This window comes from Pantoea sp. Cy-640 (assembly GCF_011752635.1).
GTDB lineage: Bacteria > Pseudomonadota > Gammaproteobacteria > Enterobacterales > Enterobacteriaceae > Pantoea > Pantoea dispersa.
In genome coordinates this window covers 342,410-457,752 of record NZ_VWXB01000003.1, presented here as the reverse complement: position 1 = coordinate 457,752, position 115,343 = coordinate 342,410, and the positions used below count along the sequence as shown (strand labels likewise).

Here is a 115,343-nt window from a genome sequence, read left to right as displayed (position 1 = left end):
GTCGCCGTCTTTTTCCGTCAGCTTAACGTTAATGCGGGTACGCCCCTGCACCACCTGAAAACGGTTAGCGATACCGAGTTCGCTGAACAGCTGCTGAAAGCCGTCCTGATTCTCTTTGCCGAGGAAGCCGCCGACGGTAACGTCGATGCCGAGATCTTTCAGCACTTTGGCGACATTGATGCCTTTACCCGCAGCGTGCAGCCCGGTGGTTTTGACCAGGTTAACTTCGCCGCGCTCGATCTCCGGCGTGTAGCCGACCAGATCGTACGCCGGGTTCAGGGTGATAGTGGCAACGCGACGACTCATGCTGCCCCCTCGCCCAGACCGCTATTAATGGCTTCTTCGATAGCGTGCAGTGCCTGCTGCGCATCGTCACCGCTGGCGGTGAAACGCAGACGATGGCCTTTCTTCACGCCCAGCGCGACCACCTTCATCAGGCTGCGCCCGTTAGCCGGCTTACCGCTGCCGTCGAGATTGGTCACGGTGATATCGCTGTTGAACTGCTTGATCACACTCACCAGCGCGGTGCCCGGACGCGCATGCAGACCGTGCTCGTTGCGGATGGTGAATTCCGCGGTTAAGACGTCCGCAGCTTCATCCACTTCGCTGGTCAGCAGCGCGAGAATGCCTGCCGCGTCCGCCTTCAGCAGGCGTTCAGCCTGCTTGTTCAGCAGCAGATTGCTGAGGTAACCCAGCACCTCAAGCGGGCGCTGATCGGTGGCGGCGACCGTCAGCAGCAGCGCTACCGGTTCGCCCTGATGCGTCAGCGGCGTCGCGCTGCGGCTCACTGCCACCGCGCTGTTAAGGTTGCCGTGCGTGCTGTCGCTCAGCCAGATGCCCTGACCGAGGCTGAGCGGCGCGTGCGAGACGACGTCTGCGACAAAGCTGGCGTCAACGGCACCGGCCGCCTGCAGACGACCGGCGTTCAGCGCCTGCAGCGTCATCAGATCGCTGGCGGCCACGTCAGTGGCGATCAGCGACGTATCGAACTGGAATTCAGCGGCCTGCTTTTCACCCATCAGCAGCGCGCGCAGCTCTTCAGCAGAGGCAGATTTCAGCTGCTCCGCGATGCTGTCATCGCTTAATACGTGGGTCAGCTGGCGCAGCAGCGCGAGGTGCTCGTCAGATTTAGCGGCAATGCCGATGGCGACGTATGCTGTCTGGCCATCGCCCCAGTCCACGCCCTGCGGGAACTGATAAACCTGCACGCCGGTTTTCAGCACCAGATCGCGGGTATCGGTGGTGCCGTGCGGAATGGCGATGCCGTTGCCGAGAAAGGTGGTGGTTTGCTGTTCGCGCGCCAGCATGCCGTCGACGTAGCCTTCGGCCACATTTCCGGCCGCAGTAAGCGCAGCGGCAACCTGACGAATGGCCTGTTCTTTATCGGACGCGCTGGCGCCGGTGTGAATGGCCTGAACTTCGAGCTGGAACATATTTCTCCTCGCTTGCTGAAAGTGAATCGTTTCAGCCTGATGGCGAAAAAATACGCTGTGCGACACGGACTTAGCCGGGAGGACAACGCTGAAACGTTTCAGGGAATATGGTACAGCCCCCGATTACAGGCAAGAAAATGCGCAATCGGCGTAGCAGATTTTTGATGCTCCGCACACTTCGCGGCGGATTTAGGATTTTTCACAGCGGGCGCGCTGACGCGTTGCTGTAACGCGGTACCTGTGACGAGCGTGCTGTTCAGCTCGCGTCAGCTTAAACTCAGGGCGCGGTATCGGCTTCCAGCTGCAGCAGGTAGATCATGGCGTCGGCGCGGCTGTTGCCGCACATCTCCACCTGTGGCTGTAAACCGGCACACACCGCCGGACGCAGCGGCGAACCAAAGATCTTGCAGCGCTGCTGTTCGTCGAGCTGAACGCAGCGGGTATTGGCCGGTTTGCCGTCAGGCATACCGGGAATGGGGGAAGAGATGGAGGGGGCTGTGCAGCAGGCACCGCACTGGTCTCGACATAACATCATGCGCTCCTGCAAAGATTAGCGGCCGACAATAGCAGTCTGCACCGCGGAATTCTATGCGCGACCAACAATTTTCACCGGCCTCACTTGCCTGTTTTTCACCGCGCGAGTAAGTTGGCGCGCATCTACCTGGTTATAGCGAGTCAAGCATTATGCCAAAGGCAAACGAAATCAAAAAAGGAATGGCCGTCACCTGGAACGGTAAACTGTTGCTGGTGAAGGATATCGATGTCCAGAGCCCGAGCGCGCGCGGCGCCGCCACGCTGTACAAGATGCGTTTCACCGATGTGCGCACCGGCCTGAAAGTTGAAGAGCGCTTCAAGGGCGACGACATTATTGATGCCATCCAGCTCAGCCGCCGCGCGGTGACCTTCTCATACATCGACGGCGACGAATACGTGTTTATGGATGACGAAGATTACACGCCGTACAGCTTTAAAAAAGATCAGATCGAAGAAGAGCTGCTGTTTATTCCGGAAGGCGGCATTCCCGGTATCCAGGTGCTTACCATGGATGGTCAGGTGCTGGCGCTGGAACTGCCGCAGACGGTAGACATGGAGATTGTTGATACCTCACCTGGCATCAAAGGGGCATCCGCCAGTGCGCGCACCAAACCGGCGGGCATGAGCACCGGGCTGTCGATTCAGGTGCCGGAGTACCTGAGCAATGGCGATCGCATCCGTATCCATATTGCCGAGCGTCGTTATATGGGACGCGCCGATTAAGCGCACGATTTTCTCCGGCGGCGGTTGATTGTTATAGTATAACAACAGCCTGCGCGCCGGATGCGGTTGTCCGGCGCGGCTATTTTAACGGAGTAAATCATGACGCGCGTGAACCTGATTACCGGTTTTCTCGGTAGCGGTAAAACCACCACCCTGTTACATCTGCTGGCGCACAAACCGGCCAATGAAAAGTGGGCCATTCTGGTCAACGAGTTTGGCGAGATCGGCATTGACGGCGCCCTGCTCGCCGACCGCGGCGCCACGCTGAAAGAGATCCCCGGCGGCTGCATGTGCTGTGTTAACGGCCTGCCTCTGCAGGTCGGGCTGAATATGCTGCTGAAGCAGACTCAGCCGGACCGTCTGATTATCGAACCCACCGGCCTTGGCCATCCCAAACAGTTACTGAATATGCTGCGCGCAGCGGTCTATCAGCCGTGGATCCGCGTGGAGGCCACGCTGACGCTGCTCGATCCGCGTCAGTTATCCGATACGCGCGTCACGGAGAATGAAAACTTTCGCGACCAGCTGATCGCCGCAGACATCATCATCGCCAACAAAAGCGACAAGTGGGATGCGGAAGATCGCCAGCGGCTGGCGAGCTGGCAGCAGCAGCATCTGGGCGACCGTCAACTGGTGGAAGCCAGCTGGGGCAATATTGATCCGGCGTTGCTGAGTCAGCCGGCATTGGCGGATCGTGCGGTACCCGATGCCGCGCATCATCATCATTCGTCACGCCCGCAGGGGCTGGCGGCGCTGAAACTGGAAGGCGAAGCGCGCTGGCGTCGTGCGTTAAATGAAGGTCAGGGCTATGCTTCCTGTGGCTGGATTTTCGATGGTGACACGGTGTTCGATACCATTCCGGCTTTAGAGTGGGCGCGGCTTGCGCCGGTGGATCGCGTGAAAGGCGTGCTGCGTACCGCTGACGGTCTGGTCAGCATTAACCGTCAGGGCGAAGACCTGTTCATCGAAACGCGCCCGGTCACGCCACCCGATAGCCGTATCGAATTGATCCACCATCAGGCCACCGACTGGAACGCCTTGCAGACTGCCCTGTTGAAGATTCGTTTAAATTAGCTGCGGTAGGTTTGCCCGTTATTTTTTTCTTTTTGAGTTACTTTTATGCGCACTTCTCGTTTGATCACCATCCTGCTGCTGAATGCGCTGGGTGTGATGCTATTTATGTCGTGGTATCTGCCGCCGGAGCACGGGTTCTGGTTCGCTCTCGACAAAGGCATCTTTTTTGGCTTTAACGACCAGATGGTCGACCATCACGGCTTTGCGCTGCTGGTGGCGATCACCAATTTCCGCGGTTTTGATGCGGTGTCGCTGCTGGCGATGGGCCTGCTCTATCTGTGGTTCTGGCGCCGCGAAACGCCGCAGGGCCGACGTCGTATGCTGGCGATTGGTATCACCATGCTGCTGACGGCGGTGATTCTTAACCAGCTGGGCCACCTGCTGCCGGTTAAGCATGCCAGCCCGACGCTGTTCTTTGATAACGTGCATCGCGTCAGCGAACTGACCGGCATTCCGGCAAAAGATGCGTCCAGAGACAGCTTCCCCGGCGACCATGGCATGATGCTGATTATCTTCGCCTGCTTTATGTGGCGCTATTTCGGCTTCCGCGCCTTCCTGATGGGCCTGCTGATTGTGGTGCTCTTTTCCCTGCCGCGCGTGATGGCGGGTGCGCACTGGTTTACCGATATCGCGGTCGGTTCGCTGTCGGTGGTGCTGGTGGGCCTGAGCTGGTGGTTATTAACACCGGCCAGCGACAAACTGGTGAACTGGCTCTATCGTTCGCTGCCCGGAAAATATAAACCCCAGGCGTAATTGTTTAGCGCGGGCGATTATTTCCTGTTTTTAAGATCGCCTGCGCTTATTTAATCCTGCAATAAATTATTAGCGAACTAAGCGTTTTCTGATAAAAGAAAAACCTATGCGTCAAATCGTCTGACAATGGCGTTATTCCTGGCCTGTCCAGTCAGAACCCTCTTAAAATCTCCCTTAGCGCCAGAATTAGCCGCTGTTCCTGCCGCTAATTGACGCTTAAATCGCTACCAGTTGTTGATAAAGTAACCGTTGTGTTACAGATTGATTTCACATCAAAAAAACCTATAAAAATTTATATAAAAGCACTCGCCACGCGGTCTGTAATCGGTTAACCTCAACTCCGATTACTACCGTGCAGCATAAAATTCGGTACCTTAAGCAACAAAAATGTGTGCATTAACACATTTTAGTAATTAAGGAATTGTCTTAGAGGGTCGCACTTATTAATCTCAACCCGTTTTGTCATCTGGCTGGCGACATTCTGTCGTAAGGACATCGAAGGAAAACACGTACAATGGTCAAGTCTCAACCAATTCTGAGATACCTCAGGCGGATTATTCCCGCAGTAGCATTAGCAACCCTCTTATCGGCATGTAGCAGTACCCATAACGGTCAGAACGCGAATAACGAGAATCATGAAGTTAACAACCAGAATGGTTTTTTACTTCAGGCGTCTCAGGACGAATTTGAACAAATGGTGCAGAACGTGGACGTTAAGTCCCGCATCATGGAGCAGTACAGTGACTGGAAAGGTGTGCGTTATCGCTTAGGCGGCGACACCAAACGCGGCATTGACTGCTCTGCTTTTGTTCAGCGCACCTTTCGCGAACAGTTTGGTTTAGAGCTGCCGCGTTCCACATCGGAACAGCAGGACAGCGGTAAAGAGATTTCACGCAGTAAACTGCGTCCGGGTGATTTAGTGCTGTTCCGCGCCGGCTCCACCGGTCGCCATGTCGGCATCTATCTCGGCAACGACAATTTTGTACACGCGTCTACCAGCAGCGGCGTGATGATTTCCAGCCTTAACGACAGTTACTGGAAAAACCGCTACCGCGAAGCGCGTCGGGTACTGGCAAAAAATCCCAGTTAATCCCCTTCCTTCCTGATGTTCTCAGCCAGAGAATCTGAAAACGCTGCCCCGGCAGCGTTTTTTTTCGTCTGCGGTTGCTTAAGCCAAATCCATGACGGAAAAAGTAATTGTGAATCAAAAATATAACGAGACTTTTCGCGCAGCCTCGTTATATTCTCGTTGCCTTGAACCAGCACAGTTGTATGCGTTTTTATAATAAAAAGGGCAAGATCAGGGGAACCAACTCCATGCCACTGTCGGGGACGTTAAATCGTCATGCCAGCTACTCGCGGCGCATCGCCTGGAGTAGCGTAATTATTGGGGTCGCGTTTTTTATCCTGTTTGTCACCGTCCTGCTCACGCTGACCTGGCAAAAACGCGTCCAGCAACACCAGCAGCTGCTGGCTCACAGCCGTGACGATCTGCAACAGGTGATGTCAACCCTGGTCGAGAGCCTTTATCCACTGCAGCAATACACTCAACTCAGCTGCAACAGCGTCAACCGTGAGCTGACCTCTCGCGCCGCCTTTGCCGGCAACATTCGCGCGATATTACTGGTACGCGACGGCAACGCTTACTGCTCTTCGGCTACCGGCGCATTTCTGCTGGCCGCCAGCGCCATTTCACCCGATTCAGAGCTGGAGCGCGACCGTGACGTCCGCCTGCTGCCCGGCACACCGCTGCAGCCCGCCAAGCCAGCGCTGGCGCTGTGGCTGAAAAGTCCGGGAGCGAACGAAACCGGCATCCTCGCCACCATGAACCTCAGCATGACGCCTTACCAGCTGCTGGCCTCTTACCATCCCGAAATCACGCGCATGGCGCTGGTGGCAGGCGACAGCGCGCTGCTCAGCGGCACCAGCCAGGTGGTGCGCAGCCGCGATTTGCCGCCCGCCCTCACCGACCTGACGCTTGATGACGGCAGCATGCGCTTTGTGCTTTACGGCAGCACGCTGGCCTCACGCGATTACACGCTGGCGTTGCTGACCGGCCTGCTGCTGGCGCTGCTGGTTGCCGCAATCAGCTGGCTGCTGCTGTCGCTGCATCAGCGACCGGGACGTGAAATCCTGCTCGGCATCCGGCGCGGTCAGTTTCACGTTGAGTATCAGCCGCTGGTAACGGCACACAACGGCAAACCCTATGGCGTTGAAGCGCTGCTGCGCTGGACTCACCCGGTTGAAGGCATGATCCCACCCGATGTATTTATCAGCCACGCCGAAGCGCAGAACCTGATTATTCCTCTGACCCAACATCTGTTCAGCCTGGTAGCGCGCGACGCGCGTTTTCTCTGTCAGCAACTGCCGCGCGGCACCCGTCTCAGTCTGAATATGTCACCGCAGCATCTGGCATCGGCCAGTTTTCGCCGCGACGTGCAGGCGTGGATCGCCAGTATGCCCGCCGATCATTTTAACTATGTATTTGAAATCACCGAGCGCACCATGGTGCGGGAGAAGAACGCCGGCGAAATCTTCGCCTGGCTGCATGAACACAATTTCAAGATTGCCATCGATGATTTCGGCACTGGCCATAGCGCGCTGATCTATCTGGAAAAATATCCGTTCGACTACCTGAAAATCGATCGCGGCTTTGTGCAGAGTATCGGCACCGAAACCGTAACCTCGCCGGTGCTTGACACCGTGTTGCTGCTGGCAAAGAAACTCAACCTGAAAACTGTGGCGGAAGGAGTGGAAACCGGCGACCAGGCGGCCTGGCTGGTTAATCGGGGCGTCACGCATCTGCAGGGGTATCTGTTTAGCCGCCCGCTGCGCCCGGAAAAGCTGATCAGCTACTATCAGAGCCAGGCCAGTTTGGGTTAACGTCACGTACCGCGCATGAAACTGCTACCATACAGTGCGGATTACCACAGGAGAGCGCCCCACTTATGCTGCTTCGTCTTGCCACAGCACTACTGATGTGCAGCGCCATTGCGCCGGTGCACGCGGTTACTATTCATGAAAGCTATGCCTTTGCGAAGCTGGGCGAACCGAAATACGCGGTCAACTTCAGCCATTATGATTATGCCAATCCGGCGGCGCCAAAAGGCGGCAAGATCACCCTCGCCGTGGTAGGCACTTACGACAACTTCAACCGCTATGCGTCGCGCGGCAACCCCGGTATCGGCACTGACACGTTGTACGACGGCCTGTTTACCACCTCAGACGATGAGCCCGGCAGCTACTATCCGCTGATCGCCGAATCAGCACGCTATCCCAGCGATTATCACTGGATGGAGGTGTCAATCAATCCGCACGCGCAGTTTCAGGACGGTACGCCGATCACCGCGCAGGATGTCGCCTTCACCTTCGGCAAATTCATGACCGAAGGCGTGCCGCAGTTTCGCGTGGCGTTTCGTGGCGTGCAGGTGAAAGCGCTGAACCGGCTGACGGTGCGCATTGAGATGCCCAAACCAGATAAAGACCTGGTGCTGAGCTGGATTACGCTGCCGGTGCTGCCGGAAAAATTCTGGCAGAACAAAAAATTCAATGAGCCGATTGGCTATCCGCCGCTCGCCAGCGGGCCTTACCGCGTCACTTCGTACAAATCCGGCCAGTTCATCCAATATAGCCGGGTGAAGAACTACTGGGCGGCCGATCTGCCGGTGAACCGCGGTCGCTTTAATTTTGATACCCTGCGCTACGACTACTATCTTGATGACAACGTGGCTTTTGAAGCGTTTAAGGCCGGTGCCTATGACCTGCGCGAGGAGAGTTCGGCGAAGAAATGGGCCACACAATATCGCGGGCGCAACTTCACCAGCCACGCCATTGTGAAAGCCACCACGCCGAATGACGTCGCCACCGACACGCGCTGGCTGGCGTTCAATAACGAGAAAGCACTGTTTGCCGACCGCCGCGTGCGCGAGGCGCTGACGCTGGCGTTTGATTTTGAGTGGATGAACAAAGCGCTGTTCTACGGCGCTTACAAGCGGACCGACAGCTACTTCCAGAACACCGCTTACGCCGCCAAAGGCTATCCAGACGCCGATCAGCTGGTCCTGCTCGCGCCCTACAAGGCGCAGCTGCCTGCCGAGGTCTTTAACAACGCCTACGCGCCGCCGCACTCTGACGGCAGCGGCTTTGACCGCAACAATCTGCTGCGGGCGATGGCGCTGCTGAAGCAGGCCGGCTGGCAGATCAAAAATCAGCAGTTAGTAAACGTGAAAACCGGCCAGCCGTTTCAGTTTGAACTGTTGCTGCGCAGCGGTTCTCAGAACGACTGGGCGCTGCCGTTCCAGCACAGCCTGGCACGGCTTGGCATTACGATGACGCTGCGTCAGGTGGACAGTTCGCAATATCTGCGCCGGCTGCGCGAAGGCGATTACGACATGATTCCGTCGCTTTATCAGGCGATGCCGTGGCCCTCCACCAGCCTGCAGTATGTCTGGCAGTCGGATTACATCAGCTCCTCGTGGAACACCGCGCGGGTAAAAGATCCGCTGGTCGACCATTTCGTGCAGCAGATCGTGGCGCATCAGGGCGATGAAAAAGCGCTGCTGCCGCTCGGTCAGGCGCTGGATCGCCTGCTGCTGTGGAACGCCTACATGATTCCGATGTGGTACAACGCCGAACAGCGGCTGGCCTGGTGGGACAAGTTTTCCCATCCGCAGATTAAACCGGCGTTTGCCACCGGGCTGGAAAACTGGTGGTACGATGTGAACAAAGCCGGTCGTTTACCGGCCGATCGACGCTGAGGAGAGCGGTTTGGGTGCTTATCTCCTGCGCAGGCTGTTGCTGATTATTCCCACGCTGTGGGCCATCATCACCCTGAATTTCTTTATCGTACAGATTGCGCCGGGTGGTCCGGTCGATCAGGCGCTGGCCAACATCCAGTTTGGTCATAGTACCGGTCTGCCTGGCAGCGGCGGCAGTGACAGCGGTGCGCGCGGTGCGCTGGTGCGCGACAATCCCGGCGACAGCCAGTACCGCGGCGCGCGCGGGCTGGATCCGGAGGTGGTGGCAGAAATAACCCATCGCTACGGCTTCGATAAGCCACTGCTGCAGCGCTATGGCGAAATGCTGTGGAATTACCTGCGTTTTGACTTTGGCGACAGCCTGTTTCGTAACGCCTCGGTGCTGCAGCTGATTAAAGAGAGCCTGCCGGTGTCGATCAGCCTCGGGTTGTGGAGCACGCTGATCATCTATCTGGTGTCGATTCCGCTGGGCATCAAAAAAGCGGTGCGCAACGGCAGCGCGTTTGATATCTGGAGCAGCATCTTTATCATCATCGGCTACTCAATTCCGGCGTTTTTGTTTGCCATCATGCTGATTGTGCTGTTTGCCGGCGGCAGCTATCTCGACTGGTTCCCGCTACGTGGCCTCACTTCGCCGCAGTTTGACACGCTGCCGTGGTACAGCAAAATCAGCGATTACCTGTGGCATATCACCCTGCCGGTGCTGGCTACGGTAATTGGCGGCTTTGCCACCCTGACCATGCTGACGAAAAATTCGTTCCTAGATGAGGTGCGCAAACAGTACGTCGTCACGGCGCGCGCCAAGGGCCTGGATGAGAAGCGCATCCTGTACGGCCACGTGTTCCGCAACGCCATGCTGCTGGTGATCGCCGGGTTTCCCGCCACCTTTATCAGTATGTTTTTCACCAGCTCGGTGCTGATTGAGGTGATGTTCTCACTCAACGGCATGGGGCTGCTCGGCTATGATGCCACCATTCAGCGCGACTATCCGGTGATGTTCGGCACGCTGTATATCTTTACGCTGATTGGCCTGCTGATGAATATTCTCAGCGATCTGACCTATACGCTGGTCGATCCACGCATTGATTTTGAGGGCCGCTGATGCGTTTATCTCCCGTTAACCAGCAGCGCTGGCAGCGCTTTCGTCATAACCGGCGCGGCTACTGGTCGCTGTGGCTGTTTCTGCTCATTTTTGTGCTGTCGCTGGGCGCGGAATTATTAGCCAATGACAAACCGCTGCTGGTGCATTACCAGCAGCGCTGGTACGCACCGCTGCTGTTTAACTACAGCGAGAGTGATTTTGGCGGCCAGTTTGCCACGGCGGCCGATTATCAGGATCCGTGGCTGAAACAACGTATTGATCAGCAGGGCTGGGCGCTATGGGCTCCCATCCGCTTCAGCGACAGCACCATTCATTTCGCCACCGACGTGCCCTTCCCGTCACCGCCGTCCGCGCAAAACTGGCTGGGTACCGATGCTAACGGTGGCGATGTACTGGCGCGCCTGCTGTACGGCACGCGCATCTCGCTGCTGTTCGGTTTGCTGTTAACGCTGTTCTCCAGCGTGATTGGCATTGTGGTGGGTGCCCTGCAGGGCTACTTTGGTGGCCGCGTAGACCTCATCGGCCAGCGATTGATTGAAGTGTGGTCCGGCATGCCGACGTTGTTCATGCTGATTCTGCTCTCCAGCGTGATTCAGCCCAATTTCTGGTGGCTGTTACTGCTGACGGTGATTTTCGGCTGGATGAGCCTGGTGAGCGTCGTGCGCGCCGAGTTCTTGCGCACGCGTAACTTTGACTATATCCGCGCCGCGCGCGCGCTGGGCGTGAGCGATAGCCGCATCATGCTGCGCCACATGTTGCCCAACGCCATGGTCGCCACGCTCACCTTTCTGCCGTTTATCCTGTGCGGTTCGATCACCACGTTGACCTCACTGGATTTTCTCGGCTTCGGCCTGCCGGTGGGCTCGCCGTCGCTGGGCGAACTGCTGCTGCAGGGAAAAAACAATTTACAGGCACCGTGGCTTGGCCTTTCCGGCTTCTTCGCCCTCGCCCTGCTGCTGTCGCTGCTGATTTTTATCGGCGAAGCGGTGCGCGATGCCTTTGATCCGAGCCGGGGGCGCTAAATGAGTTTGTTAACGGTGAATCATCTGGCGGTGGCGTTCGGGCCACGCCGCGTGGTGGAAGATATCTCGCTGCGTATCGACGCTGGCGAAACGCTGGCGCTGGTGGGCGAATCGGGATCGGGCAAGAGCGTGACGGCGCTGTCGGTTATGCGTCTGCTGCCGCAGCCGCCGGTGAGTTATCCGCAGGGCGAGATCCTGTTTGACGGGCGCGATGTGTTACAGGCCAGCGAACGTGAGATGCGCGGGCTGCGCGGCAACCAGATGGCGATGATTTTTCAGGAGCCGATGGTGTCACTCAATCCGCTGCACAGCGTGGAAAAGCAGCTGTATGAAGTGCTGTCGCTGCACCGTGGCATGCGGCGTGAAGCGGCGCGCGCTGAAATTCTCAGCTGCCTCGATCGCGTAGGCATTCGCCAGGCCGCGACGCGCCTGCAGGATTTTCCGCACCAGCTGTCCGGCGGCGAGCGCCAGCGCGTGATGATCGCCATGGCCTTGCTGACGCAGCCCAAACTGCTGATTGCCGATGAGCCCACCACGGCGCTGGATGTCACGGTACAGGCACAGATTTTACAGCTGCTGCGCGAACTGCAGCGCGAACTGAACATGGGCATGCTGTTCATTACCCATAACCTGAACATTGTGCGTCAGCTGGCCCACAGCGTGACGGTGATGCGCAACGGGCGCGAGGTGGAACACAACCGCTGTGACGCACTGTTTCGCCAGCCACAGCAGCCTTATACCCGTGAGCTGCTGGCCGCCGAGCCGGACGGCGCACCGGTGCCGCTGAACGACGCGCCGCCGCTGTTGCAGGTGAATAATTTGCAGGTGGGTTTCCCGATTCGCCGTGGACTGCTGAAGCGCACCGTGGCGGAAAAAACCGCGCTACACAATCTCAGTTTTACCCTGCGGCGCGGCGAGAGCCTCGGGTTAGTCGGCGAATCCGGGTCTGGCAAAAGCACCACCGGCCTGGCGCTGCTGCGCCTGATTGCTGCGCGCGGCGAGATCTGGTTCGACGGCCAGCCGCTGCATCAGCTGAGCGCGAAGCAGCTACTGCCGCTGCGCCAGCGCATTCAGGTGGTGTTTCAGGATCCCAACTCTTCACTCAATCCGCGCATGACGGTACAGCAGGTGATTGCCGAAGGGCTGGCGGTGCACCAGCCGCAGCTCAGTGCTGCCGAACAGGAAGCCAGAGTCATTGCGGTGATGGAAGAGGTTGGTCTGGAGGCAGCGAGCCGCAGCCGCTACCCGGCGGAATTCTCTGGCGGTCAGCGCCAGCGCATCGCCATTGCCCGCGCGCTCATCCTGCAGCCGCAGCTGATCGTGCTGGATGAACCCACCTCGTCGCTGGACCGCTCGGTGCAAAAGCAGATCCTCACCCTGCTGCGCCGTTTACAGCAGCAGCATCAGCTGGCGTATCTGTTTATCAGTCACGATTTGCAGGTGGTGCGCGCGCTGTGTCATCAGCTGGTAGTGTTGCGCCAGGGTGAAGTGGTGGAACAGGGTGAATGCGAAGCGCTGTTCAACGCGCCCGCAGCAGAGTATACGCGTCAGCTGCTGGCCTCCGCGCAGGGCGAGATCGGGCCTCAGTGACCGTCAAAGGTTTCGGCGATCGCCACGCCCTGATTTTTCAGACAACAGTTAGTGGCGCTCTCGTCGCCGCGCTGAATCAGCAAACACGGCTGCCCTTCACATTCGGCAATTTTGCACTCGACCTGAATCTGCGCCAGCGTTTCCTGTAGCTGCTGCAGGATCTCCAGCGCCGGATGGCCGTCATGGCTCAGCAGGCGCAGCGCGACCAGATCCCCGTCATGCGCGCCGTTCGCTGCTTCCTGGCGTTCAATGGCGCCGGCATGTTCCAGCGACCAGCGGTAAAGTTGTGGTAAACGATGCACAACCGAGAGTTGCAGCATAGTGTTTCGGTTCCCAGAGACAGTAACGTTATTCACAACGGACGGCTTCATCGCGGTGAATCCCCACCTGGCAAGCTCAGCATACGGACGTCAAGGATAGCCTTCTCGTTTTAAGCACAAAGCGTGATGCAACTTTATTATTTGCGAGCTTTCTCGCATTTATGCCTATGTTTACCGCGTTACGCGGCGCTTAACAATCATTTTAGACGCAATGTCGTTACTTTTTTATCAATTAATTTTCACAATATGGAAACATTAATCATAGCGAGAGCGCGGAGAGGGGCAAATCAGGAGGTGAAATAACAGCAGGTTAAGAATCGACCCGCCGCCATCACGCGGTGTGGCGCGGACGGGCGGCGTAGCTGAACAGCACGATTGAGACGGTAGCGCACAGCGCAATGGTGGCGACCATTGGCCAGGCGCTGTTGACGCTGACCAGCGACAGCAGCGCGCCAACCAGCGCACCGACGCCAAAGCGCAGCGTACCGGCCAGCGAGGATGCGGTGCCGGCCATATGAGGAAATTCGTCGAGGATCACCGCCATCGCATTGGAGGAGACGGTCGATACGCAGCCAATAAACATTGCCACGCCAAACACCAGCGGCAGGAAACCGAGGTTAAGCGCGCTGACAATCAGCAGCCAGATGCCCATGGCAAACTGAATCAGCAGACCGAGGCGGAACATCGCCAGCGGTCCGAAACGGCGCACCGCGCGGCTGTTAATCAGCGTCATGACAAACAGAAACACCACGTTGAGGCCAAAGTAGTAGCCGAAATTCTGCGGCGACACATGGTTCACTTCAATGTAAACAAACGGCCCGGCATTAAGAAAGGTAAACAGCCCGGCAAACGAGAAGCCGCTTGCCAGCATATAGCTGAAGGCGCGTTTGTGCCGCACCAGCGCGACAAAATTGCTCAGCGTGGTGCGCAGGTGAAAACGCTGCCGCTGCTCGGGCTTAAGCGTTTCGCGGATCTGCGTTACCACCAGCACGGTGGTAATCAGTGCGGCCATTGCCAGCGTCCCGAAGATGGCGTGCCAGTTCCACAGCAGCAGCAGCCAGCCGCCGATGATTGGGGCCAGCAGCGGCGCAATGGTGGTGATCAGCATGACAAACGACATCATGCGCGAGAAATCTTCTTTCGAATAACTGTCGCGCATCAGGGCGTTAATCACCACGCTGGCCGCGGCGGCGGAGAGCCCGTGCAGGAAACGCATCAGAATCAGCTGGTCAATGGATTGCGACAGCGCACAGGCTGCCGCCGCGCAGGCGAAAATCAGCGTGCCAAGCACAATCACCGGTTTACGTCCGTAGCTGTCGGCCAGCGGGCCATACACCAGCTGACCAATGGCGAAGCCGAGGATGTAGAGATTCAGCGTCATCTGTACGCTGCCGGCCGACACCGCGAATTCACGGGCGATTTGCGGCATCGCCGGCAGATACATATCAATGGAGAGCGGCATCAGCATGGCCAGCAATCCCAGAATCACCACTAATCCCACCGGTGAATTTTTTTCCTTACGCACCGCTGTCTCCCGCTATTTACGCTGTTTCAGTTCGTCCGGCAGGCCGATGCTGTTGATTTCCGCCTCGGTCAGTTCACGGTATTCGCCTTCACCGAGCTCCTCATCCAGCACAATCTCACCGATGCTCTCGCGATGCAGCGCCGTGACGTGGTTGCCCATCGCCGCAAACATACGTTTCACCTGGTGATAGCGCCCTTCACTGAGGGTGAGGCGCGCGGCTTTCTCATCGAGGATTTCCAGCTGCGCCGGTTTGGTCAGATCTTTCTCGTTGTGCAGTTGAATGCCGGCAGCAAATTTTTCGATCAGCCCCGCGTCAAGCGGCTGCTCCAGTTCCACCAGGTAGGTTTTCTCCAGGTGATGGCGCGGAGAAGTAATGCGATGCGACCACTGACCATCATCGGTCAGCAGCACCAGCCCGGTGGTATCAATATCCAGCCGCCCTGCCGCGTGCAGTTTGAACGCCGCCGGCTCCTCAATGAAATAGAGAATGGTGGGATGATCCGGATCGTCGGTGGAGCAGACATAGCCCTGCGGTTTATTCAGCATGAAATAGCGCGGGCCCTGCTGCACCGTCAGCGGATTGCCGTCGTACTCTACGGCATCGTCCGGCAGGACTTTATACGCGGTGTCGCGCACCACTTCGCCATTGATGGTGATCTTTCTGCCACGTATTTCACGGCCGGCGATGGCACGGCTAACTTCCAGTTGCTGAGATATGAATTTGTCGAGTCGCATGAATTCGCTTTTTTGCCTGTTACTGCGGAGGGGAACTGAAACGGCGTTTGCCCGGTAAATCATTTACAGCGTAGCGCGGCGGCCACGGCATAATTGAGAGCAGGGTTAACCGTTGAAAAAGTGTGGGCAGTATAGCCTGAACCTTCGCCTGCTAATAGTGCCGATCCTGCGTTTCAGCCACTTTCATGGCATAATGCGCGTCCGTTCCAGAAAAAGCCGGTTCCCATGTCGTTTACCCTGCGCCCCTATCAGCAAGAAGCCGTTGATGCCACCGTTGCCCATTTTCGCCGCCACGCCACGCCAGCGGTGATTGTGCTGCCAACCGGCGCCGGCAAAAGCCTGGTGATCGCCGAACTGGCGCGGCTGGCGCGCGGTCGCGTGCTGGTGCTGGCTCACGTCAAAGAACTGGTGGAGCAGAACCACAGTAAATATCAGGCGTATGGCCTGCAGGCGGACATCTTCGCCGCGGGCCTGCAGCGCAAGCAGAGCGACGGTAAAGTGGTGTTCGGCAGCGTGCAATCAGTGGCGCGCAATCTGGCCAGTTTTGACAGCGCCTTTTCGCTGGTGATCGTCGATGAGTGCCATCGCATCAGCGACAACGAGGAGAGCCAGTATCAGCAGCTGTTCGCCCATCTGCGCCAGCACAATCCGCAGCTGCGTCTGCTGGGGCTGACCGCCACGCCATTCCGCCTGGGCAAAGGCTGGATTTACCAGTACCACTATCACGGCATGGTGCGCGGCGACGATAACGCGCTGTTCCGTGACTGCATCTACGAATTGCCGCTGCGCTATATGATCAAACATGGCTTTCTGGTGCCACCTGAGCGGCTGGATATGCCGGTGGTGCAGTACGATTTCAGTCGGCTGATCCCGCAGAATAATGGCCTGTTCAGTGAGGCCGATCTTAACCGCGAACTGAAACAGCAGCAGCGCGTCACGCCGCAGATCATGCGACAGATCATCGAGTTCGCTGAGACGCGCCGCGGCGTGATGGTGTTTGCCGCAACCGTTGAACACGCGCGGGAAATCCTCAGCCTGCTGCCGGAAAACAGTGCGCTGGTGTCGGCGGAAACCCCGGTGAAAGAGCGTGACCGGCTGATTCAGCAGTTCAAAGCGCAGCAGCTTAAGTTTCTGGTTAACGTGGCGGTGCTGACCACCGGCTTTGACGCGCCGCACGTCGATTTGATCGCCATTCTGCGCCCGACCGAATCGGTCAGCCTGTATCAGCAAATTGTCGGTCGCGGGTTGCGGCTGGCACCGGGCAAAACCGACTGCCTGATCCTCGATTACGCCGGAAACCCGCACGATCTCTTTACGCCCGAAGTCGGCGCAGCGAAAGGCGCCAGCGATAACCAGCCGGTGCAGGTGTTTTGTCCGGCCTGCGGCTTTGCGAATACCTTCTGGGGCAAGGCGACCGAAGATGGCCACGTCATTGAGCACTTTGGCCGCCGCTGTCAGGGCGTGCTCGACGATGACGAGGGCCATCGCGCGCAGTGCGACTACCGTTTCCGCTTTAAAAGCTGCCCGGACTGCGGTGCAGAAAATGACATCGCCGCGCGCCGCTGCCAGCAGTGCGACAAGGTGCTGGTCGACCCCGATGATATGCTGAAAGCGGCGCTGAAGCTGAAAGACGCGCGCGTACTGCGCTGCAGTGGTATGACGCTGGCGCACGGACGCGATGATAAAGGCGAGTGGCTGCAAGCCACCTATTTTGATGAGGATGGCACCAGCGTCAGCGAGCGCTTTCGCCTGCGCACCCCGGCGCAGCGCACCGCCTTTGAGCAGCTGTTTATGCGGCCACATCAGCGTGCGCCCGGCGTGGAGCTCGGCTGGCAGAGCGCCGCTGATGTGGTGGCGCTGCAGCCGCTGCTGCGCCATCCCGATTTTGTGGTGGCGCGCGCCAAAGGCCACTTCTGGCAGGTGCGGGAAAAAATGTTCGATTATCAGGGACGCTATCGCCGCGCCAACGAGCTGCGCTAAGCGGCGGAATCATTTGCCCCGCTGTGGCAATCCGGCTATAATGCCGCCCGCTTTTGCATCCGTAAAAGCGTATTGAATAACCGTCCTGTTGCTGGGTCGCCTGTAGCAGGAACTATAGAAGAGATCTTAAGATGTTCACTATTAATGCAGAAGTACGTAAAGAGCAGGGTAAGGGTGCGAGCCGCCGCCTGCGCGCAGCGAACAAATTCCCGGCCATCATCTATGGCGGTAAAGACGCTGCGGTTTCTATCGAACTGGACCACGACTCTGTGATGAACATGCAGGCTAAGCCTGAGTTCTACAGCGACGTGCTGACTCTGGTTGTTGACGGTAAAGAAACCAAAGTTAAAGTTCAGGCTGTTCAGCGTCACCCGTTCAAGCCAAAACTGCACCACATCGACTTCGTTCGCGCTTAATCGCTAACGGGTTGACGAAAAAACGCCGCATCTGCGGCGTTTTTTTATGGCGCATATCGGGCGATCACTGACCGCCGGTACGACGTTGCAGCTGATCGCGCAGATTCGGCGGCGTGCCTTTGATGGTCAGCGTATCGGTGGCCGGATCCCAGAAAATGCGCTCGCCCAGCAGCATGGCATCAAAGTTAAGCGTTAATCCCCCGCCGCTACCGGCAAATTTCGTCAGCTGACGCAGGGTGCTGCGGTCGGCCGGGAAATGCTCTTCCAGCTCATAACCCTGCTCCTGGGTAAACGCCTGAAAGGTTTTTTCGCCCAGCGGCGGCAGCTCGCTGGAGAGATCTTCCAGCGCAATCTCCTCGCCCGCCTGCAGCTGTTCATTGCAGTAGCTGTAGACCTGCTGGCGATAGTTCTGGCGCTCATTTTTATCGAGGCTGGACTCGGCACAATAATCATCTACCGCCTGCAGCAGCCCGCGGTTCTGTGCTTTGGTGTCCAGACCAACGCTGGCACCGAGGAAATCCATGAAGAAATCGGCCACTTTGCGCCCCACGCGTCCGCGCAGGAAGGTCAGGTAGCGCGTGGATTCCGGGTTGGTTTCCCACTCGGTGAGATCGATACGCGCCACGATATCGGCATGGTTGATGTCCAGATAGTGCGTGCTGCTGATGTCGAGCTGCTCGTTAACGCGCATGCTCGACTGGCTGTTCAGCACCGCCACCAGCAGATACTCCACCGCCAGATAGCGATAGTGCAGAAACAGCACCACGCCGCCTTCAGCGAACGGGTATTTGCTCAGCTCGTCGCGCAGGCGTCCGGTAGCCGCACGGCTGAACGCCAGGAAGTCATCCTGCCCTTTGCGGCAGTTGCGCAGCGCTTCCGCCAGCTCGCTGTCTTCATTAAACAGGCCGTAAGCCTTGCTTTTGGCGCTATAGACGCGGTGTAACTCTTCCGCCATCTCTTCCACCGCCTGCGTGGCAGGTAACAGGGTATCGCGCAGCACCAGTTCCAGCTGGTTTTCATCACGTTTGACTAACTGATGCAGGGCAATCTGGTCGATATCCAGACTCATGGTAGACTCTCCTTTTGGCTCAGGCGCGTATTCAAACACCGCCCGCAGCCGCTTTCAACTGCGCGCACAAACTGATCGTTCTGCTTGCGATAAAATTGCGGAAAAAAGTGCGTTGTTACGGTAATATACCGCGTTTTCACACTTGATTAGTCGACGATATGCCACAATCATCCCGTTATAGCGACGCGCGCGTCGAACAGCTTCTCGCGCAGCTGGCGCAGGTTCTTGAAAAAGACAAAGCGCCAACCGATCTTTCCCTGATGGTGTTGGGGAACATGGTGACCAATTTGATCAACACCGACATCGCACCGGCCCAGCGCCGCAGCCTCGCCCGTTCGTTTGCGGAAGCGCTGCAGTCTTCCGTGCGCGATGACAACGCCCACTAAATTGCAGATTTGACCTCATAAATATGGTAACCAACCGGCAGCGCTACCGTGAAAAAGTCTCCCAGATGATCAGCTGGGGGCACTGGTTTGCCCTGTTTAATATTCTGTTTGCGCTTATTTTAGGCAGCCGCTACCTGTTGGTCGCCGACTGGCCCTCTTCCCTCGCCGGCCGTATTTATGCGTTTACCAGCTGGATTGGCCATTTCAGCTTTATCGTGTTTGCCGCTTATCTTCTGATTATCTTCCCGCTGACCTTTGTCGCCATGTCGCAGCGGTTGCTGCGCGTGCTCTCCGCCGTGGTCGCCACGGCCGGGCTGACGCTGATTATGGTCGACAGCGCGGTGTTCAACCGTTTCCATCTGCACCTCAATCCGGTGGTGTGGGAACTGGTGGTCAACCCCGATCAAAGCGAGATGGCGCGCGACTGGCAGCTGATGTTTATCAGCGTACCGCTGATTTTCCTCGTTGAGATGCTGTTTGCCACCTGGAGCTGGCAAAAGCTGCGCAGCCTGAACCGGCGTTCGTTTGGCAAGCCGCTGGCCGCGCTGTTTATCAGCGCCTTCTTTGCCAGTCATCTGCTGTATATCTGGGCGGACGCCAACTTTTACCGGCCGATCACCATGCAGCGTGCCAACCTGCCGCTCTCCTATCCGATGACCGCACGGCGCTTTCTGGAGCGACACGGTCTGCTGGATGCGCAGGAGTATCAGCGCCGTCTGGTGCAACAGGGCGATCCGGAAGCGCTGTCGGTGCAGTATCCGCTCAGCGATATTACGTTCCGCGATGGCGGAACGCGTCACAACCTGCTGATTCTGACGGTGGACGGCCTGAACAATGCCACGGTGGATAAAGCGCTGCCATCGCTCAATCAGTTCGCCAGTGATAACGTGCGCTTTACCCAGCATTACAGCGCCGGACTGCAGCCGGAAAAAGGCCTGTTCGGCCTGTTCTACGGTATCTCCTCCAGCTACATGGACGGCGTACTGGCGGCGCGCATGCCCTCTGCCCTGCTCGGCGCGCTGAACAGCCAGGGTTATCAGTTCGGCCTGTTCTCTTCCGATGGCTTTAGCCAGCCGCTGTACCGTCAGGCGCTGCTGGCGGATTACAGCCTGCCGCAGGCCGACACCCAGCCCAACAGCACCACGGTGACGCAGTGGCAGAACTGGCTCAATGGTCAGAAAGGCGGTGCGCCCTGGTTCTCATGGATCGCGCTCAACGGCGTGACGGTAACCGGCGACAGCACCAAAGCGCGCCAGCGCAGCTATATGCGCCAGGCGACAGGCGTGGATGAACAAATCGCGACGGTGCTGCATACGCTGCAGCAGAATGATGCGCTGAAAAATACCGTGGTGGTGATCACGGCGCAGCGCGCCATCACCTTCGACAACAGCGATAATCCGGGCAACCGCGCGACGCTGCAGGTACCGCTGGTGGTGCACTGGCCGAATACCCCGGCGCAGAGCATCGATCGCCTGACCGATCAGCAGGATGTGATGACCACGCTGATGCAGCGCCTGCTGCACGTGCGCACCAATCCGGTTAACTATTCACAGGGTGAAGATCTGTTTGCCGCGCAGCGCAGCCATAACTGGGTCGCCAGCAGTGAAGATGGCAAACTGGTGGTGACCACGCCAACGGTGACGCTGGTGCTCAGCAACAACGGTAACTACAGCGCGTACGATGCCCAGGGCAAAGAGCTGAAAGATCATAAACCTCAGCTGGCGCTACTGTTGCAGGTGCTGACGGAAGAGAAACGGTTCACGGCAAACTGATTAATTATGAGGCAGTTAAGCTGCCGGCATATTGCAATCGCCAACGGAACCAGTAGTATAACCCTCCACGTTCGGCACGTAGCGCAGCCTGGTAGCGCACTGTCATGGGGTGTCAGGGGTCGGAGGTTCAAATCCTCTCGTGCCGACCAAAATACTCTAATAGGTCAAAGGGTTAATCGAAAGGTTAGCCCTTTTACTTTATGTACTTTTCTGCACATGTGCAATCATCTTGTGCATACACTTTTTCCTTTTAATTTCTCAGTATCCTTTCCATGACAGGACGTAATGTCGCTGTGCTCCATTACTACGTTCGCAAGCTCACTGTGCTGCTACCAGGCTGCGCTACGTGCCTCCTTTTCTGAACGCATTACACAAAACGCAGTGTGTACGTTCAGAGCTAACCGATTGTTATTCATGACTATCCCTCTGTCTATCTAAGACACGTAACAGAGAATACATACAGAAAATTGCTGATGATGATAAGAAAAAGGGAGCTGGCTGTATTTCTGGAAGGAGAAAGCTAAGGGGGTATGAAGGGGGTGTACCGGGGCTTGCTGCTATACGGATTGCATCTTGGAGATTTCTAGCAGAAATAGAGGATGTTCAGGGGGGCATGTGAGGGTGAAAGAAGAGGCCCCACTAAGGGGGCATCTGATAGGCAGCACATTACTACCCACTTTATACGTAATGATTTGGGATGTATTAGGGCTGCATGAGGGTGGGGAAAGGGAAATAGCTGGAAGGGTTAAAGCGCCATCTAATTATCTAATAGAAATTCTCGTCTGTTGCCCAGTCTAAGCGGTCTTCCCACTCTTCATGAAAGCAGAAAGGGCACGCAATGACATATCCACCTAGATGCTCAATGAGAGATTCCCTGCGAAACAGGAAAGGAGTGCTACAACCTCCGCATTGTACGTTTTTGTTACGCTCTCTGAGGCGCTTTAGCTTTTCAGGAGAAGCCTGAGCAAGCCCTGAATCTATCGTGTTACGCAGATAAATCGAATCATTGAATACACCACTAACCAGCTCTACTGGAAAGCCTTCAAGCTTCACGTCCCTAACGCGATAGAAGGTGTTACGCCTCTCAATAACAAGCCCCTTATAGGCAAATGTCATAGCGCCGTCATGTGTATTCCATCCCTTCCAGTTTGCCTGCTCTTCATCAGAATAGCGGGAACTCTTTACGGTTCCCTTGAAATGCGTGTTAACCTGATAGCCGGGCTTCATCTTCTCCCCTCCCCTTAGCCTTTACGAAAGAAATCAATAGCAGCCTGAGTGCTTCGCATCATGCCACCTGATGTAGCACGCTCTTTCATACGTTGTTTAAACTCTTCCTGAGCGTCGATAACACGTTGTTCTGAGGCCTGCTGTTCTTTCATCTGTGGAGGTATCCATACATTAGGAGCTACCTGAGAGCGAATCTGGCGCATATACTCGCCTTTCTCCTTATCAGTGCGAAGCTTCATGGCAGAGCCGTTAGCACTGCTGTGTTGAGCAGCCTTCTGGCCCTCAATGTAACGCACTACAGCCGCTGCTGATTCTTCCGGGCTATAACCTTCTGCTACAAGCTGTTCAATCATCTGCTCGATGTTGTAACTGGAAGAAGTTTCATGAGAAGCAGGAGCAGTGGAAGGAAACAGGGCTGATGATTCATTTTCGAATAACTGGGTCATATTTATTTTCCTTATTGTTGTACGTTGGCAGGCTTGGGAGTGCGGCGGTATTTGCTCCCTTTAATGTTGTTAGTCCAGCTGAATGGAGAGCGGAAACTATCTTCTAGGTGTTCCTGCCAATAGGCCGCCTGCCTTGCTTTATGTTCGTTAAACGCTTCGCGAGCTGCTTTGGAATATTTAGCCATATTATTGCCTCTTTATTTTTATAGTTATTGGCGTAATGCTTACAGCGTTTTCATATCTAAACGCTTGAGGGTTTTCTTCACAGAATCGATAGTCCACGGAGTACCCCAACGGCTGAGAATGCCACGGGAGTTAAGCGCATTAGCTAATGCTGTATAGCCATATCCATACTGGATAAGTTCTTCCATTACAGGCTTAACTTTCTGGTCGAAGATGACAGTCTTGCTTTTACGGATTTCTTCATACATAGGGAGTTCCTTTTATTATTATAAATGGCCTGTAATCAGGCAGTAGATTACTTTAAGCAGGAATGAAACTATTAAAAGCGCCATCCATAGCGGGATTTTTCTATTCCACATACTTCTCTATTTGATGCATCCATTTTTTGCAGCTCTCCTTTTCACCCTGAAATCTAATAATAGGCTTAACCCGATATTGGTGAGGTGCTGGTTCATCTTCTTCATAAGGTTCATATGGAAATTCTGCATTCAAATCTCCGAAGGCCGTCTTAGAATCTAATGATGAAGGGTAGAGATGGCTTGTAATACGCCCCATCATTCGCCCTGAATGCTCTGTAATACGCTGGAGATAATCATTGATTGCTTCCACCTCTCCCACTTTAGCCAGAGCGCGTATAATTCTCCTGTCTCCCTCAGTGAATTCAACCGGGCATAGAACAGCCTTAGACAAACAAACAGAGCGCTCATAATCCATGCTGTCTTGTTCAAACTGAAAAGCTGAGGAATCACTCAGGTTAATGGTGCCGCGCTCCTGATGCATCTCAATACGCTTAATGAGAGACTCAGCAGATTTAAGCAACTCTTGGCAATAGCGTATCCCCGGAGCTTCACCACCCTTGATGATTCGACGCTTTCCGAGTGTATTCTGAATAGCCTTAGATGATAAATCCTCATTACGCATTACGTGCACTAACTGTTTAACAGGGATGCGGGTATTACCTGAACTGGCTGTGCTTGCTGAATAAACTAAATCATCCAGAGCATCCACCATATTGTTACTATCTGTATCCTCATTGTATTGGACACTGGAAAAGAACGAGGCGTAAGGATTACTAACCCCCTTGGCCTTGCGACCACGTGTCTCTGTTTTTATTTGCGAGGTAGTATTAAAAGAGTTCCCAAACATATCATCAAGAACACCCATTACTGTTTCACTGATATCAATATCAGCAGGGATAGTTACTAGCGATTCATTCAGAATCTCACCTGTTGCTTTGTCAATAGCAACCATCATACCATCCATCTTAATCCATTCAATTTTCATTATTATTATCCTCAATGGAATTTATTTGCGAGGTAGTTATTAAGAGCTATGTAATCATGCATAGATAACTGTCATGGGCATTTCCTGCGGAGCCTGCCCATGTGGGGAAAGTCAAAAGAATGCCTACGGCGTTACGCAGGGAACTCTACTCGGCTAGACAGCTAGCCTCATATTCGTTCAAACATCAAAGACTCTTTGTAGGAGCGTTGTGAAGCCGCTTACGGCTGAGCTAGCTTCCTGCGTGCTGTTAGCCTGCACGGCTAGTGCGTTCTCTTTGCTATTCTTCACTGACAAGGAATCAGCTTAATTATTTACTGTTCCTTCTATTAAAGAGTCCAAAAACACCACCTTTGTGACAAATTATCTTCATAAAGGCCTTATAAAAATAATGCCCCTATATCTACTATACAGCTGTCTAACCTCACTTTTGTGACAAAATCAAAATACCAAAACCACTAACTCATTGATTAAAATAATATTAAAAATTAGTGTTTCTGCATAAGTTGGGGAACTGAGTGTGCACGCAGCGAGGAACGAGCCAGTGCGTTAATGAAGGAGTGACTGGCATTGATGATAGCATTATTCATTCTCATTGAATAACCTGTGTATCTTACATGCAGGATTAGTATTACCTAAGACAATGTAGTCTAGAGCGGAACAGCGCAGCTGACCAACCTGGTTGACAGTAAGTAAATGGGCCGTCACCACACAACACATAATCAGTACAACAGCTACATATCACTTAGCCGCAATAACCTTTATCCATTCTTTCATTGTGTACGCCTCATATTCTTCAGATATTAATTATCTAACGGGCCAGCTTGCCATGCAAGCGCACAATGCCATTTAAACGCCCCTAGAACGCGCCAGGAGAAGATATAAGATCAAAGGAAGGGAATCATATTGGCTAGCATTTGAAGCGCGCTATGCGCGTTACAGAGCGCTATACAGGAAGGGAAACTTTACTCCTCCACATGCTACTACAGATAGTAGTTCACTCTCCATAGGGATTTATCTTATGATGATAGTTTACCCGCCGCCTTGTGTCCTCTGGAGATTTCTATGGATAAGAGATATCAGGTATTTGTCAGTTCAACCTTTACAGACTTAGAAGATGAGAGAAGGCATGTTATTCAAACGCTGATGGAGATGGATTGCATTCCTGCTGGAATGGAGCTATTCCCTGCGATAGATGAAGAGCAATGGGAATTCATTAAAAAAGTCATTGATGATTGTGATTATTATCTTCTTATCATCGGAGGGCGCTATGGTTCTACCGCTGAGGATGGCTTGAGCTATACTGAAAAAGAATTTGATTATGCTGTGGAAAAAGGGTTGAAAGTGACTGTGCTTTTACATCATGACCCGGATTCTCTTCCAGCTAAAAAAACGGAGAGCATTCCAGAATCAAAAGAAAAACTCCTTCGCTTTATCGAAAAAGCTCAGAAAGGGAGGCTAAGAAAGACGTGGAAGTCCGTTGAAGAATTACCCGGACTTGTGGCTCTAAGTATGACAAAAACAATAAGAATGCATCCCGCAGTAGGCTGGGTGAGAGCTGATAAAATAGCAAGCGAAGATAACCTAAGTGAGCTTATCAAAGCAAAAAAAGAAATAGAAACACTAAAAAAATCAATATCTAAAATTAAAGAAATAGACCCCAAAGACCATTACGGAAATAACCTAGCAGGATTGGAAGATGAACACCTAATTAATTACATGAAATTTTACCCAGAAGATTACCTCACTGAACATCATAAAACGATTTCATTCAAACTAGGTTTTATATTCGACAGAGTTGCGCCCAAAGCTCAGAATGGATGTAGTGAAGCAAGTTTGATAATGGAAATATCCAGCCTAATTGAAGCTAAAATGACAGATGAAATTGTTAATACCACCGTTTACACTGATGACATCATAACATTAAGGATGCATTTTATTGCGCTGGGCTTAATCGACTTCCATAATTCTTGGTGGTCACTTACAGAAAAAGGCGTAGACCAGATGATTAGAAGAAGGATTATCAGAAAATAGTCTAGCCAGACAAACTAAAAAAGATTAAACCCCGCTCAGATAACGGGGTCATTCATCTTACCCCATCAAATCAGCCACACTGCTTGCCTTAATGTGGCTGTATCTGGCTAACATGCTGATGCTCTTATGTCCTGAGATGCATTGCAGCTGTATGGTGTTAAGCCCTTTCTCAGCGTATCTGGTGATAGCTGTATGCCTTAGTGAATGGAAGCACACTCCATATACATGGCTTTCTCTCGCTGCCCTTCTAAATGCCTGTGTAACAGCGTAGGGAGTGAGGATAAACAGCCTGCAATTTGCCTGCCTTCCCTCACACAATTCACGTAGCAGTGTTAACGCATTAGAAGAAAGAGGAACATCCCGCCCTTCTCCGTTCTTTGCCTGTTCATCAGAAAGATGAATAACACGCTTTTTGAAATCCACCATTGAAGGGGTGATGGCTAACAGCTCGTTCCTGCGCATAGCTGTCTCCCATGCAAGCATGATGATAGCTTTAGCCCTGTCACTAACACGCTCTAGAATCATTCTGTACTCATGTTCTTCTACTATCTTGCTTCTGGGCTTGCCAGCATTAGGCAGCTTTACTGGCTTCACCACATCACTACAGGCTATCCCTTTCTCACTGTTAGCCCACCTGAGAACACGAGACAATTGCTGAAGCTCCAGTCTAACTGTAGAGCCTGCCACCTGTTTAGAACGCTGTAGTTTATAAGCTGCTACATCTTCGCTTGTCAGGGCTTCCAGTGGTTTACTATCTAGCATACGAACAAGTGTATTCAGCCTGTAGCTGGTGGCTTCATAGCCTCCTCTACGCTTGCCATCCTTCATCATCACTTCTTCCAGATAGGCCGCAGTGAAATGAGAGAGCGAAGGCGTTTCCTTCTTTAGTTCTCCTTCAAGCTGTAAAGCCCATAGTTCTACTTCTTCTTTGGTTGAACGTGTAGCAGTCTTAGTTGGGTGTCCCTTCACTCTCACTTGAGCGTTCCACTTGCCAGAAGGGAGCTGTCTGAATGTAGCCATGTGCAATGCTTCCTGTGTGCAACATGACCTATCTTATTGAGTATGCTAACTATTTCATGCCTTTACAGGTCATGGGGTGTCAGGGGTCGGAGGTTCAAATCCTCTCGTGCCGACCAAAATCCCAAAGAAAAGCAGCCTTTTACGGCTGCTTTTTTATTGTCTGCATTTTGCGAGGGTAAAACCCGGCGCGCCCCGAGCGCGATGGTTTTCAGCGCGCGGACTGCCACGCGTCTACGGGTTAAACGTTAGCGGAACCTCCGTCTCGCAGGGTTGCACCAGAATCAGCGGGCATTTCTTCACCTTACACGCCTGCGAATAAGCCAGCTCGCACACTTCGCAGATATCGCGCACTTCCGACTCATATTCATACTCCATGAAGTAGCGAAACGTACCGCTGCGCGTGTCGCTGCGCCAGAAGCGTTGCGGTTCCAGGATTTCATCCAGCTGCCTGAAGGTCAGGGCTGAGGGGTTGTGAAAACCCACTCTTACACGATATTTAGTCATGCCCTGATAATTATCGAGTTTTGGCCGCGTTGCCAGCCGGAAACAATTCTCGCTGGGATAGGGAAAATCTTTGCTAACGCTGGCACATCGGGCGCCGCAACCCGATCCGTAACGGTTGCGGCGCAGAGGGAAGGCTTTGACCGTCAGCGCTGGATTTTCAATTCATCATCCCAGCGGTCTGGCGCCGCGTTTGCGGGATCGTGATCCTGCAGCAAAAACTCGCCGTTTTGCTGGGCGATCTGCTCACCGGTATCGGTAATCGCGTTTTGAATAAATACCTTTGCCTGCGCGCCATTCACAAAGGTGAGCTGATGGAAGGCGGTTTTGTTGCCCCAGTCTTTTGACGGCGCTGAAATATAGCGGATGGTGTAACTCTGGTCCTCAACGCTGCCCTGCATCACGTAGAGGCCATAATGATTTTCGCCCTGCGACAGGATTTTATACACCCCGTTGCTGTAGTAATAAATCACCGCATCCGGGAACGGCTTTTCATCATAGAGTTTACGGTAGTGCAGTTTATGTACAAAGGTGGGTTTGCCGGGCACCACTTCAACATTGCCCTGCGCATTCTGGAAGCTGAGATCTGCTGCCTGTGCAGCGCCTACGCTCATGCAACCCAGTAACATTATGCCAGCCAGTTTTTGCATCATTCGCTCCTTAGCCTCTTTCGTCAGCCACCAGCATGTTACGCCCACGCTTTACCCCGGTTAAACGAAGCGGCTATCGATGTGTGATGGGCTTCATAATACAGCCACTACAGGAAGGATAGAGATGGAAAATGACGGCGCCATTACCGCGCCAGACGCGGCTCTTCGTCACCACTGCGACAGGCCCTGACCTTACTGTTCAGGGTGCAAAATCCTGCAGCATAATCTCGCATCTCACTTCATTCATGCTGCGAATCAGGTACTTAACTGAAGTCAGCAAAGCCGACCGGGATCACGTTTTTACTGATTTGTGACAGCAATTCATTAAAGTGAAACAAAACTGTCACAGATTTCCCCTACCCTAAAGCTCCCCGTTTATTTGATGGAATCTCGTTATGGTCATCAAAGCAAAAAACCTGCAGGATGCGGAAGAACTCCTGCACTCAGGCATCAGCAAAGTGGAGCTGGCGTATGATATTGGCAGCGATGATTTCTTCCGCCTGGCGAGCCACTGGTGCGACCGTGGTGCACGCATTACCAAAGGCCACCACCATTTTGTGGTGCAGATGAAGAGCTTCGCTATCCCGCCAAATCGCTAACCCGCAGCAGCCTTTTCGGCTTGCTCTGCCCGCGGCTGACTGGTAAAACACGCTTTTCCATCAGCCGTTACTCATTATGTTCTCAGCCGAAACGCCCCTGCCGCTGCCCGCTTGTGGTTTTATCACCGCCGCTGGCCACACCGCTGAATCGCTGTCGCTGGCGTGGTGCCGCTTTGATCGGCAACAGTGGCATGCCGCTTTACCTGCGCAGTGGCAACTGCCGCTGCCGTCCGCGCTACAGCAGGCAGCCAGCAAACGCAAAATTGAGTATCTCGCCAGCCGCTGGCTGGTGCGGCAACAGCTGGCGCAGCTGGGAATCACTGATTTTGTGCTGCACAACGCGCCGGATCGCTCCCCGTGCTGGCCGGCAGGCATTCGTGCTTCACTGTCGCACAGCCATGACTGCGTGGTGATGGCCGCGACGCGCGAGGCATTGTATGTGGGTATTGATGTTGAGCAGGTGATGGCAGAGGAAACCGCGCAGGACACGGCGGAACTGCTGATGAACGCGCAGGAGCGCGCGCTGCTTGAGGGCCAGCCGCTGCCCTTTGCGCAGGCGGCAACGCTGCTGTTTTCGCTGAAAGAGAGTCTTTATAAGGCGCTATGGCCGCGGCTGCATCAGCCCATGGCGTTTCATCAGGCTGCGCTGATCGATCTCGACCTGCCGCAGCAGCGCGCGCGATTGCAGCTGTGTCAGGATTTCAGCGCGGAATTTACCCGCAGCACCGTGCTGGACGCACGCTTCTGGCTGCAGCCGACGCGCGTGGTCACACTGCTCACTCACCCCGCCTGCGCGCAATAAAAAACCGGCGCGGAATGAGCCCGGGCCGGTGACAACACAAGACGACAGAAGTGTTCCAGGGAGGCAGAGACGAGGATCTCTGCTGCCATTCACTGTATCCCGCTGACAACGTCCTGCCCAATAAGGGTTTTTGCTAAGCTTTGCCGCCAGCCGTCAATGGCCGGTATCGGTGCGTTTGACGGCGTCCAGCGTGGCCATTTCGCGCTCGCGGCCGGTCAGCTCGCTTAACTGCCCATCGCGCATTTCCAGCAACCGATCGGCATGAATAAAGTAGTGATCGTCATGGCTGATGGCGAACACGGTTTTGCCGGACGCCTGAAGCCACGGCAGCAGCTCGCGGTAGAAGATGCGGCGGAAATGCGGGTCCTGATCGGCCGCCCACTCATCGAGCAGCAGGATATCGCGCTCCTCTGCCGCCGCCAGCAGCAGAGCAAGCCGCTTGCTCTGCCCTTTCGACAGCTGCAGGTTGAGTACCCGGTTGCCTTCCAGCTTCAGCTTGTCCTGCATTTTCAGCCGTTCCAGCCACTGCTGCACCAGCGCCGGATTAGCCGGCTCACCACCGCGACGAATCAGGCGGTCAAACAGATGCACGTCAGTGAACACCGCCGAGAAGTGCTGGCGATAAGCATCAAGGTTATGCCAGTCCACCTCTTTACCGTCCAGCAGCAGGCGGCCTGAATGCGGCTGATACAGGCCGGTCAGCAGCATCGCCAGCGTGGATTTACCGCTGCCGTTACCACCAATCAGAAACACCAGTTCACCGCGGCGCAGCGTCAGGTTGATCGGGCCGACGGCAAAACCGTGCTCGCCATAATGGAAACAGACGTCGCGCAGCTCCAGCGTCTGCCAGTCGCTCACCGTCGGCAGCGCGTTGAAACCGTCGCTGTAGGGAGCCAGATCAAAGGTATTAATTTTCCGCAATGCCACCTGTGCGCTGAGCAGCGTCGGCAGCGCGCCTACTGCCGCCAGCAGCGGCGTGCGCAGGAACAGCAGCGTCAGCGAATAGGTCGCGGCGACAGCGGTATTGGCCCAGCCCAGACCGTTGGCCATGAAGAACACAATACCAATCGCGCCGAGCATCATAATGTTCGACCAGTTCACCGCGCTGAGATGGAAGGTATCGGCGCGCACAATGTGACGACGATAATCCGTGGCATTTTCCTGATACACGGTGTCGTAAATCAGCCGGGCGCGCTCGCGGTTAAGCTGCAACTCTTTGCGCCCTTCAATGATGGTCTGAAAATCGCGGTACAGCTCGTCCTCGATGTCGCGCAGCTTCGCCATATGCTGATAAACACGCGACACCAGCAGCCAGCCGCCGATCAGCGTCACCACCAGCCACAGCGTGGTGATCAACAGCATTTGCGGTGACAGCCACGCCAGATAGATCGCGGAACCCAGCGTAATAATGATGCCCTGAATCAGCTCCGGCAGGCGCACAAACGCGATAGTGATGGCACGCACGTCGCTGGTCAGGCCGGCCAGCAGCTGAGCGTTACCAATCTGCTCAATGCGTTCAACCCGGGTATCCAGAATACGCTTGATAAACTCACCGCGCAGCCGCCAGACAAAATGGTGGCCGAGCTGAGTCAGCGCCAGCTGCGACGCCAGCGTCACCGCCATCAGCAGAAACAGCTGGGCGAGAAAGCCCGGCAGCACGGTAAGCGAGGTATTAACTGCCACGATCAGTTCATTATTGATGTAGGCGATTAGCCCGATACCCAGCGCGGCGCTGAGCAGCGTCAGCACAATCACGCCGATAAACGGCCAGCGGTACTGGCGAAAAACAACCTGAAGCAATGCCATTAAAAATTATCCAGAGGTCAACCAGGCAGCCTGCAGTTTAATGGCGCTTCGGGTGAAGGCAAGAATAATTCTCATCCGTTTTTACGGTTACTGAGCGCGGCGGAATGTCAGGTTGTAACGGAACGCGCCAGCCTGCGGATGGATGCCCGCTTTTAGCGGCAAAATGCCGTGATAGCGCAGGCGCGACGGACCGCCCCACACCACGATATCGCCGTGCTCCAGCAGCACGCGCTGCGTTGCATCGCCGCGCGCGAAACCGCCAAACTGAAAAACGGCCGGCAGGCCAAGCGACACCGAGACAATCGGCTGGCGTAAGTCTTTCTCATCTTTATCCTGATGCAGCGTCAGTTTGGCACCGGGCTCATAGCGGTTAATCAGGCAGGCATCCGGATTGAAACCGGCAAAGCCGGCCTCCTGCGCGGTCTGCTGCGCCAGCGTGCGGAACAGCGCAGGCATCGGCGGCCATTTACGGCCGCTGCTGACATCCTGTTCGGTGTACTGGTAACCGCGCGAATCGGTCGACCAGCCGAAATCGCCGCAGTTGGTCATGGCGACTGACATGCGATGTCCACCCGGCGTGATGCGATGGGCAAACGGGTTAAGGGCCGCGACGTCATGAATTGCCGCCAGCAGCGCATCGGCCTGCTCGCGCGCCCGGCGACGCAGAATCACCGCGCCCTCGGCCAGCGGCTCCTGCCATGGCGCGTCTTCACTAAATAGATCCAGCACAGTTACCTCCTGTCAGGTCAGGGCTGATTGATAAGAAACGATTTGAACTGTGGCGACATCCAGTGGCTGAAGCCGTCGCCCTGCTTCGTAATCAGATACACCGCCAGATGCTGTTTCAGCGCCAGCGCTTTGGCACGCTCGGTGCCGAGCACCATCAGCCCGGTGTCCCAGCCGTCGGCTTCCAGCGCGGTGGTGGCTATCACCGTGGCTGAGACCAGCCGGTGATCGATGGGTCGGCCACTGGCCGGATCGATCACGTGCGAGATGCGTTTGCCATCCAGTTCATAATAGTTGCGATAGCTGCCGGAGGTGCTGATTCCGTGCCCCTGCAGATCGACGCGTGCCTCCACCGCGTTCTCGCGATCGGTCGGTTTCTGGATGGCGACCCGCCACGGCTGCTGGCTGGCATTCAGGCCGCGACTCAGCACCGCCCCGCCCACCGACACCAGATAATTAGTGATGCCCTGCTGCTCCATCAGCCGCGCCAGGTGATCGGTGGCGTAGCCTTCGCCCATGGTGGAGAGATCGACATACAGGCCCGGCAGATCTTTTTGCAGCCACTGGCCGTTCACCGTTTCAATCACGCGCAGGTGCTGCAGGCCGGTCTGCGCTTTGGCGGCGGCGATGGCGGCATCCGATGGCGTATGCGCCGGCTGCTGCGCCGGGCCAAAGCCCCACAGATTCACCAGCGGTCCGACGGTAATGTCCATCGCGCCGCCGGTCAGCTGGCCGATGCGCAGCGCGCGGGTGACGATATCGGCCATATCGGCACTGACCGGCTGGGGATCCTGTCCCTGATACTGGTTGAAGCGCGACAGCACTGAGTCCTTTTTCCAGGTGGAGAGTTCGCCATCGTCGCGATCGAGCTGCTGCTGAATCGCCTGCTGCAGCGCGGCCTTACGCTGAGTATCTACGCCCGCCAGACTCACGCGCCACACCGTTCCCATGGTTTTGCCTTCCAGCACCAGCGCCTGCTGCGCCGGTTTTTGCTCGCACCCGCTCAGCAGCAGTGCTACCATGCCTGTCAGCAGAATGTTCTGAAAATTCATCAATTCCTCGTCTGTAACTCATTACTACAGCCTATTACAAAGCATAACTCGCTTGTAAAACCGTCTAAAGCTGCTTGAAGTTGATCGCTGGCTGGCACAGCATACTGCGTTCCTGCACGAGAATCCTTACAGGAGCGACTGATGATTTATATGATTCTTGCTATTACCGCCGGGTTATTTGCTTACGGAAGCTTCCGTTGCTGGCAGCACTATCGCCACCGCCTGATTCAGCACTATCCGTCGCGCCGACGTTGAGGCATTGCACCAGCGTCGTGCATCCTGCACCGCTTCAGCGCTGGCGCAGTGTAACAAAGCGGCCACGGGGCACGTGGCGCTGAGAGCGGTAGCATGGCATGAATTGTGCAGCGTTGATGGTGGGTTGAACATCAGCGAGGTGCAATATGAGTAAGGCAACAGAACAACAGGATAAATGGCAGCGCTGGCTGAGCTTTTCCGCCTTTACGCTGGCGGGCGTGGCGCTGGAAGGCAGCCTGCCGCCTGCTACTACATCCCCGCAGCAGGCGGCAAAGGCCAGACGCTGGCGCAACGCGCCGTAAATTACAGACCCAGCTCGCTCAGGCCCGGATGATCGTCCGGGCGTCTGCCAGCCGGCCAGTGGAACAGCCGCGCTTCAGCGCTGATTGGCAAATCGTTGATGCAGGCGAAGCGCTGAATCATCAGACCATCGGCACCAAAGTGCCAGTTTTCATTGCCGTAGCTGCGGAACCAGTTGCCGCTGTCATCGCGCCACTCATAGGCAAAACGCACCGCCAGCTTATCGTGGTGCCACGCCCATAACTCTTTAATCAACCGATAATCCAGCTCGCGGGCCCATTTGCGCTGCAGAAAGGTCACGACGTCCGCGCGGCCGTTAACGAATTCGCTGCGATTGCGCCAGCGGGTATCTTCACTGTAAACCTGCGACACGCGCTGCGGATCGCAGCTGTTCCAGGCATCTTCCGCCATACGCACTTTTTCTAAGGCACTTTGATGATCGAACGGGGGGATGAGCATTTTTTATCTCCTGATAATGTAGACAGGTCTGTCTACTTGATTCATCCTGCCGTATGTAGACAATTCTGTCTACCCCCGTAAACAGGAATTTTTTCTTATGCTCGCACCCCTGCTGTTTGATGCCAGCGCCAGCGCGCGTGACCGCATCCTGCTCAGCGCGCAACAGCTGTTTTATGCGCAAGGCATCCGTGCTACCGGCATCGATAAAGTGATTGCCGCGGCTGGCGTGACCAAAGTGACCTTCTACCGCCACTTTCCGGCCAAAAATGACTTAATTCTGGCGTTTCTGCAGCAGCGCCATCAGCGCTGGATGAGCGGCTTTCGCAGCGCGCTGGCGCAGCAGCCTGCCATCAACGTGGCGCTGCCGGCTGCGTTACTGAGCTGGTTTCAGGAGGAGGATTTCCGCGGCTGTGCGTTTATTAATAGCGCGGCAGAACTGGCTGATACCCTGCCGGAAGCGAGCGCACTGATTCGCCAGCACAAGCGTGAGATGGCGGTCGCCATTGCCGAAAGACTCAGCGCGGCGCAGCAGGAAAAAACCGGGCAGATCGTGTTGCTGGTAGATGGCGCAATCGTGCAGGTTCAGATGGGGGAAGCGGCGCAGCAGGTGACGGCAACGCTGCAGGCGGCGCTGAACGCGCTGCTGGAGAGCAGAGCGTGACCCGCAGGCCACGCTCTCCGGCTTAGAACTGGTAAACCAGGCCCAGCGCAACGATGTCGTCGGTGTTGATACCGGCCGCATCGGTGAAGTTGTTGTCGTCCAGCAGGTTGATCTGGTAATCAACATAGGTCGACATGTTTTTGTTGAAGTAATAGGTCGCACCTACGTCGACATATTTTTTCAGGTTCTGGCTGCCATAACCTTCGATATCGCTGCCGCGTGAGGAGACGAAGGCCAGCGACGGACGCAGACCGAAGTCAAACTGATACTGTGCCACCAGTTCCCAGTTGTCCGCTTTGTTGGCATAGCCGTACGCAGCGGAATCCACCGCGCCGAAGCGGGTTGCGTTGTAAGAACGGGTGTACATCGCCGCCAGATACACGTTGTTAGCGTCATATTTCAGACCGCCGGTGTAGGCTTCGGCTTTATCACCGCGACCGAGAATGCCTGGCGCGTTGCCGTTCTGATTGTTGGTACGGTCAGACTGGAACATCGCCGCACCCAGACCGAAGCCGGAGCCCAGATCGTAGGTGGTGCTCAGGCCCCAGCCGTCGCCGTTCTCACCCAGGACATCACGACCGGAAGAGGATTCGGTTGGGTTGTCGTTTTTGCCCTGATACTGCACGGCAAAGTTCCAGCCATCCACCAGGCCGAAGAAGTTGCTGTTGCGGTAAGTCGCCAGGCCGTTGCTGCGCTGGAACATGAAGTTGTCCGCGCCGTAGGTGTCACCACCAAACTCCGGCAGCACGTCAGTCCAGGCGCCGATGTCATACAGTACGCCGTAGTTACGGCCGTAGTCGAACGAGCCCGCATCACCGAATTTCAGACCGGCGAAGCCGACACGGGTGTAGCTGTTAGCGGTACCCTGCGATTCTGCGGTGTTCAGCGCAGCCTGGTACTCCCACTGACCGTAGCCGGTCAGCTGGTCGGTCACCTGAGTTTCACCTTTAAAACCAAAACGCAGGTAAGACTGGTCACCGTCCTGGCCATCGTTGTCCGAGAAATAGTGCAGGCCGTCTACTTTGCCGTAGAGGTCTAATTTGTTGCCATCTTTGTTATAAATTTCAGCTGCGCTTGCTGAGCCTGCCACCAGCAATGCAGGAATCATCAGGGAGAGAACGCGACGTTTCATTTTATTACCCTCTGTAATGTGCCTTTTATATGTGCCACTGCTAACTGAATGCTTAAAAATTCAGCCGGCAAGCCATTGTTATTTTATGGAGGGCAATAATCTATCACGAAAATGATACTAAATTTCCGAAAGTGTTTCATTGTATTAAATAGTTATTTCTAAATGTAAATTTCGCGGAACTAATAATCAGCACACATCGGCAAAAAATATCGCACTAATTGATAAACCGAATTTTATTCATTTAAATACATAGGGATAAGATGAGATAAGCTGCCGCACTGAATGATAAAACTTAACGCCACTCAGCGCATACAATTACTCCCGCTATCATCATTTATTTCATTATTACCTTCATTCACCCCGAATGAGAGATTTACCCTAATTCCCGCCGGACATGATTGTCCGGCATTTTTTTGCCTGCCATTTTCCTTCTGCTCTGTAATTTTATGTAAACCTGTTTACTGAGGTTAAATTAACCGCCACTCAGGACGCCATTATTTGTTCGTTTTCGCACTTTTTGTTCATTACTTAGCCATGATTGCGCAATGTTAATTTCCGGGCGTAATAAAGTTGCACGGAAAAATAGCCGATGCGTTTGTCCAACCGTTTGCGAAATATTCTTTACAACTATTCAGTGAGTTAGCGTTGCCGCAGTAATCGATTTTCACCCCAACCTAAGCCAAATTCTCACTGAATCTGTCGGTTTACTAAGAGCCAGAGAGCTTATTAAGTCCAGGAAATGTCTGGAAAAGCGCAGCGCCTGGCAAAAGATCGGTAATATGCTGTTTTCTGGCGACCATTTTTGCCCTGCTCTTCGCCTTCATTGAGCGGTGCCACGCCAGCTTTAATGCTAAACTTCGTCGCTCGAACGACTTATGACAACGACACCTTTATGACAGCACTGGACGCCGCACAGCCCAACAAATTGCATCAGCGTGTCAATCTGGGAACACGCCTCGTTTTTCTCATCGCCGGTTTAAGCATGTCTGCGTGGGCACCGCTGGTGCCGTTTGCCAGCCAGCGTCTCCAGCTGACGGGCGCGTCGCTGGGCGGCCTGCTGCTGTGTCTGGGCATTGGTTCACTGGCGGCAATGCCGGTGACCGGTGCGCTGGTGGCACGCTTTGGCTGCCGCCGCGTTATGCTGTGCTCCACGCTGGTGGTGCTGGCCGTACTGCCGCTGCTGGCGACGCTGGATGTGATGTGGCTGATGGCCGCCACGCTGATGGTGTTCGGTGCCGGGCTCGGCATGCTGGATGTGGCCATGAATGTACAGGCGGTTGAGGTTGAGAAAGCGGCGGCCAAGCCGATGATGTCCGGTTTCCACGGTTTCTTCAGCCTTGGCGGTATTCTCGGCGCCGGCGCGGTCAGCCTGTTACTTGGTGCGGGTCTGACACCGCTGCAGGCAGTCGGCGTTATCATGCTGCTGATGGTGCTGCTGTTGCTGTGCAGCCTGCCGACGCTGATGACAGAGCGCCTGCATCAGCCCGATCAACCCTGGCTGGTGATCCCGCGCGGCTGGGTCGCCTTCCTCGGTTGCCTGTGCTTTATTCTGTTCCTTGCGGAAGGCGCGGTACTCGACTGGAGCGCCCTGCTGCTGCTGCAAAGCCCGGGCATGAGCGTGGCGCACGCCGGTCTGGGTTACGCCATCTTCTCCATCGCCATGACCATAGGTCGTCTGACGGGCGATAAAGTGATTCAGCGCTTTGGCCGCTATCCGGTGATGCTGACCGGTGCGCTGGCGGCGGCAGCCGGCATGACGCTGGCGGTGCTGCTGCCGTGGCCGCAGGCGGCGCTGCTGGCCTTTTTGCTGGTGGGCTTTGGCCTGGCCAATACCGTGCCGATGCTGTTTAATGCCGCCGGTAATCAACAGGATATGCCGGCCAATCTGGCGATTTCCGCCATGACAACGCTCGGCTATGCGGGTATTCTTTCAGGCCCGGCTTTAATCGGCTTTATTTCCCAGTGGCTCAGCCTGAGCGGCGCGTTTTTACTTATCGCCCTGCTGCTGCTGGCGGTTGCCGCCAGCGCCCGGCTGGTCGCGCGTTAATTGCAGGATCCTGAGACACCTATGCTGCCTTATAAATTTCCGCTGACCTCCGGCAACGTAACGCGCTTTTTCGTGGTGTTTAACCTGGTGCTGTTTCTCGCGCTCGGCGCCATGGTGCATAACAGTGTGAATGCGTGGATCATGGAAAAGCGCTACGCCATGACCGACCTGGCGCGCGCGATGCAAAAACGCATTGATGCTTACCGCTTTGCCACCTGGCAAATCTATGAAAATCTCGCCACCAGCGCCGCGGGTTCTACGCCGAACAGTAGCCTGCAGGAGACGCGCCTGCGCCCGGACGTTTACTATCTGGAGAAAACCCGCCGCAAGACCGAAGCGCTGATTTTCGGCTCGCACGACAGCAGCACGCTGGATATGACGCTGCGCATGTCCAATTATCTCGATACGCTGTGGGGCGCGGAAAATCCGGCGTGGTCGATGTACTTCCTCAATGGTCAGGACAACAGCCTGATCATGATCTCGACCCTGCCGCTCAAGGATATGGCAACGCGCTATAAAGAGAGCGCGATCAATACGCTGGTGGACAGCCGCCGCGCCGAAATGCTGCAGCAGGCCAATGCGCTCGACGAACGCGAAAGCTTCTCGCCGCTGCGCCACTTTGCCTGGCAGAACGATCACTACTTCACGCTGCGCACCACGTTTAACCAGCCAGGTCATTTAGCCACGGTGGTGGCGTTCGATCTGCCGGTTAACGACTTGATTCCACGCAGTATGCCGCTGGAGAATTTCCAGCTGCGCCAGGATGCCAGCCAGCCCGGCAGCGCCACCAGCGATGACGCCAGCAGCGAAAGCACCGCGGTCACGCTGGTTAACCCGAACCTGGAGATTGCCGCCACGCTGCCCAGCACCTCGCTCCAGCTGGTGTACCGGGTGCCACTCGCCAGCCTGGCGATGGATACCCTGCACAACCTGATGTGGCCGCTGCTGATCAACCTTTTACTGTTCCTGCTGTCTATCGCCGGCATTACGCTGCTGCGCCAGCAGTCACTGCGACCGAATGAGAACCAGAGCGCTGAGCTTGATTCGCTGCGTATGCTGAATGAGGAGATCGTCGCCAGCCTGCCGGTCGGGCTGCTGGTGTATGACTTTGGTACCAATCGCACGCTGCTGAGCAACAAAATCGCTGAGCATCTGCTGCCGCATCTCAATCTGCAGAAGATCATCAATATGTCCGATCAGCATCAGGGCGTGCTGCAGGCTACCATCAATAACGAAGTGTATGAGATTCGCCACGCGCGCAGCATGCTGTCGCCGCACACCCAGCTGTTTATGATGCGCGATCAGGATCGCGAGCTGCTGGTGAATAAGAAGCTGCAAAAAGCGCAGCAGGTGCTGGATCGCAACCACCAGATGCGCCAGCAGCTGATGCAGAATCTTGGCCATGCGCTTAATCGTCCGCTGCAGAGCATGGTGACGCAGCTGGTGCAGCTCAGCCAGCGCGATGACGACGAGAGCGTGCTGGATCTGCTGGATGAGAGCCAGGGTCTGGCGCGGCTGGTGGACGATATCGTCCTGCTCAACCGGCTGGAAGCCCACGACTGGTCGCCGGATGCGGGCGTGTTTAACCTGCAGGATCTGCTGGATGAGATTGCGCTGGAGAGCCTGCCGCTGCTGCGACGCAAAGGGCTGACGCTGGTGGTCAACAATCAGCTGGCCAACGACGAGATGCGTTTTGGCGATCGCCGCGCGCTGCGTAAAGTCCTGACCACGCTGATGCACTACGCGCTCACCACCACGCAGTGGGGCAAGATTTCCCTCGATATCAAAGCCAGCGACAGCAAAGCCAACAGCGTGCTGTTCCAGCTGGTGGATACCGGTTCAGGCCTGACCGGCGACGAGCTGGCCAACGTCGATTTCCCTTACCTCGGCGAAACCACGCAGGACCGTTACGGTCAGGCGTCCGGCATGGCGTTTTTCCTGTGTAAGCAGCTGTGCAAACAGATGGGCGGCCAGCTGGAGATTATCGCCAAACCGGATATCGGCACGCGCTACAACATTCAGCTGCCGCTGGCGCTGGAGCAGCAGAGCGAGCAGGAAGAGAAACTGCTGGAAGGCGTGACGGCGCTGGTGGATATCGCGGTCGAGGACGTACACAAAATTGTCTGCCGCCACCTCGAGAACTGGGGGGCAAATTGCCTGACCTCGGACGAACGCTTGTCCGGGCAGGAGCATGATGTGCTGGTGACGGACGATCCGGCGCGCCTGCACGGCTGGGCGCTGTTGCTGGCGGGCGACGAAATGGGGCATCACGCCCTCAACGACCAGCAATTCCGGGTCAATTTCAATCTCAGCAATGCGCTGCTTGATGCGCTGCTGGCCCTGATTGAGAAGCAACTGGCTCACGATTCGATAGAGGAGAGCGACGACGATGAGGCTGCCACGCCGCTGCTGAGCGGCGGCTATTTCCAGCTGTTTACGGAGACAGTACCGCCAGATGTGAAGAGACTGTATACTGAGTCGGCGGAGAAGGACTATCCCTCGCTTGCTCAGACAGCGCATCGCCTGAAAGGCGTGTTTGCCATGCTCAATTTACTGCCGGGTAAACAGCTTTGTGAAGAGTTAGAACAGCACATTAAACTGTGCGACGATTTAACCATTAAAAATACCACCAGTGAAATTGACGCGTACGTCAACCAACTGCTGCAGCAAGGTAACCAATAAGATGAATAACCTGAATGTAATTATTGCCGATGACCATCCAATCGTTCTGTTCGGTATCCGTAAATCTCTGGAACAGATCGAATGGGTGAATGTGGTAGGTGAGTTTGAAGACTCAACAGCACTGATCAATAGCTTGTCCAAACTGGATGCCAACGTCCTGATTACCGATCTGTCGATGCCGGGCGAAAAATACGGCGACGGCATCACGCTGATCAAGTACATCAAGCGTCACTATCCGGATCTCTCCATTATTGTTCTGACCATGAACAATAACCCGGCGATCCTGAGCGCGGTACTGGATCTGGATATCGAAGGCATCGTGCTGAAACAGGGTGCACCAACTGACCTGCCAAAAGCGCTGGCAGCCCTGCAGAAAGGCAAAAAGTACACGCCGGAAAGCGTGGCCAAACTGCTGGAGAAAATCAGCGCCGGCGGCTACGGCGACAAACGTCTGTCACCGAAAGAGAGCGAAGTGCTGCGTCTGTTCGCTGAAGGTTTCCTCGTTACCGAGATCGCCAAGAAGCTGAACCGCAGTATCAAAACCATCAGTAGCCAGAAGAAATCAGCAATGATGAAGCTGGGCGTGGATAACGATATCGCGCTGCTGAACTACCTCTCTTCCGTCAGCGCCACTCAGGTCGACAAAGAGTAATCCCTGCGGCGGTGCTTCGGCACCGCCTCTCCTCTGCCCTGCTTATCCTTCCCGGCTTTTTCGAACACGTTCGGCATACAGTGCCAGCGTGGTTTTCAGCACATCCAGCGTCACCGGTTTTGACAGGCAGTTATCCATGCCGGCATCCATACAGCGCTGTTTCTCTTCCGCCAGTGCGTTAGCGGTCACTCCAATCACCGGGAAAGCATGCCCCAGCTGGCGCAGACGCTGCGTCAGCCGATAGCCGTCCATGTTTGGCATGTTGACATCGCTCAGCACGATATCGATATGGTTGCGGCTAAGCACGTTGAGCGCATCCACACCGTCCTGCGCCGTTTTGGTCTGATAGCCCAGCGTGCCGAGCTGTTCAGACAGCAGCATCCGGTTAATCGGATGGTCATCAACGATCAGCACCATGATGTCTTCATAGCTGGAGGCCTGCTGCGGCACCGGCAGTTCCAGCGTGGTCGCCGTTTCACTGTCGATGGCAATGCGATAAATCCGGCCCAGCAGCAGCGGCAGATCGTGCAGCGTCGCGCTGCTGTGCACCCACTGTCCCGGCGTCGTTTCCTGCGGCATATCAATGTGTTCACCGCAGATACGGATGCGCGCGCGTACCGTCTGCGCTGGCGCGTCGTGGTGATCGCAGATCATCACATCGTCCGCCCCAGCCCGCCCCTGATAGTGCGCAACCTGGATGCCCTGCTGCTGGAGCAGACGCAGCAGGAAGGCCGCCAGATAGTCGTTGCGCAGGTCGAGCCAGATGGCTTTTTCCTGCAGACCATCCAGCAGCGGCGGCGCGGGTTGCTGTCCGGCGTAGATCGGAATACGCACCACGAACTGGCTGCCCATGCCCGGTTCAGAATCGACTTCGATGTCGCCATCCATCATGTTGATGAGCTTTTCACAGATCGCCAGTCCCAGCCCGGTGCCCTGGAAGTTACGCTGCACGCCGGAGCCAACCTGGAAGAACGGGTCGAACAGGCGCGTGATCTCTTTCGCCGGGATTCCCACGCCGGTGTCGCGCACGCGAAACGCCAGATACCCCTCTTTCACATAGGCGTGCAGGATAATGCAGCCGGTGTGGGTGAACTTGATGGCGTTGTTCAGCAGGTTGGAGATCACCTGCTGCAGGCGCAGCGGATCGCCATCCAGCGCCAGCGGCACATCGTTCTCGATAAACACATACAGCGTCAGGCGCTTGCGCACCACCAGCGACAGATAGTTGCTGGCAATATGGTTGACCACCTCACGCGGCGAGAAGGGACGCGGCTCAATCTTCAGCTGCTCGGACTCGATCTTCGAGAAGTCGAGAATATCGCTGATGATTTTCAGCAACAGGCTGGATGAGTTGTTCATCGCCGTGACCAGCGAATCCACGCCCTTCGGCAGCGATTTGGTCTGCAGCAGATCGAGGTTACCGATAATGCCGTACAGCGGCGTACGCAGTTCGTGACTGACGGTAGCAAGGAACATCGACTTGGACTGGCTGGCCTGCTCGGCGGCGTGCGCCATCTCCTGCAGCGACTGCTCCATGCGCACGCGCGCCGAGACGTCGACCAGCACGCAAATCGCCACGTTCTCGTTGCGATAGCGCGAATGCACAAAGCTGATTTGCAGGTTAGTGTTACTGCCGGTCAGCATATCGACAAAATTAACCTGCTGGCCGCCGATGATTTCGTTCAGCCGCAGGCGATCTTCCTGCGTCAGCAGCGTCAGATAGTTATGCGCCAGTTCATTACTGAGGATGTTGGTGCCATCGCTGGTACGCAAAATACAGATGCCGACCGGCGCTGACGCGACAATCTTGCGGTTGAACTGCTCGTGCTCCTCCAGCCGGTGGGCGTTGTCTTCCGCCGGCAGGAACATGCGGCGTTCGAACACCCACGCCAGGGTAAACAGAATCAGCGCGCTGAGGATATTGAGCAGCAGCGCGTTAATCAGCATCAGCTTGAGCTGATCCATCAGCACATCGGTCGACAGCGACCACACCACATTGAGGCTGGACGGCGGCAGCGGCTTTTTCAGCACCAGCTGACGATAGCCGTCAAGATAACCAAACCAGGTGCTGTTATCCGGCAGATCGTCCAGCGAATAACCGGGTCCGCCGCGTCGTGAGCTGATCAGCGGGCGATAGTTTTCATCGGTGATGGTGGCCACCAGCGGCAGCCCGCCGGGCTGAATAAATTCATCCAGGCGAATGTTCTGTTCCACGCCGAGCAGCGCCTGCAGTTTGTTGGCGACGTAAACCGGCACCACCATGTAGAAGTTGCCGATGCCTGGCTGGCTGCTGTTGGTAATCCAGTACATTGGATTACGCCGCTCTTCCTCGTTGCCGCTGCGGTAGTGCAGCACGTTTTCGCGCAGCGCCTTCAGGCTGCGTTCGCGATCGACCGGATTATTGTTGCCGATGGTGAAATCTGCCAGGCACTGATTTTCGCCGCCAATAAAGAACACCCGATTGAGTTCATAGGCTGAGGCAAAATTGCTTTTCCAGTAGTTAATGAAATAGCTAAGGGAATCGAGCGAGTTACGCCAGGTGTTGCTCATTGACGTGCAGTCACCGTCGGTAAACAGCGGCGTAAACTGCGGCAGCGTGCTTTTGCCGCCCGGCATGCCGTTGAGCATATCCAGCCCGTTGACGCTGCTGCTCAGGCGATTCTCGGTGATGTACTTCAGCTCGCGCATCACATCCGCGGAGTGCCGCACATACCATTCGGCCTGACCATAATTGGTGGCAAACTCCTGGCGCACCGCGTTCTCTTTCTCGTGCAGCACATTGATGATGTAGAAAGTGGTCAACAGTGCACCCAGCGACCAGAGCAGCAGTGCCAGCGCACGAAACAGGTAGCGCGAGATGCGAAGCGTGGTGCGAAAGGAGACGAGATATTTCAAAAGAGACTCACTGGCGGCAAGGGTTATCGGGACGTTGAAAAGTTCTCATACACTAGCTTTATCAGGGCGAAAAAGCCAGTTGGCACGCGACTTTGGGAGTGAAAGTCAGACAAAAAAAACGGCAGGTCGGTTGCCCTGACCTGCCGCTTGTGACAGACAACGAACGGTTACTCTTCGTCGTCTGTTTCCGGTGCGTCGTCGTCGCTGTCGACTTCCGGCGCGATATCGTCTTCGCCTTCTGCCACGCTGCCGTCGATGGCGTCGAGTTCTTCCTCTTCCACCGGTTCAGCGACGCGCTGCAGGCCGACCACGTTTTCATCTTCCGCGGTACGAATCAGGATCACACCCTGCGTATTACGGCCAACCACGCTGACTTCCGACACGCGGGTACGCACCAGCGTACCGGCATCGGTGATCATCATGATCTGATCGCTATCCACCACCTGTACCGCGCCCACCACTGGCCCGTTACGCTCGGTGACTTTAATCGAGATTACGCCCTGCGTGGCGCGCGATTTGGTCGGATACTCGCTGTTAGCAGTACGCTTGCCGTAGCCGTTCTGCGTTACGGTGAGAATCGCGCCCTCTTCACGTGGCACAATCAGCGACACCACTTTGTCGCCTTCGGCCAGCCTGATGCCGCGTACGCCCGAAGCCGAACGGCCCATGGCGCGCACCGCGCTCTCCGCGAAGCGCACCACTTTACCGGCGGCAGAGAACAGCATCGCTTCGTCGTTACCGTTGGTCAGCGCCACGCCAATCAGCTCATCGTCTTCACGCAGGTTGATGGCAATGATGCCGGCACTGCGCGGACGGCTGAACTCCTGCAGCGCAGTTTTCTTCACGGTACCGTCTGCGGTCGCCATGAAGATGTTGAAGCCTTCGGTGTATTCACGCACTGGCAGAATCGCGGTGATACGCTCGTTGGCTTCAAGCGGCAGCAGGTTGACGATCGGACGACCGCGCGCGCCACGGCTGGCTTCCGGCAGCTGATAGACCTTCATCCAGTAGAGGCGGCCACGGCTGGAGAAGCACAGGATGGTGTCGTGGGTGTTGGCCACCAGCAGACGATCGATAAAGTCTTCTTCTTTAATGCGCGCCGCCGATTTGCCCTTACCGCCGCGACGCTGGGCTTCATAGTCTGACAGCGGCTGGTATTTGACGTAGCCCTGATGCGACAGGGTGACCACCACATCTTCCTGGTTGATCAGGTCTTCGATGTTGATGTCAGCGCTGTTAGCGGTGATTTCCGTACGGCGCGCATCACCAAACTGATCGCGCATCGCCACCAGCTCTTCACGGATCACTTCCATCAGGCGCTCGGCGCTCTGCAGGATGTGAATCAGTTCGGCGATCTGGTCCAGCAGCTCTTTGTACTCGTCGAGCAGTTTTTCATGCTCAAGGCCGGTCAGTTTCTGCAGACGCAGATCAAGAATGGCCTGTGCCTGCTGCTCGGTCAGGTAGTAGCGACCGTCGCGAATACCAAACTCCGCTTCCAGCCACTCCGGACGCGCGGCGTCGTCACCGGCACGTTCCAGCATGGCGGCGACGTTGCCGAGATCCCACGACTGCGCCAGCAGGCCGCTTTTCGCTTCGGCTGGCGTCGGAGCCCGACGAATCAGCTCGATAATCGGATCGATGTTGGCCAGCGCAATCGCCAGACCTTCAAGGATGTGCGCACGATCGCGCGCTTTACGCAGTTCGAAGATGGTACGACGCGTCACCACTTCACGGCGGTGGCGAACGAAGGCTTCAATGATCTCCTTCAGCGTCATGATCTTCGGCTGGCCCTGGTGCAGGGCAACCATGTTGATGCCGAAAGAGACCTGCAGCTGCGTCAGCGAGTAGAGGTTGTTGAGCACCACTTCGCCGACCGCATCGCGTTTCACTTCAATGACGATACGCATGCCGTCTTTGTCAGATTCGTCACGCAGGCCGCTGATGCCCTCAACGCGCTTCTCTTTCACCAGCTCAGCAATTTTCTCGATCAGGCGCGCTTTGTTCACCTGATACGGGATTTCATTGACGATGATGGTTTCACGACCGGTTTTGGCGTCGGTTTCGATCTCGCCGCGCGCGCGGATGTAAATTTTACCGCGCCCGGTGCGGTAGGCTTCTTCAATGCCACGACGACCGTTGATAAAGGCGGCGGTCGGGAAATCCGGCCCGGTAATGTGCTCCATCAGCCCTTCGACGCTGATGTTTTCATCTTCGATGAACGCCAGGCAGCCGTTGATCACTTCCGTCAGGTTGTGAGGCGGAATGTTGGTCGCCATGCCGACGGCAATACCGGAGGAGCCGTTGATCAGCAGGTTAGGAATTTTGGTCGGCAGGACTTCTGGGATCTGCTCGGTGCCGTCATAGTTCGGCACAAAGTCGACCGTCTCTTTTTCCAGGTCAGCCAGCAGTTCAGAGGAGATCTTCGCCATACGCACTTCGGTATAACGCATCGCTGCGGCGGAGTCGCCGTCGACCGAACCGAAGTTACCCTGACCGTCGACCAGCATGTAGCGCAGGGAGAACGGCTGGGCCATGCGCACGATACTTTCGTACACAGCGGAGTCACCGTGTGGGTGATATTTACCGATAACGTCACCGACCACACGGGCAGATTTTTTATAGGGTTTGTTCCAGTCGTTACCCAGTTCGCTCATGGCAAAAAGCACACGGCGATGCACCGGCTTCAGGCCATCACGTACATCGGGTAAGGCTCGGCCAACGATGACCGACATGGCGTAATCGAGGTAGGAGTTTTTCAACTCTTCTTCGATATTGACCGGTGTAATTTCTCTCGCAAGGTCGCTCATGGAGCCGCTATCCCTCTACATAATCCCGGATTTTAAAGGTGCGAAAGTATATCACATCGCTTGCGTGCGGTGAACGTAAAGCAGGGTTTTGTGGCGCTTTTCCTTTGCGCTGAGAGATGCCTCGCAGGGTTTATGCGTTTATACTGGTGGCATATTTTGTCAGGAGTCATGATTCAATGAATGAACAATCGCAGGAAAGCCGCCAGAACGTCGACCACGCCGAAATTGCCAAGTTTGAGGCGGTTGCATCACGCTGGTGGGATTTAGAGGGTGAATTTAAGCCGTTGCACCGCATTAATCCCCTGCGTCTTGGCTGGATTGCCCAGCACAGCCATGGGCTGTTTGGTAAGAAAGTGCTGGATGTCGGCTGCGGCGGCGGCATTCTCGCCGAGAGCATGGCGCGTGAAGGGGCGGAGGTCACCGGTCTGGATATGGGCGCCGAGCCGCTGGAGATCGCGCGTCTGCACGCGCTGGAGAGCGGCGTGAGCGTCAATTACGTGCAGCAGACGGTTGAAGCCCATGCGGCCAGCCATGCCGGTCAGTACGACGTGGTGACCTGTATGGAGATGCTGGAACACGTGCCGGATCCGCGTTCCGTGGTGCTGGCCTGCGCGCAGCTGGTGAAACCGGGCGGCGAGGTGTTTTTCTCCACCATCAACCGTAACCCTAAAGCCTGGCTGCTGGCGGTGTTTGGTGCTGAATACGTGCTGCGCATGGTGCCGCGAGGTACCCATGACGTGAAAAAATTCATTCGTCCCGCCGAGCTGCTGAACTGGGTGGATGAGACCGCCCTGCGTGAACGCAATATGACTGGCCTGCACTACAATCCGCTGACCAACCAGTTCCGCCTTGGCCGTGGGGTGGACGTCAATTATATGGTGCATACCCACCGTCAGGCGTAAACGACCTGTTTCGCCTGCCTGCCCGTGGGCAGCGCTGTTGTAGCGGCGCGATGTATTACGCGAGAAATCGCGCCGCTATAAAATCTACGACCGGCAATTTACCCAACTGAACGGCATAACGCTTTACAAACTGCCAGCCCTCCTTTCACTTCCGACCGCCCCCGGTTTATCACGCGCTGGCCCTATCCAGATCAATTTCCTTTTAGACGCTGCGATGCGCTTTTTGTAAGGTGAAAAGGTCATAAAAAATTCATAAGCAAACGCAGATAAGTTCGCTGCTGACGGAGCGGCGCGGGCTTTTTTCGCCTGGGAAATTTCCCGAATCGCAGCGGTTGAGCAATAAACACGCGCTCGATCAAAAATTGAAAAAAAACCTGTTATCCGTTGACACCAGGTGCAGGCCTTGTGGCGTGGGGATCCAGGATTTTCCCCACCCCCCAGGGCGTAAAATTTTGTGAAAATCAACTCTTGTGATGATCCGATTGCTGACTAGAATACTCACCATATTGTTGTTCAAACTTTCCGCACCCCCTATATATAGTGTTTATCCACAGGCTTACTCACAATGAGCCGCCTGTGAATAGACGGGGGATAATTTTGTATTTCATGGACAGGTAAACACGCGACATGAACCAAAGTCTGCTCGTTACGAAACGCGATGGCCGCCAGGAGCGCATCGACCTCGATAAGATTCACCGGGTGCTGGACTGGGCAGCTGAAGGGCTGAACAATGTCTCCGTCTCGCAGGTTGAGTTGCGTTCGCACATCCAGTTTTACGATGGCATCAAAACCTCGGACATTCACGAGACCATCATCAAAGCGGCTGCCGATTTGATCTCCCGTGACGCGCCTGATTACCAGTACCTGGCCGCGCGTCTGGCGATCTTCCACCTGCGTAAAAAAGCGTACGGTCAGTTTGAGCCACCGAAGCTGTACGACCAGGTAGTGAAAATGGTCGAGATGGGCAAATACGATCGCCATCTGCTGGAAGACTACAGCACCGAAGAGTTTGAGCAGATGGACGGCTTCATCGACCACTGGCGCGACATGAACTTCTCCTACGCGGCGGTGAAGCAGCTGGAAGGCAAATATCTGGTGCAGAACCGCGTCAGCGGTGAAATCTACGAGAGCGCCCAGTTCCTGTATATTCTGGTCGCCGCCTGCCTGTTCTCCGGCTATCCGCGCGATACGCGTATGGATTACATCAAGCGTTTCTACGATGCGATCTCCACGTTCAAGATCTCGCTGCCTACGCCTATCATGTCCGGCGTGCGCACCCCGACCCGTCAGTTCAGCTCCTGCGTACTGATCGAGTGCGGCGACAGCCTGGACTCCATTAACGCCACCTCCAGCGCTATTGTGAAATATGTGTCACAGCGTGCCGGCATCGGCATCAACGCGGGTCGCATTCGTGCGCTCGGCAGCCCGATCCGCGGCGGTGAAGCGTTCCACACCGGCTGTATCCCGTTCTATAAGCACTTCCAGACGGCGGTAAAATCCTGCTCGCAGGGCGGCGTGCGCGGCGGTGCGGCAACGCTGTTCTACCCGATGTGGCATCTGGAAGTGGAAAGCCTGCTGGTGCTGAAAAACAACCGCGGCGTTGAAGGCAACCGCGTGCGTCATATGGATTACGGCGTGCAGATCAACAAGCTGATGTACACCCGCCTGCTGAAAGGCGAAGACATCACCCTGTTCAGCCCGTCCGACGTGCCAGGCCTGTATGACGCGTTCTTCGCCGATCAGGATGAGTTTGAGCGTCTGTATACCAAATATGAGAAGGACGACAGCATCCGCAAGCAGCGCGTGAAAGCCGTCGACCTGTTCTCACTGATGATGCAGGAACGTGCTTCAACCGGCCGTATCTACGTGCAGAACGTTGACCACTGCAACACTCACAGCCCGTTCGATCCGGCCATTGCGCCAGTGCGTCAGTCTAACCTGTGCCTGGAGATTGCGCTGCCGACCAAACCGCTGGAAGACGTCAACGACGAAAGCGGCGAGATCGCGCTGTGCACCCTGTCCGCCTTTAACCTCGGTGCGATTGAAAGCCTGGACGATCTGGAAGAGCTGGCGACGCTGGCAGTACGCGCGCTGGATGCCCTGCTCGATTACCAGGACTACCCGATTCCGGCGGCAAAACGCGGTGCGATGGGTCGTCGTACCCTGGGTATTGGCGTGATCAACTATGCCTATTACCTGGCGAAACACGGTGTGCGCTACTCCGACGGCAGCGCCAACAACCTGACGCACAAAACCTTTGAAGCCATTCAGTACTGGCTGCTGAAAGCCTCCAACGAGCTGGCGAAAGAGCAAGGTGCCTGCCCGTGGTTTAAAGAGACCACTTATTCGCAGGGCATTCTGCCGATCGATACCTATAAAAAGGATCTCGACAGCGTGTGCAACGAGCCGCTGCACCTTGACTGGGAAGCGCTGCGTGAGTCGATTAAAACCCACGGCCTGCGCAACTCCACGCTGTCTGCACTGATGCCGTCTGAGACCTCTTCGCAGATTTCGAACGCCACCAACGGTATCGAGCCGCCGCGCGGTCACATCAGTATCAAAGCGTCGAAAGACGGGATTCTGCGCCAGGTAGTACCGGAGTATGAGCGTCTGAAAGATCAGTACGAACTGCTGTGGGAGATGCCATCAAACGACGGCTATCTGCAGCTGGTTGGCGTGATGCAGAAGTTTATCGATCAGGCGATTTCATCGAACACTAACTACGATCCAGGCCGTTTCGCCAATGGCAAAGTGCCGATGAAACAGCTGCTGAAAGATCTGCTGACCGCGTACAAATTTGGCGTGAAGACCCTGTACTACCAAAACACCCGTGACGGTGCCGAGGATGCGCAGGACGATCTGGCGCCGTCTATTCAGGACGATGGCTGCGAAAGCGGCGCCTGTAAAATTTGATCGAAAGGCGCCTGCGGGCGCCTTATCGTGTCTGGGCCAGCAGCGGCTGGCCCGTTTCACTTTTGGACTTAGTCATGGCTTACACTACTTTCTCACAGAACAAAAATGACCAGCTGAAAGAGCCGATGTTCTTCGGCCAGTCAGTGAACGTTGCCCGTTTCGACCAGCAGAAATACGACATCTTTGAGAAGCTGATCGAGAAGCAGCTCTCTTTCTTCTGGCGTCCGGAAGAGGTTGACGTCTCGCGCGATCGCATCGACTATCAGGCGCTGCCGGAGCACGAGAAGCACATCTTCATCAGTAACCTGAAGTATCAGACGCTGCTGGATTCCATTCAGGGCCGCAGCCCGAACGTGGCGCTGCTGCCGCTGATCTCGATTCCCGAGCTGGAAACCTGGGTGGAAACCTGGGCGTTCTCCGAGACCATCCACTCACGCTCGTACACTCACATCATCCGTAATATCGTCAACGATCCGTCACTGGTGTTTGATGACATCGTGACTAACGAGCAGATTCTGGCGCGCGCGCAGGATATCTCGAAGTATTACGATGATCTGATCGAGATGACTAACTACTGGCATCTGCTGGGTGAAGGCACGCATCAGGTGGCGGGCAAGAGCGTGACCGTGAATCTGCGTGCGCTGAAGAAGCAGCTGTATATCTGCCTGATGAGCGTTAACGCGCTGGAAGCGATTCGCTTCTACGTCAGCTTTGCCTGCTCATTCGCCTTCGCCGAGCGCGAACTGATGGAAGGCAACGCCAAGATTATTCGTCTGATTGCCCGTGACGAAGCGCTGCACCTGACCGGCACCCAGCATATGCTGAACCTGATGCGTACCGGTGAAGACGATCCTGAAATGAAAGAGATCGCCGCTGAGTGTCGTGACGAGTGCTTCGACCTGTTTAAGAAAGCGGCCGAGCAGGAAAAAGAGTGGGCTGAGTATCTGTTCAGCGGCGGCTCAATGATTGGTCTGAACAAGGACATTCTGTGCCAGTACATTGAGTACATCACCAATATCCGCATGCAGGCGGTGGGCCTTGATCTGCCGTTCCAGACGCGTTCGAACCCGATTCCATGGATTAACTCGTGGCTGGTGTCAGATAACGTGCAGGTGGCGCCGCAGGAAGTTGAAGTGAGCTCCTATCTGGTGGGTCAGATCGACTCCGAAGTGGGCGAAGACGACTTCAACGATTTCCAGCTGTAAGCATGAGCCGTTCCGTGGTAATCCTGCGCAGCTCCGGCTCCCGGCTGGAGTGCGCAGACGAACACCCTAATCTGCTGACGACGCTGGAAGCACACAATGTTTGCGTCGAGTTTCAGTGTCGCGAAGGCTACTGCGGCTCCTGCCGCATGCGTCTGCTGAAAGGCGAAGTGGATTATGCGGAAACCCCACTGGCGTTTATTCAGCAGGGCGAGATTCTGCCCTGCTGTTGTAAGGCCAGAGGGGAGATTGAGATCGAGCTGTAACCTGCCGGCCGTACTGCTGAATTCCCTTTTATCGCGTTAAGATCCCGCATGGTCAGAGGGGGAACTGAGCACGCCGGAACGGCAAAACCCGCTCCCTGCGGGCCTCGACACGCGGCATCCCTGCCGCGTGACGTCCGGCTAAGCCCAGCTTCCCCCTCTTCCCTTTCAATTCTGGTACTGCTGTAACAGGCACCCGACAACAGCGACCACCGAATCCAGCAGGGCGTGGGAGGCATAGCCGCTTGCAGCAGCCTCCGCGCCATGGATGGCGCGGCGGCAGGCCCCAGGGAAGGGTTTATGCCGGTGCGGCAAGCGGCTATGCCTCTCACGACGCGGCACCCAACACAAAGCGATGCTGATCCCATGGCATCAGCTATCACAAGCCTGGAAAGCGTTAGCTCTTCACCGTCTCCAGGACATCAATCCAGCCGTGACCGGTACTGACTTCACTGCCGTGCAGCCAGCGGCGCAGCATATTCATCGCCATCATCGCCACCACTTTCTGCCGGGTTTCCAGATTGTGCCGCCCGTGGGTAAATTTCACCCGCTGGCCCCAGCTGGCTTCCGGGGTGTGCAGCGCAATCGACACTTCCCCTTCCTGCAGATCGCCAACCGACAAGGCCAGCACTGTACCCTGCTGAGCGGCTAACTGACGCGTGCGCGTAACCTGCGCTTCCAAAGATTCCTCACGTGCCGGCAGCAGCTCGGCGGCGCTAAGCGGCACCTGCGCGGCGGCCAGCTGCCAGTGCAGCAACCCGGCCGTGTATTGTTCGCTCAGAGCAAGGCGGAAGCCGCGATCGTGCAGTTCCCGCGCCAGCACGGCCGGCAATCCTTCAAAGCCTTCAAAAATGGTGCACTCGGCCAGCAGTAACTTAACCTGCTGCCACACCTGCTCCATCGCCACGCGCTGGCTGGCCGGGCCGGTCAGTTTGATCTCAATGATGGGCATCGACGAACGGTAGCCCATCACTACGCCTTCCGGCAGCGGCAGCGGTTCAAGCTCGGCGGCGATATCGCTCTCGCCGCGACCAAAGGTGGTCAGACGCAGGCACAGCGGGGGTTCTGGCAACGTAAAACGCGCCTTAAGACGCGGAATAATCTGCTGCTCAACCATCACTTTGAATTCTGACGGCACGCCGGGGGTAAAGAAAATCCAGCAGCGATTAAGCTGCAGGGCAAACCCACAGGCGGTGCCGACCGGGTTATCGATCAACTCGGCATTGGCCGGAATCTCCGCCTGCTTGCGATTACTGGGTGCCATGAGCCGCCCGCGGCTGGCAAACCAGGCTTCCATCTTCTCCAGCCACGCCTGTTGCAGCACCAGTTCGCTGCCGCTGGCGGTGGCCGCTGCCTGCGCGCTGAGATCGTCGCTGGTCGGCCCGAGACCGCCGTTCACAATCAGCACGTCGGCAATCTGACTGCGACTCTGTAGCGCTTCAACCAGCGAGCTCATCGCATCGCCGACCGTACTGCGACTGGTCATCGGCAGGCCGTGCTGAAACAGCACATCGGCCAGCCACGCAGCGTTGGTATCGACAATCTGCCCATGTAACACTTCATCGCCCGTTGAGAGCATTTCGACACGTATCACGATCTCTTCTCCTTATCCCTGTGGCTTTCACTGTAGGGAGCGCGCAGGCGAAACACAATCGCCGCCGGTGCGAAATAGCGGGTTAATCGCGATGCGGAAAGGAAACAGCGGGAAAGCAGGAATCGGGCGCGACGAACATCGCGCCCACGGGGATTAACGGCGCGCCAGCAGCAGGCCAACAAACAGACCGGCAGCCGCACCGATACCAATGCCCTGCCACGGTTTTTCATGCACGTAATCGTCGGCACGATACGCTGCCTGTTTGGCACGATAGTAATAGCTGTCGGACGCCTGGCTCACGCGATTCTTTACGTCTTCCAGCGCCTGCTCGGCTTTCTGCTTCAGTTCGATATATTTCTGGTCCGCCGGATCGCCCGAGGAGCGCAGCACTTCTTCCAGCGTTTCCGTCAGCAGCGCCAGATCGTCATCAAGACGGGTTTCAAATTGATCGGTAGATGACATGTTCACAATCCTCCATGTTTAAATGCGGTGTCGATTAACTATAGTCATAAATTGCGTTTTTGCGCCGCGCCGTCATCCGCTGACTGCGCTTTTTGCCGCGCTGAACGCAAAGTTATGTCATCCGGGGCGTTGCACGCGGAATTGTGCTTCGTTTATTTGATTAATCTGATAAATTTTCAGCGGACTGAATTTTTTATTTTCGCCACTGTCGTAACCCCCTGTAGCCTGACGCTAAATGTCTTGCGACAGCCTCAATACACCCGAGCAGCTAAGGAAAAGATTTCCGGCATGAATCGTAGAAAATTTATGAAAGCGTCCATGGCCCTCTCTGCCGTTAGCGGCATGACCGGGCTCTCCTCGCTGTTTGCGCAGTCCGCCTGGGCCGATGATGGCATCGCCGACGGAACCGCCGTGCGCTTCGATTTCGATGTGCTGAAAAAGAAAGCCGCGGCGCTGGCCAAACAGCCCTGGGGCGGCGCGCCCGGCCCCCTGCCCGCGACCCTGGCCAATCTGACACCGCAGGCGTATAACGAAATTCAGTACGACGCTAACCACTCACTGTGGAACAACATCGCCGACCGCGAGCTGGATGTGCAGTTCTTCCACGTTGGCATGGGCTTTAAGCGCCGCATTCGCATGTTCTCCGTGGACGCCGCCAGCCGCGAGGCGCGGGAAATCCACTTCCGTCCGGAACTGTTTAATTATCACAACGCCAACGTCGATACCCAGCAGCTGGTGGGTAAAACCGACCTCGGCTTTGCCGGTTTCCGCGCTTTTAAAAAGCCGGAGCTGGCGCGACGCGACATCGTTTCTTTCCTCGGTGCCAGCTACTTCCGCGCGGTAGATGAAACCTACCAATATGGCCTGTCAGCCCGTGGCGTCGCGGTTAACACCTTCAGCAATGGCCAGGAAGAGTTTCCGGACTTCACCGCCTTCTGGTTCGAGACGCCAAAAGCTGAAGACACCACCTTTGTGGTGTATGCGCTGCTGGACGGGGCCAGCGTCACCGGTGCCTACAAGTTCACCATCCACTGCGAAGAAAAACGCGTGGTGATGGAGGTGGAAAATCACCTGTTTGCGCGCAACGAAATTCGACAGCTCGGTATTGCGCCAATGACCAGCATGTTCAGCTGCGGCACCAATGAGCGCCGCATGTGCAATACCTATCATCCGCAGATTCATGACTCCGATCGCCTGGCGATGTGGAGCGGCAGCGGCGAGTGGATTGCCCGTCCGCTGAATAACCCGCAGCGCCTGCAGTTTAATGCCTATCAGGATGAAAACCCGCGCGGCTTCGGTCTGCTGCAGCTGAATCATGATTTCAAAGATTACCAGGACGTGATTGGCTGGTATGACAAACGACCCAGCCTGTGGGTGGAGCCGATCGGTAAATGGGGTAAAGGCGCCATCAACCTGATGGAGATCCCGACGACCGGGGAAACGCTGGATAACATCGTCTGCTTCTGGCAGCCGGCCGAGCCGGTCAAAGCTGGCAGCGAATTTAATTTCCAGTACAAACTCTACTGGAGCCAGCTGCCGCCAGTACGCAGCGGTCTGGCCCGCGTTGATGCCACGCGCACCGGTATTGGTGGCTTCCCGGAAGGCTGGGCACCGGGCGAACACTTCCCGGACCAGTGGTGCCGCCGCTTTGCTATCGATTTCATTGGCGGCGACCTGCAGGCGGCCGCGCCGAAAGGTATCGAACCGGTGATTACCGTATCGTCCGGCACCTTCAAACAGGTGGAGATTCTCTACGTCGAACCGCTGAAAGGTTACCGTATCCTGTTTGACTGGTATCCGAACAGCGACTCAACCAAACCGGTGGATATGCGCCTGTTCCTGCGCACCAAAGATGAGACGCTGAGCGAAACCTGGCTGTATCAGTACTTCCCGCCACCGCCCGATCAGCGCAAGTACACCGACGACCGGCAGATGACGCCGGGCTAACCTGCACGGCGAGGCCAACACCTCGCCGTTAGTTTTTCTGCATGCCGACGTGCGGAATATTATCTTCCAGATAAACGTCCGTGACCGCCCGGAAACCCAGGCGACCATAAAAGCCTTCCAGATGCGCCTGCGCTGACAGATACACCGCCCGCTGCGGCCAGTGCTGTTCGCAGCTGTTCAGCGCCTGCTCCATCAGCCGATAGCCCAGTTTCAGGCCGCGCGCCTCTTCCGACACAATCACCCGACCAATGGTCACCGGCGAGGAAGCCAGCGCGGGCGTCAGCAGACGCGCATAGGCCAGCAGTTTGCCATCAAGAAAGCCCAGCAGATGGCGGTTATCAGCCGTCAAATCCTGGCCATCTATATCCTGATACGGACAGGCCTGTTCGACGATAAACACCTGATTGCGCAGCGCCAGCACGGTATACAGCTGCTGCGCGGTCAGTTCACTGTGGTGGCAATCAAGCCATTGCATATCCATCGTGCTTCCTTGTCTGAGCGAAAAAAGTGATCTTCACAGCCTATCACAGCGCATGCGCTAAACGCAGTGGGCAGCACGTAACAGGGGCGGACACGCGGAGCAATGTGATCAAACTCTCAAATTGCAGGCAAAAAAAATCAGGCCCGCAGGCCTGATTGTGAAGATGACGCACTGTTTACATCAGCGGCTGAGCCAGCTGCACCAGCGTGATGAGCGGCTGCGGATAAACACCGAGCAGCAACACGAGGATAGCGGAGATCAGCACCACCACACCACCTGCGGTGAACGCCCAGTTGGCCGGGGTATCGCGGGTGTGCAGTTCCGGCGGGCTGAGGTACAGGCTCACCGTAACGCGCAGGTAGTAGTACAGACCAATGGCGCTACCGGCGACAACCGCCGCGGTCAGCCACCACAGATGCGCGTTAACACCGGACGCGATGACGTAAAACTTACCGATAAAGCCCAGCGTCATCGGGATACCGGCCAGCGACAGCATCATCACCGTCATCACGGCGGAGAGAATCGGACGATGCCAGAACAGACCACGATACGAGTAAAGCGTATCCGCATCCGGACCACGGTACGGGCTCGACATCAGGCTGACTACACCGAAGGCGCCCAGGCTGCTGAACAGGTAACCGGCCAGATAGACGCCAGCGGTTTCCAGCGACAGCTGATGGGTTTTCACCGCAATCAGCGCCACCAGCAGATAGCCAAGATGCGCGATAGATGAATAGCCGAGCAGACGCTTGATGTTGCTCTGCGAAATCGCCATCAGGTTACCGAACAGGATCGAGACGAAGGCAATTACACCCAGCACGGTGCGCACCGCTTCACTGTCGGTTACCGGTGCGTATATGAACAGACGCATGATGACCGCAAAGATAGCGATTTTGCTGGCGGTGGCGAGGAAGGTCGAGACCGGAGCCGGCGCGCCCTGATAAACGTCTGGCGTCCACAGATGGAACGGCACCAGCGACAGCTTAAAGCCAAGACCGATGATCATCATGCCCAGCCCGACCAGCAGCAGCGGCTGCTGAATCATGCTGTCATTCAGGCTTTTGCCGAGCTGCACAAAGCTCAGGCTGCCGGAATCGGCGTAGACCAGCGCAATACCGAAGATCAGGAATGAGGAGGCCGCAGCCGACAGAATCATGTACTTCAGCGCCGCTTCCAGCGAGCGCTTCTGACGGAAGGCGTAGCCGATGAGACCAAACAGCGGCAGCGACAGCAGTTCGATACCGATGAACAGCGCCGCCAGATGGTTGGCGCTGGCCAGCACAATCCCGCCCAGCGCCGCGATCAGCACCAGCAGATAGAACTCATCTTTGTTGTCCGGGAAACCGGCCAGCCACGGATAAGCAAAGGTGCAGGTTGCCAGACTCGCCAGCATCACCAGCGCGGTATAGAACATCGAATAGCCATCCACGCGCAGCAGCGGCGTGACATCCATGGCGCCCACGTGGCCCACAAACCACAGCGACAGCAGCGCGAGGTTAAGACCGATGACCGTCAGCGTGGCATTAACAAAGTGGTTGCGTCGCCACGCAATGGACAGCATCACAACCACCACCGTCAATCCGACGATTAACAGCGGTAGCAACGCGATCAATTGTTGAGGAGTTATTGTCATGGCGAATTACGGCCTTGTAGTTGAAATTGAAGCGGTAAACCACTGCTGAATATTGCTCATCGCAGCATGGGACGTGTCGAGGATTGGCTGCGGATAAACGCCCAGCAGCACCAGCAGCACGACCAGTACACCGATGGTCAGGAATTCGCGCGGCGACATTCCAGCCAGCGGCTCTTTTGATTTGGCTTCGCCGTAGTAAGCGCGCTGCATCATGATCAGCGAGTACACCGAGGCAAATACCAGGCCGAAGGTGGCAATCACGATAATCAACGGCACTACCTGATAGCTGCCGGTCAGAATCATGAACTCACCCACAAAGTTACCGGTGCCCGGCATACCGAGGTTGGCCACGGCAAAGAACAGCGACAGGCCCGGAATCCACTTGATGCGCGACCACAGGCCGCCCATCTGGCGCATGTCACGGGTATGCAGACGTTCATACAGCTGACCGCACAGGATGAACAGCGCCGCTGCCGACAGGCCGTGCGCAATCATCTGCACCACCGCGCCCTGGAACGCCAGCTGGCTGCCGGTGTAGATGGCAATCAGCACGAAGCCCATGTGCGAAATCGAGGTGTAGGCGATCAGGCGTTTGATATCGGTCTGCGAGAACGCCATCCACGCGCCGTAGAAGATACCGATGATGCCGAGCCACATGGCGATCGGTGCGAACTCCGCCGACGCATTCGGGAACAGCGGCAGGCTAAAACGCAGCAGGCCGTAAGCCGCAGTTTTCAGCAGGATACCGGCAAGGTCAACCGAACCAGCGGTCGGTGCCTGGCTGTGGGCATCCGGCAGCCAGCCGTGCAGTGGCACCACCGGCATTTTCACCGCAAAGGCGATGAAGAAGCCGAGCATCAGCAGATACTCAACGGTATGTGACATCGGGGTTTTCAGCAGCTCTTCATAGCTGAACGTCCAGATGCCAGTGGCGTTGTAGTGCACAAACACCAGCGCCAGAATGGCAATCAGCATCACCAGACCTGACGCCTGGGTATAGATGAAGAATTTGGTTGCCGCGCTGATACGGGTTTTCCCGTCAGACGCTTTGTGACCCCAGAGCGCGATGAGGAAGTACATCGGCACCAGCATCATTTCCCAGAAGAAGAAGAACAGGAACATGTCGATGGCGAGGAACACGCCGATCACGCCGCCGAGAATCCACATCAGGTTGAGGTGGAAGAAGCCCTGATACTTTTCGATTTCATTCCACGAGCAGAGTACCGCCATCAGACCCAGCAGGCCGGTCAGCACCACCATCAGCAGCGACAGGCCATCCAGCGCCAGATGGAAATTAATGCCAAAGCGTGGGATCCACGACACCAGGAAAGTCGACTGCCACTGCGGCAGGCCCGCAGCCTGCGTCAGCGAATAGCCGCCCTGCAGCCACAGCTGCAGGCCCAGCGCCAGCGTCAGCCCCATGGTGATCAGGGCAATCCAGCGCGGCACCTTCGCGCCAAGGCGCTCAGCCAGCCAGCAAAGCAAGCCCCCAACAAAGGGTATAATTATTAGCCAAGGTAATAACACGGCGTACATTCCCTATTTTCGTCTTCGTTCAGGCTATCGGACGCGCCTGTTTCGCCTCGCCCGCGCGGGCAACGTTCACGTATTACTACGCGCCGGTTACTGCGCTGACAAACACCAAACTGACTGCGTTGATCTCACCCGTGCATCAGACAATTTTGAACATTCTTACGTGGGGCGCTAAACCATCGCGCGCCCCGCTCATCAATCGTTAAATCACCAGCATCAGCGCCAGCACCACCACGGCACCGACGCTCATCGACGCGATATACCAGCGCAGATAGCCGTTCTCACTCACCACCAGACCTTTATTACCGATGCGCGACAGCAGCGCCGGCAGGTTCATCAGGGAGTTGAGCGGATCGCGCTGCAGCAGCCAGGCAATGCCAAGGTACGGTTTAACAAATACCTTGTCGTACAGCCAGTCGAAGCCCCAGGCCGCAAACCACCAGGTGCCGAAGAAACGGCCCGGCGCGCTGTTGGCGATGCGGGTGACCAGCTGACGTTTGCCCAGCCACAGCGCGGCGGCAATCAGAATACCGATAATCGCCACGGCACCCGAGGTGATTTCCAGCGCCACTTTGCCGGTTTCACCAAACTCGTTCTGTGGCAGCACGCCCGCCAGCGGAGGCGTAATCAGCGCGCCAACGAAGGTCGAGAGCACCAGCAGCACAATCAGCGGCAGGTGATGCGTAATGCCTTTACCGGCATGCGCATGAATTTTCTCTTCGCCGTGGAACACGATGAAGATCATGCGGAAGGTGTAGATTGAGGTAAGGAATGCACCCACCAGACCGGCGACCATCAGATTGATGTGACCATTAGCCAGCGCACCGAACAGAATCTCGTCCTTACTGTAGAAACCGGCGGTAATCAGCGGCAGCGCGGCCAGCGCGGCACCGCCCACCAGGAAGCAGACATACACCAGCGGGATGCTCTTACGCAGACCGCCCATTTTGAAAATATTCTGCTCGTGATGACAGGCCAGAATCACGGAACCGGAAGAGAGGAACAGCAGCGCCTTGAAGAACGCATGGGTCATCAGGTGGAAAATCGCGGCGTCCCACGCCTGTACGCCCAGCGCCAGGAACATGTAGCCGATCTGACTCATGGTGGAGTAAGCCAGTACGCGTTTGATGTCGGTCTGCACCAGCGCGGCGAAGCCCGCCAGCACCAGCGTAATCGCACCAACAATACCCACCAGATGCAGCACTTCCGGCGTCAGCAGGAACAGACCGTGGGTGCGGGCAATCAGATAGACGCCTGCGGTTACCATGGTGGCAGCGTGGATCAGCGCGGAGACCGGCGTCGGACCGGCCATCGCATCGGCCAGCCACGTCTGCAACGGCAGCTGTGCCGATTTACCCACGGCACCGCCCAGCAGCATCAGCGTCGCCCACTGCAGCATGTGGTTGTCCGCCGCGAAGTGCGCCGGGGCCAGCTCCATCAGCTCACGGAAGTTCAGCGTACCCAGTTCGTTGTAGAGAATGAACAACGCAAAGGCGAGGAACACGTCACCGACACGGGTGATGATGAAGGCTTTCATCGCCGCTTTGCCGTTTTCCGGATTGCTGTAGTAGAAGCCAATCAGCAGGTAGGAGCACAGCCCTACCCCTTCCCAGCCGAGGTACATCAGCATCAGGTTATCGGCCAGCACCAGCACCACCATGCTCGCGATGAACAGGTTAGTGTAAGCGAAGAAGCGTGAATAGCCCTCTTCACCGCGCATGTACCAGGAAGCGAACATGTGGATGAAGAAGCCGACGCCGGTAACCACCGACAGCATGGTCAGCGACAGACCATCCAGCACCAGGTTCACTTTGATGTCAAAGTTACCCACGTGCATCCAGGTCCACAGCGCCTGGGTAAACGGCTGCTGACCCTGGCTGAAGAAGTCGACACCCACAAATACGGTGGTCAGCGCCGCAAGGCCTACTGAACCCATCCCCACCGCAGCCGACAGGTTCTCCGACCAGCGACCACGGGAAAACGCCAATAGCAGGAAGCCAATCAGCGGAAATAATACGGTTAAATAGAGAAGATTCATCCGCGCATCTCGCTCACTGTGTCAATGTTCAGCGTCTGACGACGACGATAGAGCTGGAGCAGCAGCGCCAGACCAATACTGGCTTCCGCCGCCGCGAGGCTGATTGCCAGGATGTACATCACCTGGCCGTCGGCTTGTCCCCAGTAGCTGCCTGCCACCACCAGCGCCAGCGCCGCGGCGTTGATCATGATCTCCAGACCGATCAGCATAAACAGCAGGTTGCGGCGCAGCACCAGCGAGGTCAGGCCGAGAACAAACAGCACAGCAGCCAGAATCAGGCCGTGTTGTAACGGGATCATGCGTGCTCCTCCTTATTGGCCGCCGCGTCTGACACGCGGTTGCTCAGCACTTCGCCCTGACGATCTTCACGTCCGATATGGAACGCCACCACCAGACCGGCCAGCAGCAGCATTGACGCCAGCTCAACCGCCAGAACATACGGGCCAAACAGACTGATGCCCACCGCTTTGGCATCGATGACGGTGCCATCAATACCCTGGTCGGTCGCGGTCAGGATGGCGTAGATCATCACCACCAGCAGCAGCAGCGAGACAATGCCCGGACCGATCCACAGCGACGGCTTCAGCCATTCGCGCTCCTGATCCTGCTGGGTTTTACCCAGGTTGAGCATCATCACTACGAACACAAACAGCACCATGATGGCACCGGCATAGACGATGATCTCCAGCGCACCGGCAAAATAGGCACCCATTGAGAAGAACACGCCGGCAATCGACAGCAGCGAAACAATCAGGTACAGCAGCGCATGTACCGGATTGGTGTGGGTGATGACGCGCAATGTCGTCAGCACCGCCACCAGTCCGCAAAGATAAAACGCAAATTCCATACCTGGCTCCTTAAGGTAATAAGCCTTTAACGTCGATCGGTTTGGCTTCGTTTTCCGCGTCGCCTTTGTCTTTACCGTCGATCGCCATACCTGCCATGCGGTAGAAGTTATACTCCGGATATTTACCCGGGCCGGAAATCAGCAGGTCTTCCTTCTCATACACCAGATCCTGACGCTTGAACTCACCGAGTTCGAAGTCCGGCGTCAGCTGAATCGCGGTGGTCGGGCACGCTTCTTCACATAAACCACAGAAGATGCAGCGCGAGAAGTTGATGCGGAAAAATTCCGGATACCAGCGGCCATCCTGCATCTCCGCTTTCTGCAGCGAAATACAGCCGACCGGGCAGGCAACGGCGCACAGGTTACAGGCCACGCAGCGCTCTTCGCCGTCCGGATCGCGCGTCAGCACGATACGGCCACGGTAGCGCGGCGGCAGATAAACCGGCTCTTCCGGATACATCTGGGTTTCGCGTTTGGCGAAGGCATGCATGCCAATCATCCAGATACTGCGCACTGTCGTGCCGAAGCCAACGACAATATCTTTTAAAGTCATCTCAAAACCCCTTACTGCGCGTTGTACAGAATCACTGCGGCAGTGGCCAGCAGGTTCAATAACGTCAACGGCAGACATACTTTCCAGCCGAACGACAGCACCTGGTCATAGCGTGGACGCGGCAGCGCAGCACGAATCAGGATAAACATCACCATAAAGAACGCCGTTTTCAGGGCGAACCAGATGAACGGCGGCAGGAACGGACCGTGCCAGCCACCGAAGAACAGGGTGACGATCAGCGCCGAAACGGTAGTAATGGCCACGTACTCACCGACAAAGAACAGGCCGAACTTCATCCCGGCATATTCGATGTGGTAACCGTCGGCCAGCTCCTGTTCCGCTTCCGGCTGGTCAAACGGATGACGGTGGCACACCGCGACGCCGGCAATACAGAAGGTCACGAAGCCAAAGAACTGCGGGATGATGTTCCACAGGTGCGTCTGGCTCTCGACGATGGCGTTCAGGTTAAAGGAACCCGCCTGCGCCACCACGCCCATCAGCGACAGGCCGAGGAACACTTCGTAGCTCAGGGTCTGCGCGGAGGCACGCATTGCACCGAGCAGCGAGTATTTGTTGTTACTCGACCAGCCCGCGAACAGTACGGCGTATACCGCCAGACCCGCCATCATCAGGAAGAACAGCAGACCGATGTTCAGGTCGGTGACCATCCAGCTCGGCGAAACCGGCACAATCGCAAACGCCAGCAGCAGCGAAACGAAGGCGATGACCGGTGCCAGGGTAAAGATAAAGCGATCGGTAAACGGCGGAACCCAGTCCTCTTTAAAGAACATTTTGATCATGTCCGCCGCCAGCTGCAGCGAGCCGCCCCAGCCTACACGGTTCGGTCCATAACGGTTCTGCCACAGGCCGAGCAGACGACGCTCGGCAAAGCTCATGAAGGCACCACAGGCCACCACCACCAGCAGGATGACAATGGCTTTCACCACCTGCAGGATGATGTCAATAACGTCCGGTGTCAGCCAGCTCATTGCGCTGCCTCCTGCAGTTTGTCAATTTGCGCACCCGCGAGGAACGGCGGTACACCCGGCATGCCGAGCGGCAGACCCACCTGCCCCGCCTGCAGTGCCGCAGAGAAGCGCACCGGCAGACGCAGCGTTTCACCGGCGCAAACCAGTTCCACGGACGCACCGTTATTAACGCCCAGCTTCTCAGCATCTGCCGGGTTGATCACCAGCGTGGCCGGTGCCATGCGTTTCTGGAAGGTTGGCGAGCGCTGAGTCATCTCTTCACTACCAAACAGCTGATAGTAAGGTGCCACGCGATACTGGCTGCCGCCCACGAAGCGTGCCGGAACCTGGCTGAACCAGTCCAGTGCACTTTCGCTGGCTTCAAACAGACGCACGCCCGGATCGCCATGACGCAGTTTACCGCCCACTTCCGCCTGGAACTTGTTCCACGCCTGCGGTGAGTTCCAGCCTGGCGCCCAGGCAAAAGGAATCTGCGAACGCGGTGCCGACGGCTGGTTGTTACCTTCCATGGAGAAGGCAAACATGGTGTCTTTATCCTGCGGCTGACGCGGTTCGTGCACGCTGATGTTGGCGCGCGCGGCGGTACGGCCACTGGCACGATGCGGTGAACGCGCCAGTTTCTGGCCACGAATACGGAAGCTGGCGTCCGGCGCCGCGTCCTTAATCCCTTTCAGCTGCGGCAGCGCCACAATCGCGGCATCAATCACGTGATCGAGTTGTGTCCAGTCAATCTGGCGGCTCTCGACGGCGCTGTGCAGCGAATGCAGCCAGCGCCAGCTCTCCAGCATCACCACGCTATCGTCGTAGTAGGCCGGATCGTAAACCTGGAAGAAGCGCTGGGCGCGACCTTCATGGTTGATGGAGGTGCCGTCGCTCTCGGCAAAGCTGGCGGTGGAGAGCACCAGACCGGCTTTCTCCAGCGTGGCCGTGCGTTGATGATCAACCACAATCACGTGCGCGGTGTTATGCAGTGCCGCATCGACGGTGGCTTTCGGCGCGTGACGGTAGAGATCGTTCTCCAGCACCACCAGCGCTTCCGCTTCGCCTTTATCCAGCTGCTCCAGCGCGCTGTCCAGCGACTGGCCGCCCATCAGGCCGAGACCGAAGCTGTTGGCCGCGCCGGCGAGGAAGGTGATACCGACGTCGGCACCGCGCGCTTTCAGCGCTTTAGCCACGTTGGCTGCCGCTTCAATCATTGCCGTGCTGCCCGAGTGGGTGCCGGAAATGATCAGCGGTTTTTTCGCGCCGGCCAGCGCCTGAACCACCACGTCCAGCTTGCCGTTCAGGCTGCTGTCAAAGTCGCTAACCGCCGGTGCGCTGTCATCCAGCGCGTGTGCGATGGCGAAGCCCAGGCGTGCCTGATCTTCCACCGGTGCGCGATAGCTCCACGCGGCAATATCATCGAGACGGGTTTCATCAACGTTAGTGACAAACAGCGGATGTTTGGCGTGCTGACCAATGTTGAGGATGGCGGCGATCTGCCAGTCCGCGACTTTCTGAGCGGCGGCCATTTCGCGTGCTTTGCCTTTAACGGCCTGACGCACCGACAGCGCCACGCGGGCACCAACCTGAGTCAGGTCTTCACCCAGCACCAGCACGGCGTCATAGCTTTCAATTTCACGCAGCGATGGCGTGTAGATGCCGCCCTGCTGCAGCACTTTCAGCATCAGCTCAACCCGCGCCTGCTCAGCTGCCGGCATACCGGTTGAGAAGTTTTCTGCGCCCACCAGTTCGCGCAGCGCGAAGTTGCTTTCGATACTGGCGCGTGGCGAACCGATACCGATCACCTTCTTCGCCTGACGCAGGATATCCGCGGCGGCATTAACCGCCTGCTCTGCGTTCAGCGTGATGCGATCGCTACCGCGCAGCTGTTCCGGATGACGCGGACGATCTTTACGGTTTACGTAGCCATAGCCGAAACGGCCACGGTCGCACAGGAAGTAGTGGTTCACCGATCCGTTGTAGCGGTTTTCGATACGACGCAGCTCGCCATAGCGTTCGCCCGGGCTGGTGTTACAACCCACGCTGCACTGCTGGCAGATGCTGGGCGCAAACTGCATATCCCACTTACGGTTATAGCGTTCAGAGTGGGTTTTATCGGTGAACACGCCGGTCGGGCAGATTTCTACCAGGTTACCGGAGAATTCGCTCTCCAGCGTGCCATCTTCCGGACGGCCAAAGTAGACGTTGTCATGCGCGCCGTACACGCCGAGATCTTTGCCATCGGCGTAATCTTTGTAGTAGCGCACGCAGCGGTAACAGGCGATACAGCGGTTCATCTCATGCGAGATAAACGGTCCGAGATCCTGATTCTGATGGGTACGCTTGGTAAAACGGTAGCGACGGAAGCTGTGTCCCGTCATTACCGTCATATCCTGCAGGTGACAGTTACCACCCTCTTCGCACACCGGACAGTCGTGCGGGTGGTTGGTCATCAGCCACTCCACCACGCTTTCACGAAACTCTTTCGCTTCGCCATCGTCAATGGAGATAAAGGTGCCGTCAGACGCAGGCGTCATGCAGGACATGACGAGGCGACCACGGGTATCTTCGGCATTCTGGAATTGCTTCACCGCGCACTGGCGGCAGGCTCCCACGCTTCCCAGCGCCGGATGCCAGCAAAAATAAGGAATATCAAGGCCCAGAGACAGACACGCCTGCAGCAGGTTGTCCGCTCCGTTCACATCATATTCTTTACCGTCTACATGGATTGTAGCCATAGTTAGCATGCTTCCGTAAGGCTCGTCCGCAAACGAGCGTTAAACATCTAATTCCTGCCCCGCAGCCTCAGGCCCGGGCGATTCCGTGTACGACGGCGGCTTACCAGCGCGCTTTCAGCAGGTTAGGCTGAATCCCGCCAATGGCGCGGGTATTGCCAAACACCTGCGGCGCAATGCCAGCTTCAAACTCGTCACGGAAATATTTAATCGCGCTCTGCAGTGGCTCAACGGCACCCGGTGCGTGGGCGCAGAACGTCTTGCCCGGACCAAGCTGGCGGCACAGCTGCAGCAGGGTTTCGATATCCCCCGGCTGGCCTTTTTTCTGCTCCAGCGCACGCAGGATCTTCACGCTCCACGGCAGACCATCACGGCACGGCGTACACCAGCCGCACGACTCGCGCGCAAAGAACTCTTCGAGGTTGCGTACCAGCGACACCATATTGATTTCGTGGTCGACCGCCATCGCCAGCGCGGTACCCAGACGGCTGCCGGCTTTGCCGATGCTGGCAAATTCCATCGGCAGGTCGAGGTGCTGCTCGGTCAGGAAGTCAGTACCGGCTCCGCCCGGCTGCCAGGCTTTGAACTTCAGGCCATCGCGCATACCGCCGGCATAATCCTCAAGGATTTCGCGTGCGGTGGTGCCAAACGGCAGCTCCCACACGCCCGGATTTTTCACCCGGCCGGAGAAGCCCATCATCTTGGTGCCAGTGTCTTCGCTGCTGGAGATGTTTTTGTACCACTCCACGCCATTCAGGAAGATCGCCGGCACGTTGGACAGTGTCTCAACGTTGTTGACGCAGGTCGGTTTGCCCCAGACGCCGGCACTGGCCGGGAACGGCGGCTTGGAACGCGGGTTAGCGCGGCGCCCTTCCAGCGAGTTGATCAGCGCGGTCTCTTCGCCGCAGATATAGCGGCCGGCACCGGTGTGAACAAACAGTTCGAAATCGAAGCCGGTACCGAGAATGTTTTTACCGAGATAGCCCGCGGCAGTAGCTTCGGCGATGGCACGACGCAGATTTTCCGCGGCTTCGATGTATTCACCGCGCAGGAAGATGTAGCCACGGTAGGCTTTCAGCGCAAACGCACTGATCAGCATGCCTTCCACCAGCTGGTGCGGCAACTGCTCCATCAGCAGGCGGTCTTTATAAGTGCCAGGTTCCATCTCATCGGCGTTACACAGCAGGTAACGGATGTTCATAGATTCATCTTTGGGCATCAGACTCCACTTCAGACCGGTGCTGAAGCCCGCACCGCCGCGCCCTTTCAGGCCGGAATCCTTCACCGCGGCGACGATCTCGTCCTGGCTCATGCCCTTCAGCGCTTTATCGGCGCCAACGTAGCCGTTTTTACTGCGGTATTCATCGAACCATACCGGCTGTTTGTCGTCACGCAGACGCCAGGTCAGCGGATGGGTTTCCGCAGTACGAATGATCTGTTTAATGGTCATTGATACTGCTCCAGCAGGTTGGCGATGCCTTCCGGCGTCAGGTGAACGTGGGTATCTTCATCCACCATCATGGTCGGGCCTTTGTCACAGTTGCCGAGGCAGCAGGTTGGCAGCAGCGTAAAGCGGCCATCCGGCGTGGTTTGTCCTGGCTTAATGTTCAGGTTTTGCTCCAGCGCCGCCTGAATGCCCTGGTAACCGGTGATGTGGCACACCACGCTGTCACAGTAGCGGATCACGTGGCGGCCAACCGGCGTACGGTAGATCTGGCTGTAAAACGTCGCCACACCTTCTACGTCGCTGGCCGGAATGCCCAGCACCTCAGCAATCGCGTTGATGGCACCATCCGGCACCCAGCCGCGCTGCTTCTGCACGATCTTCAGCGCTTCAATCGACGCCGCGCGCGCATCTTCGTAGTGATGTTTTTCATGCTCAATAGCGTGGTGCTCGGCCTCGCTCAGCACAAAGACCTCAGTCGGGTCGATGGTTTGAATGGCAATCTTTTGATCGTGCATAATTAGCGGTCCACGTCTGACATAACAAAATCGATACTACCGAGGTACACGATCAGGTCGGATACCAGGCTGCCGCGGATCACCGAAGGGATCTGCTGCAGATGCGGGAAGCTCGGCGTACGCACGCGGGTGCGGTAGCTCATGGTGCTGCCATCGCTGGTCAGGTAGTAGCTGTTAATCCCTTTCGTCGCTTCAATCATCTGGAACGATTCGTTGGCCGGCATTACCGGGCCCCACGAAACCTGCAGGAAGTGGGTGATCAGGGTTTCAATGTGCTGCAGCGTGCGCTCTTTCGGTGGCGGCGTGGTCAGCGGATGATCGGCCTTGAACGGCCCTTCCGGCATGTTTTTCAGGCACTGCTCAAGGATACGCAGCGACTGCCACATCTCTTCCATCTTCAGCTGCACGCGGGTGTAAGCGTCGCTGATGCCGGCGCCGACCGGCACTTCGAAGTCGAAGTTTTCATAGCCGGAGTAGGGACGCCATTTACGCACGTCGAAGTCCAGACCGGTAGCGCGCAGACCGGCACCGGTAGTGCCCCACGCCAGCGCTTCGTCCATGTTATAGGCGGCCACGCCCTGCGAACGGCCCATCAGCACGGTGTTGCGCAGTGCAGCTTTGTCGTACTCTTTCAGACGCTTCGGCATCCAGTCGAGGAACTCACGCAGCAAACGTTCCCAGCCTTTCGGCAGATCGTGCGCCACACCGCCGATGCGGAACCACGCCGGGTGCATACGGAAACCGGTGATCGCTTCCACCACGTCATAGATTTTCTGACGGTCGGTAAAGGCAAAGAACACCGGCGTCATGGCACCGACGTCCTGAATAAAGGTGGAGATGTACAGCAGGTGGCTGTTGATACGGAACAGCTCTGACAGCATCACGCGAATCACATTCACGCGATCCGGCACGGTGATGCCCGCCAGCTTTTCCACCGCCAGCACGTAAGGCATTTCGTTTACGCAACCGCCGAGGTACTCGATACGGTCGGTATACGGAATATAGCTGTGCCACGACTGACGCTCGCCCATCTTCTCCGCGCCGCGGTGGTGGTAACCCACATCCGGCACGCAGTCGACGATCTCTTCGCCATCCAGCTGCAGAATGATGCGGAACGCACCGTGCGCTGAAGGGTGGTTCGGACCGAGGTTGAGGAACATGAAGTCCTCATTGGTGGTGCCACGCTTCATGCCCCAGTCTTCCGGCTTGAAGGTCAGTGACTCCATCTCCAGATCTTCTTTCTGCTTAGTCAGCGTGAAAGGATCGAACTCGGTGGCGCGCGCCGGGTAGTCTTTACGCAGCGGGTGCCCTTCCCAGGTCTGCGGCATCATGATGCGCGTCAGGTGCGGGTGGCCGTTGAAGGTGATACCAAACATCTCCCAGGTTTCGCGCTCATACCAGTTGGCGTTGGCGAAAATTTTGGTGATGGTGGGCACATTCAGATCGTTTTCAGACAGCGCCACCTTGAGCATGATGTCGCGGTTGCGTTCAATCGACAGCAGGTGATAGAAAACAGAAAAATCCGCGGCGGGCAGACCGGCGCGGTGGGTACGTAAACGCTCATCGAAACCGTGCAGGTCATAGAGCATGACGTACGGCTTCGGCAGCTTACGCAGGAATTCAATGATTTCCAGTAGCTGTTCACGCTTCACCCAGACGACCGGAATGCCGGTGCGGGTGGCCTGAACGGTAAAGGCATCCGGCCCAAAACGGTTACGCAGCTCGCCGATCACCGGATCATCCAGGTGATCCCGGGTTTGCCATGCAGGCTGAGCGAGATCTTGCGTGGTTAAATCTGTCATACGTTACTCACCATTCCGGCCTGTAATCAGGCACTCAAAAGAAGGCGTCAGGATGGCGGCACACACTACGTTGTCATTATCTGCTGCGGCCGTGGCTCCATCCGTGTACGGGGTGCTTAAACTTCGTCTGGGGTTCTCAGGTTGGTGACGGCAATACGCTCACCACGCTTTCTTTCACGCTCAGACTGCATATTGGCGCGATACACGCCCTGATCGCCAACCACCCACGAGAGTGGACGACGTTCTTTGCCGATGGACTCACGCAGCAGCAGCAGCGCCTGCATGTAAGCTTCCGGACGTGGCGGACAACCCGGGATATACACATCAACCGGCAGGAATTTATCCACACCCTGCACCACCGAATAGATGTCATACATACCGCCGGAATTGGCGCAGGCCCCCATCGAAATCACCCATTTCGGTTCCAGCATCTGGTCATACAAACGCTGAATCACCGGTGCCATTTTGGTAAACGGCGTACCGGCGATCACCATAAAGTCAGCCTGACGTGGCGAGGCGCGCATTACTTCCGCACCGAAACGCGCCACATCATGTACTGCGGTGAATGACGTGGTCATTTCCACGTAGCAACAGGAAAGGCCGAAGTTATACGGCCAGAGAGAGTTTTTACGACCCCAGTTCACCATGTCATGCAGGGCGTGCTCGAGCTTGCCCATATAGACGCTGCGATGAACGTGCTGCTCCAGAGGATCGGTAACAATCTCCTGTTTCTGCAGGGGATAACGGTCGTTATCGCCCCCGTTCGGGTCTACGCGTGTCAGCGTGTAGTCCATCTTATTGCCTCGCTTTTACTGCTTATGAGGGTTGGTGTGACTGTGGCTGACCGGGCTCGATTTGACGACTACGCGACGACGCGCAGGCGCCCAATCCAGCGCACCGATGCGCACCAGATAAACCAGGCCTGCCAGGAGCACCAAAATGAAAATTGCGGCTTCGACAAAGCCGACCCAGCCGCTTTCGCGAATGGAGGTCGACCATGCGTATAGATAGAGGGCTTCGACGTCGAAAATGACGAAAAACATCGCAACCAGATAGAATTTTGCCGAGAGGCGGATATGGGTATCACCGACGGATTCGATACCGGATTCAAACGGCGTGTCTTTATGGCGCGCGCGTGCACGTCCACCTAACAACCAGCCACCGGTTAACATAAAGGCACACAGGCCAAACGCGATAACAATGAAAACAATAAACGCCCAGTGATGAGCGATGACTTCTGTGGTTGTTGACATACTCTTTGCTTACTCATCAAAAGTGGCGATGGCATCCTGCACTGTCGCAGCAAACACACCACATCGATTCAAGGGAAGGATAAAAAACCTTATAAACTTTGCTGTCTTTATCAATTAAGCAGCAATTTTATGGGGTTTTTTACTCCTTTCTATAACCTTTTGTCAACTTTGACAAAAGTATCCAAACATTAATTTACACCCGCATCATATTATTAACATATGCACCCCTGAGCGCCAGCTAAATCGCTTCAGTTTGTACGGTTAATTTCAGTGTAGCGGGTATTCACATGCATGGATCGTGCGTTTAACAATCATAGTTTGACAGGTCTTGCGCGGATTTCCCCCCCCTTATCGGGGGTATTTTTTTGATCCAGAACACATATTGACGTTTTTTGCTGGAAAAACCGGCAGACGGTCTGGCAACAGGCGGAGATAAAGTTGGCACGAAATGATAAATAAATTCCGCTCCGGATGAAAATGAAACACATTTCACTTTTCAAAAAGTTAGTGAAATTATCAGGTGCAAATCGTGCTAAAAAAGCGGAAATAACCGCCATAAAAAAAGCCTTAGCTGATTTTCATCAGGCTAAGGCTCTTTTCTCTAACTTTTAACAATTATCTGGCATGCCGGTTGTGACGGATTACCAGTAACGGTCAACCTTACTCTTCATCATCCAGCAGCAGCGTACCGTCCGGATTCGCGCTCAGATTGTAAGGATCGTTAGTGGACTGCATCGCGTTGAAGATGGCCAGTGCCAGCTCATTATCGCTGTCCGGATTACGGCACAGCAGATATTGCGTATCCGGCAGCACCGGCAGGCCTTCTGCAGCACCCATCACGCGCAGCTCCGGGCTCATCATTTCAACCGGACGCGCGGTGACACCCAGCCCCGCTTTTACCGCCGCACGTACCGCCGCCAGCGTGGAAGCCACGTAGGAGATACGCCACGGGATACCCGCTTCGTTGAGATGATCGATCGCCATGTCACGGTACGGGCTTGGCTCATCCAGCAGCACCAGCGGAATGGCTTCACCGCGCTGGAAAATATAGTCTGCCGCGCAGTACCACAGCGTTGGCGAGGTGCGCAGCACCTGGTAGGTGAAATTACCCGGACTGGAGGTGGTGACCACCAGATCCACTTCGCCCTGGTTCAGCATCTCCATCATAAACGGATTACGCTTCACGCGGACGTCGATTGCCAGTTTCGGATACACTGACGTTACGCGGTTAAGCAGAAACGGCAGAATGGTATCAGAGGTATCGTCAGACGCGCCAATCGTCAGCACGCCCTGGATATTGCTGTACATTAAAGAAGTGCAGGCTTCATCGTTGAAACGCAGGATCTTCCTGGCGTAGCCAAGCAGCTGAATGCCATGCTCAGTCAGCAATTTGTTACGTCCATGTCTGGCAAACAGCTCTTTACCTACCAATTGTTCCAGACGTTGCATCTGCTGGCTTACGGCTGATTGCGTTCTGCATACTGCTGCAGCGGCGGCTGCAAAGGTATTCAGGTCAGCAACGGCGACAAAAGTACGCAGCAGATCGAGGTCGAGATTCAGTATCGGACGATTTGCATTAGTCATGTTATTTCTTCACTTATAAGATTTTTTGAAACTACTACCCTGGTGTATTACCATACTTATCAAAGAGATAAGTGGTAATGGTGCTTAATGATCGCCCTGTGTGAAGGCGCTCATGAAAAAATCGAGTCAGGCGGATGCCGACGAACACATCACCGCAAAACGGGCAATGGCGTCGTAAAAGTCAGAACAACTTCCTGGGCCAGGGACGTCAGTAGAACGTTGCTGGAAGCTGTGTAGTTGCCTGGTTTCCCGCCAAACTGTCCTGCGGGGCAAAAAGGAATAACATCTTGTTATGCTGATGCGAAGCGATAAAGTGCATCAAATAATAAATTATACTTAATCATTTTTACGCTATAAATGGAAATGTTTTTGTTCAAAACATCGTAATTTTTGACCAAAAGCCATTTCCGGCACATCCTGCCACAACGCTGCTGATTTTTTAACCCGCCTGGTTCTTAAACTGAATGATAAGCGTTAAAGTGACAGCGTAAATGCTATTTAAGCCGCTGCCACGCGGTTTTATCCCCGGCTGGCGGGGCCTGGTTTCAACCGCTTCGCAAAGCAAATAACCATCGTCATCGCCGCATGCCAGATAGTGCTTAATCATTGCTGCACATTTTTTCGGCATCTAACAAGATTCCTTTAACTATTTCATCAAGTCGCTAACCATTCCTCAGACCGCAGTTAAATGAAAAATTGCTGAATGGCGCGGCGCGCGGCTGGATATCCCGGTTTACAGGCGACCCGATCAGCGCAAGCATTTAATGTTGACTCCTGCCATTTTAATAGATAATTAAACCAGTTTTAATAGTTAAAAATGCGTTTCGCGCCACTGAATCCGGCAAAGCCTGGCTATCGCGCCAAAACCCAGCGCTGCCCTTCTTTTGTTACGGTGAGAGGAGTAAATTGAGCAGGTTTGATTTTAGTGGCAGGTTAAAAGGACTCTGCCCATTAAGGCGGTAACGATGAATTTTCAAATTGATAAATCCGGCAAGCTGGAAAATGTCTGTTACGACATTCGTGGCCCGGTACTGAAAGAAGCTAAACGTCTCGAAGAAGAAGGCAACAAAGTTCTCAAACTCAACATCGGCAACCCTGCCCCGTTTGGTTTTGAAGCCCCTGATGAAATCCTGGTAGACGTGATTCGTAACCTACCGAGCGCGCAAGGCTATTGCGACTCGAAAGGTCTCTATTCAGCACGTAAAGCCATCATGCAGCACTACCAGGCGCGCGACATGCGCGACGTTACGGTAGAAGATATCTATATTGGCAACGGTGTGTCTGAACTGATCGTGCAGGCGATGCAGGCGCTGCTGAACAGCGGCGATGAGATGCTGGTGCCCGCGCCAGATTATCCGCTGTGGACGGCGGCGGTTTCGCTGTCGAGCGGCAAAGCGGTGCACTATCTGTGCGACGAATCCGCGGGCTGGTTCCCGGATCTGGATGATATCCGCAGCAAAATCACGCCGCGTACCCGCGGAATCGTGATCATCAACCCCAACAACCCGACCGGTGCGGTGTACAGCAAAGAGCTGCTGCTGGAGATCGTGGAGATCGCCCGCCAGCATAACCTGATCATCTTCGCCGACGAGATCTACGACAAGATTCTGTATGACGAAGCCCAGCATCATTCGATTGCCGCGCTGGCACCGGATCTGCTGACCGTGACCTTCAACGGGCTGTCCAAAACCTACCGCGTGGCAGGTTTCCGCCAGGGCTGGATGGTGCTGAACGGGCCGAAAAAGCACGCCAAAGGCTATATCGAAGGTCTGGAGATGCTGGCTTCAATGCGTTTGTGCGCTAACGTGCCGGCACAGCATGCCATTCAGACTGCGCTGGGCGGCTATCAGAGCATCAGCGAGTTTATCGCGCCGGGTGGACGGCTGTTCGAGCAGCGCCAGCGCGCCTGGGAACTGATCAACGATATTCCCGGCGTCAGCTGCGTGAAGCCGCAGGGCGCGCTGTATATGTTCCCGCGCATCGATGCGAAGAAATTCAACATCATGGACGACCAGAAAATGGTGCTGGATTTCCTGCTGCAGGAAAAAGTGCTGCTGGTGCAGGGCACCGCCTTTAACTGGCCGTGGCCGGATCACGTGCGCATCGTTACCCTGCCGCGCGTGGACGACCTCGAGATGGCCATCAACAAGTTTGGTCGCTTCCTGCAAGGCTATCGTCAGTAATCTGTGACGCGTATACTGTTTGACTTTCGGGGAGCCGCACAAGCTCCCCGCCGTGCAACAGGAACCGTCCATGACCCGTAGCCACTTTTTCGCCCATCTCTCCCGCCTGAAACTCATCAACCGCTGGCCGCTGATGCGCAATGTGCGCACGGAAAATGTCTCCGAGCACAGTCTGCAGGTCGCCATGGTGGCGCATGCGCTGGCCATCATTAAAAACAAAAAATTTAACGGCAATCTGAATGCCGATCGCATCGCCATGCTGGCGCTGTATCACGATGCCAGCGAAGTACTGACCGGCGACCTGCCCACGCCGGTAAAGTACTACAACGCGCAGATTGCCCATGAATACAAGAAGATCGAAAAGATTGCGCAGCACAAGCTGATTGAGATGCTGCCACCTGAGTTGCAGGACGCGTATCGTCCGCTGCTGGATGAGCACCTGCATAGCGAGAGCGAGCAGGCGGTGGTGAAACAGGCTGATGCGCTGTGCGCCTACCTCAAGTGCCTTGAAGAATTGTCGGCCGGCAACAACGAGTTTCTGCTGGCCAAAGCCCGTCTGGAGAAGACGCTGGCGCAGCGGCGATCGCCGGAGATGGACTACTTCGTTGAAGTCTTCATCCCCAGCTTCAGCCTGTCGCTGGATGAAATTTCCCAGGATACGCCGCTGTAACCTGCGCCGCTCAGCGTAGGCTGTTTCAGGCGCGCATCGTCACGCTGAAATAACCGTCCGGCTGTTTACTGATGTGCAGCGGCTGCAGATTTTCCACCTGCAGCGCCACTTCACTCAGGCGTGGCGCATCGGCCGGCGGATTGACCGCCACTACGGCGCTGCCCGCTTCCAGCCCGGCGATAATGCCCGCCGGTGCATCTTCCACCACCACGCATTCTGGCGCAGAAAGCCCGAGCCGCTCAGCACCCAGCAAATAAGGTTCAGGATTGGGCTTACCGAATTTAATGTCCTCGGCGGTAATAAACACCTCCGGCAGCGGTAAGCCGGCCGCTTTGTGGCGGGCGTGCGCCACCGGGATCGATCCCGAGGTCACTATCGCCCAGGGAATGTCGAGTGCGTTCAGGGTGGCCAGCAACGCATGTGCACCGGCAATCGCCTGCACGCCTGCCGTGTCTTCTGCTTCCAACTGCTCCAGCCAGCGAAATTCGGCCTGGATCGCCGCTTCAGACTGGCCCGCCATAAAGTGGCGCAGCGAGTTGATCGCCGGTTTGCCGTGAATGTAGTCCAGCACCTGCTGCGCGGCCAGGCCGTGGCGCGCGCCCCAGCGTGACCAGGCGCGATTCACGGCCGGCAGTGAATCCACCAGCGTCCCGTCTAAATCAAACAGAAAACCCCTGTACTTCACACGTTGCTCCTTATTCAGGCATTGAGGATTTGCGCGATCTCATTCTCGCTGAGGTGATACTGACGCGGACAAGTGTGCCACACCGCCAGCATGCGTTGGTATTTTTCCCACATCGGGGTTTGCGCATTGAAGCCGTGGGTGCCGGAATCGAAATGGGTATAGCGCCCTTCCACGTTAACCATAAAGCGTATATAGCCGAGGTAACGTGCTTCGGTGGCCGCGTCGAAGCCGAGAAACGCCAGCCGACGCTCTTCAATGTTGCACGGCGCTTTGTGATTGGACCAGGAAACATGCAGCGCATGATGCATTTCCATAATGTCGATCAGCGTACGGCAGGTCGCCTCGCTCAGCTCGCCGAACTCTTTGTCCAGCTCGCGCAATTGCAGTCCATAGCCGCGTTCAATGATGGTCTGATAGCGGCGATAGCGCTCGGCGTTATCCGGCTCAAGCATCGCAATCATCTGGTATTGATTAGATAGAATCAGTCGCTGTGCATGGGTCATTTCCATGGTTTACTCCCGGGCCGCAGGGCCGCTTAAGATTTAAACAATGCAGAAATGATTACACAACGAAAGCGATGCGTGTATGTCCGCATCACTATTCTTTGATTTGAACCGGGATTGGGCGCAAATTCTCTGGCAGAGAAAAGCGCCATTTGATCAAAGATCGTCGAGGAAAGTACGGTCGAGCTGCTTAAAAGCACGCTTGAGCACATCCGCCAGCGCCTGATAAGTCGGCTTGCCGTCAACGGGGGCAATGGCCTGTCCGGCCTCTTCCAGTTTGGCGCGCACTTCGTGGAACCAGTGCAGCAGCGTTGGCGGCAGCGGCGTGACGGAACGTTTACCCAGCCACCATAATCCCTGCATCGGCAGGCTACAGGCAAACAGCGCGGTGGCAATCGCCGGACCGAGCTGCCCGCCGAGCGCGATTTGCCACGTCAGCGTAAAAATGGCCAGCGGTGGCATAAAGCGAATCGCAAAGCGGGTTGCCGTCACCACACGGTTCTCAGGAAACACCGGCGCCAGACGTTTGTCGGCGGGCCAGGTTTTCATGTAGTGCTGGCCGCGCTGAAATAAGCCGAACCAGCCTGGATTGCCTGCGTCATTCGCCATGGTAGACCTCAACTATTACTGCAACATTTAAAAAAATTTTATAACTACACAACTTTACGTGACATCCTTCAAAAGATTTTGTCTTTGCGGGTCACAGTGGGTATTCTGACGCCGTTTTTGCAACATTACCGGAAGCCGCAGCTCAATAAAAGAGCGCGCTGGAGCCATGTTTCGCTTCGTGGATTTCAAAAATCTGCGTAAAATTACCGAAATTTTTTGCGTGTCGTTTCTTTTTTGACTAGCGCATGATGTTAATCATTAATCTACCAGCTTTCATAGGCTACGCTGTTAGTCTGATTGCGTTATTTTTAGCCACTATTTAACAAAATAGGTACTTCCATGTCGACGAAGTTAGTACTGGTCCTCAACTGCGGCAGCTCCTCTCTTAAGTTTGCCATTCTCAATCCAGCCAGCGGTGACGAATACCTTTCCGGCCTGGCGGAGTGTTTCCACCTGCCGGAAGCGCGCATCAAGTGGAAACTGGACGGCAGCAAACAGGAAGCCCCGCTCGGCGCGGGCGCAGCGCACAGCGAAGCGCTGAACTTCATCGTTAAAACTATTCTGGCACAAAAACCAGAGCTTTCGGCACAAATCGCTGCAATCGGCCATCGTATCGTTCACGGCGGCGAGCAGCTGACGCAATCGGTGGTGATTGACGAGTCCGTCATTCAGGGCATCAAAGATGCGTCGTCCTTCGCGCCACTGCACAATCCGGCGCACCTGATCGGTATCGACGAAGCGATGAAAAACTTCCCGCACCTGTCGGATAAAAATGTCGCCGTTTTCGACACCGCCTTCCATCAGACTATGCCGGAAGAGTCCTATCTCTATGCCCTGCCGTACAACCTGTATAAAGAGCACGGCGTGCGCCGCTACGGCGCGCACGGCACCAGTCACTACTATGTGACGCAGGAAGCCGCCAAAATGCTGAACAAGCCGGTCAGCGAGCTGAACATCATCACCTGCCATCTCGGCAACGGCGGTTCTGTGGCGGCCATCCGTAACGGCCAGTGCGTAGATACCTCAATGGGTCTGACGCCGCTGGAAGGTCTGGTGATGGGCACCCGCAGCGGTGACATCGATCCGGCTATCGTCTTCTTCCTGCACGATACGCTGGGCATGAGTGTCGATGCGATCAACAAACTGCTGACCAAAGAGTCCGGCCTGCTGGGCCTGACCGAAGTCACCAGCGACTGCCGTTACGTGGAAGATAACTACGCCACCAAAGACGATGCCAAACGCGCGATGGATGTGTTCTGTCACCGCCTGGCGAAGTACATCGGCAGCTACACCGCGCTGATGGAAGGCCGTCTGGATGCGGTAGTGTTTACCGGCGGTATCGGTGAAAACGCGGCGATGGTGCGTGAGCTGGCGCTGGACAAACTGGGTCTGCTTGGCTTCGAGGTTGACCACGAGCGCAACCTGGCTGCACGCTTCGGCAAATCCGGCTTCATCAATAAAGAAGGTACCCGCCCGGCGGTGGTAATTCCAACCAATGAAGAGTGGGTCATCGCCCAGGACGCCGCGCGCCTCACCGCGTAATGTTTCTCTCCGTCAGCTTCGGCTGACGGTGTTGTTTTTGACACCCTGTAACACCGCGAGGTTTCTATAGTGTCACGTACAATTATGCTTATTCCTACCGGCACCAGCGTCGGCCTGACCAGCGTCAGCCTTGGCGTGATTCGTGCCATGGAGCGCAAAGGCGTGCGCCTGAGCGTGTTCAAACCGATCGCCCAGCCGCGCGCTGGCGGCGATGCGCCAGACCAGACCACCACCATCATTCGCAAAAACTCCGCTATTCCGGCCGCGGTTCCGCTGCCGATGTCCCGCGTTGAGTCGCTGCTGGGTTCTAACCAGCAGGATGTGCTGATGGAAGAGATCATCGCCAACTACCACGCCAACGCCAAAGATGCGGAAGTGGTGCTGGTGGAAGGCCTGGTTCCGACGCGCAAACATCAGTTTGCCTCGGCGCTGAACTATGAAATTGCCAAAACGCTGAACGCGGAGATCGTCTTCGTCATGTCGCTGGGTAACGACTCACCGGCACAGCTGAAAGAGCGCATCGAACTGACGCAGAGCAGCTTCGGCGGCAGCAAAAACAAAAACATCACCGGCGTCATCATCAACAAACTCAACGCGCCAGTGGATGAGCAGGGCCGTACCCGTCCGGATCTGTCAGAAATTTTCGACGACTCATCGAAAGCCAGCATCGCCAACATCGATCCTAAGCAGCTGTTCGCTAACAGCCCGCTGCCGGTGCTGGGCTGCGTGCCGTGGAGCTTTGATCTGATCGCGACGCGCGCCATTGATATGTGCCGCCATCTCAACGCGGAGATCATCAACGAAGGTGAAATCCATACGCGTCGCGTCAAATCCGTCACCTTCTGCGCGCGCAGCATCCCGCATATGCTGGAGCACTTCCGTCCGGGCTCGCTGCTGGTGACCTCAGCCGACCGTCCTGACGTGCTGGTGGCGGCCTGTCTGGCGGCGATGAACGGCATCGAAATTGGTGCAGTGCTGCTGACCGGCGGCTATCAGATTGAAGCGCCGATCGCCCGTCTGTGCGAACGCGCCTTCCAGACCGGCCTGCCGGTGTTCATGGTAAAAACCAACACCTGGCAAACCTCGCTCAGCCTGCAGAGCTTCAATCTGGAAGTGCCGGCTGACGACACGCAGCGCATTGAAAAAGTGCAGGAGTACGTGGCCGGCTTTATCAATGCTGACTGGGTTGAATCACTGACCGCCACATCCGAACGCAGCCGTCGTCTGTCACCGCCGGCATTCCGCTATCAGCTCACCGAACTGGCGCGTAAAGCCGGCAAGCGCATCGTCCTGCCGGAAGGTGACGAACCGCGTACCGTTAAAGCGGCGGCGATTTGTGCCGAGCGCGGCATCGCCACCTGTGTGCTGCTGGGCAATCCGGATGAGATTCAGCGCGTAGCCGCAGCGCAGGGCGTTGAGCTCGGCAAAGGCATTGAAATTGTCGATCCGCAGGTGGTGCGTGACAACTACGTGCCGCGCCTGGTTGAGCTGCGTAAGAGCAAAGGCATGACCGAAGTGGTCGCGCAGGAGCAGCTGGAAGATAACGTGGTGCTGGGCACCATGATGCTGGAAAGCGGCGAAGTTGACGGTCTGGTCTCGGGCGCGGTTCACACCACTGCCAACACCATTCGTCCGCCGTTGCAGCTGATCAAAACCGCGCCGAACAGCTCGCTGGTCTCCTCGGTATTCTTCATGCTGCTGCCAGAGCAGGTGCTGGTGTATGGTGACTGCGCCATCAACCCGGATCCTAATCCGGAACAGCTGGCCGAGATCGCGATTCAGTCCGCCGACTCCGCCAAAGCCTTCGGCATCGATCCACGCGTAGCGATGATCTCCTACTCTACCGGTAACTCCGGTGCCGGTAGCGACGTAGAGAAAGTGCGTGAAGCAACGCGCATTGCGCAGGAAAAACGTCCGGATTTGGTGATCGATGGCCCGCTGCAGTACGACGCCGCGATCATGGAAGACGTCGCCAAGTCTAAAGCGCCGAACTCAGCGGTGGCCGGACGTGCGACGGTATTTATCTTCCCGGATCTCAACACCGGTAACACCACTTACAAAGCGGTGCAGCGTTCTGCCGACCTGATCTCCATCGGGCCGATGCTGCAGGGCATGCGCAAACCGGTTAACGACCTGTCACGCGGTGCGCTGGTCGATGATATCGTCTACACCATTGCGCTGACGGCGATTCAGTCGCAGCAGGCTGAAGGCTAATCCCCTTCCCCGCTCCGCATCAGCACGCCCGCCCGGGCGTGCTTTTTTTTATCCTGCGCCACAACCCTGCCCGTATAAACTCACTGGCAAAATCCCGCCTGCGCGCTAACACTGATTACACTCTCCCGCGACTTACGAGGTCAGCAATGAGCAACAGTGATGTGCACAGCCGTCGGTTACAGGCCACGCCGCGTGGTGTGGGCGTGATGTGTGATTTCTTTGCGGCGAAAGCCGAAAACGCCACGCTGTGGGACCAGCAGGGGCGGGAATATATTGATTTCGCCGCCGGCATTGCGGTGCTCAATACCGGCCACCGGCATCCCAAAGTGCTGGCGGCGGTACAGCAGCAGCTGACGTGCTTCACCCATACCGCGTTTCAAATCGTGCCGTATGAGAACTACATTCACCTTGCGGAGCGTCTGAATGCGCTGGAGCCGATTGAAGGCGCCGTGAAAACCACCTTCTTTTCTACCGGCGCCGAGGCGGTCGAGAACGCGGTGAAAATCGCGCGCGCAGCCACCGGCCGTCCGGGAATTATCGCCTTCAGCGGCGCGTTCCACGGTCGCACCAATATGACCATGGCGCTGACCGGCAAAGTGCTGCCTTACAAAACCGGCTTCGGCCCGTTTGCCAGCCCGGTGTTTCACGCACGCTACCCCAATGCGCTGCATAATGTCAGCGTGCACGATGCGCTCGACAGTCTGGAGACGATTTTCCGCAGCGATATCGCGCCACAGCAGGTGGCGGCCATCATCTTTGAACCGGTTCAGGGCGAAGGCGGATTTTATGTCGCGCCGCCAGAGTTTGTGACGGCGCTGCGTCAGCTGTGCGATCGCCACGGCATCCTGCTGATCGCCGATGAAGTACAGAGCGGTTTTGCGCGCACCGGCAGGCTGTTTGCCAGCGAATATTATGAGGTGCAGCCGGATCTGATCACACTAGCGAAAAGTCTGGCAGGCGGGTTTCCGCTGTCGGCGGTGAGCGGCCGGGCCGCGGTGATAGATGCACCGGAGCCGGGTGGTCTGGGCGGCACCTATGCCGGCCATCCGCCGGCGATTGCCGCCGCACATGCGGTGCTGGATATTATCAGTGAGGAAAAGCTGTGCGAGCGTGCGCAATGGCTCGGTATGCAACTGGCGGAAGCGTTGAACGGCGCCGGCTGCCGTGCGCTGGCCGAGGTGCGCGGCTATGGCTCGATGATGGCGGCGGAGTTTCATGACGCCAGCGGCCGACCCTCAGCGGAGATCGCCAAAGCGATTCAGCAGCAGGCGCTGGCCGAAGGATTGATTCTGCTGACCTGCGGCGTGCACAGCAACGTGATCCGCTTTCTTTATCCGCTAACCATTCCGGACGCCCAGTTCAGTACGGCGCTGAACATTCTCACCCGCATTCTCAGCCAGCATTAAACACAAAAGGCACCCTCAGGGTGCCTTATTGCGGAAGCGCAGGAATCAGGCTTCGCTGCTTTGCTTACTGCGCACCGCGTCACTGTTGCGGCTCAGCCACAGCGACAGGGCTTTGAGTGAATCATCGGTGAATTCATCACAGCGGGCGGTGATCTCTTCCGGCGTCATCCAGAACACTTCATCTACTTCCTCTTCCTGCATGGCAAACGGACCGTGCGACACGCAGCTGAACAGTCCACCCCATACGCGGCAGTGCTGATCTTCGAAGTAGAATTTGCCGTGCTCGGCGAACGGAACATCAGCGATGCCGAGCTCCTCTTCCGCTTCACGACGGGCGGATTCCAGCAGGTCTTCACCGCTTTGCACTACGCCGCCCGCAGTGGCATCCAGCATACCCGGCATGAAATCTTTGCTCTCGGTACGGCGTTGCACCAGAATCTTGCCCATGCCGTCGTGCACCACAATATAGGTAGCGCGATGGCGCAGACATTGCGCACGCATCTGCGCACGGCTGGCCTGCGCAATCACTTCGTTTTCTTCGCTAACGATATCCACCCACTCGATACCGTCACCTGCCGTTTGATCCACCATCCGGTAACCCTTTCTCTGTTTTCGGCGTGCCCAGCACGCGCCTGTTTGCGATGCTTTATTAGAATGAGCGCTAAGGTAAAGCGTTCTTTTCGCCGCCGCAAGGTTTTAGCGTGCTTTACCCGACTCGGCCAGCCACAGCTGCACTGAGGCGCGCTGCCACTGGAATTCTGCATAGTGCTGCAGCTTCACCGGCAGCGGATCGCCGTGCAGCGCCAGCCGGTTAATCATCACCGCCAGGTCGGTGTCGGCAATCGACCACTCGCCAAACAGGTTCTGTTGGCCGTCCGGCAGCAGGCGCTGCACCGCGGCAATCAATTTACTGGCGGCCTGTTCGCCAGCGGGCGTGAGCGGAGCAAAGCGTTCAGCAGCAAACAGCACTTCGGTAGGTCGCTCCGTGCGCAGCGCCAGTAAATCGCTGCGCAGCCACGCCTGCACTTCGCGCGCGTGGGCACGTTTTTCGCGATCGCGCGGATAGAGGCGCTCAAACTCCGGCGCTGGAAAACGCTCTTCGAGGTATTCGGCGATGGCCGAGGATTCATTCAGGCTGACATCATCAATTTGCAGCGTGGGCACACGGCAGGTCAGCGACAGGCCGCGGTATTCATCGTCAAGCTGTGCATTGCGCGACAGGTCAACGCGCCTGACAGTAAAAGGAATGCCCTTCTCGGTAAGCGCAACATAAACTGACATGGCATACGGGCTAAAAAAACAGGAATCGGACCACAAGGTAATGGCGGGATAGTTCATCAGCTGCCTCGGCTAAGCGTCAGGTGTGCATCATGTTTACCGATTTTTGCCGGCTAAGGCAATGGCGCGCTGGTCCGATGTTTTGCCGCAGGACCACGGCAAACTGGCGGTTTTTCATCATAAGCGTAAGCGCTGTCACGCCGCAGCGGCACTTCTCTTCTATGCTCAATTCAGAGCAGATAATTAATGACAGGGAGACTAAACATGCACCTGCTTATTACCGGCGGTACCGGCTTGATAGGTCGCCATTTAATTCCGCGCCTGCTGCAGCTGGGCCATCAGGTGAATGTGGTAACGCGTGACGTGGCGGCTGCGCGGGAAAAACTCGATGCGCGCGTGATGCTGTGGTCGGGCATTAACCAGCAGTCCGATCTCAATGCTATTGACGGCGTCATCAATCTGGCGGGAGAACCGATTGCCGACAAGCGCTGGACCGAGCAGCAGAAGCAGCGCCTGTGCGAAAGCCGCTGGCAAATCACTGAACAGATCGTCTCGCTGATCCACGCCAGCAGCAATCCGCCGCGCCTGTTGATTTCCGGCTCGGCCACCGGCTTTTATGGTGATAGCGGCGATGTGGTGGTGACCGAGGACGATCCGGGCCACGAGGAGTTTACCCACACCCTGTGCGCCCGCTGGGAGCAGCTGGCGCTGAAGGCGCAAAGCGAGCGCACCCGCGTGTGCCTGCTGCGCACCGGCGTGGTGCTGGCGCGCGAAGGTGGCGCGCTGAGCAAAATGAAGCTGCCGTTCAAACTTGGCGTCGGCGGACCGATTGGCAGCGGCAAACAGTACCTGCCGTGGATCCACGTGGACGATCTGGTCAACGCCATCCTGTGGTTGATCGATAACGATCAGTTGCAGGGCCCGTTCAACATGGTGGCGCCTTACGCGGTGCGCAACGAGCAGTTCGCCGCCACACTGGGCCAGGTGATGCACCGTCCGGCCTTTATGCGCACTCCGGCCAGCGCCATCAAACTGATGATGGGAGAATCCGCCGTGCTGGTGCTGGGCGGGCAGCACGTGCTGCCGAAGCGGCTGGAGGAGTCCGGCTTTGGTTTCCGCTGGTACGATTTACAGGAAGCGCTGCAGGATATCGCCGGCTGATGCGTCTCCGCTCAGGCTTACCGCGGCGCCACGGCGGGCGTGAGGCAAAGCTGCTGCAGGAAACGCGCCGTTAACGGTCGGGCATCCTGCCTGCGCCAGACGGCATATAGCACAATCTCCAGCGCCAGCTCTGGCACGGGCAGCAGGATGACATTATCCGGTACGATGCGCGCCAGGCTATGCTGGATCAGGGTGAAACCCAGCCCGGCTTCAACGCAGGCAAGCGCCGCCAGCGGACCATTCACTTCAAAACGAATATCCGGCTGGAAGCCGGCGCGCTGGCAGGCTGTCAGCAATCGCGCCCGCGCGGCAGGGTTGAGATTTTCCTGGTCGGCAATCCACGCCCGGCCGTGCAAATCAGCCGCCACGGGCGCGGTCAGCGCACTGGATGCCGGCATCGCCAGCAGCACCGGCTCGGTCGCGATCTTCTTATGCACAAAATCCGCGTCATCGTGCGGCAGCGTATGCACAATGGCAATATCGATCGCCCCCGCCTCTAACCGGGCAATTTGCTGTGCGGAACGTAACGCATGCAGCCGGACATCAATGCCCGCCCCCGGTGCCAGCCGCGCCAGCGCCGCGGGCAGCAGGCGCGAGTGAATAGCCGCCTCCACATATCCAATATCCAGCCGCCCAACGTCCCCCTGCTGCAGGTGCTGCGCATACTCTTTTAGCCGTTCGTGATGCTGCAAAAAGGGCGTCACCTCGGTGAGGAAGCGCTTACCCTCGTCCGTCAGGCGCAGACGTTTCTTTTCACGGTGAAACAGCACCATCCCCAGTTCGCTTTCCAGCTGCTGAATTTGCCGGCTAAGCGGTGACGGCGAAATATGTAACCGTTCCGCAGCCTGACCAATATGCTCCAGCGCCGCGACAGTGGCAAAGGCGCGCAAAATTTTTATGTCCATGACAATCCGGGTCTCAACTCTGTCAAAAATGACACTGGTCACCTTAACGGTGTTAGCGTCATTATCGCGCTGACAGCCACTGACGCAGCATTATCATCGCGCTAATCCGCCGCGAAAATTGCCGCGTTATTTGTTTAACGTGAACGAGTAAATTAGCGCACTGAGATCATTATGAGCCAGGCAATATTTTCATACACCACAGGGAAATATCAGGTCAGCGCCATCAGCGACGGCACTATGCAAGCCAGTCTGAGTTTATTAACGGATATTCACCACGACGATGCGGTCGAACTGCAACGTCAGGCAGGCTTAGCACAGCCGGGCGACATCCATGTGTTTTGTTATCTGATTCGCGGTCAGGGACGCGTGATTCTGGTGGATACCGGGATGGGAAAACGCGATGCGCAGAGCGGCAAATTACTGCCTCATCTGCAGCTGGCCGGGGTGACGCCGGACGACATCGATACCCTGTTATTAACCCATGCGCACCCCGATCATATTGGCGGCTTGCTGGACAGCGCGGGTCAGCCGGTCTTTCGCCATGCCCGGCTCCGCCTCAGCCACAGCGAAGCCGCCTTCTGGCAGGATGATGCGGCGATCAGCCAGCTGAGTGAACGCGCGCAGTTAAACGCGGCGCTGGTGCGGCGCACCCTGCAGGCTTATAGCCCGCGGCTGCAGCTGATGGCGGATGAGGAGATCAGCCCGGGAATCCGTGCGCTGGCGTTGCCCGGTCATACTCCGGGGCATTGCGGGTTTCGCATTGATTCAGACGGCGAGCGTTTATTAATTTGGGGTGATATTGTGCATTACCCGCCTGTTCAGCTGGCCTGCCCGCAGGTTTCCATCGCCTTCGATATCGATCCCGTCATGGCCAGAGAGACGCGCCAGCGTATTTTGCAGCAGGTGGCAGCGGAAAATACGGTGATTGCCGGCATGCATTTTGGCGCGTCTGGCTTTGCCAGAATCGTGGCGTTAGCGAACGGCGGTTATACGGCCAGCTATGTGTCAGCGTGTCACGATGGCGAAGCGGGTGAGCCATGACCGACTAACAGGCGGATTGACGGTGACAGTACACCTGATGCTCCGCCTGTTATCTCTTACGCCTGTTTCGGCTGGCCGTTCGACGCCGTCAGACCGCCATCGACCGGCAGGTTAACGCCGGTGATGTAACGCGCGTCGTTGCTGGCGATGAAAGCAATCGCGCTGGCGATATCTTCCGGTTCACCGGCGCGGCCCAGCGGAATACGGTCATAGAAGCGTGCAAGCAGCGCCTCATCGTTTTTCATCTCTTCGGTGAGATCGGTAAAGGTAAAGCCCGGGCAAACGGCGTTAACGCGCACACCGTCGGTGCCATAATCCATCGCCAGCGCGCGGGTAAAATTGGTCACCGCGCCCTTGGCGGCGTTGTAGACACTCATGCCCCAGTCGCCGCCCAGTCCGGATACCGACGAGGTATTCACCACGTTGCCTTTACTGTTGAGCAGCGCGGGCATAAAGAAGTGGGTGCAGTAAAATACACCGTCGAGGTCAGTGCTCATCAGCGACTTCCAGTCCGCTATCGACACTTCGTGAATTTTGCCCTGCACGATGCTGCCGGCGTTATTCACCAGCACATCCACGCGCCCATACTGCTGCTGCACCTGCTCTGCCAGCTGTTTAACCTGATCCGCATCGCCGACGTCGCAGGGTGCCACCAGATGATTCTCGCCGCTCAGCGTGCTCAGCACCTGTTCCAGCTTGTCACGGGTTCTGCCCACCAGCACCACCTGTGCGCCTTCACTGGCGAAACGCTGCGCCGCTGCGGCACCAATGCCGGATCCGGCTCCGGTAATCACCACCACTTTCTCTGCAAAGCGCGACATATTTCCTCCTGGTTATTTCGTGGTTGAAACGGTTAAGCCTGGCAGCCAGCGCGATGAGTTCAAGCGAAGCCTGCAGATTTAACGTGGCGCTTAGTTCAGGAAATAACCGGCGGATTATCAAATAGTGCACTTTTTTGTATGGTTATTGGTCGCCACCCCCCAGCCCGTCTACAGTTAACATTCGCCATAAAAATTTACAAAAACTGAAGATTCCGACCCGTTGTGTCGCCGCGCACGCCGGCCGGTTACGCCTTATCTTGTTACTCTGTCTGGAAGCGATGATGAAAAAACGAGCCAAAACCCTGCCCGGTGTCACACGACGCCAGGTCCTGACCTGGACGACGCTGGGCGTTGCCGCTGGCGTCACCCGCGCCGCCGATGCTGTCTCCCTCAAGGGCGCCCCCGGCTGGACACCCTTCGCCGATAACCCTCCGGAAGAGTTCCAGGCTCAGGGCTGGCTGTTCTTCACCGATGAAGAAGCGCGCACCGTGGAAGCCATGGTTGACCGCATTATTCCGGCGGACGAGCTGAGCGTGGGCGGCAAAGAAGCCGGCTGCGCTGTTTTTATCGACCGCCAGCTGCACGGCTTTTATGGCACCTTCGAACGCCTCTACATGCAGGGCCCGTTTCAGCAGGGCACCACCGAGCAGGGCGACCAGTCGCCGCTGGTGCCGCAACAGCGCTATCGCCAGGGGCTGGCGGCGCTCAACCGCTACGTGCAGCAAACTTCGCAAAAGAACTTTGTCGATCTGACGCCGGCGCAGCAGGACGCGCTGCTGGCAGACATGGAAGCCGGAAAGGTGCATTTCAGCGGCTTTGATGCGCAGTCGCTGTTTCTTGAGGTGCTGAACAACACCATGGAAGGCTTCTTTGCCGATCCGATCTATGGCGGCAATAAAGACATGGTGTCGTGGAAGATGCTGGGCTTTCCCGGCGCGCGCTATGACTATCGCGAATACATTGAGCGCCATAACGAAAATCTGGGCTTAGAGCCGATCAGCATTGCGCAATGGAAAGCACGGGGATAAGCGATGAAAAAATTACCGAAAACCGATGTGGTGGTGATTGGTCTCGGCTGGGCCGGATCGATTATCGCCAATGAACTGGCCGACGAAGGCCTGGAAGTGATCGGCATTGAGCGCGGCCCATGGCGCGACACCGCGCGCGACTTCAATATTGGCACCGTCACCGACGAGCTGCGCTACGTGATGCGCGAAGAGCTGATGCTACGCACGCGGCAGAACACCTGCACCATGCGCAACAATCCGTCGCAAACCGCCCTGCCGATGCGCACCTGGGGCTCGTTCCATCCGGGCAACGGCACCGGCGGCGCGGGCAATCACTGGGCCGGCATTACCTTTCGCTTTCAGCCGGAAGAGTTTCGCCTGAAAAGCCACCTGACCGAACGCTACGGTGCCAGTGCCATTCCGGATGAGCTGGTGCTGCAGGACTGGGGCACCAGCTGGGAAGAGATGGAGCCGCACTACATGCAATTTGAGCGCGTGGCCGGCACCTCGGGTTACGCCGGCAATATTCAGGGAGAGAAACGCACGGGCGGCAATCCGTTCGAAGGCGCGCGGTCGGCCGACTACCCGACGCCGCCGCTGCGCCAGCCCTATGGTCCGACGCTGTTTGCCGAAGCAGCAAAAAATCTCGGCTACCAGCCGTTTCCGGTGCCCTCCTCGCTGGTTTCCGAGGCGTACACCAATCCCTATGGCGTCACCATGGGCCCCTGCACCTTCTGCGGCTTCTGCACCAACTACGGCTGCGCCAACTACTCGAAAGCCAGCGCCATCACCACCGTGCTGCCAGCGCTGATGCGCAAAGAGAACTTTACCGCGTATACCAACTGCGAAGTGCTGGAAGTGCTGACCGATGCCAGCGGCAAACAGGCCACCGGCGTGACCTATATTGACTCCTCCGGCGATAAGTGGGAACAGCCAGCCGATCTGGTGATCGTCGCCGCCTTTACCTTTGAAAACGTGCGCCTGATGCTGCTCTCCGGCATTGGCCAGGCTTATGATCCGGTCACCAATAAAGGCACCACCGGTCGCAATTACGCCTACCAGACGGCCAACGGCGTCACGCTGTTTTTTGACAACAAAAACTTTAACCCGTTTATCGGTGCCGGCGCGGTGGGCATGGGCATTGATGAATTCAATAACGATAATTTTGATCACAGCGGTCTGGGCTTCTTCGGCGGCGGCAGCATCCGCGTGACGCCCATCGGCTCGGCACCGATTGGCTACCGGCCGCTGCCGCCCAACACGCCCAAATGGGGCTCGAAGTGGAAACGCGCGCTGAAAGACAACTACCTCAGCACTATGTCGATTGGCTGCGAGGCCAGCAGCTACACTACGCGCACCAACTATCTGTCGCTCGATCCCAACTACAAAGATCCGCATGGCCGACCGCTGCTGCGCATCACTTTCGACTTTGCGGCGAACGATCTGAAAATGGCGCAGTACTGCACGGGTAAAGTGGCAGAAATCGCTAAATCGATGAACCCGCGCGAGATGATTGTCAAACCGATGACCGGCCACTGGAGCAGCGTGCCGTATCAGTCGTCGCACGTGGTTGGCGGCTTTATCATGGGCAGCGATCCCTCAACCAGCTCGGTCAATAAACATCTGCAGGTGTGGGATGTACCGAACCTGTTCGTGGTGGGCGCATCAGCCTTTCCGCAAAACCCGGGCTATAACCCGACCGGCACCGTCGGCGCGCTGGCGTTCAAAGCGGCGCATGCGATTCGTCACTACTATCTGCAACGTCCCGGGGAGATGATTACCGCATGAAAACACGCCTCTCTCTGTGCGCTGCCGCGCTGCTGCTCACCAGCTTTGTGTCTCACGCCCAGCCGGAATACGATCAATACGCGCGCGGCAGCTATATCGCCACGCTGGCGGACTGCACCGCCTGCCACACCGCCGATCCGCAGCAGCCGTTTGCCGGGGGCGTCAGGTTGCAGACGCCGTTTGGTACGCTGGTCGGCGCTAATATCACGCCGGACCGCGAAACCGGCATCGGCAACTGGCGCTATGAAGATTTCCGCCGCGCGATGACCGAGGGCATCGGCCACGGCGGCAAGCGTCTGTACGGCGCGATGCCGTTCACCGCCTACACCAAAATGTCGGATAAGGATCTGCAGGATTTGTGGGCATGGATGCAGACGCTGCAGCCGATACACAACCCGGTCGAGACCAATCAGCTGCCCTTCCCTTTCAACATCCGCACCAGCCTGATGGTGTGGAACTGGATCAACTTTGACCGGGGCGCGTTCCAGCCGGACGCCCGTCAATCCGCCCAGTGGAATCGCGGTGCGTATCTGGTGCAGGGCGCGGGCCACTGCGGCACCTGCCATACGCCGAAAAACCTGCTCGGCGGCGATAAAAACGGCGCGTTTTTGCGTGGTGAAGTGGTTGAAGGCTGGATGGCGCCGGACATCACCGCGAACCCGCACAGCGGGCTGGGCAAATGGAGCCAGCAGGATATCGTCAGCTACCTGCGTACCGGCGTTAACCGTTTCGATATCGCTTCCGGTCCAATGGCCGACGCGGTGCGTCACTCCACGCAGCACTGGCGCGATGAAGATCTGCAGGCGGTAGCGGTGTACCTGAAAAGCGGTGAATCGAGTGATGAGCAAGCGCCCGCCGCACTTGCCGCGACGGACGATCGCATGAAGCTGGGCGCGCAAATCTATGCGGCGAAGTGCTCAGCCTGCCACAGCCCGGGCGGTCGCGGTGAGAAGAATATCTTTCCGCAGCTGGCGGACAATCCGTTGCTCAATCAGGAGGATGCCACCTCGCTGATTCGGGTGGTCGCCGCCGGTAGTCGCGGTGTCGATACCGATGCCCGCCCTACGGCACCGGCAATGCCGGCCTTTGCCGGCACGCTGGGTGATGAGGAGATCGCCGCGGTGGTGAGCTACATCCGCAACAGCTGGGGAAATGCCGCCGCACCGGTCAGCGCTGACGACGTGAAGAAAGTGAAACAGAAGCTGGAATAGCGCCGTGTCGGCACCGGCAGCGGCGGCTGCCGGTGCGACAGGCTCAGCTTTAGCTGCGCTGCTGCAACACCGGCGACTTCACCGCTGACGCTTCCCGCGTGTGTCCCGGCTGCGGCACGCGAATGATAAAGGTCAGCACGCCGGCGAACAGGTAGAGCGCGGTATAGGCCCATACCACCCCGACGATATCGAAGAACGGCAGCAGCAGTGAAGCAATCGCCGGGGCCACAAAGTTACTCAGCCCGGCCGACAGATTGTAAATCGATACCGCTGCGCCCTTATGATGCGGTTCCAGCGTCGGGAACACCGCGGTCATCGGCACAAAGGCAGCGACAAAGATCCCCAGCATGATCGCCGGAATCAGCGCCACCCAGAAGTTATGCCCGGCATACAGCGGCAGGTAGTAAAACGCCAGGCTGGAGATCGCCATACCGAGACAGCCGAACCAGCGCACCTGACGGATCCAGCCCAACTTCTCACCGGTAATGCCCCAGAAAATATTGGTAAAGATAGTGACGAAGAAGAACACCGCCCAAATCTGCAGCCATTCGGAGATGGTAAAGCCGAGCCGATCGACAAACAGCAGCGGCATGATGATGGCAAATCCGAACAGCGACAGCGTATTGATGATGCGGATCAGGCAGGCATAAAACACATGCTGGTTGGTGAACAGAATGGTTACGGCACGCGACATCTCCGTCATCTTATCGCGCAGCGGCAGATTAACGCGTGAACGATCCACCGGCACGTTGCGCAGGCTGAAGTAGGCCAGCACGCCGCCGCACGCCACCCAGACAATCGCCAGCCATAAGGTGCCGGTTTCGCCCAGCATCGGGATGGTCAGGCTCGGCAGGTAGCTACCCACCACGCCAATCCCCACGGAGTACATCGCCCAGAACCAGCCGGTGGCGGCGGCCAGCTTGTCACGCGGCAGCACCTGCACCAGCATCATCATGAACGAGTAGATAAACAGCGGATAGGCCAGGCCGCGAATGCCGTAGAACAGCACCATCAGCGGATAGTTACGCAGCCCGAGCCCCAGCGACATAAACAGCGCATGCATGACGATCCACAGCACAAAGCCAATCATCATGGCGCGCTGCGGCGTAATCAGCTCCGCCACCACGCCGGAGGCCCACGCCGCCAGCGCGGCGGCCAGACCATAAAACGTAAACACCACCGCCGACTGGGCCGGCGAAAAGCCCATGTCAGTGATGTGGCGCGAGAGAAACGCCATTTCGAAGCCGTCGCCGGCCATGAAAATGGCGATGGCCAGAAAGCCCCAGAACATCTTTTTCGGTAAGCCAAACCAGTATGCGTTCGATTGCATGACAATCTTCCTTCCGTTCGCTAATCCGATCAGGCAGGCAGCAACGCGCGCGCCTGCTGTTGTTGTACATAGAGTTCACGGAACAGGCGCAGCCGCTGCTGCAGCACGGCCCCGCGCGCCGTATCGGGCTGATAGCGCGCCTGCACCGGCGGCTTCAGGCACACGTCGGCTTCACTGCCGCCATCGGCCAGCCACGCCAGCCGTGCCGCACCCAGCGCGCCGGAGGCGCTGGCCGGATGGGTCACTATCGGCAGCTGCAGAACGTCGGCAATCAGCTGCGCCCACAGCGTGCTGCGCGCACCGCCGCCGGTCAGGCTGCACTGCTGAATCTGCTGCTGCGTATCGCCCAGCACCGCCAGACCATCCGCCAGGCCAAACGCTACGCCCTCAATCACCGCATAGCCGAGCAGCGCGCGCGGCGTTTCGTGGCGTAAATGGAAAAATGCCCCGGTCGCCTGCGGATCGTTATGCGGCGTGCGTTCGCCAGAGAGATACGGCAGAAACAGCGGCGCCTGACGCAGCTGTTCCGCGCTGAGCTGTGCCATCTCATCCATCAGCTGGCTTTCGGTGACCGACAGCAGATTGCACAGCCAGCGCAGACAGCTGGCGGCGCTGAGCATCACGCTCATCTGGTGCCAGCGTCCCGGCAGCGCATGGCAGAAAGCGTGCACGCCGGATTGCGGATCGGCGCGCAGCCGATCGTTAACCACAAAAATCACGCCCGACGTGCCGAGCGAGATAAAGGCATCGCCCGCATTAACCGCACCGACGCCCACCGCCGATGCGGCGTTATCACCACCGCCGCCGGCCACGCTCACCGTGGCGGCTAAGCCCCATTCGCTGGCCAGATCGGCGCGCAGCGTGGCGCTGACCGCGCTGCCCTCAACCAGTTCGGGCATCTGTGCGCGTGTCAGCCCGCTAATCGCCAGCAGTGCGTCAGACCAGTCGCGCTGCGCCACGTCGAGCCACAGCGTACCGGCGGCGTCCGACGGCTCGCTGACAAAGCGCTCGGTCAGACGCCAGCGCAGGTAATCTTTCGGCAGCAGCACCTTGTCGATGCGGCGAAAGATTTCGGGCTCATGTTCCGCCACCCAGTGCAGTTTCGGCGCGGTAAAGCCGGGCATAATCAGGTTGGCGGCGATTTCCATCATCTGCGGATGCTGCTGGCGCAGCGCATCACACTGCGCCGCGCTGCGCGTGTCGTTCCACAATATGCACGGCCGCAGCACCTCACCGGCGGCATCCAGCAGCACGGTGCCGTGCATCTGACCGGAGAGACCGATGGCGCGGATCGCGGCCCACGCGTCCGGTGCCTGCTGGCGCAGCCCGGCGATCGCCTGACCACACGCCTGCCACCAGCGCTCGGGATCCTGCTCCGCCCAGTGCGGATGCGGACGCTGCACGCTGAGCGTGGCGTGATTCGACGCCACAATCTCGCCCTGCGGGTTAACGATCAGCGCTTTGAGTTCTGAGGTGCCAATATCAATGCCGAGATACATGCTGTGCGCTCCTTACACCGTCGCAGGCTGCAGCAGTTGCTGCTCAATGGCGTCTACGCTGCGCGTCACCAGCGCATGAAAAGCGCGGTCATCGGCCAGTTCGGCAAACAGCGCGCGGTCGCTGAGGAAGGTTTGTAGCGCATTCTCGCCGCTCAGCTGCTGGCGCAGCGCGTCAGCATTGAGCACGCCATCCTGATAGGCATACGGCAGCTGGTTGCTGGCCCAGCGTTGCAGGAACAGGTAGAACAGCGCCGGCAGCACGGCGGTAGCGGTCGGTTCTGCGCCGCGCTGATAGCATTCGCGCAGCGTCGGCGTCACCATGCCGGGAATCTTCGATAGCCCATCGGCACCAACGCGCTGGTTGGTATCTTTGATGTAGGGATTGCTAAAGCGCGCCAGCACCACGTCGCGGTAATCCGCCAGATCGAGCGGGCTGGGCGACAGTGACGGGATCACGTCCTGCGTGATGTAGTCGTACGCCAGCTGATAGATCGCGGGCTGACGCGTGCTGTCATCAATGTAGTCATGGCCGGTGAGCGTGCCGGCCCAGGCAATCGCCGCGTGCGTGGCGTTGAGGATGCGGATTTTCGCCTCTTCCCACGGTAGCACCGACGCCACCAGCTCCACGCCCACCTTTTCCAGCGCCGGGCGTCCGGCGATAAAATCATCCTCAATCACCCACTGGATAAACGACTCCGCCATCACCGCCGCGCCATCGTCTCTACCGGTGGCCGCTTTGACGCGTTCGGCGACATCCGGCGTGGGGCGCGGCGTGATGCGATCCACCATGGTGTTTGGCGAAGTGGTGTTATCGCGCACCCAGCTGGCCAGCGCACTGTCGCCCTGCGCGGCGAGAAACGCCAGCATGCCATGACGGAAACGTTCGCCGTTGTGACGCAGGTTGTCGCAGTTGAGCAGCGTGACCGGCGCACCGCCGCGGGCCACGCGCTGGCGCAGAATGCGGGTCAGCGCGCCGTAAATAGTGCGCGCCTCACCACGGAGATCGGCCTGAATATCTGCCTGGCTGAGATCGAGCTCATGCGCCGGCGTCAGGTAATAACCGGCTTCGGTCACGGTAAAACCGATCACTTTTGTCTCAGCGCTGGCGCCCTGTGCCACCAGCGCGCTGATCTCCGCGTCCCACGGCAGGATGGTGCGCAGCGAAGCGATGGTTTCATACGCGCGCTCGCCCTCCGGCGTCACGGTTTCCAGCACGTACTCGCCGTTTTGCGCCTGCAACTGATCAAGCAGCGCTACCGCATCGCCGCGGATGTTGCCGAGCGCGATGCTCCAGCTGTCATCGCCCTGCTGGCGCAGCTGGTGCAGATACCATGCCTGATGCGCGCGGTGAAAAGAGCCTGCGCCGATATGCATCCACACTGATTTCGTCGTCATAGTCGCCTCGAAATAAACATTTGCCACAATTGAGGGCATTTGCCCGATGAGGTGTAGCATAGTCGCCGCCGGGGCGATCGTTCTGCGAGATCCATCACATTTAATACTTTTGCTCTTTTTTAGGGCTTTTGCTCAGTTAACGCTTCAGGGGCAAGACGCGATAAACTGGCGCATCGGAGTTTGACGGAACAGGGCGATGAGCAGAGAAGAGAAGAAGCAGGAGCTGGCAGCGCGGGCAGCGTGGATGTATTACGTGGCGGGCGTCACGCAGCAGGAGATTGCGCGCGCGCTGGGCTTATCGCGGCAGGTGGCGCAGCGGCTTGTCTCCAGCGCACGTGAAATGGGCATGGTCAGCGTGAAGATCGACCATCCGGTCACGCACTGCCTGCATCTGGCGCGCGAGATCGAACAAAAGTTTGGCCTGACGCTGTGCCGCGTGGTGCCGTCAGCCGGGCTGGATGATGAGGCGATTCAGCAAATGCTGGGGGTGGAAGGCGCGGCGGTGATGGCGCAGTTTATCAACGAAGAGACGCCGCAGGTGTTTGGCATCGGTTCCGGCAAAACGCTGCGCTCAATGATTGATGCGCTGCCGTGGGTTGAACGGCCACAGCATCAGTGTGTGTCGATGATCGGCGCGATTGCGCGTGACGATTCCGGTACCCGCTACGACGTACCGCTGAAAATGGCGGAGAAGATGCAGGGCAAATATTTCTTCATTCCGGCGCCGCTGTATGCTGACACGCCGCAGGATAAGACGATGTGGGTGCAGCATCAGGTCTATCAGCGCGTCACCCAGCGTGCGCTGCAGGCGAACGTGGCGTTTGTCGGCATTGGCGAAGTGATGCCGGGCTGCCCGCTTAATGCCGAAGGCTTTATCACCGATGCGCAGGTAGAAGCGCTCAACGCGCGCGGCGTGGTGGGTGAAATGCTGGGGCATTTTTTCAATCAGCAGGGAGAGCGGGTGTACGGCGAAACCGATGAGCTGCTGACCAGCGTACTGCTGGAGAGCCAGACGCAGCGCAATATCATCGGCTTTGCCGGCAGCGCGCGCAAATACGCAGCGATTCACGCCGCGCTGCACGGCGGCTGGATCTCCGGGCTGGTGACGGATGAAGACACCGCGCTGAAACTGCTGCATGATTAATTAAAAATTTCTGTGATTCGTCGCGGCGCGATGTATCGCGCGGGTTTGACCGCCACATCGCCGGGAAACGCGCAATACATTGCGCCGCAACGGTTCAGAAACCTATTTCAACGATCCCTTCAAAAACTGCTGCAGGCGCGGGCTTTTCGGGTTGCCGAACAGTTCGTCTGGCGCGCCCTGCTCTTCGATTTTGCCCTGATGCAGAAAAATCACGTGGCTGGATACGTGACGGGCGAACTCCATCTCGTGCGTCACTACCACCATGGTTTTGCCCTCTTCGGCCAGCTTCTGCATGATGCGCAGCACTTCGCCTACCAGCTCCGGATCGAGCGCCGAGGTGGGTTCGTCAAACAGCAACACTTCCGGCTCCATTGCCAGCGCGCGGGCAATCGAAACACGCTGCTGCTGGCCGCCTGACAGATGCACCGGGTATTTGGCACGCGCGCGCGCATCAATACCGACTTTATCGAGGTATTTAATTGCCCGCTCGCGCGCTTCGGCTTTGCTCAGCCCCAGCACCTGAATCGGTGCTTCAGTGACGTTATCCAGCACCGTCATGTGGCTCCACAAATTGAAGTGCTGGAACACCATGGTCAGCCGGGTACGCAGCGAACGCAGCTGCTCCTTGTTGGCCACTTTCAGCTGGCCATCGGTGTCGCGCACCAGGTTTATCGCCTCGTTGTTAACCGCGATGGTGCCTTCACTCGGCTTTTCGAGGAAGTTGATGCAGCGTAAAAAGGTACTTTTCCCGGAACCGGACGAGCCAATAATGCTGATCACATCGCCGGCGTTGGCCTGCAGCGACACGCCCTTCAGAACTTCATGTTCACCGTAACGCTTATGCAGTTCGGTAACGCTTAATTTATTTTCAGCCATAGTCATACTCAGTGCGACGAAGAGGGTTTCACATGCGCGAGGAAGCGGCGCTCCGCAAGGCGGAACAGGCTAATCAGCACGTAAGAGATAATCAGGTACAGCACCGCAGCGATGCCGAACGCGGTGAACGGCTGATAGGTCGCCGAGTTGATATCGCGCGCGATTTTTAGCAAATCCGGCACGGTGGCGGTGAACGCCAGCGCGGTGGAGTGCAGCATCAGAATCACTTCATTGCTGTAGGCGGGCAGCGCGGTGCGCAGCGCCGACGGCAGAATGATGCAGCGGTAAAGTTTAAACGGCGAGAAACCATAGGCGCGCGCGGCTTCGATTTCACCGTGTGGCACGGCGCGAATGGCACCGGCAAAAATCTCGGTGGTATAAGCACAGGTGTTCAGGGTAAATGCCAGCAGCGTACAGTTCAGGCCGCTGCGGAAGAAGGCGTTCAGCAGCTCGGAGCCTTTCACCACCTCCAGCGTGTACATGCCGGAATAGAATACCAGCAGCTGCACATACAGCGGCGTGCCGCGAAACACATAGGTAAACAGCCACACCGGCGTGGAGATATAGCGATTGGGCGAGACGCGCGCGATGGCCAGCAGCACCGCAAGGCTGCCGCCAATCACCACGGACAGAATCAGCAGCCACAGCGTGATGGCCACGCCGGTAAAACGGTAACCGTCGGTCCAGAGCAGTTGTTTCCAGTACTCCTGAATAATCTCGATCATAACTCTGCCCTTTTCACCCCTACCGAGTAGCGGCGTTCAAGCCACCACAGCACGCCGTTGGACAACGTGGTAAACACCAGATAAATCACCCCGGCAACAATCGCGAAGTAGAACGGTTGCCAGGTACTTTTGCCGGCCAGCTGCGTGGCTTTTACCACATCTTCAAGGCCGAGCAGCGACACCAGCGCGGTGGCTTTGAGGATCACCTGCCAGTTGTTGCCGATGCCGGGCAGCGCAAAGCGCATCATCGCCGGGAACAGAATGCGACGGAAAGTTTGCGCGCCGGTAAAGCCGAAGGCGGTGGCGGCTTCAATCTGCCCTTTCGGCACCGCGAGAAACGCGCCACGGAAAGTTTCAGTGAAGTAAGCACCGTAGATGAAGCCGAGCGTAATAATACCGGCCACCATCGGGTCGATATCAAACTGTGCCATGCCGAGCGCATCGGTTACGGCGTTGAGGGCAATCTGCAGACCGTAAAAGATCAGCAGCATCAGCACCAGGTCGGGCACGCCACGGATTAGCGTGGTGTAGCCTTCAAAAATCATCGCCAGCGGGCGATTGCGGGAGAGTTTGGCACCGGCCCCTATCAGGCCCAGCACCACGGCCAGTACCACCGAGCTGAGCGCCAGCTCAAGGGTCACCAGCGTGCCTTTGAGAATTACTTCAGAATAGCCATACAACATGGGTTCGATCCTGTCGTGAGGGAAATAAACAAACGCTGTCCAACAACACACGGACAGTCCTGACCAGGGATGTGAATCACGGAAGGATGGTGGCAAGCGTATGAACTCCGGGAGTTTACATAAGTAAGCGCCCGGAGTGAATAGTTATGACCCACGTTAGCGTGACTCAATGCGCCCGTTCAGGAACAGGAGTCTTAATCGCCGTAAACGTTGAAATCAAAGTACTTCTTCGCAATCTTGTCGTAGGTACCGTCTTTGCGCATGTCGTTAAAGGCTTTGTCGATGGCAGCTTTCAGATCGGCGTCATCTTTACGCAGGCCCATACCGGTGCCGACGCCAAAGATTTTGTCATCTTTCACCGCCGGACCGGCGAACGCGTAGTTTTTCCCGACTGGCTGCTTAAGGAAGCCTTCGCTCGCCTGCACTTCATCCTGGAACGCCGCATCAATACGGCCAGCGTTCAGGTCCTGATACACCAGATCCTGGTTGGCATACGGCGTGACGGTCACCCCTTTTGGCCGCCAGTATTCATTCGCGTAGGTTTCCTGCGTGGTGCCCTGCAGCAGGCCGATGTTTTTGCCCTTCAGCGACTCAATGGTCGGCTGCAGTTTAGACCCCTTCGGCGCCACTAAACGCGCGTTCGCTGCATACAGTTTTTCCGAGAAGGCGATCTCTTCCTGACGTTTCTCGGTGATCGAGAGTGAAGAAATGATGGCGTCGATCTTCTTCGCTTTCAGCGACGGGATCAGCGCATCGAAATCACTTTCCACATAAGTACATTTGGTCTTGATACGCTTACAGATCTCGTTGGCCAGGTCGATATCAAAGCCAACCAGCTGGCCCTGCGCGTTCTTGGACTCAAACGGCGGGTAAGTTGGATCGGTCCCGATGCGCAGCGACTGCGGTACCGCTGCGAACACGCTCGCAGCGCCGGACATAGCCAGCATCAGAGAAAGAGCCAGAACTCGCTTTTTCATAGGTAACCCTCAAGTGAAGTGCTTATTGTTATGTGGTGCGTGATGTGTTTGCGCTGAATGTTTTGCAGGTTTCATGCCAGTTGTGCAAATCGGCGAAACTGTGCGCAGGCGCACTAAATACCGCGTCCATCTGGGACGCAAGCACTTAGTTTGTGAGGGAAATATAACAGCGGTGTGAGGAAGAAAAAGTGAGATTGTTAACTTTTGGTGCACAAGATGCACGAACAGTGATCGGCCCCGCGCTTTTGCACGCATTCAGTGCATTATTGCACCATCATGCACCCTGCCAGCGGGTAAACAGATCTTCCGGCAGCTCGATATCAAACTGATCCAGCACGCGGTTGACCGTCTGATCAATCAAATCGTCGATGCGCTGCGGGCGGTGATAAAACGCCGGCACCGGTGGCATAATCAGCGCCCCAAGCTCGGCGGCGGTGGTCATCATGCGCAGATGACCGAGATGCAGCGGGGTTTCCCGCACGCACAGCACCAGCCGGCGCTGCTCTTTCAGCACCACGTCGGCGGCGCGCGTCAGCAGACTGTCGCTGTAGCTGTGCACAATGCCCGACAGGGTTTTCATGGAACACGGCACAATTGCCATACCCAGCGTTTTGAACGAGCCGGACGAGATGCTGGCGGCGATATCGCGCACATCGTGCACCACATCGGCCAGCGCCTGCACGTCACGCAGGCTGTAATCGGTCTCCAGCGCCAGCGTTTGCCGCGCCGCCGGGCTCATCACCAGATGGGTTTCCACTTCGGCTAACGGTTGCAGCACCTGCAGCATACGCACGCCGTAGATCGCGCCGCTGGCGCCGGAAATACCAATGATGAGTCGTTTCATAATTCAGCCTTGCTGCAAAAGAGTGCGCCAATAATAGCCGCTCCGCCGCTATAAATACAAAAACAAACAGGGCGGGATTGCGCCCGCCCTGTTTCGTCTGCCTGAGACTGACCTTAACCTTCGTTATGCAGTTCCAGGTTCTCCACTTCGTTCTGACGCGCAATCGCTTTGGCATCGTCATTACGCAGCGACTGCAGATATTCCAGATACTGCAGGTCAACGTCTTTGGTGACGTAGATGCCGTTGAACACTGAGCATTCGAACTGGGCAATATCCGGGTTCTCTTCACGCACCGCGTCGATCAGATCCTGCAGATCCTGGAAAATCAGCGCATCGGCTTTAATCAGCTGACGAATCTCTTCCACTTCACGGCCGTGCGCAATCAGCTCGGTGGCGCTCGGCATATCGATGCCGTAGACGTTAGGGAAGCGAATTTCCGGTGCCGCCGACGCCAGATAGACGCGCTTCGCGCCCGCTTCACGCGCCATCTCGATAATCTGCTCAGAGGTGGTGCCGCGCACAATCGAGTCATCCACCAGCAGCACGTTTTTATCGCGGAACTCAGCGCGGTTGGCGTTGAGCTTACGGCGTACCGCACTGCGGCGCAGCTGCTGGCCCGGCATGATAAAGGTACGGCCCACGTAGCGGTTTTTCACAAAACCCTGGCGGTACGGCTTATCAAGAATACGGGCGATCTCCAGCGCGGTATCGGTCGAGGTTTCCGGAATCGGGATCACCACGTCAATATCGAGATCTTCCCACTCGCGGGCAATTTTCTCGCCCAGCTTGGTGCCCATGCGCACGCGTGCGCTATAGACGGAGATCTTGTCGAGGAACGAGTCCGGACGCGCAAAGTAAACGTACTCGAACAGGCACGGATTGCTTTTCGGGTTCTCTGCGCACTGGCGCGTCGAGAGCTGACCCTGCTCGGTGATGTACACCGCTTCGCCTGGCGCAACGTCACGAATAAACTCGAAGCCGAGCGTATCCAGCGCCACGCTCTCTGAGGCCACCATGTATTCGGTGCGGCCATCGGCCAGCTCACGCTTGCCCAGTACCAGCGGACGGATACCGTTAGGATCGCGGAACGCAACCATGCCGTGACCGATAATCATCGCCACCACGGCGTAAGCACCGCGCACCTGCTGATGCACCGCCGCCACGGCAGCAAAAATGTTGTCAGCTTCCAGCGGATAGTGCTGAAAACGATCCAGCTCCTGAGCAAAGATGTTGAGCAGGATTTCGGAATCTGAGGTGGTATTCACATGACGGCGACCGACTTCGAACAGCTGCTTGCGCAGTTCATGGGCGTTGGTCAGGTTACCGTTGTGAGCCAGCGTGATGCCGTACGGCGAGTTCACGTAGAAGGGCTGCGCTTCAGAGGCGCTGGAGCTGCCGGCAGTCGGATAACGCACGTGGCCGATACCCATATTTCCCTGCAAACGCTGCATGTGGCGCGCTTCAAACACGTCGCTGACCAGGCCATTGGCCTTACGCAGACGGAAGCAGTTCAGCGCATCGATGGTACAAATGCCGGCGGCATCCTGCCCGCGGTGCTGCAGCACCGTTAACGCGTCATAGATCGACTGGTTTACTGGCATAAAACCGGTGATACCAACAATACCGCACATGTTGTCATTTCCTCATTAGCCGCACTCCCGGTGTTACCGGGGTAAAAAACTCGACGTGCTTTTCAGGTAATCGAAAAACCACCTGATGATGTAACTGAACTGGGGAATGAGTTGAGACTGTTGCCAGTCCGGACTTTTTGAAAAGCCGGTGAATGTATCAAGGAAGAAGAGAATGGCGGATACAATCAGCACGCCACGCAACGCCCCGAAACAGACCCCCAACACCCTGTCGGTTCCCGACAAGCCGGTTTTCTCAACCAGCGAGCCGATCACATAGTTCACGATGGCACCCACAATCAGGGTGGCAACGAATAACACCGCGATGGCGATGCCGTTGCGAACCAGTTCGTCGTCAAAACCTGTAAACCAGACTGCAAGGTAGGCGTAGTAATGACTGGCGACAAAAAACGCGCATCCCCAGGTAACAAGAGATAAGGCTTCCCGGACAAACCCGCGAATCAGGCTGACCAGAGCCGAAAAACCAACTACCGCAATAATGACGTAATCAATCCAGATCATGAACGCTTCCAGTACAGTGCATTTGCACCCCTGCATCCAGTTCGGGGCGCATTCTAACAGAAAAAGAAAACGTTTGCGTAGGGTTTTCCGGTTCTGTCCCGAGAAAAAGGGCGATGAAAAAAACTTTCCTCGCCCTTGTTGATGTCAGCCATTTAACCTGCTGATATTCCATAAATTTTCAGTAACACTTCGCTAAAAAACACGCCAAAAGCCGCGCCTGTTTCTGCTATCGGCGCGGCTTATCAGTTGATCAGCGTGTGCTGTACGGCTTCACAACACCGCCGAGGCCGGAGATGCCTTTCAGCTCGCCGAGTGCACCCTGCAGCTTCGCTTTGGACGCATCCGGCCCCACGTAAATGCGGGTGATCTGCCCCTGCACCGGCGTCGACGGCACGGTAAAGGCGCGATAGCCGGAGAGCCGCAGCTGCGCCACGATCTCATTCACTTTGGCGGCGTTCTTCAGCGCGCCGAGCTGCACTACATACGCCTGTCCTGCTGGCGCGGCCGGTTCGCTCTGCTTCGGCGTTTCCGCCGCTTTAGGCAGCTCTGAAGTTTTTGGCTGTTCTGTCGCTTTCGGCTGTTCTGCCGGCTTCGGTTTCGGCTGCTCCACCGGTTTAGGCTTCGGCTGCTCGACCGGCTTCGGCTTCACCTGCTCTGCCGGTTTCTGCTGCTGGTGCACCGGCGGCGGCGTCACGACGCTGGGCTGGCTGTTTTGCGCTGGCTGCGTGCTGCCGCTGGCGGCACTGCTCTGCGTTGCGCTGCTGGCGGGCGCCTGCTGCGCCGCGCTCGCACCTTCCGGCGGCTGCGACGGCAGCGGCTGCGTCACCGGCGGCACCATTTCGCTGTCCTGCTGATCGTCAGGCTTTGGCACCAGCGGAATCGCCGCGAACTCCTCTTTATAATGCTTTTTCTTACCGTCCAGCAGACCCGGTAACACGATGACGCCAATCGCCACCAGAATCACCGTGCCCACTAAACGATTCTGAAACTTACTTGCCACTGCCGTTCTCCGCTGCCATCGATTGCATTACCTGCGCCACGGTGTGGAACGAGCCGCACACCAGAATCACATCGTCGGGCTGAGCCTGCTGCCGCGCCGCCTGCCACGCGGCTTCAACGCTCTGCCAGGCGCTGCCGCCCTGCAGATGCGCCATCAGCTCATCAGCGGACGCGCCGCGCGGGCCGTCGAGCGGCGCGCAGTACCAGCGGTTGACCTGCGGCGCCAGCGCGGCCAGCGTCCCGGCGATATCCTTATCGTGCAGCATGCCAACCACCGCATGCACCGTGCCGTGTGCCGGCAGCTCAGCGAGACGTGAAGCCAGATAATAAGCCGCATGCGGATTGTGTGCCACATCAAGGATCACGCGCGGCGCGGTGCTGACCGTCTGGAAACGTCCCGGCAGAATCGCCAGCGGCAGATGCTGACGAATCAGCGCCTCGCTCATCGTCAGGCCGGAAGCGCGCAGCGCCGCAATGGCAGTGGCCGCGTTAGGGAGCGGCACCTGGGGCAGCGGCAGATCGCGCAGTTCACCCTGGGCATCCTGCAGCGTCCAGCTATCGCCCTCGCGCTGCCACTGCCAGTCGCGGTTAATTTGTAACAGCTGCGCACCCTTCTCCGCGGCCACCTGGGCAATGGTGTCGGGCATATCGGCCTCGCCGACCACCGCCGGTTTACCGCCGCGGAACACGCCGGCCTTCTCGCGGCCGATGCTGGCGCGATCCGGCCCCAGCCAGTCGGTGTGGTCCAGCGCAATGCTGGTGATCACCGCCACGTCGGCGTCGACAATGTTCGTCGCATCCAGCCGGCCGCCCAGCCCCACTTCCAGAATCACGACATCCAGCTGCGCTTCACGGAACAGATTGAGCGCGGACAGCGTGCCAAACTCAAAGTAGGTGAGCGAAATATCGCCGCGTCCGGCCTCGATGGCGGCAAAGCTGGCGCTGTGCCGGGCTTCATCCAGCTCAGCGCCCTGCACGCGCACGCGTTCGGTGTAACGCACCAGATGCGGCGAGCTGTAGACGCCAACGCGATAGCCTGCGGCCATCAGCAGGGTTTCCAGCGTACGGCAGGTGGTGCCTTTGCCGTTGGTGCCGGCGACGGTGAAGACAAACGGAGCGGGTTTTAGCAGGTCGAGGCGTGCGGCGACGCGCTGAATACGGTCCAGGCCCAGATCGATGGCCTGAGAATGCAGATGCTCAAGATAATGAAGCCACGTGGCCAGAGGCGACGTGGCTTGCGGGAGGTGAAGAGTGTCCATGTGCCCTGTTAGCTCTTTACGATGTGGTGCATGAATAAAAAGGCGCATCACTCTGCGCCTTTCGGTTGCCTGTCAGGCTTCGTTGCTCTCCGGCTCAGCCGCAGTCGGGCGATCACCATCCTGCAGCGGTGCCGGCAGGTTCATCATTTTCGCCAGCAGGCTGGCCAGCTTAAAGCGCATTTCCGGACGACGGATGATCATGTCGATCGCGCCTTTTTCGATCAGGAACTCACTGCGCTGGAAGCCCGGCGGCAGCTTTTCACGTACCGTCTGTTCAATTACGCGTGGGCCGGCAAAGCCGATCAGCGCTTTTGGCTCAGCGACGTTCAAATCGCCCAGCATCGCGAAGCTGGCGGAGACGCCACCCATGGTCGGGTCAGTCAGTACCGAAATATACGGCAGACCGCGCTCCTGCATTTTTGCCAGCGCCGCACTGGTTTTCGCCATCTGCATCAGCGACTGCAGCGCTTCCTGCATACGCGCACCGCCAGAGGCGGAGAAGCAGATCAGCGGGCAGTTGTCTTCCAGCGCCTGCTCAACCGCACGCACGAAACGGGCGCCGACCACCGAGCCCATTGAGCCGCCCATAAAGGAGAACTCAAACGCGGCGGCCACCACCGGCATACCGTGCAGCTGGCCTTTCATTACCACCAGCGCATCTTTCTCGCCGGTCTCTTTCTGTGCCGCAACCAGACGATCTTTGTACTTCTTCGAGTCGCGGAACTTGAGCAGGTCTTTCGGTTCCAGCTCGCTACCCAGCTCTGTCATCGAACCTTCATCCATCAGGCTATGCAGACGCTCGCGCGCGTGCATACGCATGTGGTGGTCGCACTTCGGGCAGACTTCAAGGTTGCGCTCCAGCTCGGCGCGGTACAGCACCTGACCACAGCTATCGCATTTGGTCCACACCCCTTCCGGGATGCTGGCTTTGCGCGAAGGCGTGGTAGTGCTTTTATTCAGTATGCGTTCAATCCAGCTCATTGATGACCTTTCTGTTTAATGCTGACCTGGTCCAGTCTTGTCGTTACTGCTGAAATCACCTTCAGCAGGCCGTAAATGTCGCTCATTAAACCACAACCCGTTCACGCTGTGGATAAAAATCTGGTAACAGGCTTACTGCGACTTGTGCTGACGCGCCTGGCGGCGGTGACGCCACACTTCAATCACGCCTGGCAGTACCGAGACAATGATGATGCCGACAATCAGCAACTTAAGGTTTTCCTGCACCACTGGCAGGTCACCAAACAGGTAACCGGCATAGGAGAATAGCAGGACCCACAGCAGCGCGCCTGTCACGTTAAAGAGCGCGAAGTGGCGATAAGACATGTGTCCCATTCCCGCCACAAAGGGGGCAAAGGTTCGCACGATTGGCACAAAGCGCGCAAGTATAATGGTTTTGCCGCCGTGGCGATCGTAAAACGCGTGGGTTTTGTCGAGGTAGCTGCGGCGGAAAATTTTCGAGTTCGGGTTGCTGAACAGCTTCTCGCCAAACAGCCGGCCAATGGTGTAGTTAACCGCGTCGCCGAGGATCGCGGCAATCACCAGCAGCGTCACCATCAGGTGCACGTTGAGGTCGTTGCCCGGCAGTGCCGCCAGCGCACCGGCGACGAACAGCAGCGAATCACCCGGCAGGAACGGCGTAACCACCAGCCCGGTTTCACAGAACAGAATCAGGAACAAAATGGCGTAAATCCAGATGCCGTACTGCGCCACCAGCTCGGCCAGATGCACGTCAATGTGCAGAATGAAATCGACGATAAAGTGGATAAACTCCATAACAGCTAACTCCCTGACACTTTCCGATTAAAATGAATCCGCGAGGAACAACGGTCCCAGCGCAGGCTGAGGTAACGCAAACTGAGCAGGGTAATCCACCGCCACCAGATACAGCCCTTCGGCTTTCGCCGTTGCCGCCGCCAGCGTGCGATCTTTTGCCGCCAGCAGCGTGGCCATCCACGTTTCCGGCTGATTGCCGCAGCCAATCTCCAGCAGACTGCCGACGATATTGCGCACCATGTGATGCACGAAGGCGTTGGCTTTGATATCGACAATCACGTACGGCCCCAGGCGCGTGACGTTGAGATGCATCACGTTGCGCCACGGCGTGCGCGACTGGCACTGCACCGCACGGAACGAGGTAAAATCGTTCTCACCCAGTAAAGCCTGAGCGGCGCGGTGCATCTTTTCCGCATCCAGCGGATGGTAAAAATGGGTAATGCCGTTGCCGAGAATTGCCGGGCGCAGCCGCTGGTTGTAAATCACGTAGCGATAACGGCGCGCGGTAGCGCTGAAGCGCGCGTGAAAGCTTTCCGGCACCGCTTTCACCCAGCGCACCGCAATATCGTCCGGCAGGTTAGCGTTCACGCCCAGCGTCCAGGCGCTGTCGGCACGCGAGGAGGTGGTCTCAAAATGCACCACCTGGCCGGTGCCGTGCACGCCCGCGTCGGTGCGTCCGGCGCAGAACACGTTCACCGGGTGATTGGCCACTTTCGCCAGCGCTTTTTCCAGCTTTTCCTGCACGCTGCGTACTTCATTCTGGCGCTGCCAGCCGTAGTAACGGCTGCCGTCATACTCAATGCCGAGCGCCAGCTTAAACGGGGTCGCGTCTTCCAGCATTAATACAGATACTCCTGCACCAGCTTCTCTGCAGTTTTCACCGCCATCAGCGCGCCGCCGAAGCGGATGTTGTCGGCCACCGACCAGAACTGCAGCAGCTCCGGGATGCCGTAGTCGTTGCGCACGCTGCCGATGCTCAGTGTTTCGCTGCCGGAGGCGTCGCTAACCGGCGTCGGGTAATCACCGTCGTCGCTCAGGCTGATATCGTCGGCGCGCGCCAGTTCGTCACGCGCTTCCTCCGCCGACAGCGGCCGCAGGTTTTCGATATAGACGATCTGCGCGTTGCCGTAGAACACCGGCGCCTGCACGCTGCTTACCGCAATCGGTAATCCTTCATCCTGCAGCACTTTACGCACCTGATCGACCAGCCGGCGCTCGCTCGCCACGCTGCCGGCACTGTCCGCCTGCTGCGGCAGCAGGTTGAACGCCAGCTGGCGGCCAAAATAGTGCTCATCGGCCGGTACGCCGTTCAGCAGCCGCGCGCTCTCACCGGCCAGGCCGTCTACCGCCGCTTTGCCGTGGCTGGAGACCGACACCAGGTTGGTCACCTGCAGACGGCCTAAACCAGCGGTATCCACCAGCGGTTTGATGGCGCTTAACAGCTGGCTCACCAGCGCATCGGCCACGGTAATGATGTTGCGATTGCGGTAATCCGCCAGCACCTGTGGATTGACATCCGGCACCACCAGCGGCACGTCCGGCTCCAGCGCGAACAGGTCGCTGCTGTCGATTACCAGGCAACCCTGGCTGGCGGCGTCTTCGGCATAACGCGCCGACGCCTCGCGACCGGCGGTAAAGAACGCCAGCTGCGCCTGCGACCAGTCAAATTCCGCCGCATCCTGCACGCGCAGCGAGCGGCCATCAAAACGCACGCTCTCTCCGGCGCTGTTTTCACTCGCCAGCAGATATAACTCACCAACCGGGAACTGGCGTTCCGCCAGCAGTTCCAGTACAGCGTTCCCTACTGCGCCTGTCGCGCCCAGTAGCGCAATATTCCAGCCGTCAGACATGTTGGTTTACTCCAGACAATGACATAAAAAAGAGAGGCGATGACATGCATCGCCCATTAATTCAGAAAAATCAGAGATTAGTGATTCGCCCGCAGCGTGGCGCTGAAGCCAAGCTGATTGAGCAGCGCCGCGCTCTCCGCCTCATCACAGATCACCTGCAGCGAAGACCACTCGCGGCGCTCGACATACTGCTTGCGCAGGCGATCAAATTCGCCCGGCTGCGCGGCCACTTTGCGCAGCGGCGCATCGTCGCGGCGCACATCATACACCAGATGTACCAGGCGTTTCAGCGTCGGCTGATCGAGCTTGCCGTGCAGCGTAAGGGTGCCAAACTCGGGGCGCGGCAGCAGCGTGTCCAGCGCCACCTGCTGCGGCTGACCAATAAATTCGCTCCACGCCTCAAACACCTGGGTGGTGCCGCGCGCTTTCCCTTCAAGGGTATAACCGGCGATATGCGCGGTGGCGATATCGACCTTGTCCAGCAGATCGAGGTTGAGATCCGGCTCCGGTTCCCACACATCCAGCACCACGCTGAGATCGTTACGCAACCGGAGCACCTCCAGCAGCGCGGCGTTATCCACCACCGGACCCCGGCAGGCATTGATCAGAATGGTGTTGGGGCGCAGCGCCATCAGCAGCGCGGCATCCGCCAGATGCCAGCTTTTGTAGCGGCCGTCCTTAAACAGCGGCGTGTGAAAGGTCAGGATATCGGCCTGTGCTACCAGCGTATCGAGCGAGTGGAAATCTTCGTCATCGCCGCGATCGGCGCGCGGCGGATCGCACAGCAGGGTTTTTACTCCCCACGCGGCGAGGCGTTTAGCCAGCCGTCCGCCCACGTTACCGACGCCGACGATGCCCACGGTGCGATCGCGCAGATCAAAGCCGTCGCGTTCGGCCAGCAGCAGCAGCGCGGAGAACACATACTCCACCACCGCAATCGCGTTACAGCCCGGCGCGGCCGAGAAGCCGATACCGGCCGCCGCCAGCGAGGCATCATCGACATGATCGGTGCCGGCAGTGGCGGTGCCGACAAACTTCACCGGCGTGCCGGCCAGCAGTGTGGCATCCACTTTGGTGACGGAGCGCACCATCAGCGCGCTGGCATCCTGCAGTTCGGCTGCCGGCAGCGGGCGGCCCGGCACCGCCACCACCTCTCCGGTGCGGCTGAACAGTTCACGGGCGTAGGGCATATTTTCATCGACGAGAATTTTCACGGCGGCGGTCCTGTCTGCTTGAAATAAACGGGGCATATCATGGCACAAAGCCGGGGATTAACCTAACCGACTGCGATAGCGATCCGGCGTGGTGCCCGCCTGCTGCTGAAACATCACGATCAGCGCGGAGGCGGAGCTGTAACCCAGCTCGTGGGCGATGCCCTGCACGCTGCAGCCCTGCTCCAGCAGCGCAATCGCGCGCAAAAAGCGTAAACGCTGGCGCCACTCGCTGAATGACATCTGCAGCTGCTGCTGACAGCGCCGCGCCAGCGTACGCTCGGTGGTAAACACGCGCTTCGCCCATTGTGCCAGCGTGGTGTTATCACCCGGGTTCTCTTCCAGCGCGCGCAAAATCGGTGCGAGGAATTTATCGTCGGACATCGGCAGATAGCTGGTGTTCACCGGTGCAAGACGCAGCCGATCAATCAGCACTTCGCACAGCCGCCAGTCGGCGTCGCTCTGCGGCTGCTCCAGCGCGCGGCGGGCAAAATCATTCATGATGGCGTGCACGATGGCGTCCACGCTCAGCAGGCAGGCTTTCTCCGGCATGCCGGCGCATAAATCCGCGGCAAGGTTGAAGGTGCGAAACTGCGCCTGACAGTGGTTGTAGCTGCTGTGGCGCTGGCCCGGCGGGATCCAGATCGGCATTTCGGCCGGCGTCAGCAGCCGCTCGCCCTCCACTTCCATCTCCAGCACGTGGCTGGTGACAAATATCGCCTGGCCCCAGTCGTGCTGGTGCGGCAGGTATTCGGTTTTGGCGTTGGTTTGCTCATAGCGTATGAAAAAACGCAGCAGCGGCGCGTCGCGCGGTGGCTGATACTCAACCTGAAGATTCATTCTGTCCGGTCACTAACGAATTTTGTCCGATTTTAACTATCTGCTTTAAACCGGTCAAACGTAAGCTAGTCGCGATTTACATTTGGAGCCGTACTATGAACTTATTGTTACCGCTGGTGGCAGTGCTGATCTGGTCGATCAACACCATCGTCAGCAAGCTTTCTGCCGGCAGCATCGATCCTGCTGCCATCTCCTTTTACCGCTGGTTGCTGGCGCTGCTGGTACTCACGCCGTTCTGCCTGCCGGGCGTATGGCGCCATCGTCACACCATCAAAACCCAGCTGTGGCGCTTACTGGTGCTGGGCCTGCTCGGCATGGTGCTGTACCAGAGCCTCGCCTATTATGCGGCACACAGCGTTTCGGCGGTGATGATGGGGATTCTCGGCGCCACCATTCCGCTGCTGACCATCCTGCTCAGCCTGGTGGTACTGCGCCTTGCGCCGACGCGCGGCATTCTGATTGGCGGCCTGCTGTCGTTTGCCGGGCTGGTGTGGCTGGTGAGCGCCGGCAACCCGGCGCAGCTGCTCAGCCAGCGCCTCGGTAACGGCGAGCTGATGATGCTGGCGGCCTCAACTTCCTACGCGCTGTACGGCGTACTGACGAAGCGTTGGGCGATTCCGCTGCCGACGTGGCAAAGCCTGTACGTGCAAATCTTCTTCGGCGTGCTGTTGCTGCTGCCCGGCTTCTGGCACGCGCCGGAGGTGGCGCTGAACGCCGACAATATTCCGCTGGTACTGTTCGCCGGGCTGTTTGCCTCGATTGTGGCGCCGTTCCTGTGGATCCTTGGCGTGCAGCGCCTCGGCGCCAGCACCACCAGTATTTTCATGAACGTGGTGCCGGTGTTTACCGCCATCATTGCCGTGCTGTTCCTGCACGAACAGTTGCATGCTTACCACTGGATTGGCGGCGGTCTGACGCTGGTCGGGGTGATTCTGGCGCAGCGGCTGAAAACCCCGCTGCGTAAAGCGCGCGCGATGACTCCGCCGATCAGCGAAAGCTGACCGTCACCCGCAGGCCGCCCAGCTGCGGGCTGCGGTCCAGCTGCAGCTGCGCGCCGTGCCAGGCGCAGATATCCTGCACCAGCGCCAGTCCAATGCCCGCGCCGGGCTGGCTGGCGTGATCGAGCCGGCCAAACGGCTGCAGCGCCTGCCGCTGCTGATCCGCCGCGATGCCCGGCCCGCTGTCTTCAATCTCCAGCACCTTTTGCCGCAGCCGCGCGGTCACCGTGCCGCCGTGTGGCGTGTATTTGATGGCGTTATCCAGCAGATTGGCGCACAGCTCGGCCAGCAACAGCGCATCGCCCTGCACCTGGCTCGCCGCCTGCTCTTCAAAGCCCAGGTCGATCTGTTTACGCCGCGCCGCCGCATAACCGCTGAAACAGGCCTGCTGCACGATATCGCTCAGGTCGACCTCACTGAAAGGCTTGTCTTCGCCGTGGCGTGCCTTGATTTGCGCCAGCTGTAGCAGACGATCGGTGAGCTGAACGGTGTCGTCCAGCGTGTGGCGCATGCCCTCCAGGCTTTCGCGCCACTGCTGCGGATCGTCACTGCTGAGCGCGACGCCAACCTGGGTTTTCAGGATGGTGAGCGGCGTGCGCAGCTGGTGCGATACATCGGCGCTAAAGCGTTCCTGCCGTGCCAGCAGACCGCGCAGCCGCTCCAGATGGCGGTTGAAGGCGACGATCAGCGGCTGCAGTTCGGACCACGGCAGCAGCGACGGCAGCGGCGTCAGTTCGCCCGGCGCACGGCGCAGCATCATGCGCGACAGCCGGCGCAGCGGGCGCAGCACTTTACGCAGCAGCAGCCCGGCCAGCAGCAGCGTGATCAGCACCAGAAAACTCTGGCTGATCAGCGCGGTGCGCAGCAGACTGTCGGCAAAGGCGTGGCGTGAGTTAAGCGTTTCCGCCACCAGCACCAGCGCCATGCCCTGCACGCCTTCCTCGTTCACCGGCTGCCACAGCGCGGCCACGCGAATCGGCTGCTTGCGGTAGTGCGCATCGTAGAAATGCACCAGCGCCGGATAGACATCGGACAGCGGCGCGTTGCCCGGCACCAGCGGTAAATCAGGGTAGCCGGACAGCGTGTGCCCTTCAGGCGAAATCACCTGGTAGAACAGCTGATCGTTCATGTTGCGCTCAAAGCTGTCCAGCACCACCCACGGCACATCTACCTCCAGCCGCTGATGACGTACCACCAGCCGCTCGGCCACGGTGCGCGCCGAGGCCAGCAGCGAGCGATCGTAGGCCTGATTTGCCGCCTGCAGCGCGCTCTGATAGTGGGTGTAGACCGACAATCCCCACAGCAGCAGCAGCGGCACCCCCAGCCATGCCAGCAATTCGCCGCGCAGCGAGTGAATCAGTCGCACGGCTGAACCTCGAGGCTGTAACCGAGCCCGCGCAGCGTAACGATTGCCACGTCACTACCCGCCAGCTTTTTGCGTACCCGATGCACATACAGCTCAATGCTCTCCGGGCTGGCCTCATCCGCCAGCGTGAAGGTCTGCTCGTACAGATGCTGGCGCGACACCGGCCGACCCGGGCGCTGCATCAGCGTCGACAGCACGCTGGCCTCGCGCGGCGTCAGCGGCAGCGGTTTGTGATTCAGCAGGAAATAGCCTTCCGCATCGCGCTCCAGCTGGCCAAGGCTTTGCGTCTGCGTTGCCTGGCCCTGGCTGCGGCG

Annotated in this window: 105 protein-coding genes, 1 tRNA gene and 1 pseudogene (2 of these 107 running past the window's edge); 40 read left to right on the top strand and 67 right to left on the bottom strand. The window is 57.3% G+C overall.

The window, feature by feature from the left end; all coding sequences use genetic code 11:
- From fruK to F3J36_RS10955, 3 genes are all read right to left on the bottom strand, one after another.
- Positions 1–306, bottom strand: partial view of a 1-phosphofructokinase gene (fruK, locus tag F3J36_RS10965; protein WP_021509266.1) — the 5' end (the start) only. It extends 633 nt beyond the left edge of the window; the window shows 306 of its 939 coding nt (coding positions 1–306); the start codon lies at positions 304–306; the stop codon falls past the left edge of the window.
- Positions 303–1,433 carry a fused PTS fructose transporter subunit IIA/HPr protein gene (fruB, locus tag F3J36_RS10960; protein ID WP_058769932.1) on the bottom strand — a complete coding sequence of 377 codons (1,131 nt, stop codon included), beginning with the start codon at positions 1,431–1,433 and terminating at the stop codon, positions 303–305. The genes fruK and fruB overlap by 4 nt, the downstream gene beginning before the upstream one ends.
- Positions 1,434–1,710: 277 nt before the next feature.
- Positions 1,711–1,965 (bottom strand): YkgJ family cysteine cluster protein, encoded by a 255-nt coding sequence (locus tag F3J36_RS10955; RefSeq protein WP_104093088.1) that lies wholly within the window; start codon positions 1,963–1,965, stop codon positions 1,711–1,713.
- Between the two features lie 152 nt (positions 1,966–2,117).
- On the opposite strand from F3J36_RS10955, the gene yeiP reads away from it, so the two are divergent.
- From yeiP to yejF, 9 genes are all read left to right on the top strand, one after another.
- Positions 2,118–2,690, top strand: coding sequence for an elongation factor P-like protein YeiP (gene yeiP / locus F3J36_RS10950; RefSeq protein WP_031280049.1), 573 nt, complete (start codon positions 2,118–2,120; stop codon positions 2,688–2,690).
- A gap of 99 nt (positions 2,691–2,789) precedes the next feature.
- Entirely contained in the window at positions 2,790–3,764 is a 975-nt protein-coding gene (locus tag F3J36_RS10945; RefSeq protein WP_166719678.1) for a GTP-binding protein, read from the top strand.
- Between the two features lie 45 nt (positions 3,765–3,809).
- Positions 3,810–4,517, top strand: coding sequence for a phosphatase PAP2 family protein (locus tag F3J36_RS10940; RefSeq protein WP_031280048.1), 708 nt, complete (start codon positions 3,810–3,812; stop codon positions 4,515–4,517).
- Positions 4,518–5,031: 514 nt separating this feature from the next.
- Positions 5,032–5,607: a bifunctional murein DD-endopeptidase/murein LD-carboxypeptidase gene (mepS, locus tag F3J36_RS10935; RefSeq protein ID WP_031280047.1), complete on the top strand. Its 576-nt coding sequence runs from the start codon at positions 5,032–5,034 to the stop codon at positions 5,605–5,607.
- A 227-nt stretch (positions 5,608–5,834) separates the two neighbouring features.
- Positions 5,835–7,400, top strand: coding sequence for a cyclic di-GMP phosphodiesterase (locus tag F3J36_RS10930; RefSeq protein ID WP_058757525.1), 1,566 nt, complete (start codon positions 5,835–5,837; stop codon positions 7,398–7,400).
- A 65-nt stretch (positions 7,401–7,465) separates the two neighbouring features.
- On the top strand, positions 7,466–9,274 hold the full coding sequence (locus F3J36_RS10925; RefSeq protein WP_166719677.1) for an extracellular solute-binding protein: 1,809 nt from the start codon (positions 7,466–7,468) through the stop codon (positions 9,272–9,274).
- Between the two features lie 10 nt (positions 9,275–9,284).
- Complete coding sequence (locus F3J36_RS10920) at positions 9,285–10,376, top strand: microcin C ABC transporter permease YejB (protein ID WP_166719676.1); 1,092 nt, start codon at positions 9,285–9,287, stop codon at positions 10,374–10,376.
- Positions 10,376–11,398: an ABC transporter permease gene (locus F3J36_RS10915; RefSeq protein ID WP_021509256.1), complete on the top strand. Its 1,023-nt coding sequence runs from the start codon at positions 10,376–10,378 to the stop codon at positions 11,396–11,398. The genes F3J36_RS10920 and F3J36_RS10915 overlap by 1 nt, the downstream gene beginning before the upstream one ends.
- The gene (yejF, locus tag F3J36_RS10910) at positions 11,399–12,988 is read left to right on the top strand and encodes a microcin C ABC transporter ATP-binding protein YejF (protein ID WP_166719675.1); all 1,590 of its coding nucleotides are present in this window, start codon (positions 11,399–11,401) and stop codon (positions 12,986–12,988) included.
- Here yejF and F3J36_RS10905 read toward each other — a convergent pair.
- From F3J36_RS10905 to rsuA, 3 genes are all read right to left on the bottom strand, one after another.
- Complete coding sequence (locus tag F3J36_RS10905) at positions 12,982–13,308, bottom strand: hypothetical protein (RefSeq protein ID WP_021509254.1); 327 nt, start codon at positions 13,306–13,308, stop codon at positions 12,982–12,984. The two genes, yejF and F3J36_RS10905, sit on opposite strands and share 7 nt — an antisense overlap.
- A gap of 331 nt (positions 13,309–13,639) precedes the next feature.
- Positions 13,640–14,833 (bottom strand): Bcr/CflA family multidrug efflux MFS transporter, encoded by a 1,194-nt coding sequence (locus F3J36_RS10900; protein WP_166719674.1) that lies wholly within the window; start codon positions 14,831–14,833, stop codon positions 13,640–13,642.
- Between the two features lie 12 nt (positions 14,834–14,845).
- Positions 14,846–15,568: a 16S rRNA pseudouridine(516) synthase RsuA gene (gene rsuA / locus F3J36_RS10895; RefSeq protein ID WP_021509252.1), complete on the bottom strand. Its 723-nt coding sequence runs from the start codon at positions 15,566–15,568 to the stop codon at positions 14,846–14,848.
- Between the two features lie 225 nt (positions 15,569–15,793).
- Between rsuA and F3J36_RS10890 the strand changes: the two genes are divergently transcribed.
- Positions 15,794–17,548: a DEAD/DEAH box helicase gene (locus F3J36_RS10890; RefSeq protein ID WP_166719673.1), complete on the top strand. Its 1,755-nt coding sequence runs from the start codon at positions 15,794–15,796 to the stop codon at positions 17,546–17,548.
- A gap of 131 nt (positions 17,549–17,679) precedes the next feature.
- On the top strand, positions 17,680–17,964 hold the full coding sequence (gene rplY, locus F3J36_RS10885; protein ID WP_058775794.1) for a 50S ribosomal protein L25: 285 nt from the start codon (positions 17,680–17,682) through the stop codon (positions 17,962–17,964).
- Positions 17,965–18,028: 64 nt separating this feature from the next.
- Here the strand turns inward: rplY and yejK are convergent, their stop codons facing one another.
- The gene (yejK, locus tag F3J36_RS10880) at positions 18,029–19,033 is read right to left on the bottom strand and encodes a nucleoid-associated protein YejK (protein WP_021509250.1); all 1,005 of its coding nucleotides are present in this window, start codon (positions 19,031–19,033) and stop codon (positions 18,029–18,031) included.
- A gap of 158 nt (positions 19,034–19,191) precedes the next feature.
- On the opposite strand from yejK, the gene F3J36_RS10875 reads away from it, so the two are divergent.
- The 3 genes from F3J36_RS10875 (at position 19,192) to F3J36_RS10865 (ending at position 21,340) form a co-directional block, all read left to right on the top strand.
- Complete coding sequence (locus F3J36_RS10875) at positions 19,192–19,419, top strand: YejL family protein (protein ID WP_021509249.1); 228 nt, start codon at positions 19,192–19,194, stop codon at positions 19,417–19,419.
- A 23-nt stretch (positions 19,420–19,442) separates the two neighbouring features.
- Positions 19,443–21,191, top strand: coding sequence for an LPS biosynthesis-modulating metalloenzyme YejM (gene yejM / locus F3J36_RS10870; RefSeq protein ID WP_166719672.1), 1,749 nt, complete (start codon positions 19,443–19,445; stop codon positions 21,189–21,191).
- Positions 21,192–21,263: 72 nt separating this feature from the next.
- Positions 21,264–21,340 (top strand) — tRNA-Pro (locus tag F3J36_RS10865).
- A gap of 616 nt (positions 21,341–21,956) precedes the next feature.
- Here the strand turns inward: F3J36_RS10865 and F3J36_RS10860 are convergent.
- The 5 genes from F3J36_RS10860 to F3J36_RS10840 form a co-directional block, all read right to left on the bottom strand.
- Complete coding sequence (locus tag F3J36_RS10860) at positions 21,957–22,418, bottom strand: hypothetical protein (RefSeq protein WP_166719671.1); 462 nt, start codon at positions 22,416–22,418, stop codon at positions 21,957–21,959.
- Positions 22,419–22,432: 14 nt separating this feature from the next.
- Entirely contained in the window at positions 22,433–22,864 is a 432-nt protein-coding gene (locus tag F3J36_RS10855; RefSeq protein ID WP_166719670.1) for a hypothetical protein, read from the bottom strand.
- A gap of 11 nt (positions 22,865–22,875) precedes the next feature.
- Positions 22,876–23,049 carry a hypothetical protein gene (locus F3J36_RS10850; protein ID WP_166719669.1) on the bottom strand — a complete coding sequence of 58 codons (174 nt, stop codon included), beginning with the start codon at positions 23,047–23,049 and terminating at the stop codon, positions 22,876–22,878.
- Between the two features lie 39 nt (positions 23,050–23,088).
- Complete coding sequence (locus tag F3J36_RS10845; RefSeq protein WP_166719668.1) at positions 23,089–23,295, bottom strand: recombinase family protein; 207 nt, start codon at positions 23,293–23,295, stop codon at positions 23,089–23,091.
- 100 nt (positions 23,296–23,395) lie between these two features.
- Positions 23,396–24,331, bottom strand: coding sequence for a hypothetical protein (locus F3J36_RS10840; RefSeq protein WP_166719667.1), 936 nt, complete (start codon positions 24,329–24,331; stop codon positions 23,396–23,398).
- Positions 24,332–25,393: 1,062 nt separating this feature from the next.
- Between F3J36_RS10840 and F3J36_RS10835 the strand changes: the two genes are divergently transcribed.
- Entirely contained in the window at positions 25,394–26,362 is a 969-nt protein-coding gene (locus tag F3J36_RS10835) for a DUF4062 domain-containing protein (protein ID WP_166719666.1), read from the top strand.
- Positions 26,363–26,419: 57 nt separating this feature from the next.
- Here F3J36_RS10835 and F3J36_RS10830 read toward each other — a convergent pair whose 3' ends face one another.
- The 3 genes from F3J36_RS10830 to F3J36_RS10820 form a co-directional block, all read right to left on the bottom strand.
- Positions 26,420–27,382, bottom strand: coding sequence for a site-specific integrase (locus tag F3J36_RS10830; protein ID WP_166719665.1), 963 nt, complete (start codon positions 27,380–27,382; stop codon positions 26,420–26,422).
- 231 nt (positions 27,383–27,613) lie between these two features.
- Positions 27,614–27,886, bottom strand: a complete 273-nt coding sequence (locus F3J36_RS10825; RefSeq protein WP_058780313.1) for a hypothetical protein — start codon at positions 27,884–27,886, stop codon at positions 27,614–27,616.
- Positions 27,887–28,029: 143 nt separating this feature from the next.
- Positions 28,030–28,533 (bottom strand): hypothetical protein, encoded by a 504-nt coding sequence (locus tag F3J36_RS10820; RefSeq protein ID WP_211073053.1) that lies wholly within the window; start codon positions 28,531–28,533, stop codon positions 28,030–28,032.
- 395 nt (positions 28,534–28,928) lie between these two features.
- On the opposite strand from F3J36_RS10820, the gene F3J36_RS10815 reads away from it, so the two are divergent.
- Together F3J36_RS10815 and F3J36_RS10810 are read left to right on the top strand one after the other, a co-directional pair.
- Complete coding sequence (locus F3J36_RS10815; protein ID WP_010618078.1) at positions 28,929–29,132, top strand: hypothetical protein; 204 nt, start codon at positions 28,929–28,931, stop codon at positions 29,130–29,132.
- Between the two features lie 76 nt (positions 29,133–29,208).
- On the top strand, positions 29,209–29,934 hold the full coding sequence (locus F3J36_RS10810) for a 4'-phosphopantetheinyl transferase (RefSeq protein WP_166719664.1): 726 nt from the start codon (positions 29,209–29,211) through the stop codon (positions 29,932–29,934).
- A gap of 153 nt (positions 29,935–30,087) precedes the next feature.
- On the opposite strand, the gene F3J36_RS10805 is transcribed toward F3J36_RS10810, so the two are convergent.
- The 3 genes from F3J36_RS10805 to apbE all read right to left on the bottom strand — a co-directional run bounded on the left by F3J36_RS10805 (position 30,088) and on the right by apbE (position 33,518).
- Positions 30,088–31,740: a multidrug ABC transporter permease/ATP-binding protein gene (locus tag F3J36_RS10805; RefSeq protein WP_166719663.1), complete on the bottom strand. Its 1,653-nt coding sequence runs from the start codon at positions 31,738–31,740 to the stop codon at positions 30,088–30,090.
- Positions 31,741–31,827: 87 nt separating this feature from the next.
- On the bottom strand, positions 31,828–32,469 hold the full coding sequence (alkB, locus tag F3J36_RS10800) for a DNA oxidative demethylase AlkB (RefSeq protein ID WP_166719662.1): 642 nt from the start codon (positions 32,467–32,469) through the stop codon (positions 31,828–31,830).
- Between the two features lie 17 nt (positions 32,470–32,486).
- The gene (gene apbE / locus F3J36_RS10795) at positions 32,487–33,518 is read right to left on the bottom strand and encodes an FAD:protein FMN transferase ApbE (RefSeq protein WP_211073003.1); all 1,032 of its coding nucleotides are present in this window, start codon (positions 33,516–33,518) and stop codon (positions 32,487–32,489) included.
- A 401-nt stretch (positions 33,519–33,919) separates the two neighbouring features.
- On the opposite strand from apbE, the gene F3J36_RS10790 reads away from it, so the two are divergent.
- Positions 33,920–34,075: a hypothetical protein gene (locus tag F3J36_RS10790; protein WP_164861051.1), complete on the top strand. Its 156-nt coding sequence runs from the start codon at positions 33,920–33,922 to the stop codon at positions 34,073–34,075.
- Position 34,076: 1 nt separating this feature from the next.
- On the opposite strand, the gene F3J36_RS10785 is transcribed toward F3J36_RS10790, so the two are convergent.
- The gene (locus F3J36_RS10785; protein ID WP_058758444.1) at positions 34,077–34,532 is read right to left on the bottom strand and encodes a nuclear transport factor 2 family protein; all 456 of its coding nucleotides are present in this window, start codon (positions 34,530–34,532) and stop codon (positions 34,077–34,079) included.
- Positions 34,533–34,629: 97 nt separating this feature from the next.
- On the opposite strand from F3J36_RS10785, the gene F3J36_RS10780 reads away from it, so the two are divergent.
- A complete protein-coding gene (locus tag F3J36_RS10780; protein WP_166719660.1) occupies positions 34,630–35,193 on the top strand; it encodes a TetR/AcrR family transcriptional regulator in 564 nt (187 codons plus the stop codon).
- A 22-nt stretch (positions 35,194–35,215) separates the two neighbouring features.
- Here the strand turns inward: F3J36_RS10780 and ompC are convergent, their stop codons facing one another.
- Positions 35,216–36,325, bottom strand: coding sequence for a porin OmpC (gene ompC / locus F3J36_RS10775; protein ID WP_031280043.1), 1,110 nt, complete (start codon positions 36,323–36,325; stop codon positions 35,216–35,218).
- Between the two features lie 892 nt (positions 36,326–37,217).
- Between ompC and F3J36_RS10770 the strand changes: the two genes are divergently transcribed.
- Genes F3J36_RS10770 through rcsB form a run of 3 tightly spaced genes read left to right on the top strand, consistent with a single transcriptional unit; the run spans position 37,218 to position 41,706 of the window.
- Positions 37,218–38,372 (top strand): MFS transporter, encoded by a 1,155-nt coding sequence (locus tag F3J36_RS10770; RefSeq protein WP_058775802.1) that lies wholly within the window; start codon positions 37,218–37,220, stop codon positions 38,370–38,372.
- A gap of 24 nt (positions 38,373–38,396) precedes the next feature.
- Positions 38,397–41,054 carry a phosphotransferase RcsD gene (gene rcsD / locus F3J36_RS10765; RefSeq protein ID WP_058758458.1) on the top strand — a complete coding sequence of 886 codons (2,658 nt, stop codon included), beginning with the start codon at positions 38,397–38,399 and terminating at the stop codon, positions 41,052–41,054.
- A 1-nt stretch (position 41,055) separates the two neighbouring features.
- Entirely contained in the window at positions 41,056–41,706 is a 651-nt protein-coding gene (gene rcsB, locus F3J36_RS10760) for a response regulator transcription factor RcsB (RefSeq protein ID WP_013509853.1), read from the top strand.
- 42 nt (positions 41,707–41,748) lie between these two features.
- Here the strand turns inward: rcsB and rcsC are convergent, their stop codons facing one another.
- Positions 41,749–44,601, bottom strand: coding sequence for a two-component system sensor histidine kinase RcsC (gene rcsC / locus F3J36_RS10755; protein WP_021509234.1), 2,853 nt, complete (start codon positions 44,599–44,601; stop codon positions 41,749–41,751).
- 167 nt (positions 44,602–44,768) lie between these two features.
- Positions 44,769–47,408 (bottom strand): DNA topoisomerase (ATP-hydrolyzing) subunit A, encoded by a 2,640-nt coding sequence (gene gyrA / locus F3J36_RS10750; RefSeq protein ID WP_021509233.1) that lies wholly within the window; start codon positions 47,406–47,408, stop codon positions 44,769–44,771.
- A 176-nt stretch (positions 47,409–47,584) separates the two neighbouring features.
- Here gyrA and ubiG point away from each other — a divergent pair, with 176 nt between their 5' ends.
- The 4 genes from ubiG (at position 47,585) to yfaE (ending at position 52,691) form a co-directional block, all read left to right on the top strand.
- Entirely contained in the window at positions 47,585–48,310 is a 726-nt protein-coding gene (gene ubiG, locus F3J36_RS10745; RefSeq protein ID WP_166719659.1) for a bifunctional 2-polyprenyl-6-hydroxyphenol methylase/3-demethylubiquinol 3-O-methyltransferase UbiG, read from the top strand.
- Positions 48,311–48,937: 627 nt separating this feature from the next.
- A complete protein-coding gene (nrdA, locus tag F3J36_RS10740) occupies positions 48,938–51,223 on the top strand; it encodes a class 1a ribonucleoside-diphosphate reductase subunit alpha (RefSeq protein WP_021509231.1) in 2,286 nt (761 codons plus the stop codon).
- A 74-nt stretch (positions 51,224–51,297) separates the two neighbouring features.
- Positions 51,298–52,428, top strand: a complete 1,131-nt coding sequence (gene nrdB, locus F3J36_RS10735; protein WP_021509230.1) for a class Ia ribonucleoside-diphosphate reductase subunit beta — start codon at positions 51,298–51,300, stop codon at positions 52,426–52,428.
- A gap of 2 nt (positions 52,429–52,430) precedes the next feature.
- Positions 52,431–52,691, top strand: coding sequence for a class I ribonucleotide reductase maintenance protein YfaE (gene yfaE, locus F3J36_RS10730; RefSeq protein ID WP_021509229.1), 261 nt, complete (start codon positions 52,431–52,433; stop codon positions 52,689–52,691).
- A 394-nt stretch (positions 52,692–53,085) separates the two neighbouring features.
- Here yfaE and F3J36_RS10725 read toward each other — a convergent pair whose 3' ends face one another.
- Together F3J36_RS10725 and elaB are read right to left on the bottom strand one after the other, a co-directional pair.
- Positions 53,086–54,282 (bottom strand): nicotinamide mononucleotide deamidase-related protein YfaY, encoded by a 1,197-nt coding sequence (locus tag F3J36_RS10725; RefSeq protein ID WP_132465030.1) that lies wholly within the window; start codon positions 54,280–54,282, stop codon positions 53,086–53,088.
- Between the two features lie 153 nt (positions 54,283–54,435).
- Positions 54,436–54,744, bottom strand: coding sequence for a stress response protein ElaB (elaB, locus tag F3J36_RS10720; RefSeq protein ID WP_021509227.1), 309 nt, complete (start codon positions 54,742–54,744; stop codon positions 54,436–54,438).
- Positions 54,745–55,032: 288 nt separating this feature from the next.
- Here elaB and F3J36_RS10715 point away from each other — a divergent pair, with 288 nt between their 5' ends.
- Entirely contained in the window at positions 55,033–56,691 is a 1,659-nt protein-coding gene (locus tag F3J36_RS10715; protein ID WP_031280040.1) for a glucan biosynthesis protein D, read from the top strand.
- A gap of 28 nt (positions 56,692–56,719) precedes the next feature.
- On the opposite strand, the gene F3J36_RS10710 is transcribed toward F3J36_RS10715, so the two are convergent.
- The 14 genes and pseudogenes from F3J36_RS10710 to F3J36_RS10645 all read right to left on the bottom strand — a co-directional run bounded on the left by F3J36_RS10710 (position 56,720) and on the right by F3J36_RS10645 (position 72,499).
- The gene (locus F3J36_RS10710) at positions 56,720–57,172 is read right to left on the bottom strand and encodes a GNAT family N-acetyltransferase (protein ID WP_021509225.1); all 453 of its coding nucleotides are present in this window, start codon (positions 57,170–57,172) and stop codon (positions 56,720–56,722) included.
- 175 nt (positions 57,173–57,347) lie between these two features.
- Positions 57,348–58,805 carry an NADH-quinone oxidoreductase subunit NuoN gene (gene nuoN / locus F3J36_RS10705; protein ID WP_166719658.1) on the bottom strand — a complete coding sequence of 486 codons (1,458 nt, stop codon included), beginning with the start codon at positions 58,803–58,805 and terminating at the stop codon, positions 57,348–57,350.
- 6 nt (positions 58,806–58,811) lie between these two features.
- Positions 58,812–60,332: an NADH-quinone oxidoreductase subunit M gene (nuoM, locus tag F3J36_RS10700; RefSeq protein WP_166719657.1), complete on the bottom strand. Its 1,521-nt coding sequence runs from the start codon at positions 60,330–60,332 to the stop codon at positions 58,812–58,814.
- Between the two features lie 208 nt (positions 60,333–60,540).
- Positions 60,541–62,376, bottom strand: a complete 1,836-nt coding sequence (gene nuoL, locus F3J36_RS10695) for an NADH-quinone oxidoreductase subunit L (RefSeq protein ID WP_150058691.1) — start codon at positions 62,374–62,376, stop codon at positions 60,541–60,543.
- A complete protein-coding gene (gene nuoK, locus F3J36_RS10690; protein WP_013509877.1) occupies positions 62,373–62,675 on the bottom strand; it encodes an NADH-quinone oxidoreductase subunit NuoK in 303 nt (100 codons plus the stop codon). The genes nuoL and nuoK overlap by 4 nt, the downstream gene beginning before the upstream one ends.
- Complete coding sequence (gene nuoJ, locus F3J36_RS10685; protein ID WP_021509221.1) at positions 62,672–63,223, bottom strand: NADH-quinone oxidoreductase subunit J; 552 nt, start codon at positions 63,221–63,223, stop codon at positions 62,672–62,674. The genes nuoK and nuoJ overlap by 4 nt, the downstream gene beginning before the upstream one ends.
- A gap of 10 nt (positions 63,224–63,233) precedes the next feature.
- Complete coding sequence (gene nuoI / locus F3J36_RS10680) at positions 63,234–63,776, bottom strand: NADH-quinone oxidoreductase subunit NuoI (RefSeq protein WP_021509220.1); 543 nt, start codon at positions 63,774–63,776, stop codon at positions 63,234–63,236.
- An 11-nt stretch (positions 63,777–63,787) separates the two neighbouring features.
- Positions 63,788–64,765 carry an NADH-quinone oxidoreductase subunit NuoH gene (gene nuoH, locus F3J36_RS10675; protein ID WP_021509219.1) on the bottom strand — a complete coding sequence of 326 codons (978 nt, stop codon included), beginning with the start codon at positions 64,763–64,765 and terminating at the stop codon, positions 63,788–63,790.
- A complete protein-coding gene (nuoG, locus tag F3J36_RS10670; protein ID WP_058775807.1) occupies positions 64,762–67,485 on the bottom strand; it encodes an NADH-quinone oxidoreductase subunit NuoG in 2,724 nt (907 codons plus the stop codon). Before nuoG ends, nuoH begins: the two co-directional genes overlap by 4 nt.
- A 100-nt stretch (positions 67,486–67,585) precedes the next feature.
- A complete protein-coding gene (gene nuoF, locus F3J36_RS10665; RefSeq protein ID WP_031280037.1) occupies positions 67,586–68,926 on the bottom strand; it encodes an NADH-quinone oxidoreductase subunit NuoF in 1,341 nt (446 codons plus the stop codon).
- A gap of 2 nt (positions 68,927–68,928) precedes the next feature.
- Positions 68,929–69,472 (bottom strand): annotated as a pseudogene (gene nuoE, locus F3J36_RS10660) (NADH-quinone oxidoreductase subunit NuoE).
- Positions 69,447–71,246: an NADH-quinone oxidoreductase subunit C/D gene (gene nuoC / locus F3J36_RS10655; protein WP_031280036.1), complete on the bottom strand. Its 1,800-nt coding sequence runs from the start codon at positions 71,244–71,246 to the stop codon at positions 69,447–69,449. Before nuoC ends, nuoE begins: the two are co-directional and overlap by 26 nt.
- A 116-nt stretch (positions 71,247–71,362) precedes the next feature.
- Positions 71,363–72,040 (bottom strand): NADH-quinone oxidoreductase subunit B family protein, encoded by a 678-nt coding sequence (locus tag F3J36_RS10650; protein WP_021509214.1) that lies wholly within the window; start codon positions 72,038–72,040, stop codon positions 71,363–71,365.
- A gap of 15 nt (positions 72,041–72,055) precedes the next feature.
- Positions 72,056–72,499 carry an NADH-quinone oxidoreductase subunit A gene (locus F3J36_RS10645; protein ID WP_021509213.1) on the bottom strand — a complete coding sequence of 148 codons (444 nt, stop codon included), beginning with the start codon at positions 72,497–72,499 and terminating at the stop codon, positions 72,056–72,058.
- 477 nt (positions 72,500–72,976) lie between these two features.
- On the opposite strand from F3J36_RS10645, the gene F3J36_RS24320 reads away from it, so the two are divergent.
- On the top strand, positions 72,977–73,111 hold the full coding sequence (locus F3J36_RS24320; RefSeq protein WP_256378235.1) for a hypothetical protein: 135 nt from the start codon (positions 72,977–72,979) through the stop codon (positions 73,109–73,111).
- 48 nt (positions 73,112–73,159) lie between these two features.
- Here F3J36_RS24320 and lrhA read toward each other — a convergent pair whose 3' ends face one another.
- Both lrhA and F3J36_RS10635 read right to left on the bottom strand, forming a co-directional pair.
- Complete coding sequence (lrhA, locus tag F3J36_RS10640; protein ID WP_021509211.1) at positions 73,160–74,083, bottom strand: transcriptional regulator LrhA; 924 nt, start codon at positions 74,081–74,083, stop codon at positions 73,160–73,162.
- Between the two features lie 439 nt (positions 74,084–74,522).
- Positions 74,523–74,711: a hypothetical protein gene (locus tag F3J36_RS10635; RefSeq protein ID WP_166719656.1), complete on the bottom strand. Its 189-nt coding sequence runs from the start codon at positions 74,709–74,711 to the stop codon at positions 74,523–74,525.
- Positions 74,712–75,048: 337 nt separating this feature from the next.
- On the opposite strand from F3J36_RS10635, the gene F3J36_RS10630 reads away from it, so the two are divergent.
- Complete coding sequence (locus F3J36_RS10630) at positions 75,049–76,266, top strand: pyridoxal phosphate-dependent aminotransferase (RefSeq protein WP_021509208.1); 1,218 nt, start codon at positions 75,049–75,051, stop codon at positions 76,264–76,266.
- Positions 76,267–76,336: 70 nt separating this feature from the next.
- A complete protein-coding gene (gene yfbR / locus F3J36_RS10625) occupies positions 76,337–76,936 on the top strand; it encodes a 5'-deoxynucleotidase (protein WP_021509207.1) in 600 nt (199 codons plus the stop codon).
- Between the two features lie 25 nt (positions 76,937–76,961).
- Here the strand turns inward: yfbR and F3J36_RS10620 are convergent, their stop codons facing one another.
- The 3 genes from F3J36_RS10620 to yfbV all read right to left on the bottom strand — a co-directional run bounded on the left by F3J36_RS10620 (position 76,962) and on the right by yfbV (position 78,733).
- Positions 76,962–77,621 (bottom strand): sugar phosphatase, encoded by a 660-nt coding sequence (locus F3J36_RS10620; protein WP_166719655.1) that lies wholly within the window; start codon positions 77,619–77,621, stop codon positions 76,962–76,964.
- Positions 77,622–77,635: 14 nt separating this feature from the next.
- Positions 77,636–78,130, bottom strand: coding sequence for a YfbU family protein (locus F3J36_RS10615; RefSeq protein WP_166719654.1), 495 nt, complete (start codon positions 78,128–78,130; stop codon positions 77,636–77,638).
- A 150-nt stretch (positions 78,131–78,280) separates the two neighbouring features.
- Positions 78,281–78,733 (bottom strand): terminus macrodomain insulation protein YfbV, encoded by a 453-nt coding sequence (gene yfbV, locus F3J36_RS10610; protein WP_021509204.1) that lies wholly within the window; start codon positions 78,731–78,733, stop codon positions 78,281–78,283.
- 339 nt (positions 78,734–79,072) lie between these two features.
- On the opposite strand from yfbV, the gene ackA reads away from it, so the two are divergent.
- The 3 genes from ackA to F3J36_RS10595 all read left to right on the top strand — a co-directional run bounded on the left by ackA (position 79,073) and on the right by F3J36_RS10595 (position 83,895).
- On the top strand, positions 79,073–80,275 hold the full coding sequence (gene ackA / locus F3J36_RS10605) for an acetate kinase (protein ID WP_021509203.1): 1,203 nt from the start codon (positions 79,073–79,075) through the stop codon (positions 80,273–80,275).
- A gap of 69 nt (positions 80,276–80,344) precedes the next feature.
- Positions 80,345–82,489 (top strand): phosphate acetyltransferase, encoded by a 2,145-nt coding sequence (gene pta, locus F3J36_RS10600; protein ID WP_176428128.1) that lies wholly within the window; start codon positions 80,345–80,347, stop codon positions 82,487–82,489.
- A 146-nt stretch (positions 82,490–82,635) separates the two neighbouring features.
- Positions 82,636–83,895 carry a 4-aminobutyrate--2-oxoglutarate transaminase gene (locus F3J36_RS10595; protein WP_166719653.1) on the top strand — a complete coding sequence of 420 codons (1,260 nt, stop codon included), beginning with the start codon at positions 82,636–82,638 and terminating at the stop codon, positions 83,893–83,895.
- A 45-nt stretch (positions 83,896–83,940) separates the two neighbouring features.
- Here F3J36_RS10595 and yfcD read toward each other — a convergent pair whose 3' ends face one another.
- Complete coding sequence (yfcD, locus tag F3J36_RS10590) at positions 83,941–84,486, bottom strand: NUDIX hydrolase YfcD (protein ID WP_021509200.1); 546 nt, start codon at positions 84,484–84,486, stop codon at positions 83,941–83,943.
- A 105-nt stretch (positions 84,487–84,591) separates the two neighbouring features.
- Complete coding sequence (yfcF, locus tag F3J36_RS10585; protein WP_021509199.1) at positions 84,592–85,233, bottom strand: glutathione transferase; 642 nt, start codon at positions 85,231–85,233, stop codon at positions 84,592–84,594.
- A gap of 204 nt (positions 85,234–85,437) precedes the next feature.
- On the opposite strand from yfcF, the gene F3J36_RS10580 reads away from it, so the two are divergent.
- Positions 85,438–86,334: a TIGR01777 family oxidoreductase gene (locus F3J36_RS10580; protein ID WP_166719652.1), complete on the top strand. Its 897-nt coding sequence runs from the start codon at positions 85,438–85,440 to the stop codon at positions 86,332–86,334.
- Positions 86,335–86,351: 17 nt separating this feature from the next.
- Here F3J36_RS10580 and F3J36_RS10575 read toward each other — a convergent pair whose 3' ends face one another.
- The gene (locus F3J36_RS10575; protein ID WP_166719651.1) at positions 86,352–87,239 is read right to left on the bottom strand and encodes a LysR substrate-binding domain-containing protein; all 888 of its coding nucleotides are present in this window, start codon (positions 87,237–87,239) and stop codon (positions 86,352–86,354) included.
- 171 nt (positions 87,240–87,410) lie between these two features.
- Here F3J36_RS10575 and F3J36_RS10570 point away from each other — a divergent pair, with 171 nt between their 5' ends.
- Positions 87,411–88,280 carry an MBL fold metallo-hydrolase gene (locus tag F3J36_RS10570; protein WP_166719650.1) on the top strand — a complete coding sequence of 290 codons (870 nt, stop codon included), beginning with the start codon at positions 87,411–87,413 and terminating at the stop codon, positions 88,278–88,280.
- 56 nt (positions 88,281–88,336) lie between these two features.
- Here F3J36_RS10570 and F3J36_RS10565 read toward each other — a convergent pair whose 3' ends face one another.
- A complete protein-coding gene (locus F3J36_RS10565) occupies positions 88,337–89,101 on the bottom strand; it encodes an SDR family NAD(P)-dependent oxidoreductase (RefSeq protein WP_166719649.1) in 765 nt (254 codons plus the stop codon).
- Between the two features lie 278 nt (positions 89,102–89,379).
- Here F3J36_RS10565 and F3J36_RS10560 point away from each other — a divergent pair, with 278 nt between their 5' ends.
- Genes F3J36_RS10560 through F3J36_RS10550 form a run of 3 tightly spaced genes read left to right on the top strand, consistent with a single transcriptional unit; the run spans position 89,380 to position 93,107 of the window.
- Positions 89,380–90,129, top strand: a complete 750-nt coding sequence (locus F3J36_RS10560; protein ID WP_247653170.1) for a gluconate 2-dehydrogenase subunit 3 family protein — start codon at positions 89,380–89,382, stop codon at positions 90,127–90,129.
- Between the two features lie 3 nt (positions 90,130–90,132).
- On the top strand, positions 90,133–91,896 hold the full coding sequence (locus F3J36_RS10555; RefSeq protein ID WP_166719648.1) for a GMC family oxidoreductase: 1,764 nt from the start codon (positions 90,133–90,135) through the stop codon (positions 91,894–91,896).
- Positions 91,893–93,107 carry a cytochrome c gene (locus F3J36_RS10550; RefSeq protein WP_166719647.1) on the top strand — a complete coding sequence of 405 codons (1,215 nt, stop codon included), beginning with the start codon at positions 91,893–91,895 and terminating at the stop codon, positions 93,105–93,107. The genes F3J36_RS10555 and F3J36_RS10550 overlap by 4 nt, the downstream gene beginning before the upstream one ends.
- 49 nt (positions 93,108–93,156) lie before the next feature.
- Here F3J36_RS10550 and F3J36_RS10545 read toward each other — a convergent pair whose 3' ends face one another.
- The 3 genes from F3J36_RS10545 to dalD are packed head-to-tail and all read right to left on the bottom strand — an operon-like array spanning position 93,157 to position 97,331.
- Positions 93,157–94,437 (bottom strand): MFS transporter, encoded by a 1,281-nt coding sequence (locus F3J36_RS10545; RefSeq protein WP_166719646.1) that lies wholly within the window; start codon positions 94,435–94,437, stop codon positions 93,157–93,159.
- A 29-nt stretch (positions 94,438–94,466) separates the two neighbouring features.
- Positions 94,467–95,936 carry a xylulokinase gene (gene xylB / locus F3J36_RS10540; RefSeq protein WP_166719645.1) on the bottom strand — a complete coding sequence of 490 codons (1,470 nt, stop codon included), beginning with the start codon at positions 95,934–95,936 and terminating at the stop codon, positions 94,467–94,469.
- 12 nt (positions 95,937–95,948) lie between these two features.
- Positions 95,949–97,331 (bottom strand): D-arabinitol 4-dehydrogenase, encoded by a 1,383-nt coding sequence (gene dalD / locus F3J36_RS10535; RefSeq protein ID WP_166719644.1) that lies wholly within the window; start codon positions 97,329–97,331, stop codon positions 95,949–95,951.
- Positions 97,332–97,527: 196 nt separating this feature from the next.
- Here dalD and F3J36_RS10530 point away from each other — a divergent pair, with 196 nt between their 5' ends.
- Positions 97,528–98,475 (top strand): sugar-binding transcriptional regulator, encoded by a 948-nt coding sequence (locus F3J36_RS10530; RefSeq protein WP_166719643.1) that lies wholly within the window; start codon positions 97,528–97,530, stop codon positions 98,473–98,475.
- 102 nt (positions 98,476–98,577) lie between these two features.
- On the opposite strand, the gene hisP is transcribed toward F3J36_RS10530, so the two are convergent.
- The 15 genes from hisP to F3J36_RS10455 form a co-directional block, all read right to left on the bottom strand.
- The gene (gene hisP, locus F3J36_RS10525) at positions 98,578–99,351 is read right to left on the bottom strand and encodes a histidine ABC transporter ATP-binding protein HisP (protein ID WP_021509187.1); all 774 of its coding nucleotides are present in this window, start codon (positions 99,349–99,351) and stop codon (positions 98,578–98,580) included.
- A gap of 8 nt (positions 99,352–99,359) precedes the next feature.
- Positions 99,360–100,076 (bottom strand): ABC transporter permease, encoded by a 717-nt coding sequence (locus F3J36_RS10520; protein WP_021509186.1) that lies wholly within the window; start codon positions 100,074–100,076, stop codon positions 99,360–99,362.
- Complete coding sequence (locus F3J36_RS10515) at positions 100,073–100,759, bottom strand: histidine ABC transporter permease HisQ (RefSeq protein ID WP_058785603.1); 687 nt, start codon at positions 100,757–100,759, stop codon at positions 100,073–100,075. The genes F3J36_RS10520 and F3J36_RS10515 overlap by 4 nt, the downstream gene beginning before the upstream one ends.
- Before the next feature lie 194 nt (positions 100,760–100,953).
- Positions 100,954–101,736, bottom strand: a complete 783-nt coding sequence (gene argT, locus F3J36_RS10510; protein ID WP_031280032.1) for a lysine/arginine/ornithine ABC transporter substrate-binding protein ArgT — start codon at positions 101,734–101,736, stop codon at positions 100,954–100,956.
- A 274-nt stretch (positions 101,737–102,010) separates the two neighbouring features.
- Entirely contained in the window at positions 102,011–102,580 is a 570-nt protein-coding gene (locus F3J36_RS10505) for a UbiX family flavin prenyltransferase (protein ID WP_021509183.1), read from the bottom strand.
- Between the two features lie 113 nt (positions 102,581–102,693).
- Positions 102,694–104,211, bottom strand: coding sequence for an amidophosphoribosyltransferase (gene purF / locus F3J36_RS10500; protein WP_021509182.1), 1,518 nt, complete (start codon positions 104,209–104,211; stop codon positions 102,694–102,696).
- A gap of 33 nt (positions 104,212–104,244) precedes the next feature.
- On the bottom strand, positions 104,245–104,730 hold the full coding sequence (gene cvpA, locus F3J36_RS10495) for a colicin V production protein (protein ID WP_021509181.1): 486 nt from the start codon (positions 104,728–104,730) through the stop codon (positions 104,245–104,247).
- 250 nt (positions 104,731–104,980) lie between these two features.
- On the bottom strand, positions 104,981–105,730 hold the full coding sequence (dedD, locus tag F3J36_RS10490) for a cell division protein DedD (protein WP_166719642.1): 750 nt from the start codon (positions 105,728–105,730) through the stop codon (positions 104,981–104,983).
- Positions 105,720–106,988 (bottom strand): bifunctional tetrahydrofolate synthase/dihydrofolate synthase, encoded by a 1,269-nt coding sequence (gene folC / locus F3J36_RS10485; protein ID WP_166719641.1) that lies wholly within the window; start codon positions 106,986–106,988, stop codon positions 105,720–105,722. The genes dedD and folC overlap by 11 nt, the downstream gene beginning before the upstream one ends.
- Before the next feature lie 72 nt (positions 106,989–107,060).
- On the bottom strand, positions 107,061–107,969 hold the full coding sequence (gene accD, locus F3J36_RS10480; RefSeq protein ID WP_021509178.1) for an acetyl-CoA carboxylase, carboxyltransferase subunit beta: 909 nt from the start codon (positions 107,967–107,969) through the stop codon (positions 107,061–107,063).
- 132 nt (positions 107,970–108,101) lie between these two features.
- On the bottom strand, positions 108,102–108,764 hold the full coding sequence (locus F3J36_RS10475; protein WP_010617492.1) for a DedA family protein: 663 nt from the start codon (positions 108,762–108,764) through the stop codon (positions 108,102–108,104).
- Positions 108,765–108,791: 27 nt separating this feature from the next.
- Entirely contained in the window at positions 108,792–109,604 is an 813-nt protein-coding gene (truA, locus tag F3J36_RS10470) for a tRNA pseudouridine(38-40) synthase TruA (protein WP_058758421.1), read from the bottom strand.
- A complete protein-coding gene (locus F3J36_RS10465; protein ID WP_088517060.1) occupies positions 109,604–110,614 on the bottom strand; it encodes an aspartate-semialdehyde dehydrogenase in 1,011 nt (336 codons plus the stop codon). The genes truA and F3J36_RS10465 overlap by 1 nt, the downstream gene beginning before the upstream one ends.
- 77 nt (positions 110,615–110,691) lie before the next feature.
- Positions 110,692–111,828 (bottom strand): 4-phosphoerythronate dehydrogenase PdxB, encoded by a 1,137-nt coding sequence (gene pdxB, locus F3J36_RS10460; protein ID WP_166719640.1) that lies wholly within the window; start codon positions 111,826–111,828, stop codon positions 110,692–110,694.
- Positions 111,829–111,885: 57 nt separating this feature from the next.
- On the bottom strand, positions 111,886–112,665 hold the full coding sequence (locus F3J36_RS10455) for a helix-turn-helix domain-containing protein (protein ID WP_166719639.1): 780 nt from the start codon (positions 112,663–112,665) through the stop codon (positions 111,886–111,888).
- A 95-nt stretch (positions 112,666–112,760) separates the two neighbouring features.
- Between F3J36_RS10455 and F3J36_RS10450 the strand changes: the two genes are divergently transcribed.
- Positions 112,761–113,666 carry a DMT family transporter gene (locus F3J36_RS10450; RefSeq protein WP_058775826.1) on the top strand — a complete coding sequence of 302 codons (906 nt, stop codon included), beginning with the start codon at positions 112,761–112,763 and terminating at the stop codon, positions 113,664–113,666.
- On the opposite strand, the gene F3J36_RS10445 is transcribed toward F3J36_RS10450, so the two are convergent.
- Positions 113,653–115,029, bottom strand: coding sequence for a sensor histidine kinase (locus tag F3J36_RS10445; protein ID WP_166719638.1), 1,377 nt, complete (start codon positions 115,027–115,029; stop codon positions 113,653–113,655). The two genes, F3J36_RS10450 and F3J36_RS10445, sit on opposite strands and share 14 nt — an antisense overlap.
- Positions 115,020–115,343, bottom strand: partial view of a transcriptional regulator TctD gene (gene tctD / locus F3J36_RS10440; RefSeq protein ID WP_021509171.1) — the end only. Its footprint extends 348 nt past the window's final position; 324 of the gene's 672 nt are visible here — the last part of the coding sequence; its start codon lies beyond the right edge, outside the window; the stop codon is at positions 115,020–115,022. Before tctD ends, F3J36_RS10445 begins: the two co-directional genes overlap by 10 nt.

What these genes read in the sequence shown, in the direction of transcription:
- fruB (WP_058769932.1), bottom strand. Translation starts at nt 1,433, where the DNA reads ATGTTCCAGCTCGAAGTTCAGGCCATTCACACCGGCGCCAGCGCGTCC.
- F3J36_RS10955 (WP_104093088.1), bottom strand. Translation starts at nt 1,965, where the DNA reads ATGTTATGTCGAGACCAGTGCGGTGCCTGCTGCACAGCCCCCTCCATC.
- yeiP (WP_031280049.1), top strand. Translation starts at nt 2,118, where the DNA reads ATGCCAAAGGCAAACGAAATCAAAAAAGGAATGGCCGTCACCTGGAAC.
- F3J36_RS10945 (WP_166719678.1), top strand. Translation starts at nt 2,790, where the DNA reads ATGACGCGCGTGAACCTGATTACCGGTTTTCTCGGTAGCGGTAAAACC.
- F3J36_RS10940 (WP_031280048.1), top strand. Translation starts at nt 3,810, where the DNA reads ATGCGCACTTCTCGTTTGATCACCATCCTGCTGCTGAATGCGCTGGGT.
- mepS (WP_031280047.1), top strand. Translation starts at nt 5,032, where the DNA reads ATGGTCAAGTCTCAACCAATTCTGAGATACCTCAGGCGGATTATTCCC.
- F3J36_RS10930 (WP_058757525.1), top strand. Translation starts at nt 5,835, where the DNA reads ATGCCACTGTCGGGGACGTTAAATCGTCATGCCAGCTACTCGCGGCGC.
- F3J36_RS10925 (WP_166719677.1), top strand. Translation starts at nt 7,466, where the DNA reads ATGCTGCTTCGTCTTGCCACAGCACTACTGATGTGCAGCGCCATTGCG.
- F3J36_RS10915 (WP_021509256.1), top strand. Translation starts at nt 10,376, where the DNA reads ATGCGTTTATCTCCCGTTAACCAGCAGCGCTGGCAGCGCTTTCGTCAT.
- yejF (WP_166719675.1), top strand. Translation starts at nt 11,399, where the DNA reads ATGAGTTTGTTAACGGTGAATCATCTGGCGGTGGCGTTCGGGCCACGC.
- F3J36_RS10905 (WP_021509254.1), bottom strand. Translation starts at nt 13,308, where the DNA reads ATGCTGCAACTCTCGGTTGTGCATCGTTTACCACAACTTTACCGCTGG.
- rsuA (WP_021509252.1), bottom strand. Translation starts at nt 15,568, where the DNA reads ATGCGACTCGACAAATTCATATCTCAGCAACTGGAAGTTAGCCGTGCC.
- F3J36_RS10890 (WP_166719673.1), top strand. Translation starts at nt 15,794, where the DNA reads ATGTCGTTTACCCTGCGCCCCTATCAGCAAGAAGCCGTTGATGCCACC.
- rplY (WP_058775794.1), top strand. Translation starts at nt 17,680, where the DNA reads ATGTTCACTATTAATGCAGAAGTACGTAAAGAGCAGGGTAAGGGTGCG.
- yejK (WP_021509250.1), bottom strand. Translation starts at nt 19,033, where the DNA reads ATGAGTCTGGATATCGACCAGATTGCCCTGCATCAGTTAGTCAAACGT.
- F3J36_RS10875 (WP_021509249.1), top strand. Translation starts at nt 19,192, where the DNA reads ATGCCACAATCATCCCGTTATAGCGACGCGCGCGTCGAACAGCTTCTC.
- yejM (WP_166719672.1), top strand. Translation starts at nt 19,443, where the DNA reads ATGGTAACCAACCGGCAGCGCTACCGTGAAAAAGTCTCCCAGATGATC.
- F3J36_RS10860 (WP_166719671.1), bottom strand. Translation starts at nt 22,418, where the DNA reads ATGAAGCCCGGCTATCAGGTTAACACGCATTTCAAGGGAACCGTAAAG.
- F3J36_RS10855 (WP_166719670.1), bottom strand. Translation starts at nt 22,864, where the DNA reads ATGACCCAGTTATTCGAAAATGAATCATCAGCCCTGTTTCCTTCCACT.
- F3J36_RS10850 (WP_166719669.1), bottom strand. Translation starts at nt 23,049, where the DNA reads ATGGCTAAATATTCCAAAGCAGCTCGCGAAGCGTTTAACGAACATAAA.
- F3J36_RS10845 (WP_166719668.1), bottom strand. Translation starts at nt 23,295, where the DNA reads ATGTATGAAGAAATCCGTAAAAGCAAGACTGTCATCTTCGACCAGAAA.
- F3J36_RS10840 (WP_166719667.1), bottom strand. Translation starts at nt 24,331, where the DNA reads ATGAAAATTGAATGGATTAAGATGGATGGTATGATGGTTGCTATTGAC.
- F3J36_RS10835 (WP_166719666.1), top strand. Translation starts at nt 25,394, where the DNA reads ATGGATAAGAGATATCAGGTATTTGTCAGTTCAACCTTTACAGACTTA.
- F3J36_RS10830 (WP_166719665.1), bottom strand. Translation starts at nt 27,382, where the DNA reads ATGGCTACATTCAGACAGCTCCCTTCTGGCAAGTGGAACGCTCAAGTG.
- F3J36_RS10825 (WP_058780313.1), bottom strand. Translation starts at nt 27,886, where the DNA reads ATGACTAAATATCGTGTAAGAGTGGGTTTTCACAACCCCTCAGCCCTG.
- F3J36_RS10820 (WP_211073053.1), bottom strand. Translation starts at nt 28,533, where the DNA reads ATGCAAAAACTGGCTGGCATAATGTTACTGGGTTGCATGAGCGTAGGC.
- F3J36_RS10815 (WP_010618078.1), top strand. Translation starts at nt 28,929, where the DNA reads ATGGTCATCAAAGCAAAAAACCTGCAGGATGCGGAAGAACTCCTGCAC.
- F3J36_RS10810 (WP_166719664.1), top strand. Translation starts at nt 29,209, where the DNA reads ATGTTCTCAGCCGAAACGCCCCTGCCGCTGCCCGCTTGTGGTTTTATC.
- F3J36_RS10805 (WP_166719663.1), bottom strand. Translation starts at nt 31,740, where the DNA reads ATGGCATTGCTTCAGGTTGTTTTTCGCCAGTACCGCTGGCCGTTTATC.
- apbE (WP_211073003.1), bottom strand. Translation starts at nt 33,518, where the DNA reads ATGAATTTTCAGAACATTCTGCTGACAGGCATGGTAGCACTGCTGCTG.
- F3J36_RS10790 (WP_164861051.1), top strand. Translation starts at nt 33,920, where the DNA reads ATGAGTAAGGCAACAGAACAACAGGATAAATGGCAGCGCTGGCTGAGC.
- F3J36_RS10785 (WP_058758444.1), bottom strand. Translation starts at nt 34,532, where the DNA reads ATGCTCATCCCCCCGTTCGATCATCAAAGTGCCTTAGAAAAAGTGCGT.
- F3J36_RS10780 (WP_166719660.1), top strand. Translation starts at nt 34,630, where the DNA reads ATGCTCGCACCCCTGCTGTTTGATGCCAGCGCCAGCGCGCGTGACCGC.
- ompC (WP_031280043.1), bottom strand. Translation starts at nt 36,325, where the DNA reads ATGAAACGTCGCGTTCTCTCCCTGATGATTCCTGCATTGCTGGTGGCA.
- F3J36_RS10770 (WP_058775802.1), top strand. Translation starts at nt 37,218, where the DNA reads ATGACAGCACTGGACGCCGCACAGCCCAACAAATTGCATCAGCGTGTC.
- rcsB (WP_013509853.1), top strand. Translation starts at nt 41,056, where the DNA reads ATGAATAACCTGAATGTAATTATTGCCGATGACCATCCAATCGTTCTG.
- gyrA (WP_021509233.1), bottom strand. Translation starts at nt 47,408, where the DNA reads ATGAGCGACCTTGCGAGAGAAATTACACCGGTCAATATCGAAGAAGAG.
- ubiG (WP_166719659.1), top strand. Translation starts at nt 47,585, where the DNA reads ATGAATGAACAATCGCAGGAAAGCCGCCAGAACGTCGACCACGCCGAA.
- nrdA (WP_021509231.1), top strand. Translation starts at nt 48,938, where the DNA reads ATGAACCAAAGTCTGCTCGTTACGAAACGCGATGGCCGCCAGGAGCGC.
- nrdB (WP_021509230.1), top strand. Translation starts at nt 51,298, where the DNA reads ATGGCTTACACTACTTTCTCACAGAACAAAAATGACCAGCTGAAAGAG.
- yfaE (WP_021509229.1), top strand. Translation starts at nt 52,431, where the DNA reads ATGAGCCGTTCCGTGGTAATCCTGCGCAGCTCCGGCTCCCGGCTGGAG.
- elaB (WP_021509227.1), bottom strand. Translation starts at nt 54,744, where the DNA reads ATGTCATCTACCGATCAATTTGAAACCCGTCTTGATGACGATCTGGCG.
- F3J36_RS10715 (WP_031280040.1), top strand. Translation starts at nt 55,033, where the DNA reads ATGAATCGTAGAAAATTTATGAAAGCGTCCATGGCCCTCTCTGCCGTT.
- F3J36_RS10710 (WP_021509225.1), bottom strand. Translation starts at nt 57,172, where the DNA reads ATGGATATGCAATGGCTTGATTGCCACCACAGTGAACTGACCGCGCAG.
- nuoN (WP_166719658.1), bottom strand. Translation starts at nt 58,805, where the DNA reads ATGACAATAACTCCTCAACAATTGATCGCGTTGCTACCGCTGTTAATC.
- nuoL (WP_150058691.1), bottom strand. Translation starts at nt 62,376, where the DNA reads ATGAATCTTCTCTATTTAACCGTATTATTTCCGCTGATTGGCTTCCTG.
- nuoK (WP_013509877.1), bottom strand. Translation starts at nt 62,675, where the DNA reads ATGATCCCGTTACAACACGGCCTGATTCTGGCTGCTGTGCTGTTTGTT.
- nuoJ (WP_021509221.1), bottom strand. Translation starts at nt 63,223, where the DNA reads ATGGAATTTGCGTTTTATCTTTGCGGACTGGTGGCGGTGCTGACGACA.
- nuoI (WP_021509220.1), bottom strand. Translation starts at nt 63,776, where the DNA reads ATGACTTTAAAAGATATTGTCGTTGGCTTCGGCACGACAGTGCGCAGT.
- nuoH (WP_021509219.1), bottom strand. Translation starts at nt 64,765, where the DNA reads ATGAGCTGGCTGACACCGGACGTTATTGACATCATCCTGCAGGTGGTG.
- nuoG (WP_058775807.1), bottom strand. Translation starts at nt 67,485, where the DNA reads ATGGCTACAATCCATGTAGACGGTAAAGAATATGATGTGAACGGAGCG.
- nuoC (WP_031280036.1), bottom strand. Translation starts at nt 71,246, where the DNA reads ATGACAGATTTAACCACGCAAGATCTCGCTCAGCCTGCATGGCAAACC.
- F3J36_RS10650 (WP_021509214.1), bottom strand. Translation starts at nt 72,040, where the DNA reads ATGGACTACACGCTGACACGCGTAGACCCGAACGGGGGCGATAACGAC.
- F3J36_RS10645 (WP_021509213.1), bottom strand. Translation starts at nt 72,499, where the DNA reads ATGTCAACAACCACAGAAGTCATCGCTCATCACTGGGCGTTTATTGTT.
- F3J36_RS24320 (WP_256378235.1), top strand. Translation starts at nt 72,977, where the DNA reads ATGAAACACATTTCACTTTTCAAAAAGTTAGTGAAATTATCAGGTGCA.
- lrhA (WP_021509211.1), bottom strand. Translation starts at nt 74,083, where the DNA reads ATGACTAATGCAAATCGTCCGATACTGAATCTCGACCTCGATCTGCTG.
- F3J36_RS10635 (WP_166719656.1), bottom strand. Translation starts at nt 74,711, where the DNA reads ATGCCGAAAAAATGTGCAGCAATGATTAAGCACTATCTGGCATGCGGC.
- F3J36_RS10630 (WP_021509208.1), top strand. Translation starts at nt 75,049, where the DNA reads ATGAATTTTCAAATTGATAAATCCGGCAAGCTGGAAAATGTCTGTTAC.
- yfbR (WP_021509207.1), top strand. Translation starts at nt 76,337, where the DNA reads ATGACCCGTAGCCACTTTTTCGCCCATCTCTCCCGCCTGAAACTCATC.
- F3J36_RS10615 (WP_166719654.1), bottom strand. Translation starts at nt 78,130, where the DNA reads ATGGAAATGACCCATGCACAGCGACTGATTCTATCTAATCAATACCAG.
- yfbV (WP_021509204.1), bottom strand. Translation starts at nt 78,733, where the DNA reads ATGGCGAATGACGCAGGCAATCCAGGCTGGTTCGGCTTATTTCAGCGC.
- ackA (WP_021509203.1), top strand. Translation starts at nt 79,073, where the DNA reads ATGTCGACGAAGTTAGTACTGGTCCTCAACTGCGGCAGCTCCTCTCTT.
- F3J36_RS10595 (WP_166719653.1), top strand. Translation starts at nt 82,636, where the DNA reads ATGAGCAACAGTGATGTGCACAGCCGTCGGTTACAGGCCACGCCGCGT.
- yfcD (WP_021509200.1), bottom strand. Translation starts at nt 84,486, where the DNA reads ATGGTGGATCAAACGGCAGGTGACGGTATCGAGTGGGTGGATATCGTT.
- yfcF (WP_021509199.1), bottom strand. Translation starts at nt 85,233, where the DNA reads ATGAACTATCCCGCCATTACCTTGTGGTCCGATTCCTGTTTTTTTAGC.
- F3J36_RS10580 (WP_166719652.1), top strand. Translation starts at nt 85,438, where the DNA reads ATGCACCTGCTTATTACCGGCGGTACCGGCTTGATAGGTCGCCATTTA.
- F3J36_RS10575 (WP_166719651.1), bottom strand. Translation starts at nt 87,239, where the DNA reads ATGGACATAAAAATTTTGCGCGCCTTTGCCACTGTCGCGGCGCTGGAG.
- F3J36_RS10570 (WP_166719650.1), top strand. Translation starts at nt 87,411, where the DNA reads ATGAGCCAGGCAATATTTTCATACACCACAGGGAAATATCAGGTCAGC.
- F3J36_RS10565 (WP_166719649.1), bottom strand. Translation starts at nt 89,101, where the DNA reads ATGTCGCGCTTTGCAGAGAAAGTGGTGGTGATTACCGGAGCCGGATCC.
- F3J36_RS10560 (WP_247653170.1), top strand. Translation starts at nt 89,380, where the DNA reads ATGATGAAAAAACGAGCCAAAACCCTGCCCGGTGTCACACGACGCCAG.
- F3J36_RS10555 (WP_166719648.1), top strand. Translation starts at nt 90,133, where the DNA reads ATGAAAAAATTACCGAAAACCGATGTGGTGGTGATTGGTCTCGGCTGG.
- F3J36_RS10550 (WP_166719647.1), top strand. Translation starts at nt 91,893, where the DNA reads ATGAAAACACGCCTCTCTCTGTGCGCTGCCGCGCTGCTGCTCACCAGC.
- F3J36_RS10545 (WP_166719646.1), bottom strand. Translation starts at nt 94,437, where the DNA reads ATGCAATCGAACGCATACTGGTTTGGCTTACCGAAAAAGATGTTCTGG.
- xylB (WP_166719645.1), bottom strand. Translation starts at nt 95,936, where the DNA reads ATGTATCTCGGCATTGATATTGGCACCTCAGAACTCAAAGCGCTGATC.
- dalD (WP_166719644.1), bottom strand. Translation starts at nt 97,331, where the DNA reads ATGACGACGAAATCAGTGTGGATGCATATCGGCGCAGGCTCTTTTCAC.
- F3J36_RS10530 (WP_166719643.1), top strand. Translation starts at nt 97,528, where the DNA reads ATGAGCAGAGAAGAGAAGAAGCAGGAGCTGGCAGCGCGGGCAGCGTGG.
- hisP (WP_021509187.1), bottom strand. Translation starts at nt 99,351, where the DNA reads ATGGCTGAAAATAAATTAAGCGTTACCGAACTGCATAAGCGTTACGGT.
- F3J36_RS10520 (WP_021509186.1), bottom strand. Translation starts at nt 100,076, where the DNA reads ATGATCGAGATTATTCAGGAGTACTGGAAACAACTGCTCTGGACCGAC.
- F3J36_RS10515 (WP_058785603.1), bottom strand. Translation starts at nt 100,759, where the DNA reads ATGTTGTATGGCTATTCTGAAGTAATTCTCAAAGGCACGCTGGTGACC.
- argT (WP_031280032.1), bottom strand. Translation starts at nt 101,736, where the DNA reads ATGAAAAAGCGAGTTCTGGCTCTTTCTCTGATGCTGGCTATGTCCGGC.
- F3J36_RS10505 (WP_021509183.1), bottom strand. Translation starts at nt 102,580, where the DNA reads ATGAAACGACTCATCATTGGTATTTCCGGCGCCAGCGGCGCGATCTAC.
- purF (WP_021509182.1), bottom strand. Translation starts at nt 104,211, where the DNA reads ATGTGCGGTATTGTTGGTATCACCGGTTTTATGCCAGTAAACCAGTCG.
- cvpA (WP_021509181.1), bottom strand. Translation starts at nt 104,730, where the DNA reads ATGATCTGGATTGATTACGTCATTATTGCGGTAGTTGGTTTTTCGGCT.
- folC (WP_166719641.1), bottom strand. Translation starts at nt 106,988, where the DNA reads ATGGACACTCTTCACCTCCCGCAAGCCACGTCGCCTCTGGCCACGTGG.
- accD (WP_021509178.1), bottom strand. Translation starts at nt 107,969, where the DNA reads ATGAGCTGGATTGAACGCATACTGAATAAAAGCACTACCACGCCTTCG.
- F3J36_RS10475 (WP_010617492.1), bottom strand. Translation starts at nt 108,764, where the DNA reads ATGGAGTTTATCCACTTTATCGTCGATTTCATTCTGCACATTGACGTG.
- truA (WP_058758421.1), bottom strand. Translation starts at nt 109,604, where the DNA reads ATGCTGGAAGACGCGACCCCGTTTAAGCTGGCGCTCGGCATTGAGTAT.
- F3J36_RS10465 (WP_088517060.1), bottom strand. Translation starts at nt 110,614, where the DNA reads ATGTCTGACGGCTGGAATATTGCGCTACTGGGCGCGACAGGCGCAGTA.
- F3J36_RS10455 (WP_166719639.1), bottom strand. Translation starts at nt 112,665, where the DNA reads ATGAATCTTCAGGTTGAGTATCAGCCACCGCGCGACGCGCCGCTGCTG.
- F3J36_RS10450 (WP_058775826.1), top strand. Translation starts at nt 112,761, where the DNA reads ATGAACTTATTGTTACCGCTGGTGGCAGTGCTGATCTGGTCGATCAAC.